Origin of the sequence: Methylotenera sp. (assembly GCF_029945535.1) — a bacterium.
In the GTDB taxonomy this organism is placed as follows: Bacteria; Pseudomonadota; Gammaproteobacteria; order Burkholderiales; family Methylophilaceae; genus Methylotenera.
This window is the reverse complement of sequence record NZ_JAQSCU010000012.1, coordinates 1-115,343: the sequence shown is the minus strand read 5'-3', so window position 1 is coordinate 115,343 and position 115,343 is coordinate 1. Positions and strand designations below refer to the sequence as shown.

The window sequence follows — 115,343 nt, the reverse complement described above, 5'->3', positions numbered from 1 at the left end:
ATCATATGGCCTATAGGCAATACCGCCTTACCCAATTGCAAATCCTCACCTGTGTAACGTACGTTTGCTTTAGGTTTTGGCGCTTCTGTAAAGCGAATCAAGTCGCCTTCAACGTTTACCCGCTCTTGCATAATGACCGTATCTGCGCCCTTGGGCATCATGCCACCCGTCATAATGCGTACGCATTCTCCAGATTGAATGCCGCCGACAAAGGCTTTACCTGCAAATGCTGACCCTATTACTTTTAACTCGGTAGACTTGCTTATATCTGCAGCATTGAACGCGTAGCCATCCATCGCCGAGTTATCGTAATTGGGCACGTTAGCTGGCGACAATATATCTGCCGCCAATACGCGACCTAAACTCTCGCGAATCGGTAAAACTTCAGTTTCAATAACAGGGCTTAAAAACTGCTTGATGAATTGTCGTGCTTTAGTGACAGGCATGGAGTTTGGATCGTAGTCGTCCATGCAACTAGGGTTGGTTGCTAGTTCAGAAAGAATGGTTTTATTGGTCATATTTTGAGATGCTTATATTTTGAGGTTTCTTGGAAAAATCAATCTATTCCTACGTCATTCTGACTGCAACGAAGAATCCAAGCAATGTGTCTTAACCACTGGATTCTTCGCTTCACTCAGAATGACGGGTAAAGGTTTAAGTATTATTAAGTGCAGCTTCCAATACTGCTAAATCTTCAAACGTATTTAAGTTTGTAAAAGCTTCGTTGCGATCACTAAAATCTACTTCAATATATTGCAGACTTTTTTGCCAAGTGCTCACGCGGCGCTCACCTTGCTGTAAATAAGCGGTGAGGGATGGCAACACAGTTTCTTTGCACAGACAAAATACTGGGTGGGTGCTGCCGTCACTACTCGCTACGGCAATCTCTGCTTTGTTTTCAACTAGTGCAGCCATCAGACGTTGGGCTAAATCAACTGGCAATAATGGAGAATCGCAAGGTACTGTGAGTACATAATCATGTTGGGCGTGTTGCAAGCCCAAGCTAAATCCAGCTAGCGGCCCTAAAAAGTCTTCCACTTCATCTTGTAACACGGGGTAGCCCAAAGCTTGATACTGGGCCAGCTCCCGATTGGCATTGATGAGTATTTCATCAACTTGTCGCGTTAAGCGTTCAATGACGTGCTGAATGAGTGATTTGCTTTGTAAAAGCACCAAGCCTTTATCCACACCGTTCATACGAGTGGCACGGCCGCCTGATAGGATGATTGCTGAGATTGACATGATTTAAGTCGGAATCTGGTTTTGCATGAAATAAGCCGTAAGCGCAATGATTGCCCAAATGGCAAAAGTGATAGTTAAGTTCTTTTGTTCTTCCATGATGGAATAAAAGACATGCCCAATGAATTCAGATACACCTTTTGAACCAAAAATTAATCCATAAACAGCAGGAATGATGACAAACAACAAGAAAAGTTTTTGTCCTGTATATCCTAAAACTATTGATTCAATATTGCCAAAAGATACTCTAAAAAGATAACTTCTTTGACTGAAAACTCCTAGCATGATGACAACTGCAAGATTGAAAATAATGGGGGAAATAATGGCTGGAAAGATTCTATCTAACATAATGATATTTTTCTAATCATCCACCTGTATGTGACATAAACCGAATCACCGCAGGTTCTGCGCGGCGTAAATCAAAGTCATGTCCTTTAGGTTTAATTGCCATGCTGGCCAAAATTGCGTCAATGGCTGCTTGGTCATCATTTGGATTTGCACGCAACAGAGGCATTAAATCGACTTTATCTTCCTGCCCTAAGCATAAGTAAAGCTCGCCTTTGCAGGTGATGCGTACGCGGTTGCAGCTTTCGCAAAAGTTATGGCTGTGCGGTGAAATGAAACCAATTTTGGTTTTTGTATTCGCGACTCGCCAATACCGAGCAGGGCCACCAGTTGTTTCGGTACTGGTGATGAGCGGGTACTCACTTTGGAGTATTTTAAGAGTATCTTCATTGCTGCAAAATGTTGATTCTCTTGTGTGGTCTACTTCGCCTAAAGGCATTTCTTCAATGAATGAAATATCGATCGCTTCGTCGATAGCGAATTTAACTAATGATAAAGCTTCGTCATCATTCACGCCGCGCATGAGCACGGTATTTAATTTGATATTTTCAAAGCCAGCTTGTTTGGCGGCTTGTATGCCGCGCAACACTTTATCCAACTCACCTGTGCGCGTAATTTTCTTAAATCGCTCAGCGTTGAGACTGTCAACACTAATGTTAATGCGCTTCACCCCTGCGTTTTTTAAATCTTGGGCTTGCTTCTCTAGCTGGCTTCCGTTGGTAGTGAGTACTAACTCATTAAGGCCTTCAAGCTTGCCGACTTCCTCAAAAAGCCACAATGCATTTTTGCGGACTAGCGGCTCACCGCCAGTAATGCGCACTTTGCTTACGCCTAATCCGACAAATATTTTGACGAGCCGCGCGCATTCTTCAAGACTTAATACTTCATCGCGCGGTAAAAATGTCATGTCTTCTGACATGCAATACACGCAGCGAAAATCGCAGCGATCTGTAATAGATAGACGGATATAATCTACTGTACGACCAAATTGGTCTATCAGTTTTTGCTGCGGTTTTTGAGTAAGTATTTTTGAAGAATTAAGCACTTTTTTGGCCATTGCTTGTCGAATTGGTAACGATTTAACAAGTGTATTATACTAATGCGTACATGCATATAATGTTAGATGTTTTGGAGAGAATAAGTTGCAAGATTTAGAAACAAAACAAGATTTAGATGTCAGATTAGGGGCTTTGATTAGTGAGCATCAGCATATGCCCGGTGCGCTAATGCCATTGCTGCACGCCATTCAGGATAACATTGGATATGTGCCAGAATCTGCTTATTCTCAGATTGGTAAGGCTCTGAGTTTATCCGTGGCTGAGGTGCATGGTGTGGTGACTTTTTATCATCATTTCCGTACGCACAAACCAGGTCGCCATGTGATGCAGATTTGCCGGGCTGAGTCATGCCAATCTATGGGCTCCGAAGCATTGGAGGCGCATGCTAAAAAGTGCTTGAATGTGGATTATCATCAAACGACTTCTGATGATGCGATTACGCTGGAAGCCGTTTACTGTTTGGGCAATTGCGCACTTTCGCCAGCTGTGATGATGGATGAAGAAGTTTATGGACGTGTTTCTGCTGAAGATTTGGATGCATTGATTGCAGAGGCAAGGGCTTAATGATGACAACTAAAGTATATGTTCCTCGCGACTCTAGCGCGCTTTCAATGGGCGCTGAAAAAGTAGCTAGTGCGATTGCTCTGGAAGCAAAAAAACGCGGTTTAGAAATAACAATTATCCGTAATGGCTCTCGTGGTCTTTACTGGCTTGAAACAATGGTTGAAGTAGCAACAGACCAAGGTCGTGTTGCTTATGGTCCCGTTAAAGCTAAAGATGTCCCTTCGCTTTTTGACGCAGATTTTCTGAATGCTAAAAATCACCCTTTGAGTTTAGGTTTAACCGAAAAAATTGAATGGTTGAAAAAACAACAGCGCTTAACGTTTGCGCGTGTTGGTATTACGGACCCAGTTTCTTTAGATGATTATATTGCCCACGATGGCTATAAAGGCCTCAAAAAAGCACTGACATTATCAGGTGCTGAGATTGTTAAAGCGGTCACAGACTCAGGTCTGCGTGGTCGTGGTGGCGCTGCTTTCCCAACTGGTATTAAATGGAATACCGTATTGGGCTGTCAGGCTGACCAAAAATACATTGTATGTAATGCGGATGAAGGTGACTCTGGTACGTTCTCAGACCGCATGATTATGGAAGATGACCCGTTTGTGCTGATTGAAGGCATGACGATTGCAGGGGTTGCAGTAGGTGCGACACAAGGTTATATTTACTTGCGTAGTGAGTACCCACATGCGCTTAAAGTTTTGAACGAAGCTATTGCTAAAGCAGAGGCGGCAGGCTATTTGGGCGATAAAATTTTTGGCTCAACACATACCTTTAATTTAGAGGTTCGTCGCGCAGCTGGTGCTTATGTATGCGGTGAAGAAACCTCACTACTCGAAAGCTTAGAAGGTAAGCGAGGTCTAGTAAGATTTAAACCACCACTACCAGCGATTGAGGGCTTATTCGGCAAACCTACTGTTGTGAATAATGTAATTTCACTCGCAACGGTGCCAATTATTTTGGATAAAGGCGCACAATATTATGCGGATTACGGCATGGGTCGCTCACGCGGCACTTTGCCTATTCAGTTGGCAGGTAATTTAAAACATGGTGGACTAGTCGAACTTGCGTTTGGTGTTACCTTGCGTGAGCTGCTTTACGATTACGGTGGTGGTTCAGCGACAGGCAAGCCGATTCGCGCAGTGCAAGTGGGCGGGCCATTAGGCGCGTTCTTGCCAGAAAGCCAATTCGATACGCCTTTAGATTATGAAGCGTTTAGCAATATTTGGGCGGTTGTTGGCCACGGCGGTATTGTCGCGTTTGATGATACGGTTGATATGGCGAAAATGGCACGTTATGCATTTGAATTCTGCGCGATAGAGTCATGCGGAAAATGTACGCCGTGTCGTATAGGTTCAACCCGTGGCGTTGAAGTAATTGATAAAATCATTGCAGGCAAAGATACTGCGAAAAACATTAAGTTGGTGCGCGATTTAAGCGACACTATGTTGAATGGTTCGCTGTGCGCATTGGGTGGCATGACGCCATATCCAGTGTTAAGCGCGATGAATCATTTCCCTGAAGATTTCGGAATAGCTAAGTAGGTCAGGCTTTGGCCTGATATGTCGGGTTAAAACCCGCTCTACAAAATAGTAGGAGCATTAAAATGGACGACATTAAATACAGCAATACGCATCATCAACATGAGCACAGCCGCACTAATTATGATGATCAATTAGATTATGGTACGCCTGCGAGTGATTCAGACGTTCAAGTCACGTTGATGATTGATGATAGAGAAATTACCGTGCCAGAAGGTACCTCTATTATGCGTGCCTCAATTATGGCGGGCATTAACGTGCCTAAACTATGCGCAACAGATAGCTTAGAGCCTTTTGGTTCATGCCGTTTGTGTGTGGTGGAAATTGAAGGTCGTCGTGGCTATCCAGCTTCATGTACAACGCCTGTAGCAGAAGGTTTAAAAGTACATACGCAAACGCCTAAGCTTGCCGATATTCGTCGCGGTACGATGGAACTGTATATTTCAGACCATCCTTTAGATTGCTTAACCTGTGCAACCAATGGTGATTGTGAACTGCAAGACATGGCTGGCGCAGTAGGTTTGCGCGAAGTGCGTTATGGCTATGAAGGTGAAAATCACCTGAAAGCAGAAAAAGATGAAAGCAACCCTTATTTCACCTTTGACCCAAGTAAATGTATCGTCTGTTCACGTTGCGTGCGCGCTTGTGAAGAAACGCAAGGCACCTTTGCACTCACTATCTCAGGTCGTGGCTTTGAATCAAAAGTAGCTGCTGGTGTAACCGATTTTATGAATTCAGAATGTGTGTCTTGTGGCGCTTGTGTGCAAGCTTGCCCAACGGCAACATTGATTGAGAAAACCGTGATTGAGCATGGTGTGCCTGAGCACAGCGTGACAACAACCTGTGCTTATTGTGGCGTTGGTTGTTCATTTGACGCTGAAATGAAAGGCGAAGAAGTCGTTCGCATGGTACCGAATAAAAATGGTGGCGCAAACCACGGCCATTCATGCGTAAAAGGACGTTTTGCATGGGGTTACGCAACACACAAAGACCGTATCACCACACCTATGATACGTAAAAGCATTCATGATGAATGGCAACAAGTGAGCTGGGATGAAGCATTTAGCTATGCCGCCAGTGAAATTACCCGCATTCAAGCCAAATATGGCAAAGCTTCTGTGGGCGGTATTACATCGTCACGCTGCACCAATGAAGAAGTTTATGTCGTGCAAAAACTAGTACGTGCAGTGTTTGGTGTAAACAACGTGGATACTTGCGCACGTGTTTGTCATAGCCCGACAGGTTATGGTTTAAAACAAACAATAGGTGAATCAGCAGGTACGCAAACCTTTGACTCCGTGATGCAGTCGGATGTCATTTTTGTGATTGGTGCAAACCCAACAGATGGTCACCCAGTGTTTGCTTCACAAATGAAACGTCGCTTGCGCGAAGGTGCAAAACTGATTATTGCCGATCCACGCGCGATTGATTTGGTGGACTCTCCACACGTTAAAGCAGATTATCACCTTAAATTACAACCAGGCACTAACGTGGCATTAATCTCCGCTATTGCACACGTCATTGTGACTGAGGGCTTAGTGAATGAGGAATTTGTAAAAGAGCGTTGTGAGTGGGATTCATTTGTAGAGTGGCGTGATTTTGTTGCGCTCCCACAAAACTCACCTGAAGTATTAGGTTTGGCAATGGGCGTGCCAGCTGAAGAGCTGCGCGCAGCAGCAAGACTATATGCTACTGGCGGCAATGCTGCGATTTATTATGGTTTAGGCGTTACCGAGCACAGCCAAGGTTCTACCATGGTGATGGGTATTGCAAACTTAGCCATGGCAACCGCTAACATTGGCCGTGAAGGCGTGGGCGTTAACCCATTACGCGGTCAAAATAACGTGCAAGGTTCTTGTGACATGGGCTCTATGCCACATGAATACCCAGGTTATCGTCATGTGTCAGATGAAGCTACGCGAGAGTTATTTGAAGGCGCATGGGGTCGTCCGTTAAGTAATGATCCTGGTTTACGTATCCCTAACATGCTGGACAATGCCATAGAAGGCAGTTTTAAAGCGATTTACTGTGTTGGTGAAGACATTGTGCAGTCTGACCCTAACACACAGCATGTAACGCATGCGCTAGAGAATATGGAGTGTGTGATCGTGCAAGATTTGTTCTTGAACGAGACTGCAATGTTCGCGCATGTATTCTTCCCAGGCGCATCATTCTTAGAAAAAAGCGGTACATTTACCAACGCTGAGCGTCGTATTTCACCGGTGCGCCGTGTGATGACACCAAAAAATGGTATGGAAGATTGGGAAGTGACAGCTAAATTCTCGAATGCGCTTGGCTACCCTATGGACTATAAACACGCTTCTGAAATTATGGATGAAGTGGCAAGCCTAACACCAACATTTAAAGGCGTTAGCTTCAAGAAACTTGACGAGTTAGGCAGCATACAGTGGCCGTGCAATGACGAGCAACCACTAGGCACGCCGACCATGCATATCGATGAATTCGTACGCGGTAAAGGTAAATTCTTCGTGACGCAATATGTGGCGACCACTGAAAAAGTAACGCCTAAGTTCCCACTGATTCTAACGACAGGTCGTATCCTTTCGCAATACAACGTAGGAGCACAAACACGTCGTACTAAGAACGTAGCTTGGCATAGCGAAGATATTGTGGAAATTCACCCGCATGATGCAGCAGAGCGCGGCATTCACGAAGGTGATTGGGTAGGTATTGCTAGTCGAGCAGGTGAAACTGTATTGCGTGTAAAAATTACTGAACGTGTGCAACCTGGTGTGATTTACACCACGTTCCACCATCCAGAATCTGGCGCAAACGTCATTACGACTGAGAATTCGGACTGGGCAACAAACTGTCCTGAGTTTAAGGTCACCGCCGTACAAGTGACACGCGTGAATCAGCTTTCTGATTGGCAGCAACATTACAAAACCTTTAGTGAAGCACAGTTGGCGTTTGCCGATAGAGACCTAGAAGCAGCAAAAATTGAGCTTTAGCAATAAGTTTATTTAATGTTAGCCGTCATTCATCAGCTACTACGTCATTCCAGTGAAAGCTGGAATACAGTTGCTACCAATAGCTGTGCAAAGCAAGCCAATGGATACCAGCTTCTGTTGGTATGAAGGTGTGTGTAGTTGGCAGATTTACATATGGTTAAATTGGTTGCAGATGTGCCATTAAGCACGTTGAGTGTTTCACAATGGCAAAATGGTGAAATAGTAAAAACGCAAGATTGTTTGGCAGAAGAAACACCGGTGGCGCTGATTTACAACGGTGTTTCACATGCGGTGATGTTGGCAACGGCACAAGATTTAGAAGATTTTGCACTTGGTTTTTCGCTTAGCGAAGGCATCGTACAAAGTGCTGGTGAGCTATATGGCATTGAATTACAAGTGCAAAGTAATGGCATAGAGTTGCATTGTGAAATTGCTAGTGAACGGTTTATGCAGCTTAAAGAGCGACGTCGTACCTTAGCAGGTAAAACTGGCTGCGGATTATGTGGCGCTGAAAATTTAGCACAAGCCATGCGTTATCCAGCGTTGCTAAAAACATATCGCAGGTTTAATGCAAGCGCCATAGTGACTGGCTTGAAAACCATACAGGCGCAGCAGAAGTTACAACAGCAAACGGGCGCAACCCATGCTAGTGCTTATGTACAGGCTGATGGCACGGTGAGCTTGGTGCGTGAGGATGTAGGAAGGCATAACGCACTGGATAAGTTGGTTGGCGCACTAGCAAAACAAGAGCTTGATAGGACTGGTTTTATTATTACCACCAGTCGTGCAAGTTTTGAAATGGTACAAAAAACAGCAAGCGCTGGCGTGGGCATGTTAGTCGCGGTTTCAGCACCCACAGGTTTGGCAGTGCGAGTAGCAGAACAATGCGGCTTAACCTTAGTTGGATTTGCAAGAGAAGGTCGTTATGTGATTTACAGTCACGCTGACAATATTATGAATGAGTAAGATTAGAGAAAAGTAAAAATGGATATTCAACGCTTAATTTCAATGGCTAATCAAATCGGTGATTTTTACGAATCATATCCAAACCAAAGTCACGCTCAAAAAGACATTGCAGAGCATATCAATAAGTTTTGGGCATTATCGATGCGTAAACAAATTGCAGAGTATGTGAGTGAACAAAGCGGTGCTGGCATACATGCTCAAGTGCAGAACGCGATTAAAGCACATTTAAAGCTTTGAACTATTTAAGTTACTGAATTAGGTAGCTGAGGCTCTTATGCTACTTTACGCGCTGAAATAACCTAAAGCCCTCTTTTCTGTCAGCCGCGCGTTTGCCGTTCCAAATCTGTTTCCACTCCTGACCAGGCTGCATTTTTCCTACACCTCTTACGTCTTGCAATAAATAAAAATCACAATTTAATTGCTGCGTGGTTTCAAAAGGCAGTAGTTGAATATTGGTGTAGTAATTAAGCAATAAGCCTTGAGCCTGAGCTACATCTAGGCTGTTGATGCAGTTATATGTTTTTGGTAGTACTTTATTCATGCTTAAAAACACTGTTTGATAGCTTTTAGCTGAGTCTATCAGTGGTAACCAAAGCGTCATTAATAAGCCCCAGCCAAAAGTCATTCCTACTGCCCAATTGGTCACTGTGGACTTATTGGTTTGTTTAGCCCGCATGCAAACAAACATCCATATGAGGGTAATTGCTAAGGCAATAACAAATGATAACCAGTTAAAATGAGTTGCATATGCACCAGATAAGAACTGCATGCGCTCTTTAATTTTGACAGGATAGCCAGTCAGCATTGCTGCCCAACCTAACCAAATCAGCGCACCAATTAGCCCAAATAGCATGACGCCAAACCAGTTCAAAGCCGCAGCCGCTCCGCGTTTTAGATGTTCTACACTGCCTGCACCTAGTGCTACAAGTGGTAAAAGTAAAGGTAGTGCATTAATGTCTTTAGTGCTGGCACCTAACCCTAAGAAAAATAAACTGCAAACAAAAAAGCTAATCATCAACTGAAATTTAGGTTTGCTGAGCAACTGTTGGCGATAGCGCCATAAGCCTAATACTGCCAATGGCAGGGCAGGCCAAGCATACCAAATTAAGATACGTAAAAAATAGAGGTGGTTTAATTGGTTGAAATTATTAAGATTGAGTTGCCACCAGCTCAATAGCATTGCAGGGTAGTAATTTTGCAGTAATAGAATCCAAGTTAATATCATTGGGGCGGCAATCACAATGGCTAGACTCAAGAACTTTGCAAAGCTTTTTGTGCGCCAAATTTTGAATATTAAAGGCAGTATAAGTGCGGTACTTAGTAAAATAAGTGCTGGCATTACACCAAAGCTTAAAAACCCGATGCCAAGCGCGGCTCCCAAAAGAGCGCTTGCACGCCAAGGGCGGCGCTTAGACAGCGCTAATGCATAAAAGCCAGTCGCCAAGCAAGTTAGGTTTGCGATTTCAGCGCTCAAGCTGTGTGCGCTGATAATCAAACCTATGGTACCTATCATAATGAATGTAGCGTGACGCCCGACACCACGCGTCCACAGCTCTCTACCGGTCATTCCCACCATGAGCAATAATATGGCTAACCAAATGGTATTGAACAGCCTGGCACCGTCATGAGTGCTTAGTAGTGGAGAGAGTAATTTTGCGCTGGCAGCTGCACTTAGGTAGTAAAGAGGAGGGGTCGAAGGAAAGGATTCGCCACTAACTAAAGGCGCAAGTATGCTGCCACCATCTAAAATATTTTTGACAATATTGATGCTGGTAGACTCTAGCGGCTTCCAAGGTGCATGACCAATTAGGCCTAATACAATCCAGATTGCACATAATAAAAGTAATAGTTGTGTTTTTGCCCCGTCACCTATGCGTGCCCGCGGTGTTGACATATTACCTTGCCAGTCGTGATCCAGTTGAAAACGCATAATATTGAGTCGCTAAGTTTGCTTTTTTATTAGTCTTAATTGTTTATTTTAACCGATTGTGTCGCGCAGCAAGAAATTCTGTTGAATTAAATGAAGCTGCGTTATCGATGTTGAGTCTTTTAGTTACGAAAATAAAAAAGGCAGCCTGAGCTGCCTTGATATTTGCAATCTAGATTGCAAAGTATGATTACATACCGTATTTTTTACGGAATTTATCAACACGACCAGCAGTATCTAAAATCATTTGTTTACCAGTGTAGAACGGGTGTGATTTTGATGATACTTCGATTTTAACCAATGGATATTCTTTACCATCAGTCCATTTGATTGTGTCGCGCGCTGAGATAGTAGAGCGAGTGATAAAACTAAAATCTGCACCGATGTCTTGAAAAACAACGTCGCGGTATTCTGGATGGATTCCATCTTTCATAATATAGCCTCAATATGTGTTGCCGAAAGATACGGCACTATTTAGTAGTTCGTTAGTAAGTGCAAATTGCTGTAAAAATACAGTTTCGCTGTAACCGCGCATTATATTTGCATTCTGGTTCGTGCGCAAGGTTATGTGTTAATTAAGCTGATAAATCTTAGTAAGCTATAGCCTTAACAACTACAGCTTATTTAGCCGCGACGCATGCTGTCAAAAAAGTCAGCATTGTTTTTCGTGGCTTTGATTTTGTCTAACAAGAACTCCATCGCCTCTAGATCATCCATAGGGTAGAGTAGTTTACGAAGCACCCAAATTTTCTGTAGCACATCTTTTTCGATAAGAAGCTCTTCACGACGCGTGCCAGATTTATTAACATTGATAGCAGGATACTGACGTTTCTCAGCCATTTTACGGTCAAGATGAATTTCCATATTACCCGTACCCTTGAACTCTTCATAGATGACATCATCCATGCGAGAGCCAGTATCAACGAGGGCTGTAGCAATAATAGTTAATGAACCACCTTCTTCGACATTACGCGCAGCACCAAAGAAACGTTTTGGGCGTTGTAATGCATTGGCATCCACACCACCAGTTAATACTTTGCCAGAAGATGGGATTACGGTATTGTAAGCTCGCGCTAAACGAGTAATAGAGTCTAATAGAATGACGACGTCTTTTTTATGTTCAACCAAGCGTTTAGCTTTTTCAAGCACCATTTCAGCAACTTGTACGTGGCGTGTTGCTGGCTCGTCAAAGGTTGACGCAACGACTTCGCCTCTTACTGAGCGGGTCATTTCTGTCACTTCTTCAGGACGCTCATCAATCAACAACACGATTAAAATTACATCAGGATGATTTGCAGTAATTGCATGCGCGATGTTTTGCATCATCACGGTTTTACCGCTTTTCGGGCTCGCGACCAATAAGCCACGTTGACCGCGACCAATTGGTGCAATCATATCAATTACGCGGCTAGTAATGTTTTCTACACCTTTGATATCACGCTCTAATGTAAGTGGAATCGTTGGGAATAGCGGTGTTAAGTTTTCAAACAGAATTTTGTGCTTAGTGTTTTCAGGCGCCTCACCGTTGACTACATCGACTTTAACTAGTGCGAAGTAACGTTCACCATCTTTAGGGATGCGAATTTCACCTTGTATGCTATCGCCTGTGTGCAGATTGAATCTGCGGATTTGTGAAGGTGATACGTAAATATCATCTGGACCAGCTAAATAAGACGTGTCTGGCGAGCGCAAAAATCCAAAACCATCTTGTAGCACCTCAAGCGTCCCATCACCAAAAATGCTTTCTCCCTTTTTCGCTTTATGTTTCAAAATGGCGAAAATCAAATCCTGCTTGCGCATTCGACTAGCATTATCAATTTCATCGGCGATAGCCATTTCTACTAGCTCTGTAACGGGTAAATGCTTAAGGTCGGATAAGTGCATGGAGGCTCACTAAAACAAGAATTGTGTGGGGCAGGATTGAGAACTACAGATTTAAATTAAAGGATAATTTCAAAAAATGCTTGATTTTAAGGGGTTAGAAATCAAGCATTTGTGATGACATGTACAGCCTAAATGGTTTAGATGTTGCTGTCAATGAATGCTGTTAATTGAGATTTTGATAATGCGCCAACTTTTGTCGCTTCAACATTACCATTTTTAAATAGCATCAATGTTGGAATGCCACGAATGCCGTATTTTGGTGGCGTTAGTTGATTATCATCAATATTTAGTTTGCCCACTTTAAGACGGCCAGCGTACTCTTTAGAAATTTCATCTAAGATTGGCGCAATCATTTTGCAAGGGCCACACCATTCTGCCCAGTAGTCTACTAAAACAGGAAGTTGTGACTGCAGTACATCTTGTTCAAAACTTGCGTCGTTAAGGTGTGTGATATGCTCGCTCATGGAAAACCTCTAATTGGTTAATGCTTTTAAAAAAAATTATTACGTATCGTAACGAAAAAAACTGTTTTAGTGAAGTGCAAAATGCGAAAGATCTAGTTAAAAGTAAATTTCTGTAATGTTAAGTGATGACCACTTCTATTAAAGATAGTTTTACTAATTAATGACACTATATTGTATGCGTTCAAAATGATGTGAACGCTCCACAATTTTAGTGAGCATAATCACATGTGTGCTGTTATTGTACGTGATCGATAATTGGCGCGCAGGTTGATATGTGCCAACCCGAGCAATAACTGTCGCAAGTTGCTTTACTGCAACGAGTTCAGGCAGTAATAATATCATTTCTTCACGGCCTGTTTTGTCGATGTGAGCGATTGCACTTTGCGCGCGCGGCGCAATTAGCTGTACGCCTATATCTAGCCTATCTCTACTACCGCAGGCTGCCCAGCGCACTAAGCCTATAGACCAATACTGCTCACTTTTAGTTTTAAAACCTAATAGTCCGCCAATGCGTATATTTTTCTCGGCAGTCGCGTGGCGTCTAACCGACATTCCAATCGCGCTAATGTTAATAATATGCCAGCGTGAAGGTTCTGGCATATTTTCGCTATGTTGGAGTTTGCCAATGTTAGCATGCGCGGTGTGTTCTACATTTGCACTAGAGAAATAATGTATGGCAGGAATACCCGTCACAATCTCAATTTCACCTTCTGACTTGGTGCGGTTGAAAATGCGTTTTTGCGTCACGCCCCAGTGCTTGATGAGGTAAGTTAACAAATCGATATATTCATCACGATTTGCATTTGCAGGAACGCCGCCATCTTTAGGCAGTTGATTATTTTGCAAAGAATTTAAATCTTGGTGGATACCAATCACTAAATCTAAGGTCTGTAACAGAATGTCACTGTCAGGATTGGGTTCGACTTTCTGTTTGCTATATGGAACCGGTGGTTTGTTTGAAGATAGATTGACAATAAAACAGCTAGTGGTGATTTCTAAAGGCGCAACAATCGATATTCTTGCGTTTTCAACATGAAATGCTAAATATTCAGCGGCTAAACGCATGTTCTTCTGTGTTAAATGCTGAGGGTCAGCAAGTGACATCAATAATGCATGCTTGTAAGTGTTTTCTATGGTGTTGGCAATTGTCGCGGTTGACCCGACTACGGCTTTCTCTTCATCTACTTTAACGTTTTGTACACCAAGTTTTATGGCGCAAAAATAAAGTTGATGCAAGTCGCTCCATATATGTTCTGGCGGCGTTGAGTATGTTTGATAGTAGGTCAATGCGTGTTCTGCTACAGCGTGCATCGCACGTTGTATGGCATTTGCCGAACTTTTGTCGGTGCCCAATTTAATCAGCTGATTTTGCAAATCAACCAACACAAGTTTGTAGCCATAGCCTAGCTCTAGCCATAATGACTCTGCTGCAGCAGCTGCCAATTTGGCTTTGTCGTGTAATGGTAAAGCCGCGTTGCTATAGTCTTCAGCAAGCGCTTGCACGGTGCTAATTAATAGCGGGCGATACGCATCTAGCGCTTGTACTCTATTGGTTGGAGATATTTTCTGGCGGTTTAATATTTCTAATTCACTGTGTAAGTGCGAGGCAATGTCTAGCGGATTCTTGGCAATATGATCTAACAGCGACTGGCTGATTTTCTGTGACCGAGTCTCGGCAATGATAATTGGATTATCTTTAAGTGAAGGAATATTAAGATTTAACGCCATTTTTTTACTTCTTATAGGCCTAGGGCAGATTTATGATTGTATGATAATGTTTACATTTACACTAGTATTTACACTGGCAAAATAACATTCATCTGGATGGCGCTTAATTAGCGGCAGAATGGACGGTTTGCTTGATTTCAAACCTTGTATTTTAGAAAATTACTCAATGCGCCAACTTTTACTTTGTTTTTCTTTATTACTATCCCTCACGGCCAATTCATTGGCGACTGCTGCGGAGACGACACCTATTTCTTTTGAATTAAAAGATACCGCTGGCGTTAAACACAAACTGGCTGCTTACAAAGGTAAATGGGTGCTTGTGAACTATTGGGCAACTTGGTGTCCACCATGTTTAGAAGAGGTGCCAGATTTGGTCAATCTTTACGATCACCGCAGAAAAAAAGACTTGATGGTATTGGGTGTTGTTTTTGATTACAAAAGTACTAAAGAAGTGGCAGGTTACGTGGATGATATGTTGATGTCGTATCCAATTGTTCTGGGTGACGATGAGGTTGCTGCGCAAATTGGAACGGCGGATGTGTTGCCCACCACGTTTATTTTTAACCCACAAGGTGAGTTGGTTAAAATTAAACGCGGCTTAATTACTAAGCAATATATTGAAAAGATAATTGGCGTTGCTAAGTAAATTAGTTAGACGCCAGCGTATTCAGTTAGTGTGGCACCGCGATGCTGTTGCCTTCAGCGTCTAAAACATTCAATTGGTTTTCATCAGCAAAATGCATCAGTTGCGCATAGCCTTCAGGGTTCACGGTTTTTAGCTTCAAATCTACGGCTAGGCAGCGTACGCCGTTTACCACTTTTGGTTTTAAGTACGGTGAGTATCTCAGTTTGCGGTCTTCGCCAAACGTCGCGTAAGTGCTACACATACGATCCACCCAGTCGCTAGGGCGAAAAGGTTTGCCTGCACGCGTGTTACTTTCGATGATAATTTCGCCGCTTACTTGTGTCATTGTGGGTTGTGTTGTCATGTGTGATTTACCAGTTCTTTTAGCCGTATTTCAGAGGTGTTCTGTGTTATTCGTGCTGCATATTATAGCATTTTCAGTTTAAATGCGCCGCCTCAAGCTGGTGAGATGCCCAAGGCGCGCAGGTGTTTCCTTTATGGTAAGTATTCAAATACTTTAACCACTTTAGTCACGCCATCAGTATTGCGAGCTATTTCTACCGCTTCATCAGCTTCTTTATTAGTGACTATACCTAATAGATAAACGACGCCATTTTCGGTGACTACTTTTACATAGTTAGCTGGAAATTTATTTTCAGTTACAAATTTTGTTTTGATTTTAGAGGTGATGTAGCTATCGTTGCTACGTGAACCAATAGTCGATTTAGGCCCAACAGTAATTTCGTTAGTGATTGAGCGTGTGTTGGTGATTTCTTTTACCAAGTTTTCCGCTTTAGATTTAGATTCAGCCGCAGGCACTTCACCTGTTAGCAATACATTGCGGTTGTAGCTGGTGACGTTCACATGCGCGTCTTCACCCAAGTTTGTTTCCATTTTCTTAACAGCTTTTAGTTCGATATTCTCATCTTCTACATAAATGCCAGAAGTGCGTCTATCAGCCGCCATTGCGCCAGTCGCTGCGGCACCGCCAACTACAACGGGTACGCAAGCGGTGATTTGTGAAATGAGTGCTGCGGATAAGATTAGCTTTAGTGCGGTTTGTTTGGTCATACTTGATTTCATAGATTGCTCCTTGATGTTACTTTAGATAACCCCTAGGTTAATTTTAACTTATATCTTTAAGCTTTAAATACGTTTTATATTAGCACTGTAAAACAGCATTTTCGCGAATGATACGCTCATTATGCGTCAAATGCATTACGAACCCACTCGATGTGATTGACGTCTGCTTTATTCATTAAAATGGCGTCAAAGCGGTATTGGCAGTCGCCATGTTGTTGTAAATAATGTTGCGCCGTCAAAATGAGTTTTTGCTGTTTTTGCGCTGTAATGCTGGCACCAGCGCTGCCAAATTGACTATTTGATCTTAACCTAACCTCAATAAACACCAGCGTTTTGGCATCTTTCATCACCAAATCAATTTCACCGTATTTGCAATGATAGTTTTGCGTCACTAATTTAAGGCCGTGATTCGCCAAAAAAGTTGCAGCTAACTTTTCGGCCTCAAGTCCTGCGTTGTTTTTGCTTAATTTCATAAACTTAATTTCATGGACGAGATATTAGCTAAAGCTGTAAACTTCTAGTATGAACTATTTTAAATTAAATGGCTGGCCTGCATGAGCGCGGTTACATCAACAGGTACATTATATGTAGTCGCAACGCCTATCGGCAACTTGGGCGATATGACTATTCGCGGCTTAGAAACACTTAAAACGGTAGATGCGATTGCCGCGGAGGATACGCGCCACACCTCGGGTTTGTTGTCGCATTTTGGCATTAGCAAAAAGCTTATCGCCGTGCATGAACATAATGAACGTCAATCCGCAGAAAAGTTACTGATGCAACTTCAAGCAGGTGAAAATATAGCCTTGGTTACAGATGCTGGTACGCCTGGCATAAGTGATCCCGGTGCTGTGGTGGTTGATTTAGTGCGCAAGGCAGGCGTTAAAGTTGTGCCGATTCCGGGTGCGAGCGCTGTCATTGCGGCTTTATCAGCGTCTGGCATTACGCAAAATGGCTTTCACTTTCACGGTTTTTTACCAGCAAGCGGTGCCGCGCGCCGTAAAGTATTGGAAAGCTTAAAATCACAAACCGTGACTTTAGTGTTCTACGAAGCACCACACCGTATTGTGGAGTGCGTGGAAGATTTAGCTAACGTGCTAGGCGGTGAGCGCCGTTTGACCTTCGCCCGTGAGCTTACCAAGACTTTTGAAACGTTTTACACATGTAGAGCAGATGAGGCCAGTGCTTGGTTACAGGCCGATACTAATCAGCAACGTGGCGAATTTGTGTTATTGGTAGAAGCTGCTGCGGTAAAAGAGGCGGAAGAGATTCCAGAGGAAACAGTCAGAGTATTGAAGTTATTGCTTGCCGATTTGCCACTTAAGCAGGCGGTAAAATTAGCCACTGAAATCACGCATGAAAAGAAAAATGTGTTGTACGAATTTGCCTTAAAGCTAAAAGAAAATCCTTAAAGAAATATCTAACTCAATCAGTTAAAGCCTTAAATATGACTACTCCAAATTCACCTACCACGACTTCAATTAAAATCACCCGCCCAGACGATTGGCATTTACATTTACGTGATGGCGCAGCCTTAAAAGCGGTGTTGCCAGATACGGCACGCCAGTTTGCTCGCGCCATTGTCATGCCTAATTTGCGTCCGCCAGTCACAACTATTGAGTTAGCTACTGCTTATCGTCAGCGTATTGTGGAAGCGCTACCCGCTGGCATGCAATTTGAGCCGTTGATGACATTGTATTTGACTGACAACACCACAGCGGAAGAAATCGCCAAAGCAAAAGCGAGCGGCATTATTCATGGCGTGAAGCTTTACCCAGCAGGCGCAACCACCAATAGTGATTCAGGCGTCACCAGCTTAGATAAATGCGCAAGCGCACTAGATGTGATGGAAAAGCTTGGGTTGCCGCTGTTAGCACATGCGGAAGTCACAGATGCCGATGTGGATGTATTTGATAGAGAGCGCGTATTCATTGAGCGCCATATGATTCCACTATTAAAAAAATACCCTGCTTTAAAAATCGTGTTTGAGCATATCACCACTAAAGATGCGGCAGATTTTGTGATGAGTGCGCCAAGCAATGTCGCCGCAACCATTACCGCGCACCACTTATTGATGAACCGTAACGACATGTTTAAAGGTGGCATACAGCCGCATTACTACTGCTTACCAATCTTAAAGCGCGAGGAGCATCGTGTGGCTTTGGTAAAAGCTGCTACTTCTGGTAACCCTAAATTTTTCTTAGGTACAGATAGTGCACCACATGCCAAGCATACTAAAGAGGCGGCTTGCGGTTGTGCTGGAATGTACACGGCACATACGGCGATAGAGCTTTACGTAGAGGCTTTTGAAGCGGCGGAAGCTTTAGATAAATTGGAGGGGTTTGCGAGTTTTTATGGGGCAGATTTTTATGGTTTGCCAAGGAATAAAGAGCAGATTACTTTGGTGAAAGAGGGCTGGAAAGTACCTGAGAGTTTGCCGTTTGATGGAGGAGATGTGTTGGTGCCTTTGAGGGCGGGGCAGGTAATAAGTTGGAGCCTTAAGTAGTGGTCGTCTGCAAGAAATAAGGTATGCGAACAACCTTATCACGATATAAATTTCAGCGCTTAGCACGCGAATCTTTACGTAATTCGCTCCGTCTTCATTCGGACGCAATTTTACTTTACGAGAATTCTTCTTATCCCTCAGCATTTCAACTTGCGGTGTTGGCTTTGGAGGAGCTCGCTAAAGCTAAATGGGTTTCTCATTATTATTATAGTTCTATTACGAATGAAGGTTTTCCCGAAGCTGATTTTGAGCAACATTGGCTTATGTTGCTCTATTCCCATACTGAGAAGCAATATGCATTTATTGCAAGAGATGTGTTTGATTATTCACCGAAGTTGGTTAAGTTTATTAAGGCTAAAAAGCTTGAACTAAAGAAACAGCAATCAACCTATGTTAGCTTGGAGCGAGCAAACAGAAATGTTGATGTCAGTGGGCGTATTTCTACCCCAGAGCGTCTTAAGCAGAAAGATGCGAAGCAATTAATATCACTTGTTAATAATGAGTTCATTGAAATATATGAGTGCGTTCTTCTAAATGGCGAATGCTTTGGTATTAATGAAGTTGATAATGTTATAAGTTCAGAAGAGCATCAATTTTTGTTCGTATGGCCTCATAAGCCTGGATTAAAGTCTCGCCATTTCCTCAAGCAACACATAGTTCTTAGTGAGTAGGTGTGCAATACCTTTATTTGCATATCGTTTCACTGTTGCATATTGTAAGCGGTCGCTTTCGCGCGACTGGCGAGTTACTTTCTTTTGCTTAGCCAAAAGTAAGTAACCAAAGAAAAGGCTACGCCCTCCCGCTTGATTCCTGTTCTACTCAGCCTCATGGGCGGCAATCGGAAACTCGCTTCGCTCAAACAGTCGCTTGCCGAAAACTCCCATGAAACTGAGAAGATCAGGCGCGGTAGCAGGGGATTTTATGTCAAAACCAGCTGAAGCTTTGTACTTTTGTAGGAGCGATGTTTACATCGCGAAGCTTTTCGCGCAATACAACAGGCATAAGCGCGGTAGCAGTGGATTTAAAGTCAAAAACTGTGAGTTTTCATGGTTGGTGGTTTAATGCAAGAATCTCTCGTCCGTCATTCTCGCGTGGGCGGGAATCCAGTTTAGGTGGTGGTCATGAGTGCGTGTTGATTGAAAAGTTGCTGGTATTCACATTGCCTAGATTCCCGCCTACGCGGGAATGACGGACGGGGTGGAAGTGCGCTTAGTATAAGCGGTAGTTGTTTTGTTCGTTCTTGTTGCGCAATTTAAAGCTGCCACTCAATTGGAGCTTGACCGTGTTTGCTTAAGTAGTCGTTAATCTTAGAGAACTGATGATTGCCAAAAAAGCCTCGGTGCGCTGATAAAGGCGAGGGGTGTGGTGATTTCAGTACCAGATGTTTTTTGGGGTCTATCATTTCCCCTTTTTTCTGCGCATAACTGCCCCACAGCACAAACACTAATCCTTCTCTGTGTTTATTTAAAGCGGTAATTGCGGCATCGGTAAAGGCTTCCCAGCCGCGCTTTTGGTGTGAGCCAGCATTGGCCATTTCAACTGTGAGTGTGGCGTTGATTAGCAATACCCCCTGATTTGCCCACGGAGTTAGGTCGCCTTTTCTGCTCATTTTTACGCCTAAATCTGCTTCAATTTCTTTATAAATATTCATTAGTGAAGGGGGTAAAGCTACGCCCTGTGGCACTGAGAAGCTTAAGCCATGAGCCTGTGGTTGTCCTTTATCTTGACCATGATAGGGGTCTTGTCCAACAATGATTACACGTACTTTGTCAAAATGTGTGTGATTGAATGCATTAAAAATCAATGGGCTAGGTGGAAAAATCGTTTTTCCGTCGGCCTTTTCTTGTTTTAAGAAAGCACGTAGCGCTTGCATGTAAGGTTTATCGAACTCCTCACCAATGACTGCTTGCCATGAAGGATGAAGTTGACCGGCTTTTTCTAGTGGCATGATTAAATACAATAGTTGTTAGGTAGATAGATTATAACGGTATCTAGATTGTTTAAGAATTGCATCCTGAGGCATGTTAAAATACTACCCGAAGCTGGCTAGACAGTCGCCGCTCACGTAAGTGGGGGGAGGAAAGTCCGGGCTGCATAGAGCGGGATGACGGCTAACGGCCGTACGTTGAAAGCTTGGGGCTAAGAAATTAGTTCATTGAGTATAAGGCGCGGAATAGGGCCACAGAGACGAGCGTATTTAGTTACGGTGAAACGCGGTAACCTCCATTCGCAGCAAGACCAAATAGGCTAGCACTTTACGCCGATGTTTACATTAGCGTAATAAGGCGTGGTTCGCGCTGCTAGCGGGTAGGTTGCTTGAGCGTACAAGTAATTGTGCGCCTAGATGAATGACTGTCGTGCGTTGCAAAACGTAAACAGAACCCGGCTTATCGGCCAGCTTCAATTAAATTCTATTTCATTCCTCAACATTTTATTTTTCCTGCGCGGGCTAAGGTTAAATCTTGCTCTGGTTAACGTCTAGGTGGGAATAACAAAAGTTTACAATTCTTGCTAATTCAGTTCGCTAATTACAATTCAATTGCTTTCATCATTGTTCTGATAATCTACATTCACTTAATTTCGTATGTGCTTAATTTATAACGATATTATTTTTAGTATTAAAATGCGCTAAGTCATTGAGATATAAAGAGAAAATAGTAAAAAAGGGCTTGCATTGCCCTATTTTTTTATCTATAGTTCATCTTAGTGGGGAAAAGTGGGGTTTTGTGGAGATTTCTGCTTGAACCTAATTCTAACTGAGGCTAAGGGCGGTTAGAAATTCCTCACTTTTTTCATCATTTTATTTGCCATATTTTTATGGCAACAATTTAGGTTAATTATTTAAACATGTTTCGCGGCGCGACATCATTAAGTTTAGATGCTAAAGGCAGATTAGCAGTGCCAACTAAGCACAGGGAGGCTTTGCAGCTTCAATGTGCTGGTGATTTGGTGTTGACCGCGCATCCACATCGTTGCTTGTTGCTGTATCCGCAACCTGCTTGGGAGCCAATTCAAGCCAAAATGATGGCGTTGTCGTCATTCGATAAGCAATCAAGTGCTTTGCAGCGTTTGTTGGTTGGTTTTGCGGAAGATGTGTCTATGGACAGCGCAGGTCGTATGTTGGTATCGCCAGTGCTACGTGATTTTGCAGGATTGGATAAAGAAGTGATGTTAGTTGGTCAGGGTAGTCACTTTGAATTATGGAATATGGAAGCTTGGCGTGCACAACTTGCACAAGTGATGCAAGACGACAATTTTTCTATGCCATCAGAACTCGAGGGCTTCTCGCTGTGATTAAGGGCGTGAACAGCGCGCCCACCAAAGCATCATTGTCTTTAAAAGAAACGACTTTAAAAGATGAGTCCCCCAAAAAAGCGTCTGCACACGGTGTTTTAAACCAAGGCGTTTTAAATTTAGAAAAGCCGCAAACAGAAGTGTCTGAATTAAGCCCAAATACAAACTCCCATATCACAGTGCTGCTTGAAGAAGCAGTGCAGGCGCTTGCCATTAAAGCGGATGGTGTTTACGTGGATGGCACATTTGGTCGTGGTGGACATTCTAGGAAAATATTAGAGCAGTTAGGTGCTAACGGTCGTTTGATTGCGTTTGACCGTGATTTGAAGGCAATTGAGTCAAGCAAAGAAATTACAGATCCACGTTTTAGCATGGTGCATAGCCATTTTGCGGGCATGCAGGCCGAGTTGAGCGAAATGGGCGTTTCAAAGGTAGACGGAATTTTGCTGGATTTGGGTATTTCATCACCGCAAATCGACGATGCAAGCCGCGGTTTTAGTTTTAGGTACGATGCGCCGCTGGACATGCGCATGGATCAAAGTAGTGGGCAAACAGCGGCAGATTTTTTAGCCAATGTAACGGAGCAGTATTTAGGGGAGGTTATAAAGAATTATGGTGAAGAACGGTTTGCTAAGCAGATTGCAAGGGCGATTATTACGGAGCGCAATGACGGGCGCGCCATCACCACTACAGGGCAACTTGCCAAGGTCGTGGCAGGGGCAGTCACGCGGTTTGAGCCTGGGCAGAACCCCGCAACGCGTACATTTCAAGCTTTACGGATTTACGTCAATCAAGAGCTTGAGGAGTTATCGCTAACGATGCCGCAATGTTTGGCATTGTTAGCCCCACAGGGTCGATTGGCGGTGATTAGCTTTCACTCGCTAGAAGACCGTATTGTGAAGCAGTTCATCCGCGACCAAGCGAATCGTGATGACTTACCTGCTAACTTTCCGGTACGCGCAGCAGATTTGCCGCAACCCAAACTAAAGGGTGTGGGCAAAACTATTAAGCCGAGCGCAAAAGAAGTTAAAGCGAATCCGCGCTCAAGAAGCGCGGTACTGCGTGTGGCTGAAAGAACCGACGTAGCATGACACGGCTAAATCTCATTTTGTTTTTTGCGTTGATATTCTCAGCTTTAGGGCTAGTGAATTCACAGCACAAAGCGCGCAATCTCTATATTGAATTGGAGCGTGCAAGCCAGACTGCAAAACAAACTGAGCAAGAGTATGGTCAGCTACAACTTGAACAAAGTACTTGGGCGATGCATTCGCGCATTGAACAAATTGCTTCACAACAAATGCAAATGCAAGTGCCAGATGCGAAGCGTGTGCAAGTGATTTCACCTGCAGATATGCAAACAGCTGCCGTACCGCCTGCGCCACAAGTAACTCAGCCAAATGGGGTAACGCCATAATGGCATTGCGCCCATTCAGCCGCTCATCTATCGCTGCGCCTATTGTGGTGAAGTTGCCAGCATGGCGCCGACGCGTACTGTTGATTTTAGTATTGTCTGGATTTTTGGCATTGCTAGGGCGTGGCGTTTATTTACAGAGTATCCACAAAAAATTCTTACAAGATAAAGGTGACGCTCGCTATAGCCGCAACCTTGTTTTAACTTCTCAACGTGGCAAAATAACCGATAGACATGGTGAGCTGTTAGCTATCAGTACGCCAGTGGAGTCTGTATGGGCAAGCCCGCCAGACGTCGTGATTGATGCGGCTCAAACAAAACAAATCGCAGCATTGTTAAATTTAAAGCCTGATGAAGTTAAGAAAAAGTTAGCTAATGACGAACGCGAGTTTATCTATCTAAAGCGTCGAATTTCACCTGAATTAGCAGCAAAGGTAATGAAACTTGGTATTCCGGGCATTGAGTTGCAGCGTGAGTATAAGCGTTATTACCCAGCGGGCGATGTCACTGCGCACATGGTTGGCTTCACTGGCCCAGGCGATAAAGGTACGGGCGATAGAGGGCTTGAGGGCTATGAATTGGCGATGAATGGCCCGCTATCTGGTGTGGATGGAAGCCGTCGCGTGATTAAGGATAGATCTGGGCATATTATTGAAGACTTGCAAGCGGTAAAAGTGCCGCAAGACGGTCGTGATGTTTCATTGGCGTTAGATCTTAGAATTCAATATATCGCGTATCGCGAATTAGTTAAAGCTGTGGAAGCAAATAAAGCAGCGGCTGGCGCGGCAATTGTGTTGGACGCTAAAACAGGTGAAGTGTTAGCGATGGCGAATGTGCCTACCTACAACCCAAACAACCCTGTGAATATTAAAGGCAAAACGCGTAATCGTGCGATTGTTGATACTTTCGAACCAGGTTCTACATTGAAGCCAGTCACAGCAGCCGCCGCGCTTGAATCTGGTCAATATACGCCAGATACCAAAATTCAAACTTCACCAGGTAGCCTTAGTATCGGCCCCGCCACCATTCACGATTCACATCCGCAGGGAATTTTAACGGTTGCGCAAGTGATACAAAAATCTTCTAACGTAGGTGCTTCTAAAATCGCACTTACGCTAGATAAGCAGTTTATGTGGAATGTCTATAACGAGCTTGGTTTAGGTCATGTGGAAGGCGTTGGCTTTCCCGGTGAGGCTACTGGCAGATTGCGCCCATATAAAACGTGGCGCCCTATTGAGATGGCGACCATGTCTTTTGGTCACGGTATTAGCCTGACTTTGTTGCAATTGGCCAGGTTATATACCGTGTTTGCCAATGAAGGCGAATTGCGCCCTGTATCGTTACTTAAGATTAATGACATGCCAATAGGCCAACAAGTGTTTTCAGCAGCTACGGCAAATAGTGTTAAGGATATGCTGGAGTTAGTTGTGCAACCGGGTGGTACGGCGGTTAAAGCGCAAGTGTTGGGTTATCGCGTAGGTGGTAAAACAGGTACTGCGCACAAACCTGGCGTGCATGGTTATGAGGAGAATAAGTACGTTGCATCATTTGTAGGGTTGGCGCCTGCGTCTAATCCACGTTTTATTATCGCAGTGATGATAGATGAGCCTAATAACGGCGCCTATTACGGCGGTACTGTTGCGGCACCAGTATTCAGCACGATTATGGCGGATACCTTACGTTTGTTCGCAGTGCCACAAGATGCACCAAATAATAACGTGGTACTTGAAGGCGATGCTGAAGATGCTAAGGAGGGTATGTGAGTATTCTCTCTTCATTCAACCAATCATTTACTTCTATCACTGCTGATAGCAGAAAAGTGCAAGCTGGCTCGTTGTTCTTGGCTTATCCAGGATCGCATACCGATGGTCGTCAGTATATTGCTCAAGCTATACAAGCGGGAGCTTCAGCTGTGGTTTGGGAGCAAGAGGGCTTTACTTGGAATGCTGATTGGCAAGTCAACAACCTTCCGGTACAAAATTTAAAGCAACAAGTAGGTGATATTGCCGCTGAGTTCTATCAAAACCCATCAAGCAAACTAACCATGATAGGTGTGACTGGCACGAATGGCAAAACTTCGGTGAGCCAGTGGATTGCGCAATGCTTGACATTATTAGGCAAGAAAACAGCTGTGCTGGGCACGATAGGCAATGGTTTTTTAGGTGCTCAAACTGAAGCCGCTAATACCACGCCAAATGCGATATTGCTGCAAGCGATGCTGGCAGATTATGTTGAACAGCAAGCAGACGCCGTTGCCATGGAAGTTTCATCGCACGGTTTAGATCAGGGGCGCGTGAATGGCGTGGCATTCGATATTGCTGTACTCACAAATTTAAGTCGTGATCATTTGGACTATCACCAAACCATGGAAGCCTATGCCGCTGCCAAGCAGAAGTTGTTTGCTTGGGACGGTTTAAGTACAGCAGTAGTGAATGCAGATGATGTATTTGGGAAATCTTTAGTAATTGCGCTGAATGCACAAGATAAACCTTGCTTGACGTACGGCTTAACAAGTGCGGATGTGCAAGGTGGTGATTTGAAATTGCATGATACTGGCTTGACTATGCAGGTAAATACACCGCAAGGTCATGCTCTGCTAAGCGCACCGGTACTCGGTCGTTTTAACGCATATAACGTGCTGGCGGTGTTGGCAACATTATTGGCGCTTAAAGTAAGTTTGTCTGATGCGCTAGAGGTGATATCAAAAATCAAGCCTGTACTTGGACGTATGCAGCAATTTGGCGGCGGAGAGTTGCCTCTAGTTGTGATTGATTATGCGCATACGCCAGATGCTTTAGAAAAAGTATTAAGTACATTAAAAGAGCAAATCGATTTGGCGAAGACTTCAGCTAAATTAATCTGTGTATTTGGCTGTGGTGGCGACCGTGATGTGGGTAAGCGTCCGCTAATGGGCAGCATCGCGAGCAAACTTGCAGACCAAGTGTTTGTGACTTCAGATAATCCGCGCAGTGAAAATCCAGCAGCCATTATTGCTGCTGTCGTTAGTGAGATGCATGCTGGTTATGTAATTGATACTGACCGCGCAAATGCAATAAGTGCGGCGATTCAATGTGCAAATTCAGGTGATATTGTTTTAGTAGCTGGCAAAGGTCATGAAAACTATCAGGAAATTTCAGGTGTGAAACACCCATTTGATGATGCGCTGATTGCACAAGCTGTGTTAAACCAGTATCAAGCAAATTTCAGAAACGGAGCTGCAATATGATGTTGCTATCCGAAGCTTCCAAAGCGATGCAGGCGACACTTTTGGGCGCAGATGTAGCGTTCACCAGTGTGGGCACAGATAGCCGCAACGTAACCAAAGGCCAATTATTTGTCGCGCTAAAAGGTGATAATTTTGATGGGCATAGCTTTGCCGCCCAAGCCCTTGCACAGGGCGCTGCTGCTGTGTTGATTTCAGATAAAGCACTTGATGTACAGCCTGCAATATTGGTAGATGACACTTGCCAATCCTTGGGCGAGTTGGCCGCATATTGGCGCAGTAAGTTTGACATTCCACTTGCAGCGGTGACGGGTAGTAACGGCAAAACAACGGTAAAAGAAATGCTGGCGTCAATTCTAAGGGCTGCATGCGATCAGCCAGATCAAGTATTAGCCACAGTGGGTAATTTAAATAACCACATTGGTTTGCCGCTCACTTTGCTTAAGTTAAAAGCTCAACATCGTTATGCCGTAGCTGAAATGGGCATGAACCACACAGGCGAAATCAGCTATTTATCTAAAATTGGCAAGCCAACAGTTGCGCTGATCAATAACGCGGGCAATGCGCATATTGGCGAACTTGGCTCGTTTGAAGCGATCGCCAGAGCTAAAGGCGAAATATTTGAAGGTTTGGCGGCAGATGGCACAGCGCTGATTAATGCTGATGATATCTTTGCGCCGCTGTGGTTGGGCTTAGCTGGTCAACGCAAAATCATGACTTTTGGGCTTAAAAATAAAGCGGATGTTACTGCGCAATATCAATTGCATGCTAGTGCAAGCGACATTGAAATCACAACGCCACAAGGCGCGGTAAACGTAAGTTTACCAACACCAGGTTTGCATAATGTAATGAATGCGCTCGCGGCAACTACTGCAGCGCTGGCGATGGGTGCGTCCCTTCAGGCGATTACATCAGGGTTAGAGAACTACGCAGGTGTAAAAGGCCGCTTACAGCAAAAAGCAGGACTGAACGGTGCTTTAGTGATTGACGATACCTATAACGCAAACCCGATGTCGATGAAAGTGGCGATTGATGTGTTGATGGCGATGCCGGGTGAAAAAATATTGGTTCTTGGCGATATGGGAGAGCTTGGCGATAACGCGGTAGAAATGCATGCCGAAATTGGCAGCTACGCTAAAGCAAGCGGTCTAAAAAGCTTGTTTTTACTCGGTGATATGAGTGCTGAAACGGCTAAAGCTTTTGGTACTGGTGCTAAGCATTATGCGACGTCTCAAGATTTGGTTGCGGATTTACTTAAACAAATGCAGCAAGGCACGAATGTGCTAGTAAAAGGCTCACGCTTTATGGCGATGGAACGAGTTGTGGACGCAATAGTGATTAAAAATACAGACGCTATAAAAACAAGTGCTGTAAAAACAGGCGCAGTAAAAAATGGAGAGGAGCACTAAATGTTACTTACGTTAGCACAATGGCTGTCACACGATATTCGTGGGTTTCATGTATTCAATTACATCACCTTACGCGCAGTGTTAGCCACACTTACCGCTTTAGCTATTTCATTTATCGCAGGCCCTGCCATGATACGCAAGCTCACTGAGTACAAGGTCGGTCAAGCCGTGCGTGATGATGGTCCGCAGACACACCTGATTAAAACAGGCACGCCTACCATGGGCGGCGCATTGATATTGGTTTCTATTGCCATATCAACCTTACTTTGGGCAGATTTAAGTAACCGTTTTGTGTGGGTGGTGTTGTTTACCACTTTAGGTTTTGGCGCGGTTGGCTGGGTGGATGATTACCGTAAAGTGGTTTACAAAAATCCCAAAGGCTTATCTGCAAAAGCGAAGTTCTTTTGGCAAAGCTTGATTGGCGTGGCTGTCGCGGTATTTTTATATAAAACCTCTACAACGCCTGTGGAAACTACACTTATCGTTCCATTCTTTAAGCATCTAGTGCTGCCATTAAGTGCCGTAGGCTTTATCGTATTGACCTATTTAGTGGTGGTGGGTAGCAGTAATGCAGTGAACTTAACTGATGGTTTAGATGGCCTGGCAATTTTACCCACCGTCATGGTTGCGGCAGCTCTGGGTATTTTTGCTTATGTTGCTGGTCATTTGTATTTCTCAAAATACTTAGGCGTTCCTTATGTTGCTGGCGCTGGTGAATTGATGGTGTTCTGCGCTGCCATGGCTGGTGCTGGTTTGGGTTTCTTATGGTTTAACGCATATCCAGCCGAGGTGTTTATGGGTGATGTAGGCGCGTTGGCATTGGGTGCAGCGTTGGGCATCGTCGCAGTGATTGTGCGCCAAGAAATTATTCTTTTCATTATGGGCGGTGTATTTGTGGTGGAGACATTCTCTGTAGCTGCGCAAGTTTTGTATTTCAAATACACCAAGAAAAAGTATGGCGTGGGACGACGTATTTTCTTAATGGCGCCATTACACCACCACTATGAAGAAAAAGGCTGGAAAGAAACACAGGTCGTCGTGCGCTTTTGGATTATCAGCATGATGCTGGTGTTGATTGGTCTAGCTAGTTTGAAATTAAGATAAACACACGGGTTATTAAATACATCAACATGAAAATTGCCCTAAAAGACAAAAAAGTATTAGTGCTAGGCCTTGGTGAAACAGGTCTATCTTCCTTGCGCTGGCTTGCCGCGCAAGGCGCACGTTTGTCTGTGGCAGATACACGTGAAAATCCTCCAGGTTTGGATGCTTTAAAAGCTGAGTTGCCGCAGGTGACCATTCATATGGGTGCATTTAAAGCTGCTAGTTTTGCTGATGTAGATTTAATCGTAGCAAGCCCAGGCGTGCCATTGAGTGAGCCTGAGATTCAAGCTGCTGTACAACGTGGCGTGAGTGTTGTGGGTGATGTTGAGTTGTTTGCCCAATACCGCCCAACTAACGCCAAAGTGATTGCCATCACTGGTGCGAATGGTAAAACGACAGTAACGACTTTGGTGGGTGAAATCTGTAAAGCTGCGGGTTTGAAAACCATCGTTGCTGGCAACATTGGTTTGCCGGTGCTGGATGCGTTAATGATGGAAACGCCTGATGTTTACGTGCTTGAGCTTTCTAGCTTCCAGTTGGAAACAACCAGCAACTTGCAGATTGATGCCGCTACCATGCTTAATTTATCTGAAGATCACATGGACAGATACGCAAGCTTTCAAGATTATGCCATTGCGAAAGCGCGGATTTTCTACAATGCTAAGTTGCAAGTGCTTAATCGCGATGACGCGTGGAGCATGATGATGGCGCGCCCCAAATTAGCGCAAGTAACATTTGGCTTGGGTAATGATGACGAAGAAAATTCATACGGCTTGAAGCAAGTGGATGGCGATACATGGCTATGCGAAGGTGATAAAGAGCTTATCAACTTGCAAGATTTGAAAATTGTTGGTCTGCACAACGCGGCTAACGCTCTAGCAGCCGTTGCGCTTTGTCGTGGTATTGGCGTTGATTACGCCCATATCATTCAAACACTTTACAATTTTAAAGGCTTGCCACACCGCGTTGAGTGGGTTGCCAATATCAATGACGTAGATTATTACGATGATTCAAAAGGTACCAATGTTGGTGCAACTTGCGCGGCGCTCACTGGCTTAGCACAAAAAGTCGTGTTAATCGCAGGTGGTGATGGTAAAGGCCAAGACTTTACGCCGCTTGCAGCAGCTGTGGCTGAGAACGCAAGCGCAGTCGTATTGATTGGTCGCGATGCACCTTTGATTGAGGCGGTTCTTATTCCAACGAATATTCCGCTTTATCGAGCGATTGACTTGCCAGAGGCAGTCAACATTGCAAAAAAATTAGCCAAAGCTGATGAAGCTGTGTTGCTATCACCCGCTTGTGCAAGTTTTGATATGTTTAAAAACTACGTGCATCGTGCAGAAGTGTTTGTTGCAGCGGTGACTGCATTAAAAACCAGCCTGAAGGAGCTAGTATGATTGCGGCTATGCTCAATCGCGAACGTATCAACTCCCCAAGCTACGACCAAGGTTTGCTATGGGTTGTACTTTGCTTGCTAGGCATAGGTTTAGTCATGGTGTACTCGGCTTCAATCGCCATCGCTGAAGCAGATAAAGGCGTTGGCTATAACAGTAGTTACTACTTAGTGCATCAGGCAATATTCATGGTGGTAGCGCTCAGTGCCTCATTTGTGGCGTTCAACGTGCCAGTCGCTTGGTGGCAAAAAATGGCGCCTTATCTATTTTTGATTGGATTAGCGCTGCTGATACTTGTGCTGATTCCTGGCATTGGTTTGAAAGCAGGCGGAAGCCGTCGCTGGTTGCGTCTCTTTGTGATTAACCCACAACCTTCTGAATTTATGAAGCTTTTTGCCGCCATGTACGTGGCCGACTATACCGTGCGCAAAGCCGCTGTGATGGATAGTTTTAGGCACGGCTTCTTTCCAATGTTAATGGTGATGCTAGTAGTGGGCGGCTTGCTGCTACGTGAGCCTGACTTTGGTGCATTTGCGGTGATCGCGGCAATCTCAATTTCAATTTTATGGCTAGGTGGCATAAACGGACGTATTTTCGTGGGTTTACTAATATTGCTAGTCGTCGGCTTTGTCTTCTTGATTTGGAGCTCGCCGTATCGCCTCGAGCGCGTCATCGGCTTTATGGACCCATGGGCTGATCCGTATGGAAAAGGCTACCAACTTTCACATGCGCTGATTGCATTCGGTCGCGGTGAATGGTTTGGCGTGGGTTTAGGGGCAAGCGTAGAAAAATTGCTTTATTTGCCAGAAGCGCATACCGACTTTTTATTAGCCGTGATTGCTGAAGAGCTAGGCTTTGTGGGCGTGTTAGCTGTCATTGGCTTATTTTCATGGATAGTGATTCGCTCATTTGGTATTGCCAAGGAATCTATCGCCAATGAGCGTTATTTTGCGGCACTACTATCGCAAGGCATAGGTGTTTGGATGGGTGTGCAGGGCATCATTAACATGGGTGTGAATATGGGGTTGTTGCCAACAAAAGGCTTGACCTTACCACTGCTTTCATTTGGCGGCAGCGGCATATTGGCTAACTGCATCGCCATGGCCATCATGATCAGAATTGATTTTGAGAATCGCCGCTTGCAGAAAGGCCTACCAGCATGAGTGCGCCAGCAAAAACATTAATGGTGATGGCAGGAGGCACGGGTGGTCATGTTTACCCTGCAATGGCAGTGGCAGACTATTTGAAAAATCTAGGTTGGAACATTGTGTGGCTTTGCACAGAAGGTGGCATGGAAAATCGCTTGATTGAAAATAAAGGCTACGAAAAAGCCATGATTACTATGCGAGGCGTGCGCGGCAACGGCTTAATGGGCTGGGTGTTGCTACCAGTGAAGTTGCTCAAAGCGTTTACGCAAAGTGTTGCAGCTATTCGTCAGCATCAGCCAAACGTGGTGTTGGGTATGGGTGGTTTTGCCGCTTTTCCAGGTGGCTTGATGGCTAAATTGTTAGGCAAGCCATTGGTGATACATGAGCAAAACTCAATTGCTGGCTTAACCAATAAAGTATTGGCAGTGTTCGCAGCACGTGTATTGGCTGCATTTCCAAGTGCGTTTGGCAAAAAAGCTCAACTGGTAGGTAACCCTGTACGCGCAGACATCACACAGGTTGCGGCGCCTGAAAATAGAATGAAAGCAAATACTGGTGCATTAAATATGCTGGTAGTGGGTGGCAGTTTGGGCGCTCAGGCTTTGAATGAAATCATACCAAAAGCACTTGCTGAAATGGCTATTGAAAATCGTCCACAAGTGGCGCATCAAGCGGGCGAAAAGCATATCGCAACGTTACAAACAAACTATCAAGCCGCTGGTGTCAGCGCGGATGCCAAAGCTTTTATCAATAATATGGCTGATATGTATGCATGGGCTGATGTGGTGATTTGTCGTGCGGGTGCGCTGACAGTTGCAGAGCTTTCTGCTGCTGGCGTAGCGAGTGTGTTGGTGCCATTTCCACATGCTGTTGATGATCATCAAACTTCAAATGCACGATATTTATCTGATGCAGGTGCCGCAATTTTAGTCCCACAAACAGAATTTACCGTGCAAAAAGTACTGGCTTTGTTAAAAGATTTAAGTCGCGAAAAGTGCTTGGAGATGGCGATTAAAGCCCGTGCTTTAGGCAAGCCAGAGGCAACTGCAACTGTTGCAAAAATTTGTATGGAGGTAGCGCTTTAGCGTAAAACACATGAAACATAAAGTCAAAAACATACATTTTGTTGGCATAGGCGGCTCAGGTATGAGCGGTATTGCCGAGGTGTTGATTAACTTGGATTTCACAGTCACAGGTTCTGATTTAGCCGTGAATGCCACGACCAAAAGGCTTACTGATTTTGGCGCAACTGTCTTTCAAGGGCATGCGACAGAAAACCTTGGTAATGCAGACGTGGTAGTGGTTTCAAGCGCAGTGAATGAAGAAAACCCAGAAGTAAAAGCCGCTCGTGCGAAGAATATTCCAGTCGTGCCACGTGCGTTGATGTTGGCTGAGTTGATGCGCTTTAGACAGGGCATTGCCGTTGCAGGAACGCACGGAAAAACCACGACAACGAGCTTGATTGCCAGCATTTTGGCTGAGGCAGGTATGGATCCAACCTTTGTGATTGGCGGTAAGTTAGAAGCAGCCAATGCCAACGCTAAATTAGGTACAGGTGAGTATATCGTGGCAGAGGCTGATGAGTCAGATGCCTCATTCTTGCATCTCACGCCTGTGATGGCCGTGGTGACCAATATCGACCAAGACCACATGGATACTTACGAGCACAGCTTTGATAAGTTAAAAAGCGCATTTGTAGAATTTTTACAGCAACTACCGTTTTGGGGTATGGCTGTGGTTTGCATCGATGATGCCAATATTCGCGAGATTTTGCCGCGCGTGACTAAGCCTGTGATGACTTACGGTTTTAGTGAAGATGCGCGTGTACGCGCCATTAATGTACGCGCGGATGACGGAAAAATGCATTTTACAGCGCAACGTATCAATGGCGTAGTGACAGAGTTTGATGTGACATTAAATCTACCGGGTAACCATTATGTGCTCAATGCACTTGCGGCGATTGCAATTGCCAGCGAGCTGAATGTACCTGATGCGGCGATTATCAAAGCATTAAAGGAGTTCAAAGGTGTAGGCAGACGTTTTGAACGCTATGGCGAAATTGAAGTTAAAGGTGGCGGTGCATTTACGCTGATTGATGATTACGGACATCACCCAGTTGAGATGCAAGCGGTCATTGCTGCCGCACGCGCGGCTTTTCCTAATCGTCGATTAGTGATGGCATTTCAGCCACATCGTTACACACGTACACGTGATTGCTTTGAAGATTTTGTGCGCGTGCTTTCAAGTACCGACGTAGTGTTGCTCACGGAAGTTTACTCAGCAGGTGAAGCACCTATCGTGGCTGCGGATACTCGTTCTTTGATTCGCTCAATACGTGTTCTAGGGAAGGTTGAGCCCCTATTTATTGAAACTACGGATGCGTTACCAGAGGCAATTCTAAACATGGCGCAAGCCGATGATGTGGTCATCGTGATGGGCGCTGGTTCAATCGGGCAAGTTGCAGAAAAAACCAGAACTTTGGCCGCGAGTGTTTTAGAAGAAGGAGCGTATTAAACGTGATGATGGCTGCCATTCAACAACGCACAGGAAAGCTACTATTAAACGAGCCTATGACTCGCTATACCAGCTGGCGCGTGGGTGGTAAGGCAGATCAACTGTATATTCCAGCGGATTTGGAAGATTTACAGGAGTTTTTAAGAAATGTAGATGCGAATCAGGCAATCTACTTTGTCGGTTTAGGTTCCAACTTACTAGTGCGAGATGGTGGTGTACGCGGCACTGTCATCATCATGCATAACGTGTTGACGGGCTTGAAGATGGATGGCGATTTAGTCTACGCCGAGGCTGGCGTGACATGTGGAAAGTTAGCTAAATTTTGCGCAAAAGAAGCTAAACAAGGCGCGGAATTCTTTGCAGGCATTCCTGGCACATTGGGTGGCGCGCTGGCAATGAATGCAGGTTGTTATGGCACTGAAACTTGGAATGTCGTGAATAGCGTCACTACGATTAACAGACAGGGTGAGTTAACTAAACGTAGTGCGGCAGAGTTTATTGCCAGTTATCGCCATGTTGATATGCCAGTAGCAGGCGAATGGTTTATTGCCACATGGTTGACTTTAAGAGCGGGCGATGCGCATGAGTCAGCAAAAAAGATTAAAGATTTATTAGCGACAAGATTAGCTTCACAACCGCTTAATTTACCTAGTGCGGGTTCAACATTCAGAAACCCACAAGGCGATTATGCCGCAAGGTTGGTAGAAGCCAGTGGTTTGAAGGGTTACATCATAGGCGGTGCGCAGGTTTCGGAAAAGCACGCTAATTTTATTGTGAATATTGGCGATGCGAACGCGCTGGATATTGAGTTACTGATTAAACATATGCGCGAAACCGTGTTAGAGAAACAAGGCGTGGCATTGCAGCAAGAAGTAAAAGTCATTGGGGAATATTAAGGTATGAATGACAACAGTTTGAATAAGAAATTTGGAAAAGTAGCCGTATTGCTTGGTGGGAAATCTGGCGAGCGTGAAGTTTCACTCAAAAGTGGTGGTGCGGTGCTGGCGGCTTTGCAAGAGCAAGGTATTGATGCATATGGTTTTGACCCGCGCGATAAACCACTGCATGACTTAGAAGCATTTGACCGCGTTTTTATCAACTTGCATGGTCGTTATGGCGAGGATGGCTGCATACAAGGCGCATTAGAGATGTTGCACATTCCATATACCGGTAGTGGCGTGATGGCGTCAGCGATTGGTATGGATAAATGGCGCACTAAATTATTGTGGCGTGCGATGAATGTTATCACGCCAGATTTTGAGTTGGTAACAGCGACCAGTGACTTTGCTGCCGTCGAGAAAAGTTTAGGTTTGCCGCTGTTTGTGAAACCTGCTAATGAAGGCTCTAGCCTAGGCATCAGCAAAGTAAAACAAGCAGGTGGTTTAGAGGCAGCATATAAAATTGCCGCAGAAGCCGACCCATTAGTGATTGCTGAAAAATTCATCAATGGCGGTGAATATACCGTGGGAATTATTGGCGACGGTAAAGGCGGTTATCAAGCATTGCCAATTATTCGCATTGTGCCAAAAAATGAATTTTATGATTTCGAGGCGAAATACCTACGTGACGATACTGAATACCTTTGCCCTTGCGGATTAAGCGCTGAGAAAGAGGCACAAATTCAGCAAGAAGCGTTACAGGCATTTAGAACCATAGGTTGCCGTGGTTGGGGGCGTGTAGATTTCTTAATGGATGACGCAGCGAATCATTACTTCTTAGAAGTGAATACTAGCCCAGGGATGACAGACCACAGCTTAGTGCCGATGGCGGCAAAAGCGGCGGGTATTAGTTTTGAACAATTAGTCGTGCGTATTTTGGAGCTTGCGGATGTGGGATAAACCTACATTGCTAAATTGGATTGCTAGCTTGCTCTTTGCTTTGAGCGTGGTGGTGATGCTATATGCGGCGCTCTTTGCCGTGGTGCATTTGCCTATTTTCCCGCTACGTGAAGTGAAAGTGGATGGCGAACTTAGCCACGTGAATCGTGAGCAAGTGAAGCTGATTGTTGCTAAGCATCTAAAAGGTAATTTCTTTACGTTGGATTTAGTGAAAGCACGTAATGCTTTTGAGAAATTGCCTTGGGCACGCAATGTGAGTTTGCGTCGCCGCTGGCCAGATACTTTAGAAGTGGTGATTGAAGAGCATCAAGCATTGGCACGTTGGGGAACCATCGCATTGGTGAATACGCATGGTGAGTTGTTTCATGCGGCTTCTGGTAGTGATTTACCAGTGTTTTATGGTCCGGGTGATGGCGTGATCGAAGTGGCATCTCAATATGGTGAGTTTAGCAAAATATTGAAAACCGCTAATTTAGAAATTGCAAATTTGGCACTTACGCCAAGACGCGCTTGGGAAATTACTACAGCAGATGGCATGGTGGTGGAGCTAGGACGCATTGAAATGCAGCCAAGATTAGAGAAGTTTGTCAGCGTGTATAGCCGCACGATCGCGAGCTTGAATATGAAAGTGACTTATGCCGATTTGCGCTATCCCAATGGGTTTGCGGTGCGTAAGCCAGTACAGGTTAAAGCAGATTTACAAGTTAAGCCAGTTATTGAAGATAAAAGCATAGATATAACGACTATAAAGCCAAGTACTTCAAAACCTGGCAAAACTAAGCCAACTGACATTATTAAGCAACAGACATAACCGTGTGTTAAGCACGGAGGGAGCAAGCCATGAGTAGAATAAAAGAAGATAAGAATTTGATTGTAGGCCTAGATATAGGTACATCAAAAATTGTTGCCATCGTCGCTGAATTGCAGCCAGAAGGCACAGTAAAGGTGATCGGGCTAGGTCAGCATATTTCACGCGGCTTGAAAAAAGGCGTGGTGGTGAATATTGAATCCACCATGCAATCAATTCAGCGCGCGCTTGAAGAAGCTGAGCTGATGGCGGACTGCAAAATTAATAATGTCTACACAGGTATTGCAGGTAGCCATATTAAAAGCTTGAACTCGCATGGCATGGTGAAGATTAAAGATGCAGAAGTGACGCAGATGGATGTCGACCGCGTGATTGAAACTGCACGTGCGATTGCTCTACCAGCTGACCAACAAATTCTACATATTCTTACGCAAGAGTTCATCATCGATGGTCAAGAAGACGTACGCGAACCATTGGGCATGAGCGGCATGAAGCTGGAAGTGAAAGTCCATATCGTGACTGGCGCAGTAGCCGCCGCGCAAAATATTGTGAAATGCATCAAGCGTTGCGGCATTGAAGTGAGCGATTTGATATTGCAACCACTTGCTTCAAGTCTTGCAGTATTAACTGAAGATGAAAAGGAGTTAGGCGTTTGTTTAGTTGATATTGGTGGTGGTACCACGGATATCGCGGTATTCAAACAGGGCGCTATTCGCCACACAGCAGTCGTGCCTATCGCTGGCGACCAAATGACTAATGACGTCGCAGTTGCTTTCCGTACGCCAACGCAATCAGCAGAAGATATTAAGGTGAAGCATGGTTGTGCATTACGTCAATTGGCAGACCCGCGTGAAATCGTTGAAGTGCCGGGCGTTGATGGCCGCGAGCCACGTCAATTGTCAGTGCAAACATTGGCGGAAGTGCTAGAGCCACGCATCGTTGAATTGTATGAGCTGGTGCTCAATGAATTACGTCGCAGCGGCATGGAAGAAATGATCGCATCTGGCATCGTGATTACTGGTGGCTCAGCAATGATGAAGGGCATGGTCGAGCTTGGCGAAGAGATATTCCATATGCCAGTGCGTATGGGCTTACCAAGATATGTTGGTGGTTTATCAGAAGTAGTTAGCAACCCACGCTATGCCACAGGTGTTGGTTTGGTACTAATGGGCAAGCAGCAGTTAGAAAGACATATTAGCGGGCAAATGGAATCAAGTTCATTTGGAAGAATGTTAGAGAAAATGAAGAGCTGGTTTCAAGGCAATTTTTAAGTAGTAAAAAGTTGTATGTGTAGTTCAGGCAGAAGTTAAGTAGTTAATTTGTAACAACAGGCAGATGTAAATTAAAAAGAGGAGATATTAAATGTTTGAAATTATGGAAAAAAATGCTCAAGAAGCCGTTATTAAGGTAATTGGCGTGGGTGGTTGTGGTGGTAACGCGGTAGCGCACATGATAGAAAAAAGCGTTGGAGGTGTTGAATTTATTTGCGCAAATACTGATATGCAAGCTTTGAAAAAGAGCCAAGCAAAAACAGTGTTGCAAATGGGCGTGGCGATGACTAAGGGTTTAGGCGCAGGTGCTAGACCAGAAATTGGTCGCGATGCAGCTTTTGAAGATCGTGATGCGATTGCTGAGTTGATTGACGGTGCAGACATGCTGTTCATCACAGCAGGTATGGGTGGTGGTACTGGTACTGGTGCTGCCCCTGTGATTGCGCAAATCGCAAAAGAAATGGGCATCCTGACTGTTGCTGTTGTGACTAAACCTTTCGCTTTTGAAGGAAAACGCACTAAAGTTGCAAGTGATGGTCTAGAAGAGTTATCAAAGTATGTAGATTCACTGATTGTGATTCCTAACGAAAAATTGATGGAAGTATTAGGCGAAGATGTACCATTCTTAGAAGCTTTTAAAGCGGCTAATGATGTGTTGCACAATGCGGTTTCTGGTATTGCCGAAATCATCAATTGCCCAGGTTTAGTGAACGTTGACTTTGCCGATGTGCGCACAGTGATGTCTGAAATGGGTATGGCGATGATGGGTTCAGCAATTGCGTCTGGTCCAGACCGTGCACGTATTGCGGCTGAACAAGCGGTTGCAAGTCCGCTGCTTGAAGATGTCAACCTTGCGAATGCGCGTGGCGTTTTAGTCAATATTACAACATCTGCTTCTTTCAAAATGAAAGAATACTATGATGTGATGAATACAATTAAAGCGTTTACAGCGGATGATGCAACGGTGATTGTAGGTAACGTGTTTGACGAAGCAATGGGTGATGGCTTGCGTGTAACGATGGTAGCAACTGGGTTAACAGGTGCACAACGTCGTCAACAAAAACCAGAACTTCGCGTGATGACACAAGAAGTGGTGCGTAACGGTACAACTAACCAACCAATGTTTGTGGGTGGTAGTATGGATGAAGATGATACACCGCAAGTGTTCAGTTCAAACAATCGCCGTGCGCAAGTAGAAGCAATGAAAATGTCAGGTGTTGAAGAATACGACATCCCTGCATTTTTACGCAAACAAGCGGATTAAGCGTTAATTAATAGTTAAATAATACTATTTAATAAAACTATAAGTTTGCGTCTTAAGTAAGCCAGTGCTTGGCATTGGGGCGGCTAATGCGCCTTAGAGAAACTGCATAAAATATGCTACTATTTGCTTGATTACTAAGGTAAATGTTACTTTTTGTAAGTGACGCGGACTTAGGATTTGGAACTTGGAGTTTTAGAAATTAGGAATATTGATGTTAAAGCAACGTACATTAAAAAAAGCGATTAGCGCCACTGGCGTTGGTCTGCACAACGGCGAAAAGGTTACTCTTACCCTGCGCCCAGCTGCAGCCGATACTGGTATTGTTTTCAAACGGGTTGATCTGCCTCAACCCAATGAAATCTTAGCGACTCCTAATGCAGTGCATGACACACGTTTGTGTTCTGCGTTAGAGGCCAATGGCGCGCGTGTTGCAACTGTTGAACATATTATGTCTGCGCTTGCTGGTTTAGGCGTGGACAATGTTTATATCGAAGTAGATGCTTCTGAAATACCGATTATGGATGGTAGTTCAGGCCCATTTGTATATTTATTGCAAGAAGCTGGCATTGTTGAACAAGCCGCAGCTAAAAAATTTATACGCGTTAAAAAAACAGTTGAAGTGATTGATGGCGATAAATGGGTGCGCTTTGAGCCTTATCACGGTTTTAAAGTCGATTTCACTATCAATTTCAATCACCCAGTATTTGAAAATTCAGGAAGTCAGGTAAAAATCGATTTTGCTGAAGACTCTTACATTAAAGAAATTAGTCGTGCGCGTACTTTTGGTTTTATGCACGAAGTTGAATATTTACGTTCCAATGGTTTGGCGCGTGGTGGAAGTCTAGATAACGCCATAGTGTTAGATGAGTATCGCGTGATTAATGACGATGGTTTGCGTTATGACGACGAATTTGCAAAACACAAAGTATTAGATGCGATTGGTGACTTATACATGTTGGGGCACCCAATTTTGGGCGCTTTCTACGCTTATAAATCAGGCCACGCACTGAATAACCAATTGTTACGTGCGCTTATGCAAGATGAAACCGCATGGGAATATGCAACATTTGAAAAACAAGAAGATGCGCCGGAAACTTTTTCGACGCCAGAAACGCAGCTGTTTGCTGCGCCAGTTTACTAATACACCTAATTTTACGAATAAACTTAATATCGAACTGGCATCGCAACCAGTATCATCAAACAAGGGGCGTATCATGATATTTACTCGCCTTTTACTAGCGTTAGTAACCATCACACTTTCAAGCCAAGCCTTCGCCTTATCAGATGAAGCCTTGTTTCAACATGCGCGTGATTCTTACGCCGCAAAGAACACAATTGCACTTACCGAAGATGTCGCACAGCTGAATACGCAGCAATATATATTGGCACCGTATGCCGATTACTGGTTGATGCTGCTCAATATGGATCAAGCCAGAGATGAAGAAGTCCAGAATTTTTTAGCTAAGTATGTGGATATGCCATTCACCGACCGTGTTCGCGGCGAGTGGCTCAAAAAGCTGGCTAAAAGTGAAAATTGGGGACCGTTTTTTGAAGAGCTCAACAATTTCCAGCGCGAAGATATTGCCGTGCAATGCTATGCAATGCTTGGTCATACTCAATTAGCCGATCTTGAAGTGGCAAGTCAGGCTAAAACTTTGTGGATGACAAGTGCCGACTTGCCGAGCAATTGCAATCAATTGTTTGATGCGTTACAAAAGTCAGGTGCACTCACTAATGATGATATTTGGGCAAGATTCAGGCTTGCGTTGCAAGATGGCAAATTGAGCTTAGCTAAAAGTGTGATTACCCGTTTGCCCAATGTGGAGCCAACTACGCTCAAACTGCTCGATAAAGCTTATCAGTCGCCACAGCTTATATTAGAGAAAAAAACTGTCTCTTTTAAAACGCGCTTTGGTGCAGAAGTAAATCTATACGCGCTTGACCGTTTGGCACGTAGTAAAGTAGATGCAGCGATTAGCACTTACAGTAAAGTGCAAAGTCTATTTGATATTGATAATCGAGCTTTTGGCTGGGGGCGTATCGCCTACCATGCTGCGCGTGGGCACAATCCACAAGCACTTGAGTTTTATGCTTTGGCGGAAAATAGTGTCTTAGACAAAGAACAGCTCGCATGGGAAGTGCGTGCCGCTTTACGCGCTCAAAATTGGCCTGTGGTGTTGAAAACTATTGCTGCTATGAGTACCAAGCAGCAAGAAGAGAGCGCTTGGCGTTATTGGAAGGCGCGAGCGTTAAGAGAAACGGGTGATTTGGTTGAGTCTAATACAATATTCAGTAAGCTCTCAACTGAGCGCCACTACTATGGCTGGTTAGCTGCGGAAGAGCTAGAAAGCGTGATGAGCAGCCAAGCTATAGAATATAAAGTGACAGATAATGAAGTCACCGCGATAGCAAGCCAGCCAGAAATCAAACGTGCACTTGAACTGCAACGTTTGGATATGCGTTGGGAAGCCAAGGCAGAATGGCTTTGGGCAACACGACATTATGATGACAGGGAGTTACTAGCTGCCGCTGAATTCGCTTTGCGCCAAAAATGGTACGACGTTGCAATTAGCACTGCCGACAACACCAAGCAAACCCATAATTTTAATTTACGCTACCCAACACCCTATCGGGATTTGTTTCGTAAATCAGCCAATGAGGTAGGTTTGGATGAGTCTTGGGTATATGGTATTACACGTCAAGAAAGCCGTTTTATGCACTACGCGAAATCAGGCGTGGGAGCTGCAGGTTTAATGCAACTAATGCCAGCAACGGCTAAATGGGTGGCTAAGCGCATGGGCATGAATAGTTATAACAATAGTATGATTCATGATTTGAGCACTAATATTGAGTTCGGCACGTACTACATGCGCTACACCTTAGATTTGATGGGAGGCCAAGCTGTGATGGCAACTGCTGGCTATAATGCAGGTCCAAGTCGTGCAAAACGATGGCAAGCGACTGAGCCGATGGAAGCGGCAATTTATATTGAAAGTATTCCATTTGCTGAAACTAGAACCTACGTACAAAAAGTGATGGCCAATGCACAGATTTACGCACCACGTCTAGTCAGCGAAAATAAGAATGTAAAAATTCAAACATTAAAAGCACGCTTAGGCATTATTCCTGGTACTGGTAAGCCAGAAGACATCAGTGCAGACGATGATCAGTAACAGAGTAAAGTGATACGGTTATTTTTTGGAAGTATAGGTTAGGAACACCAATGTTTAAAACAACAGATCAATTAAAAGAAGTGTGTGTATTAGGCGGCTCAGGCTTTGTGGGTAGCGCGATTGTTGCCAAGCTCGATGCAGCAGGGTACTCAGTCAAAGTGCTGACGCGCCGTAGGGATTCTGCCAAGCATTTATTCTTGCTGCCAAATGTTCAGGTGCAAGAGTGCAATGTCAACGACTACCAATCACTGAACTCAGCTTTAAGAGGGTCAGATGTCGTCATTAACTTGCTAGGTATATTGCATCAAAGCCACCATTCAACTTTTAATGCCATTCATCATCAATTGCCTGCGCAGTTAGCAAAAATCTGTGTAGATTTAAACATTAAACGCTTGATTCATATGAGCAGTTTAAAAGCAGCTAAAAGCGCGCCGAGTCAGTATTTGCGCTCTAAAGGCGCAGGTGAAGCGGCTTTGCTTGAATTTCAAAATCAATTAAATATCACAATATTTCAGCCTTCTGTTATTTTTGGTCGAGGCGATAGTTTTATTAATTTATTCGCAGCACTGATCAAAACCTTACCCGTCGTCATGTTGGCCAAACCCAACGCAAAATTTCAACCAGTTTGGGTGGAAGATGTGGCTAGTTGCTTTGTTGCGAGCATCGCAAATGACGCAACTTATGGTCAAATCTACGAATTAGCTGGGCCAAAGGTGTATACCTTCCGTGAGTTGGTTAACACTGTGATGAATGCACTGCAAGTACAGCGACCAATTATTGGCTTGTGTGACAAACTTTCATATGCGCAAGCGTTTATGATGGAGCTGATGCCCGTTAAGCTAATGTCGCGTGACAACGTGCGTTCTATGGAAATTGATAGTGTGAGTGAACAAGCTTTCCCTGCGTTATTCAATATCACTCCTACTGCGATGGAAACAGTGATTCCACAATACTTGGTCGATCAAACACCGCGTGGCGCTTATGATCGCTTTCGTCGCAACGCCGCTAGGTAAATAGGTCGCGTCATGCAGATTTATTTGGTCGGTGGCGCAGTACGTGATGAGTTGCTGGGTTTATCTGTAAAAGATAAAGACTATGTGGTGGTCGGCAGCACGCCAGAAGAAATGGAAGCTGCGGGATATAAACCCGTAGGCAAAGACTTTCCTGTATTTTTACATCCTAAAACGCATGATGAGTATGCATTAGCCCGTACTGAACGCAAAACTGCAAAAGGCTATAAAGGCTTTGCCGTACATGCTTCAGTAGATGTGACTTTAGAAGAGGATTTGGCACGTCGCGATTTAACCATTAATGCCATTGCAAAATCTGCAGATGGTCAGTTGATTGATCCATACCAAGGCTTAGCGGATATTCAGTCTAAAACTTTGCGCCACGTGAGTGCTGCTTTTGCTGAAGATCCTGTGCGCATCCTTCGTGCAGCACGCCTTTCAGCCAGATTTGCAGACTTTAGCGTAGCCTCAGAAACCAATCAACTGATGCAAGACATGGTGAGCGCAGGTGAGGTGGATGCTTTGGTTGCAGAGCGCGTATGGCAAGAGCTTGCTAAAGGCTTGATGGAAGCTAAACCAAGCCGCATGTTTGATGTGTTACGCGCTTGCGGCGCACTAAAAAAAATAATGCCTGAATTAGACAAGCTTTGGGGTGTACCACAGCCGCCACAGCATCATCCTGAAGTCTACACAGGCGTACATGTGATGATGGTGATAGATTATGCTGCCAAGCAGAACTTTAGCTTACCAGTGCGCTTTGCTGCTTTGATGCATGATTTAGGTAAAGGCACTACATCAGCAGAGATATTACCTCGGCATATTGGCCATGAAGAGCGTAGCGCGAGTTTGCTTAAAGCGCTATGTAAGCGTTTACGTGTGCCTAACGATTGTAAAGAACTTGGCAATATTGTGGCTAAGTTCCATGGCAAATTGCACCAAGCGCCTCAAATGAAACCAAGTACCTTATTAGAGTTTCTAGTCGAGCTAGATGCGATTCGCCAACCTGCTAGATTTAAAGACTTTCTAAAAGCTTGTGAGGCAGACTCACGTGGGCGAACAGGTTTTGAAAACTGCGCAACACCCGCTGCAGATTTAATGCTTAAAGTGCTAGAAGCCGCATCTAGTGTAGATGCGGGTGCTATTGCGAGTGCATATTCCGAGCCGGAAAAAATAAAAGCGGCTGTATTTGAAGCAAGACTCAAGGCTGTAAAGCAGGCCTTGTAATCGCGAGTAGGCTTATATTTTTAAAAAATGTTCAATTAGAAGCTTGATTACAAATCCAGCAACGCCAAGCGTTAACCCAATAAATAACGCGATACCACCAAACTTCCCCGCTTTTGAATCCCAAGCGAGTTTTCCGACAATCACCATCATTAACAACATTAACCCAGTAACGGCATAATTCATACCGAATTGGCTAATTTGTGCTTCTGTAAATCCAAATATCGTGCCTTGCAATTTAAGTCCCCAGTGTTATAAATTTTGTTTGATCAAACTGATTAATAATTCACACTTAATAATTGATAAGTGTAGTAATTTGTTGCTGTACATACTCAGTTGGTTTGCGCTTAAAGCCACTTTTAGCAAACTGCTGCCAGCGACCAATGATGTAACAGACAATTAGGTTAGCCTGTGCTTCTGCATCGCCCTTGCTGCCACTTTGCGTTTCAGCAATGCGTAAGCTTTGCTTGAGTGTGACTTCAATTCTGTCATAAAGTTGGTTGATGCGTACCTGAAGTTTCTCATCCTCATTGACTAATGCATCGCCAATTAGCACGCGTGTCATACCCGGATTTTTTTCAGCAAACGCGAGTAGCATGGTAATTGTGCGTTGAATTTGTCTCAAGCCATCTGTTTCTTCGGTACCAATTTTATTAATTAAACCAAAAACTGTTTCCTCAATAAATGAAATTAAGCCCTCAAACATTTGGGCTTTGTTGGCAAAGTGGCGGTAAAGCGCAGCTTCACTCACTTCAAGTTTTGCCGCAAGTGATGCGGTTGTGATTTTCTCACGCTTTGGCGTCTCTAGCATTTTAGCGAGCGTTTCCAGAATCTGCTGCTTGCGTTCCCCTGCCATCTTTTTCCCCTAAGAATTTTTTCTAAACTTTTTATTAAACTTGTTATTTAGTTCTGGTTATTAAATTTTGCAAATTATAACTTAAGGTGAGTAAGTGCTAACACTTCACTTAATCGATAATCCACAAAATTTGGTTTTTGTAGTTTTTTTGTCACCCAGATTGTTTTCATGCCTAAACGTTTTGCGGTCATCAAGGCAGGCAGGCTGTCTTCTAGCATTGTGCAATCACTGGCTTTTACTTTGATGGTTTTGAGTAGCATTTGAAAGCCGCGTATAGAAGGCTTCGCATGAAATTTGGTTGATTCCACACTAAATACAAGTTCAAAACAATCGCTAATGCCCAGAATATTCAGCACACGCATAGCATAGCTTTTAGGCGCGTTTGTGAACACTAACTTACGTCCTGAAAGGCTTTGCAGCATGTGGCGCAAACGTTTTACTTCAAGCACCATCTCTGGCAAATCTAAAAATTTGTGCGTTTCTTCAAGAAAGTGCTGTGGGCTAGTGCCGTGATGGCGCATCAAGCCTTTAAGCGTAGCGCCATAAATACGCCAATAGTGCTGGCGTAACTGATGCGCAGCCGTTTCATCTAAGGTCAGATTGTCCATGATATATTTCGTCATGGTACGATTCATCACTGGAAAGATGTGTGCAGATGCATTGTGCAAGGTATCATCTAGATCGAAAATCCAGACTCTAGCACTCCTGCCGCTTGCACTACAGTTTGCACCCAATTTACTTAGCCTTAATTAGCGTACCCACACCTTCGTCCGTCAATACTTCCAGTAGCAATGCATGTTCTACACGACCATCAATAATATGTACTGCTTTTACGCCGCTGCGTGCTGCATCTAATGCTGAGCTGATTTTAGGTAACATGCCGCCTGATAACGTGCCATCTGCAACTAAGTCATCAATTTGTTTTGGAGTTAAGCCTGTCAATAACTCGCCGCTTTTATCCAATACACCTGGCGTATTAGTCAGCAGGATTAATTTCTCAGCACCTAAGATTTCCGCAAGCTTGCCTGCCACAACATCAGCATTGATATTATAGGTTTCACCATCAGCACCTACGCCAATCGGTGCAACCACTGGAATGAAGTCGCCTTTATCTAAAAAGTTGATAATGCTCGGATCAATCGCGGTGATTTCACCAACTTGACCAATATCAATCATTTTTGATGGGTCGTTCATATCTTCCATTAGCAGCTTTTGGGCGTGAATGAAGTTGCCATCTTGACCAGTTAATCCAACCGCTTTACCGCCATGACGGTTTATCAAGTTCACAATTTCTTTATTGACTTGACCGCCAAGCACCATTTCAACCACGTCCATAGTTTCAGCATCGGTCACACGCATGCCTTGGATAAACTCACCTTTTTTGCCGAGCTTATCTAACATTTCGTTGATTTGCGGACCGCCGCCATGCACGACCACAGGGTTCATGCCAACCAGCTTTAGCAATACAACATCTTGAGCGAAACATTCTTTAAGATGCTCGTCTGTCATAGCGTTTCCGCCGTATTTGATGACAATAGTTTTATCAAAAAAGCGTTTGATATAAGGTAGTGCTTCGGCGAGTGTGCGAGCTTTTTTTGCAGCAGTTGTTTGGCTTAACATAAGTTTTCCATGAGCTTAAATTTTGTAAATGCGATTTGTGTCATTGTATCTAAAATTTGCTTATAAAGTTTTGCTAAACACCTTTGATTTACGCTGAAAGTTGTAAAGTTTCTGTTTCTCAGCAGGTAGTTTTTCTACATTCTGTTCCTTAAACCCACGTTCTAAAAACCAGTGTTCAGTACGTGTAGTTAGGCAGAATAAGCTTTTAAAACCTAATTCCTTGGCTTGGCTAGCGCAGTAATAAAATAATTTATCGCCACGGCCGCCGCCTCTGTAGGCTGGGTCAATCGCGAGGCAGGCGAATTCAGCAGTGCGCTCAGCGCTAAATGGATACAAAGCTGCACAACCAATAATGCGATTGTCGTGTTCCATCACATAAAAGTGTTCGATTTCCATTTCAATATGTTCGCGTCCGCGCCGTACTAAAAAGCCTTCGGCTTCTAGCGGTTCAATCAGCTTTAATATGCCGCCTACGTCGTCAATATTGGCTTGACGCATGCTTTCTAAACTAAGCTCGGTCACCATGGTGCCGATACCATCTAGTGTGAACAACTCTTGAATAATCGCGCCGTCAATATGCCGCGAAATCAGGTGAGTACGTGCCACACCGTGTTCACAAGCCCTTACCGCGGCAGGTAAGTAGTAATTAATGTCTTCAGAAATGTTGATTGCTTGTTCATTGCCTTCGACGTTACGTAGTAGATTTTTAGCTTTACCTGCGGTCATTTCACGCAATAATTCGCCGCGTAGATTATGTACGCCTTCGGAATCCATCAAAAAAATCAGCTTGTCAGCATCTAGCGCAACGGCAGCGCTCACCGCTACGTCTTCTAAGCTTAAATTGAATGCCTCACCTGTGGGGGAATAACCCAGTGGCGATAACAGCACTAGTTCGTTGTCATCAAGACGTTTTTGGATGCCGATTGCATCAACCCGACGTACTTCACCTGTGTGTTGTAAATCGATGCCATTGCGTACGCCCATCGGTTTTGCGGTGACAAAGTTACCACTCGCCACCCTAATGTCAGAGCCTGCCATCGGTGAATTCACCAAACCCATAGACAGCAGTGCTTCAATTTCAACGCGAATCGCGCCATTGGCCTCTTTTACGGCTTCCATTGCGGCATCGTCTGTGACGCGCAGACCATTCACAAACTTAGGTGACAGTTTGTCGCGACGTAGGCGCTTTTCAATTTGTGGACGTGCGCCGTGTACTAACACTAACCTGACCTCTAAGCTGGCGAGTAAGTTTAAGTCATGTGAAAGTGCAACAAATTGCTTTTCATCAACCACTTCGCCGCCGAATGCAATCACAAAAGTTCTGCCACCAAACGCATGTATGTACGGCGCAACAGACCTAAACCACTGTACGAAATCTTTAATGTTTGAGGTGCTGTTTTTGCTAGGCACTTGCGATAAAGTTGTGAGGTATGGCTGGTGATGTTCTTGCACAGATAAAGCTGTTTTTGGCATATCACTTTGCGCATACAAATAAGCTGGGGTGCAATTGAGCGCCTCAGCGACTTTGCGTAAAGTATTTTCGTTAATGCCTAATTCGCCGCGCTCAATGCGCGACAAATTACCAGCGTCTGCCCCTACTTGATTGGCGAGAGATTGCAGTGTGATGTTCAGCGACTTGCGCCGAAAGCGTATAGAGTGACCAATAGACATAGTGATGACTTAGTGTAAATTCACAGTATAAAATGTAATTATTACAATAATATAAAATATATATGTAAATAATGCAAATTATTTATAGGTGGCTTGTTTTAAACTTAAACTCTTTGTATCTAAACCCGCTAAAAATCCCCCCAAAGCGACTGTAGTGTGGCAATCGCAGTCGGGCCTGCGGTTTCTGTGCGTAAAATTCTTGGGCCGAGAATCACTGATTGAAAATCCTGCGATAGGGCTAAATTGATTTCTGCTTGGCTTAAGCCACCCTCAGCGCCAATCAGTAATTGAATTTCACCGCTCGGTTTATCCAGTTCTGCTAAGCGTTTTGCGCCTATTGGGTTAAGCAAAATGCGGGTAGCGCTAGAGGCTGAATTACTCGATAACCAATTAGCTAAGGTTTTTGGCGCTAGTACTTGAGGAATCGTCGCGCGACCACATTGCTCGCAGGCGGAAATCACTATGTTTTGCCAATGCTCTAACCGTTTTTCTGCACGCTCAGCAGAGAGTTTAACCACGCTACGCTCGGTAGCAATTGGCTGTATTTGCTTTACACCTAACTCCACTGCCTTTTGAATGGAGTAATCCATGCGGTCGCCACTAGAGATGCCCTGCAGTAAAGTGATGTTGAGTGGCGATTCTGTATCACGTGCTTGGCTAGCATTAATCTTGGCAATCACTTCACTTTTTTTAACTACAATTAACTCACAAGCATAGTCAAAACCATCGCCATTAAACAAGTGAATGAGATCACCCGCATTTAAGCGAAGCGCTCGCGTGGCATGGGTGGCGGCATTTTCAGACAGTTTGACCGTTGCGCCAATGACCAAATCTTCAGTGCTAAAAAATCGTAAATTACTCATAACCGTCATTCTATATTGAAAAGCTAATGCCAGTCATTGCTGCGCAACTGGAAATTGGCTTTGATTTTAAATCTGACGCTAGATTCCCGCTTGCACAGGAATAAAGTATCATAAGGCCTATATATTCTAACTATGATGAAAGTTTTTTATGGCTAGTGTAAACCCACCTGTATGTGATTTTGGCTGGCAAGCGCCAGATTTTAGTCTACAAAATATTGATGGCAGCATGATTTCACGTGACCTAATCATGGGTAAAAATGGCTTGTTAGTGATGTTCATTTGTAATCACTGCCCATATGTAAAAGCTATTTTCCCAAGGTTGGTCAATGATGTGCTCGAGCTCAAAATGCTGGGTGTTAACACTGTGGCGATTATGTCTAATGACCCAGCAGATTACCCAGAAGATAGCTTCGAAAATATGCAAAAAGTCGCGCATCAAATGGAGTTTTCATTTCCCTATTTGTGGGATAAAACTCAATCGGTGGCTAAAGCCTACAACGCCGTATGCACACCAGATTTCTTTGGATTTAATAATAAGGCTGAGTTGCAATATCGTGGCCGCTTCGATGAGTCGCGCAAAGACACCGCGCCCCATAGCACGCGCGACTTGTTTCACGCCATGAAGCAAATCGCTGAAACAGGAGTCGGTCCTAAAGAGCAAGTTGCTAGTATCGGATGCAGTATTAAGTGGAGTAATTTATGAGTAAAGTTAAATGGGGAATTTTAGGCGCAGCGCGTGTTAATGAGCGCTTGCTTCCTGCGATTATTGAAGCGTCTAATGCGGAATTGGTTGCTATCGCAAGTCGTCGTGCAGGTGCGGCAAAAGCTACCTTGGATAAATATGCGCCTTGCCATCAAAACGTCATCTGTTATGACGACATGGATGCGCTTATTCATGATAAAAACGTCGATGCGATTTACTGTCCGATGGCGAACAACGAGCACGCAGAATGGGCGCTTAAAGCCATCAATGCAGGTAAGCATGTGTTGATAGAAAAACCAATGGCGTTAACTGTGGCAGATATTGAAGCGATAGAAGCAGCTGCGATTAAAAACAATGTAAAAGTGATGGAAGGTTTCATGTATCGCTTTCATCCGCAGCATGCGCGGGTCAAAGCGATTGTTGAGTCGGGTTTAATAGGTGACGTATTGTCATGCAAAGCGTCTTACTCATTTTTGATGCGTCCAGCTCGTATGTACCGCATTGCTAGCGGCGTGAAAGAGGGCGGCGGCGCAATGTGGGATATTGGCCCGTATGCGATTCATTCTTTGCGTTGGGCGTTTGGTTTGAATGGCGGTTTGGAGCCTAAAAGCGTGATCGCGCATGCCAAGCTAAATGAAGTTGGCGCGGATATTGTCACTAGTGGCGTGCTGGATTTTGGTAACGATGCAGAAGGCCGTGCCCGATTCGGTCATTTTGATATTAGCTTTGAGCGTAGTCGTAAATCAGAATATGAAATCATCGGCACTAAAGGTTGGGTGAAGTGCCATGCCGCTTGGGTGTTTCAAAACGATGTACCTGTGATTTCATGGGCGCTGGAAGATGGTAAGTATGCAGAAGAGCGCTTCGCGCCAAGTAATCATTTTACTTTGGAGATCGAGCATTTCGGCGATTGTGTAATTAATAATACAACGCCGCATCTAAGCTTTGCTGACGCGAAAGCCAACTGCAAAGTGATAGAGGCAGTTTTGCAGTCTATAAGCAGTGGCGCTCGAGTGAGCTTGGCTTAAATTGAATGCTAAAGGTACTTTTATGAAATCTAGATTTAGTAAGCTTGGTGTTAAACAGGCGCTTGCTCAAAGCTCAATTTTTGCAATATTGCTAGCGCTTACTATTTCTGCTCAGGCATTAGAAGTCAAAGGTGTAAAGATTGATGAAACCGCGCAAGTCGGCAGCAGCACTTTGGTGTTAAATGGCGCTGGCTTACGGACCAAGATGATGTTTAAGGTCTATGCTGGTGCCCTTTATTTGCCGCAAAAGCAAAGCGATGCAAATGCCGTGATCAATGATCATGGCAATAAGCGTATTTCTATGCATTTTTTACGCGATGTAAGTTCAGAGCAGTTGTTGGATGGTATGAACGAAGGTTTTGCCGACAATAATACTCAGGCTGAAATGACTTCGATTGACGCGCAAATGAAGATATTCCAAAAAATGATGGTATCGGCAAAAGAAGTGAAAGAGGGTGATGTGATTCTGCTGGACTGCACAACAGCAGGCACGCAAGTGAGTTTGAATGGCAGGTTGCTAGGTAAAATTGACGGCGAGTTGTTCAATCAAGCTTTATTGCGTGTTTGGCTAGGCGATCATGCGGTTGATACTAGTTTAAAAAAGTCGTTACTTGGGCAGTAGCGTCATTGCTCATTGCTCATTGCGAACTCGTAAAAAGCTGGCAAACTTTGGCTTGCCGGCTTTAGTTTTATCACGATAAGTGTAGGTAACGGTGCTGCCAATTGTTGGCGGATTTTCCCGTTGCGCATCGGTGAAGCCTGTCCCTAACTTAAAGCGTATGCCTTCTGGTGTTTCTACCTCTAGCGCCCCAAGCTTGCCTTTATATTTCCCTTGACCAGCGGTATGCGCCACTACGGTCGCTTCGGCATCGTATAACAATTTTAACTTAAGCAGCACATCGCTACGGCCTGTCACATAAGGTGCGTCGGCGCGATGCAGCATTAGCCCCTCGCCACCTTGAGCAACAATTTGTTTAAGCAGTTTGTGTAACGTTACTTCGTCATTCACTTTAAATTGTTTTACAGTTTTTAGATGTGGAGTATTTGCCAGTTTTACGATGCTGACAATACGTTTTGCACGCTCTGCAAATGTGCCTGTTGCATTTGGTAATTCAAATACCATGTAGGAGATGCCACGCCATTCTTCGTCAATCGGCACATCTTTTCTTACCGCGCCAGAAAGTGCCTCGAATTTGCCGTGTCCAAGCCAAAGTTCGCCATCAAGCGGTGTTGTAGGTAAGCCTTTAGTGAACCATGCTGGCGCCGCAATGACATGATTTGTACGCGTATGAAAAGTGCTGCCATCCCATACTGCACGCACACCATCAAACTTCTCACTGACCAAGTATTGCTGTACGTTCGTGCCTGGCTGATAAACCTTCGCGAGCAAGACGTTGGAGTCATTTTGTTTGGCGTTAATTTGTGTAGCGAATAAGGCTGAGAAAGTCGCGCTTGCGATCAGAATTAAAAATAAATGGCGCATAGATTTCATTAAGATAGTTTAAGGTAATAAACAAAAATTAAGGAGTTAATTAGTGTTGAGCTTAAGATGTTTCTGAAAAATAATAATTAACTGTAAGGAACTTGATGCGCCAGAAGACTAATGGTTGCCAGCTAAATTCGGCTTGCTAGCAAAATTATTTTTCAAATAGTGGTTATTCAGGAGATATTAAGATGAACATTCAAATTAAAAACGTAGTATTAGTGGTAGCAACCTTACTTTCAGCAGGCGTTCTATCGGCACCAGCTTTTGCGGCAGATGCAATGTTAAGTACGGGTGGTTATGCACGTGAGTTTAGCAAAATGGGCATGATGAAAATGTTAGATGCTGATGGCAATCACATGGTGACAGCTGCCGAAGCGGATACTTATTACAATAGTATTTTCGAAGAGCTTGATAAAGACAAAGATGGTTCAGTTGATGCAAAAGAATGGGCTGGACCAGCTAAACATTCTAAGCTTGATCTTGCAACAGGTGGTTATAGTCGTGAGCTTCGCTCAATGAAAATGATGGGAATGATGGATGCTGATAGCGACCATAAGGTCACAAGAGCGGAGTTTTTAGCTTACCATCAGACCATTTTTGCACATAAAGATACTTCAGGCGACAAAGAGATAACTGCCCAAGAATGGGCCGCTAAGCTTTTGTAGTTAAACCTCGTGAAAAAAATAATTCGTCAAACTGATGACTTATTTTTTTAAGTACGTGCTTCAATTTATAAAGCCAGCACACCCGCTGGCTTTTTTATGGACGTAATTTACGCAATAAATAAATAATCAATTGAGTTAAATGCTAAAAATATTATTTTCTACACACCAAATACAGCCTAAGCCCTTGCCGAAAAAGGGTAATTAAGCAATAATTTCACTTTTACCAAAAAGCAGTGCAATACGCTGGCTTTTTAAAGAATTCAATCAAGGTTTTGTTCGATTTTCTATAAGACTTGCAGTGATGTTCAAGCAATTAGTTAGTCAGATTCGAATCGTAAAACTACAAGTTAATTATTAGGGAGAAATTTATGGCAACACGTAAAGACCTAGCCAACGCCATCCGTGCGTTATCTATGGATGCGGTACAGAAGGCTAACTCTGGTCACCCAGGCGCGCCTATGGGCATGGCAGAAATTGCAGAAGAGCTTTGGAATCACCATCTAAGCCATAACCCAAAAAATCCAAACTGGTCAAATCGCGATCGTTTCGTGCTTTCAAATGGCCACGGTTCAATGTTGATCTACTCATTGCTACACCTCACAGGTTATGCATTGCCAATGGACGAAATCAAAACATTCCGTCAATTACATTCAAAATGTGCTGGTCACCCAGAATATGGCTATGCACCAGGCGTTGAAACAACAACTGGCCCACTAGGCCAAGGTATTGCAAACGGTGTTGGTTTCGCAATGGCTGAAAAATTAATGGCGCATCAATTTAACAAACCAGGCCATGAAATCGTTGACCATAGCACATACGTGTTCTTAGGTGACGGTTGTATGATGGAAGGCGTTTCTCACGAAGCTTGTGCTTTAGCTGGTACTTGGGGCTTAGGCAAATTAACAGCATTCTGGGATGACAACGGTATTTCTATCGATGGTCACATTGAAGGTTGGTACACAGACGATACAGCGAAACGTTTTGAATCATACGGCTGGCATGTTCAGTCAGTAGATGGTCATGATGTTGCTGCAATCGGAGCTGCAATCGCTGCTGCTAAAAAAGTAACAGACAAACCATCATTGATCTGCTGTAAAACAGTTATTGGTATGGGTTCACCAAACAAATCTGGTTCACATGATTGCCACGGTTCTGCATTAGGTTTAGAAGAAGTTGCAGCGACACGTGCAAACATCGGTTGGAACCACGAGCCATTCGTCATTCCTGCTGACGTATATGCTGGATGGGATGCAACTGCTAAAGGCGCAGCCGCTGAATCTTCATGGAATGATAAATTTGCAGCATACGCAAAAGCATTCCCGGCGGAAGCTGCTGAATATACACGCCGCATGGCAGGTGATTTACCAGCTAACTGGAAATCGGCAACTGATGCAATCATCGCAGCTACAAACGAAAAAGCTGAAGGCGTTGCAACACGTAAAGCTTCACAAAACGTTATCGGTGCATTAGCGCCATTATTACCTGAATTCTTAGGCGGTTCTGCTGACTTGACTGGTTCTAACCTAACTTCAACTGGCAGCTTTGTGCACGTTGATGCTAAAAAACCAGGTAACTACATTTCATACGGCGTACGTGAATTCGGTATGTTCGCAATCATGAACGGTATGGCATTGCACGGTGGTTTGATTCCATTCGGCGGTACATTCCATATGTTCTCTGACTACGCGAAGAGCGCGTTGCGTATGGCGGCATTGATGAAACAACGCACTATCGCTGTATTGACGCATGACTCTATCGGTCAAGGTGAAGATGGTCCAACACACCAACCAATTGAAAATACTGCTGGTTTACGCTTAATTCCAAACATGGACGTATGGCGTCCAGGTAACTCAACAGAAACTGCTGTTGCTTGGGTTGCTGCGGTTGAGCGCAAAACTGGTCCATCTAGCTTAGTATTAAGCCGTCAAAACGTGCCAGGCATGAAACATGATGCTGCGCAATTTGATTTAATGCGCAAAGGTGGTTATGTATTGTCTGATGTTGCTGGCGCACAAGTCATCATTATCGCTAACGGTTCAGAGCTTGAATTAGCGGTTAAAGCGGCTGCTGAGTTGAATGCTGCTGGTACTAAAGTACGTGTGGTTTCAATGCCATCAACTAACGTATTTGATCGTCAAGATAAAGCATACAAAGACAGCGTATTAACTCCAGGCGTTGTACGCGTGGCGGTTGAAGCTGGTGTAACTGACTTCTGGCGTAAATATGTAGGTTTAGAAGGCGCTGTTGTTGGTATCGATACATTCGGTGAATCAGCTCCTGGTGGTGTGTTGTTGAAACATTTCGGCTTCACAGTTGAAAATGTAGTTGCAACGGTTAAATCAGTACTGTAATTTAAGGTGCTGTAATTTAACTAGCTGCTTAGTTTAATAGGGCACCTCACTTGTGGGGTGCCCTATTTTTTTATAAGTTTAGTATTTTTATACGTCATTTAATCATTTTGCTTTCGTTTACATGGCGATTATTTACATCAAAAATTAGGAATTATCATGGCAATTCGTGTAGCAATTAATGGTTTTGGTCGTATCGGTCGTATGGTGTTTCGCGCGGCAATCAAAGATTTCACTGATATTGAAGTGGTCGCAATTAACGATTTGTTAGAACCAGATTACTTGGCTTATATGCTTAAATATGACTCTGTACACGGTCGCTTCAAAGGCGATGTGGCTGTTAGTGGTAATCACTTAGTTGTGAATGGCAAAACGATACGTTTAACCGCTGAAAAAGATCCAGCAAACCTGAAGTGGGATGAGGTTCAGGCAGATATCGTGATTGAATGTACAGGTTTCTTTTTAACACAAGAAACTTGCCAAAAACACATTGATGCAGGCGCTAAAAAAGTAGTGCAGTCTGCGCCAGGTAAAGATGACACACCAATGTTTGTCTATGGTGTGAATCACAAAGAATATAAAGGTGAGGCGATTGTTTCAGCTGCATCATGTACAACCAACGGCTTAGCGCCAGTGGTTAAAGTATTAAACGATGCATTTGGCATTAAACGTGGCTTGATGACAACGATTCATGCAGCAACAGCAACGCAAAAAACGGTAGATGGTCCATCTAACAAAGATTGGCGCGGTGGTCGCGGTATTTTGGAAAATATCATCCCATCTAGTACTGGCGCGGCTAAAGCCGTTGGTAAAGTCATTCCAGCGTTAAATAAAAAACTGACTGGTATGGCTTTCCGTGTACCAACTTCTGATGTTTCAGTCGTTGATTTAACTTGCGAGTTGAACAGTGATGCAACTTATGAAGCTGTTTGCCAAGCCATGAAAACGGCTTCTGAAGGCGAATTAAAAGGCGTGCTTGGCTACACTAATGAGAAAGTGGTTTCTACCGATTTCCGTGGTGAAACTTGCCCATCTGTATTCGATGCAGAGGCCGGCATATTATTAGATCCAACTTTTGTAAAAATAGTCGCTTGGTATGATAATGAGTATGGTTACACCTGTAACTTGATGCGCTTGGTGCAACATATTGCCAAGTAATTGCTATCATTTAGTGTCATTAGAAATAGACTGTATCCAGTCTATTTCGATTTGATTTCAAATAATAAAAAAGTAAGGAAATAGATGATTACGCTTAAAGATAAAAGCAATAATCGTTGGTTAGGCCAGATTAGCTACGCCCAATTGAAGTTTTTGAATGATGAGTTAGCCGCAGAACATAAAGATGACCAAGATTATCGGGTAAATCGTGAGGCATTGGAAATGCTTAAAGCGCGTGGTGCGGATATAGATTTAGCCGCTATTATAGAAAAAGCGATGGGTGATAAAGAGGTCGTCGAGTTTTATTGGATAAAATCATAAGAAATAGCAGTGAATAGCCATAGGTAGCCATTTGTAATAGACAGATTTTGGGGGAGTTAAAGGTAATGAATGTAATTAAAATGACGGATTTAGATTTGAATGGAAAGCGCGTATTGATACGTGCAGATTTGAATGTACCAGTCGCTGATGGCAAAGTTACCTCTGACGCACGTATTACTGCATCGATGGCAACTATTGAATATGCGCTTAAAGCTGGCGCAAAGGTAATGGTGACTTCACATTTAGGTCGTCCTGAAGAGGGTGTTTATTCAGAAGAAAACTCATTGAAACCAGTGGTTGATGTGATTTCTGCTAAATTAGGCAAGTCTGTTCGATTAGTAAAAGATTGGGTAGATGGTGGTTTTGAAGTTGCTGCTGGCGAATTGGTTGTTTTAGAAAACTGCAGATTCAATAAAGGTGAGAAAAAAAGCACCGACGAATTGTCACAAAAATATGCCAAACTTTGTGATGTATTTGTCATGGATGCATTCGGCACAGCGCATCGTGCAGAAGCCTCAACGCATGGTGTGGCGAAGTTCGCACCAGTGGCCGCGGCCGGTATTTTATTGGTGAATGAGTTAGATGCCTTAACAAAGGCACTACTCAGTCCAGCGCGCCCTATGGTGGCGATTGTTGGTGGTAGCAAAGTTTCCACTAAATTGACTGTGCTTGAAAGTTTGTCAGAAAAAGTTGATCAAATGGTAGTAGGTGGCGGTATCGCTAATACCTTCTTGAAAGCCGCTGGCAATGAAGTTGGAAAATCACTTTGTGAAGATGATTTAGTGCCAGTGGCTCGCACCTTAATGGACAAAATGAACCAAAGAGGAGCGGCAGTGCCTATTGCAGTAGATGTAGTTTGCGGTAAGAAATTTGATGCAAACGAGCCTGCAATCAAGAAAGACGTGGCTGATGTGGCCACGGATGATATGATTTTTGATATTGGCGCGAAATCTGCTAATGAAATAGCGGAGATCATTAAAAATGCAGGTACGGTGGTTTGGAATGGTCCGGTAGGTGTTTTTGAATTTGACCAATTTGGTGAAGGTACAAAAACGATTGCTCATGCCATTGCGAACACAAAAGCCTTTACCTTGGCGGGTGGTGGCGACACGATTGCTGCGATACAGAAGTATGGTATCGAAGATAAAGTCGATTATATTTCCACAGCAGGCGGTGCATTCTTAGAGTTTTTAGAAGGTAAGAAGCTACCAGCAGTTGAGATACTTGAGCAGAGAGCCTCGGCTTAATTTTTCTCAAATGAGTGATACAAAAAATGGGGCGATAAGCCCCATTTTTATTTGAATTTTAAGCATATACTTATAGTTATACCGAGTTGAAAAGGCACTACATTGACATTACGTAAAACAAAAATTGTTGCAACACTAGGCCCATCCTCAAACAGCGAGGAAATGCTGGCACGCATGATTATGGCTGGTGTAAACGTAGTGAGATTAAACTTTTCGCATGGTAGCGCAGAAGAGCATATTAATCGTGCCGAAATGGTACGTGCGATTGCCTTGAAATTAAACCGTCCGATTGGCGTGCTATGTGATTTGCAAGGGCCAAAAATACGTATAGGTAAGTTTGAGTTAGGCAAAATCACTTTAAAAACTGGGGATATCTTTATACTCGATTCTGATTGTCAGTTAGGCAATCAAGATCATGTCGGTTTGGATTACAAAACCCTGCCACAAGAGGTAGTAGAGGGCGTTATTCTACTATTGGATGATGGCCGTATTACCATGCAAGTGGATAGAGTAAAAGGCAATCAGATTCATTGCTTGGTGATGAATGGCGGCGTATTGAGCAACAATAAAGGTATTAATCGCCTTGGTGGTGGTTTATCAGCTGAAGCGCTCACGGAAAAAGATCGCGAAGATATTCTAACGGCCGTTGCATTAGAAGCTGATTATGTTGCACTGTCATTTCCTAGAACCGCTTTAGATGTAGAGCTTGCTCGCGTTTTAGTACAACAAGCCGGAGGTAAGGCTAGCATAGTCGCTAAAATAGAGCGGGCTGAGGCGATTGATAATTTAGAATCTATTATTGATGCGTCAGATGCGATTATGGTCGCTCGAGGCGACTTGGGTGTGGAAGTTGGCGATGCTGCAATTCCAGGCTTGCAGAAACGTATGATACGCATGGCGCGTGAGCAAAACAAATTAGTGATTACCGCCACGCAAATGATGGAGTCTATGATTACCAGCCCGATTCCAACGCGTGCTGAAGTGTCTGATGTGGCCAATGCCGTGTTGGATGGCACTGATGCGATTATGCTATCAGCTGAAACGGCGGCAGGGCAGTATCCATTAGAAAGCGTGCAGGCGGTGCATCGCGTAGTGATGGAGGCTGAGAAAGAATATTATATTCAGCCTCATGTGCGCAGAGTGGAGCAAGTATTTCTTAGGACTGATGAAGCGATAGCCGCTGCTGCAATTTATACGGCGCAGCACTTAAAAGTGAAGGCGATTGCTGCACTTACACAATCTGGAAATGCAGCACAATGGCTATCTCGTGCGGATTCAGAGATGCCGATTTATGCACTTTCACCAGATAAATATGCGCGCAGAAAACTTACCTTGCATCGCGGCGTTTATCCATTCCCTATTGAGCAAGGTACTAAAAATAGAGACGAAATTCTGCAAGAAATGGAGCAGGTCTTATTGCAACAAAAAGCGGTTAATTTAGGCGACTTGGTTTTACTCACATTCGGTGAGCCGATTGGCAGTCCGGGCGGTACAAATACACTTAAAATAGTAAAAATTGGTGAGAACAAACAAGCCTAGCCAGATTCATAGCTTGATGAATGTCAGGCGCTTTAATCAAAGCGAATCAGTTGAATTAGTTAATTCATAAGTCAGTTGATATAGATAAAGTTTATAATAAGCTAATTGCATTTTTAACTGTATCACTTAGCTAGACTTTATCAATAAGCCATATATAAACCATATAAACAAATCAATATGAATACACCTTTACTAGAAACCTCCATTCAAAGTCTTAAACGTATCCACCAAGGTAAAGTGCGCGATATTTACGATATTGATGCCGATACCATGTTGTTAGTCAGCACAGATCGCCTCTCAGCTTTTGATGTGATATTGCCCACAGGCATTGCCAATAAAGGCGCGATGCTAACGCAGATGGCTAATTTCTGGTTTGAGAAACTTAAGAATGTTGTGCCAAATCATTTAACTGGGATTGATCCAAAGTCTGTGGTGAGCAGTCCTGCAGAGCAAGCGCAGCTTGGCTCTCGTGCGGTAGTCGTGAAAAAGTTAAAGGCCTTGCCTATTGAAGCGATTGTGCGTGGTTATTTAGTGGGTAGCGGTTGGAAAGAATACAAAGCTAAAGGCACAGTCTGTGGTATTGAGTTACCTGCTGGGCTACAAGAAGCTTCTAAGTTACCTACACCAATTTTTACACCGTCCAGCAAAGCTGCCGTGGGCGAGCATGATGAAAACATCAGCTTGCAACAATGTGCAGATTTGATTGGAAAAGACATGGCTGAACAAGTCGCAAAAGTTGCCATTGCGCTCTATCAACAGGCGGCAGAGTATGCGCTTACTCGCGGTATTATCATTGCCGATACTAAGTTTGAATTTGGTTTAGATACCAATGGTGTATTGCATGTGATGGATGAAGTGTTAACGCCAGATTCATCACGCTTCTGGCCGGCTGATAGCTATGCGGTTGGTAGCAACCCACCAAGTTACGATAAGCAATTTGTGCGTGATTGGCTGGAAAGTACCGGCTGGAATAAAGTTGCGCCAGCACCAGCCTTGCCGGCAGATGTTGCACAAAAAACCAGTGAAAAATACATGGAGGCCTTTGAGCGTTTGACAGGTCATCCGCTTGCCGCTGATTAAGTAGCGCAAATCAGCACATCACGTGATTGAAAAGCTCAAATCCTTCACTAAACACCTCAAGCAAGAGTTTGAGGTGTATCGTTTAGTGCTTAAACACCCAAAAACACCTTTGCCTGCCAAGATATGCTTATGGCTAGCAATAGGCTATTTGTTATTACCGTTTGATTTGATTCCAGACTTTATTCCAGTATTAGGTCAGTTGGATGATGTAGTGATCATTCCGCTTTTGCTGTATATCGCGCTATTTTTCATTCCCAAAGAAATTATTCAAAGCTGCAGAGAGCAGGCCAAAGTCATAATTTAGTTACAAGCCTTTGATATTATTGCCAATCTGCTTGCTATAATTGCGGCTCAAAATTAAATCTCAGAAAATTAACCAATACATTTTATTATCTAGGAAAAAGCAATGTCGTTAAATGATGTGCCAACCGGCAAAGACGTACCAAATGACTTCAATGTCATCATTGAAATCCCGATGCAAGGTGATCCAGTTAAGTATGAAGTTGATAAAGAAAGCGGTGCGATTTTTGTAGACCGTTTTATGGGTACTGCCATGCAATACCCCACCAATTATGGCTACGTGCCGCATACGCTTGCTGACGATGGCGACCCTGTAGATGTATTGGTGATGACGCCAGTGCCTTTGATTCCAGGTGTAGTTGTGCGCTGCCGTCCCTTAGGTGTGTTGTTGATGGAAGATGAAGCAGGCCTAGATGCTAAAGTGTTAGCGGTGCCAGTTGAAAAAGTATGTGGTTTGTACGGTCATTTGAAAGCGCATACAGATGTTTCTGATTGGCGTTTGAATATGATTTCACACTTTTTTGAGCACTACAAAGATTTAGACAAAGGCAAATGGGTGAAAATTAACGGTTGGGGTGATATTGACCAAGCGAAAAAAGAGATTTTAGAAGGTGTAGCTAATTATAATAACGCTATGGTTAAACCAGCGTTTTAAGTATTAGGTTAGACTTTGAGCTATTAACAAAAAGGCAGCGAAAGCTGCCTTTTTTATTGACTTAATTGACTTCTGATTAAGCGACAGCAACACCAAATAGGCTTCCGACCCCAGCCGTAGCAGCCATTGCCAATGCACCCCAAAATGCAACACGTCCAGTGCCAATCCAAATATTTGCGCCGCCAACTTTTGCCGCTAAGCCACCCAGTAAAGCCAGAAATGCCAGCGATGTTACTGCTACAAAAGGCACGATATTGGCTTCAGCTGCAAAAAATGCAATGAGTAAAGGCAATGCAGCACCAACAGCAAATGTTCCAGCTGATGCCAATGCCGCTTGTATCGGTCGTGCATTCATAGCCTCTATAATGCCTAGCTCATCTCTAGCATGTGCCGCAAGCGCATCCTTTGCCGTGAGTTGTGTCGCCACTTGCTTGGCAAGCTCATGTGTTAAGCCGCGTTGCATGTAAATACCCGTCAGCTCTTCCAGCTCATGTTCAGGTTGGGTCGCAAGTTCATCACGCTCGCGCGCTAAATCTGCAGTTTCAGTATCTGCTTGAGAACTTACAGAAACATATTCACCTGCGGCCATCGCCATAGAGCCAGAGACCAAGCCAGCCATGCCTGTGAGTAAAATGTTATGGTGAGTCGCATGCGCGGTCGCAATGCCAATAATCAAGCTGGAGGTTGAAATAATGCCGTCATTTGCGCCTAATACGGCTGCTCTTAGCCAGCCAATATGATGCGAGCGATGAAATTCAGAATGTCTCAAGTAATTTTTCCTGTTTTTAGCTGTGGTGACGATCTATGTATTATCAATGAATTATCGATAAGCTCCAAAGTGAATTTCGGCAACCTAGCTTTCAAGTTTAATCATTAGATAATTTGATAATAGAACATGTAAGAAAGCCAAATAAAAAGGCGACCTGAGCCGCCTTTTAATTAATCCACTGTATTTTATTAGCTTAATTAACCAGCTTACATATGGAGCAATGGCACAATCAGTAAAGCCACAATGTTAATGATTTTAATCAATGGATTCACTGCTGGGCCTGCAGTATCTTTGTAAGGATCGCCAACGGTATCGCCAGTCACAGCCGCTTTGTGCGCTTCTGAACCTTTGCCACCGTGGTTGCCATCTTCGATATATTTTTTAGCGTTATCCCAAGCACCGCCACCCGTACACATGGAAATCGCAACGAATAAACCAGTCACAATTGTACCCATTAATAGACCACCTAATGCTACAGGGCCAAGTAATAAGCCTACCGCCACTGGCACTGCTACTGGCAAGAGTGATGGAATCATCATTTCTTTAATCGCAGCTGTAGTGAGCATATCTACGGCTTTACCATATTCTGGTTTAGCTGTGCCTTCCATAATGCCTTTGATGTCGCGGAACTGACGGCGTACTTCTTCAACCACTGCACCAGCTGCGCGCCCAACCGCTTCCATCGCCATCGCAGCGAATAAGAACGGAATTAAGCCGCCAATAAACAAGCCAATAATCACCATTGGGTCACTTAGGTCAAACTTAACGTCAATACCTGCGCCTTGTAGCTTGTGTGTGTAATCGGCAAATAACACCAATGCTGCCAAACCCGCAGAGCCAATCGCATATCCTTTAGTGACAGCTTTAGTGGTATTGCCAACCGCATCTAATGGGTCAGTCACATCACGCACTTCTGCAGGTAAGCCAGCCATTTCAGCAATACCACCCGCATTATCCGTGATTGGACCATAAGCATCCAGCGCCACTACGATACCTGCCATACTGAGCATAGAGGTTGCCGCAATTGCAATACCGTATAAACCGCCTAAGTGATGCGACACGAAAATTGCTACACAAACCGAAAGTACAGGCCAAGCAGTCGACTTCATTGAAATGCCAATACCTGCAATGATATTAGTCGCGTGACCGGTTGTTGAAGCTTGTGCAATGTGTTTTACCGGTGCGTAATCAGTCCCTGTGTAATACTCGGTAATCCACACTAATGCCGCTGTAAGGACTAAGCCCACTGCGCAAGCGCCAAATAACTGGTTTGCAGAGATAGTTAAGTCGCCAGCGATCAAGCCTTCAGGGAACATTTTCATAGTCACAAAGTAAAAGGCAGCCAAAGATAAAGTACCCGCTACTGCTAAGCCTTTGTATAAAGCTGGCATTACATTTTTCATGCCAGGAGAGGCTTTAACAAAGAAGCAGCCAATGATAGAGGCGACAATAGAAACAGCTGCAAGCATCAAGGGGTAGAGTGTGCCATTGGCGCCTGCGTTTGTTAACAGTAGGCTGCCTAGCACCATGGTTGCAATTAAAGTCACAGCGTATGTTTCAAATAAATCGGCTGCCATCCCCGCGCAGTCGCCTACGTTATCGCCTACGTTATCGGCAATCACGGCTGGGTTACGTGGGTCATCTTCAGGAATACCTGCTTCCACTTTGCCCACTAAGTCAGCACCAACGTCAGCACCTTTGGTAAATATACCGCCACCAAGGCGTGCAAATATAGAAATAAGTGATGAGCCAAAAGCTAGACCAATTAACGGATTCAAGTCTGTTGCAGCTTCACCACCTAAATACCAGTAGAAACCAGCTACACCTAATAAGCCTAAACCAACCACCAGCATTCCCGTGATTGCTCCGCCTTTAAATGCCACATCTAATGCAGGTGCAATACCACCAGTGGCTGCTTGTGCTGTGCGCACGTTAGCTTTTACTGAGACATTCATGCCAATAAAGCCGCAAGCGCCAGATAAGAAAGCGCCAATAACAAAACCAATCGCAGTGGTGATATTAAGAAATATGCCAATTAAAATGGCTAGAATGATGCCGACGATAGTGATGGTTTTATATTGGCGAGCTAAATATGCCGCTGCCCCCTGTTGAATTGCGCTGGCGATTTCTTGCATACGCGCATTGCCTGCCGGTAAATTGCTAATCCATTTACTCATTACTACACCGTATAACACAGCTAGAACAGCGGCGCCAACGGCAATCATTAGTGGTGATGACATGACTTCTCCCTATCTAAATTTTTATAAATCGCTAACTTAAAACAATATTTAAAAACTAAATTTAAAATGTTAAAAATAAAACAAATACAAATTTAAGACTAAGTGCCAAAAATCTAACCAAATCTGCTGCTGCAAGTTACTTTAATAATGTAAATAATTTGTAACAACGATTCATTATTGCACTATTAAGCGCAGCTAACAACCTATAGATTTATGGGTGGCTTTTGGTTATTTGGCAGTGGAAGAGTGACGAGGAAAAACACTGGAAGCAGTGTGATTTATATTTTACTTAGCTTTCGTAGCTAATCTAGCCAGTGCGTCACCAAGCGGTGTGCCAGATAGTTTTTCTGACAGTTGATTTAGCTCTGTTGCTGCATGCGAACTGAGCTTTTTAATCCGTTTTGCTTTGGCTGGCGGGGTAGATTTTACTTGCACTTTCACCTGAATTGAAGTAACTTCACACCCTTGGTTTTCTAGCTTAATCAACAAGCTAGGTATAAAAAGTTTAATTTTTGCAGCGACTGCATTGTTGTCAGCAAATAAATTAAGTTGTTTATTTTTAATACTGCTTGCATGGCTAAATTGTGCCAAATTATCAGGCGCTACTGCTTTCCAGATATCTTGTGCGGCTTGAGCTTCTAAGTTACGCGCATTTAATGCAATCAACTCGGGTTGTTTAAGCAGAGAGTTAAACTGGCGCATGATGATGGTCAGTACAAATAACTGGAGTGGTGATTAGGGCTGCTATGAATATCATTTTTGTCTCAAATAACATGGCGAAAGCGAAAACGCTATCAACGCTACAAGTGTGCTTGATAGCGCTGTTACTGATATCGTTACCAGTAGTCATCATGCTATCCTTGATTGTGCCACAGGAATCTACAACGCAACAAGGGGATAAATCATTGATCCCTTCAAAACTTAAACAAGCCTTCGGTATTAATAATCCACAAAAACATTTAGATGCCTACGCGCTACAACTGGGCGAGTTGCAAGCACGCATCATGCGCTTAGATGCGCAAAGCGAGCGTCTGGCCAAGTTGGCTGGTGAGAAAAAGCCTGCGTCAGAAAAAATAACACCTGTGAGTCCTGAGCTTCGCACCAATGCGGGCAAAGCCGACCCCGCTAGTCGCGGTGGTCCATTGGTGCTTAATGCACCCATTACTGAATTAGATTTGCAGCAAAAAATTACTGAAACTATGGCTAAAATTGATTTTGATACTGATTATTTAAGCGATATAGAAGCAAAGTTATTGCAGCAAGGGGTGTTGAAAGATATGTTGCCTAATAGTAGTCCAGTCAATGCCGCATTTAATTCATCCAGCTATGGCTGGCGGATTGACCCATTCAATGGCAATAAAGCCTTTCATGAAGGCTTAGATTTCTCTGCGGCTGAAGGCACGCCAATCTATGCGGCAGCTGGTGGCATAGTCACAACCGCAGAACGTACACCGGATTATGGTAATATTGTAAAAGTTGATCATGGATCTGGTTTAGAAACACGCTATGCGCATGCCTCAAAACTGATGGTTAAGGTTGGCGATCGTGTAGAGAAAGGCCAAGTAGTAGCATTGGTAGGCAGTACAGGGCGCTCTACAGGGGCGCATTTGCATTATGAAATTAGGCTCAATGGTAACGCATTGGATCCTAGAAAATATCTTAAAGCTAGCAATTGAATTTATAAGAATAAGCCCCATATATGACGCAACTAACCGTTAAGAAGTTGTTTAAAATCTAAAATAAAGAGTTTTGCACTTTAAGTTGCAACTTAGTTAGTATTGCAACTTAAATAGCGCAGCTTATAAAAATTAACCTTCATTAAAAAAGCATTTATCCTCTCAAGCCGAAAGTCACTCATTTCATGATATCTACGTTGTTCAAAAAATTATTTGGTAGCCGTAACGACAGGTTGGTTAAACAATACGCGCAAAAAGTACAGCAAATTAACGCGTTAGAGCCAGCGATACAGGCCTTATCAGATGAGGCCTTAAGAGCTAAAACTGAGGAGTTCAAGCAACGTTTTAAAAATGGTGAAACCTTAGATCAGTTGATGCCAGAAGCTTTTGCCGTGGTACGCGAAGGTGGTAAACGTGCGTTGGGTATGCGTCATTTTGATGTGCAAATGATAGGCGGCATGGTTCTTAATGCCGGTAAAATCGGCGAGATGCGTACAGGTGAAGGTAAAACTTTATGTGCGACATTGCCTGTTTATTTAAATGCATTAGCAGGTAAGGGCGTTCATGTGGTGACGGTGAATGACTATCTAGCTAAGCGCGATGCTGAGTGGATGGGTAAGCTTTATAACTTTTTAGGCCTTTCAATCGGTATCAATTTATCGCAAATGCCGACAGACTTAAAGCGCCAAGCTTATGCTGCGGATATTACTTACGGTACTAACAATGAATACGGTTTTGATTATCTGCGCGATAACATGGTGCACAGAAGTGAAGATCGTGTTCAGCGCGGTTTAAGTTATGCGTTGATTGATGAGGTTGATTCGATTTTAATCGATGAAGCACGAACACCGTTGATTATTTCCGGTCAAGCTGATGACAGTATTGCGCTTTACAATCAAATCAATGTGGTTGCTGCCAAGTTAGTTGCACAAACTGAAGAGGAAGGTGCTGGCGATTTCTGGGTTGATGAAAAAGGCCAAAATGTCGTCATGTCTGAAGAAGGTCATGAGCATGCTGAAAACTTACTAACAGAAGCTGGCTTACTGGCTGAAGGCTCAAGTTTGTATGAAGCTTCTAACATCACCTTGGTACATCATTTATACGCATCGCTGCGCGCTCGTAACCTTTATCATAGAGATCAGCATTATGTAGTTCGTGATGGTGAAGTGACGATTGTGGATGAAATCAATGGCCGTATGATGCCAGGTCGTCGCTGGTCAGATGGCTTGCATCAAGCCGTTGAGGCTAAAGAAGGTGTTGAGATTCAAAAAGAAAATCAAACGCTGGCTTCTATCACATTCCAAAACTACTTCCGTATGTATACCAAACTTTCAGGTATGACGGGTACTGCGGATACCGAAGCTTATGAATTCAATCAGATTTATGCGCTAGAAACAGTGGTGATCCCAACGCATCGCCCAATGTTGCGTAAAGATAATATGGATAAAGTGTATCGTACAGCGAATGAAAAATATGCTGCGGTCATTTTAGATATTAAAGACTGTCAAAGTCGCGGTCAGCCAGTGTTGGTCGGTACAACCTCAATTGAAAACTCAGAGCTGATTTCTCAGTTATTGAATGCTGAAAAATTAGAACACCAAGTTTTAAATGCGAAACAACATGAGCGTGAGGCGCACATTATTGCCCAAGCGGGCCGTGCTGGTGTGATTACGATTGCTACCAATATGGCTGGTCGCGGTACAGATATTGTTTTAGGTGGTAATCCAGAGACTGATATTGAAGCTGTTAAACACGATGCTGCACTAAGCGATGCTGAAAAAGAAGCCCGCATTGTGACTCTTAAAGCTGAATGGCAACAACGTCACGATGCTGTATTGGCTGCTGGTGGCTTGCATATTGCGGGTACTGAGCGCCATGAGTCACGTCGTGTAGATAATCAGTTACGTGGCCGCTCTGGTCGTCAGGGAGACGCTGGTTCAAGCCGTTTCTATCTATCACTAGAAGATCAGCTACTACGTATTTTCGCATCTGACCGTGTATCTGCGATTATGGAAAAATTGAATATGCCTGATGGTGAGGCAATTGAGCATCCATGGGTCACGCGTGCTATTGAAAATGCGCAGCGTAAAGTTGAAGGTCGCAACTTTGACATTCGTAAACAATTGCTTGAATACGATGATGTAGCAAATGATCAGCGTAAAGTGATTTACGAGCAGCGCAATGAGTTGTTAGAAGCTGCTGACGTTGCAGATACCATTAAGGCAATGCGTGAAGATGTCCTTACCAGCATGATTGCAACACATATTCCACCAAACAGCGTTGAAGAACAATGGGATATACCAAGTTTAGAACGCGAGCTAAAAGCTGAGGCAAATTTAGATATTCCTTTGCAAAAAATGCTGGAAGAAAACCCAGATTTGCATGAAGAAACCTTGCGCGAGCGCGTGATTGACACGGCTAATAGTGTTTACGTTGAGAAAGAACAACAAGCCAGCTCTGATGTGATGCGACAGTTTGAACGTTCTGTGATGTTGCAAAGCTTAGACAACCATTGGCGCGAACACCTAGCTGCACTAGACCACTTACGCCAAGGTATTCATTTGCGTTCATACGCACAAAAAAATCCTAAACAAGAATATAAACGTGAAGCGTTTGAGTTGTTTGAAGGCTTGCTGAATACAGTGAAAAGCGAAGTTACCAAAGTGACGATGCTCGTTCAAGTAAAAACTGAGGCAGATGTTGAAGCGGTTGAAAAGCCAGTGGAACTAGAAAATGTGCATTATCAACATGCTGATTATGACGAAGCATTAGCAAATCCAGATAATTCTGAAGCGCTGTTAGCCAGTGGTCAACCTGTCATACGTGATGGTGTAAAAGTCGGCCGTAATGATCCATGTCCATGCGGCTCTGGCAAAAAATATAAACAATGCCATGGCGTATTAAGTTAATCAGTTACTGAAAGCGTTAATTTATGTCTGAAAATATACAAACAGAAGTTAAATCACCATGCATTGGTGTTTGTGCAATGGACGAAGAGAACGGTCTGTGCCATGGCTGCTACCGCACTATCGATGAAATTAGAGCGTGGTGGGATATGGGGCAAGACGCGCAAAAAGACTTGCTGGTCACGCTAGAAGAGCGCCAGATGCAACAAGTGAGTTTCGATTAATTAGGCTTTATATTCTCTTCGATACTAAATTTCAGTACACGCCAAGAATCACGCCTTGGCTTCTCAAGTCTTCCAATATAGCTAACCCAAACTGAATGATACTTTCAGTTTGGGTTTGGTTTATCTCTTTTGCAAGCACAGTAAGTGCTTGCTCACAGTTCAGTCTATCTTGTTTTAGAATTTCAATTAACCGATATGTAACGGTGTTGAGTTCTATAAACTTCACTTCAAACTCCGCATTTCTATAAACTAAAAGTTGTGTATTCACTTTCTCTTTCGGTTTGTAACGAGGTGATATTTTTTGCACTGCATATTCGTAATTAAGTAACTGCATCGTATGCGTAAATGCAGGCTGATTCAAACGCAGCTCACCAGTTAGATTAATATCACGCTTATTAGCCTCATCTGCCATGGTTGAAACTAGCAACTCAACCCATTCGTAATGACAAAGGCTTGTTAGATAAGGTGGAATATTTTCTGGAGTAAGTGCATTAATATTAGATAAATGGACAAGAAACTCTTCAGGAATCTTTCTAAAAATAGGCGTCGATGAAGAGTGTTCACGAAAGAAATCACGGACTAATTTGAGCCACGCCCGCTTGCCGATAACCTTTTGTGCTACTGGAAAGCAAGCAGATACTGATTCAAAGAGATTGTTGAATACAATCTCTTTGTACACATCCATACCCTTGGCTTTTACATTTTTAGGTCTAGATTGATTGTGCGGATCGCGGATATGCGCAGTGAACGCTTGCTGATACTGCTGAAAATTAGGCAGATCTTTAGTCATATTTAGTTATGATTTAGCATGCTTCTGAAAATCAGCAATTTTATTAACTTCACGCATCAATACGTGCAAGGGCGGAATATTATTGTCACGCTCTAAGCAGGTTGGGAATGCGCCAAATAGTCGGTAAGCTTCTTCAAGTAGCGCCCATACGGGGTCTATTACATCTGCGCCATGGGTATCAATCAGTAAATCTGGTGCTTGCTGATAATGCCCCGCCATGTGCGCATAAGCGATACGTTCACCTGGGATAGCTCGTAAAAACTCTTGCGCAATTTTGATTGGATCAGCTTTTAGTCCATCGCTCAGATCATGGCCAAAATTAACGCTATTCACGTAAATATTGTTGATGTCTAAGTGTAATAAGCAATCAGCCTCAGTCAATACAGCTTTGATGAAGGTTAACTCATCCATCGTCGAGATTGGCGCTTGCACATAAAAAGAAGCATTTTCTATTCCAATGCGTTGTCCAAGAATGTCCTGAGTTTGGCGTATGCGTTTAGCGACGTAATGCACCGCTTCTTCAGTGAAGGGGACGGGCAACAAGTCATACAGATAGCCTTGTTGACCTTTGTAGCCATCGGTTGAGTAGCTTAAGTGTTCGGTATAAAGTGGAATTTGATATTGCTGTAGAAATTGCTTCACTTGGTTTAAGAAGATTGTATCAAGTGGGGCTAGGCCACCAAGTGAAAGGCATAAACCATGGCAAGCAATAGGATAGCGTTCAGCAAACCAATCCAGCTGTTTTGCCGCTTTGCCGCCAATCTCTATCCAGTTTTCTGGGGCGATTTCAACGAAATTCAGATTGGCAATAGTGCTATTACCAAAGGCGGCTTGGATTTGAGGGATAAGCTCACGCTTTAGCCCCAAACCCACACCGTTAATTTTGCTGTCGGTCTGATTAAACATAACTATATTAACTGCTAAAACAGTGATGCTTCATCAGGTAACGTATTAATATTATTTAGCTTTATTTTTCATCTCAGCGCTGCAATTACCGTCTTTCATTTTTTCGGCACTACATGAACCCTCTTTTGCTTTTTCTGCAGAAGCTTTCATTTCAGCACTACAAGAACCATCTTTCATCTTTTCCGCACTGCATGAGCCTTCTTTAGCTTTTTCAGCTTCAGCTTTTTTCATCGCTGATTTTTTATTTGCGCCACATTTACCAGTGCTGCATTTACCGTCTTTCATTTTGGTATCGGCATCAGCTACTTGATAACCTGATGATAATGATCTTGCAGCAAATGGGTTCTGCGCTGCAGCCATTGAGGTAGTTGCGATTGATAAAGCGAATGCGCCGCTAAGAGCAAGAGCGATAGTTTTTTGTGTATTATTCATGACAAATCCTTTAAAAAATTAAATGATAAAACTTAAAATATGCGTTTAGTGATGATTAGAGTCAATTGCCTGATTAATTCTGGCTTTCGCATCTACAGTAAGTTGTATAGTGTCGTCATTTTCAGTTTCAAGTTTCATGCGTTGCACTGCACTTTTAATTAAACGTAATTGCTGATTAAAGCGCGTACAAGCATTACAAATAAATAGATGAAACTTTAATTTTATGCGGTCTGACCATGACAAAGGATTGTCTAATGACTGCGAAATAATCTGACTGGCTTGTTTACAGGTAAGCATTAATTTCATTTTATGGTATCCATATTACTAACCAGCGATCCAATTTATTTCCAGACATTTTCTTAACCCCATTCGAGCTCTATACAACATCACCCAAGCATTGGTCGCGGTAATATCAAGTTCCTTACAAATATTTTCATTATCTACTTCGTGTACATCGCGCAACATAAAAATGGCGGCTAGTTTAGCTGGCAGCTTGTCCATACATCCACTTAGAATACTGAGAAACTGTTTTTGCTCAAGTGCATTTTCCGGCATGTCTAGCGTTTGTGGTTTATCCAGCCAATGGCCGCTCTTGTCAAAAAAATCATCCATACTGGTGTCGGATGCATCTAGATCGATTAAATCGGAAAGTGGTTGTTCGCGAATTTGTTTGCGTTGCAAGTCGATTATTTTATGTTTGAGTATGCCGGTCAACCAAGTTCTGGCAGAAGAGTCACCTTCAAAGCTATCACTTTTAATCGCGGCTAGCATGGTTTCCTGTACAGCGTCCTCAGCTTGATGAGGGTCACGTAACCTTGCTAAGGCAAAACGATATAGATAATCGCCGTGATCGTTTAGCCAGTCATTGACATTTTTATTCATTAAACTAATCCTGACTTTTGTTTTAGCAAGTTCAGATAATGTTCAGAATCTAAAGCTTGGTTATTACGCTGCGCTTGCCAGATAGTTTCAGCAAGGCAATCAATCAAATCATGATACGCAAGGTGAGTATCGCTATGTTGCTGACGTAATTTATCATAAATCTGTGTGATGCCTATAGGCTGGTTGATGCTAATTTGTTCTATCACAGATAAATGCAGGGTGATATGCAAAAATGGATTGGTTTCGCCCATTTCAGGAAAGTATTGTTGGTGCATAAAATGTTCTGGCGAATCAAATACCACATGGTATTCAGGATGCATTTGTATGACTTCTACCGCGATTTTTTCTAAATCTGTCAGGCTTAAGTGTTGCTTGAATTTAGACCATGCATCAAATAAAAATTGACGCGCTTGATCGCGAGTGGGATTGTATAAGCTCATAAAATTATAAATGGGACTTTTAGATTGGCGATTTTTAAATAGACAGCATTATTGTAAATGAACAGGCTCTCAAATTAAGAGCCGCTATGTTCTGCAAACAAACTAAGCACGGCTGAGTACGGTAGCAGTTGGTTATTACCGGCAATATTTGCAATTTCACCATTGCCATAGAATCCTATTAAAGGCATGTTTGGCAATTGTTGAGCAATGATTTTTAAGTCGTGGTCAATGCCATCATAAAAAGGGCCGCGCCCTAAGCAGGAAAATAATAGCCCAAAGTCAGGGGTAGTGCCTAACTCTTGCTTTAATTGCTGAGTCGTTAGTAGCAAATCCGCTTCAGCAACCAGTTGGTCACGTAAGCCCCAACTTAAAAACTGCCCTACCTTAAGTGGCTGCGCTAAGGTAACGTAGCCAGCAGCTTCATCAACACTGATTAAATTGGTTTGGTTAAATTCGCCTTGATTAATCGCTTCTGCACTATCGGCAAAAACTGCCATCATTAAGTGCAACGGGATTGGAGCGGTATTTTTGCTGTGCAACTTCCAAGCCTTTTGTAAGGCAGTTAGCGGTGATTTATTGTTTAATAGCGCAATATCAAAATCATTTGTTTGCTGAATTTGTTTGGGCTTGGTGAGCATTTTAAAGCCATGTGATGCTTTGGTTGCTAGCTTCACGCCATTGATGTGCGCATCTACTTTTCCTGTATTTCCACCTTTGGCATTTTGCCAGACAGAGAAAGGCCCTTGCCCTACAGCATCACCAGATACGCCACCATAACGCGCATTGCCGTCGTTTAGCCAAGTGCTGTTAATCGCATTTGGCGCGCTGATGGTTAATAACACTTGGTCAGGCTGATAATGTTTTGCGGTTTGTATACTCACATCGTCGCCAAATACCATGACAGCCGCGGCTGGAGAATCTAAAACCCAGTCTTCCTCTGTAAATATACCTGTAGCCGAGCAGCCAAAAACCTGTGTGCAGTTGGCGACTTTTGCAGCGGCAGTAATCGCTGGTTGCGGGTCATCTGCAAATTCAGAGGTAAGTAGCAGCAGGACACTAGAGGCAACAGTAATATCTGCCTTTGACATTGCGCTAGAAACGGCTTCAGCAACTAAGGCGGGGCTAGCTTTCTTACCTAGTACTAGGCTGGTGGCGACTTTCATGGCTGTATTGGAGATGGTGTAGGATACGAGGCATATTCTTTAGCGCCGTATTCACATAAGTCTTGAATACAACATTCGCCGCATTTTGGTTTACGTGCGGTGCAAACATAGCGTCCGTGTAAGATGAGTAAATGATGCGCATCTTGCATAAACTCTTTGGGTATCGTTTTTAGGTATTTCATTTCAACTTCTAAAACAGTTTTACCCGTTGCAAGTTTAATGCGATTACCTAGCCTGAATAAATGCGTATCTACTGCAATTGTGGGCTCACCAAATGCAGTGTTTAGAATGACATTGGCTGTTTTGCGACCAACACCGGGTAAGGCTTCTAAGGCTTTGCGCGTGTTAGGTACTTGCGAATCATGCTGCGTAATCAGCATTTGGCAGGTGGCAAGCACGTTCTTTGCTTTCGCGTGATATAAGCCTATGGTTTTGATGTAATGCTCTAAACCATCTACACCTAAGGCTAGAATACTTTCTGGCGTATTGGCGACAGCAAATAGCTTATCAGTGGCAAGGTTCACGCCCTTATCAGTTGCCTGAGCCGATAAGATCACCGCAATCAGTAGCTCAAACGTGCTGCTATGCTTGAGCTCTGTCGATGGGTTGGGGATAGCTACACTTAGGCGCTTAAAGATTTCAAAGCGTTTTTGCTCATTCATGAATGTTAATGACCATCAATATCAATGACTCAGCGCAGGTTTTAGATTTGGCGTAGGCGTACTGATTTTGGCAGCTTTTCTAATTTCGATCCAATTACGAATCGCGATGAGCGTGCCTAAGCCTAGGAACGCACCAGGCGGCAATACAGCTAATAAGAAGCCATGATAATCAGGGATGGTGTAAAGTTGTTTAGGCATGCTGCTAAAGACTAAATCCAAGCCAGATAATATGGTGCCTTTACCCACAAACTCACGCATTGCGCCTAATAAACCTAATACCAACGCTAAGCCCAAACCCATCATAAAACCATCTAGCATCGACGGCACAGGTGAGTTTTTAGCAGCAAATGATTCTACTCTAGCCAGTACGATACAGTTCACCACAATCAGTGGAATAAAGATGCCTAGTACTTTGTGTAATTGGTGAGCGAAACCGTTAATGGTTAAATCAATCACAGTCACTAGTGCTGCAATCACCAAAATAAATACTGGCACGCGGATTTCGTTAGGTACAAATCTACGTACAGGTGACACAGAGCCATTGGCAGCAGCCATGACTAAAGCTGTGGCAAAGCCTAAACTTAAACCATTCACTGCGCTAGTTGTGACAGCTAGAGTTGGACACAAGCCAAGTAACTGAACCACGCCAGGATTTTGCTTCCATAGACCATTGATGGTAATTTCTTTATAGAGGTTGCTCATGGCTAATCCTTATTGACCGTTCGATTCAACTTTAGCAACTGCAAAAAGTGTCGTTTTATTTGCATCATAAAACTGCAATGCCTTAAAAACGGCTTTCACTACTGCGCGTGGTGTGATGGTTGCACCGACCATATAATCAAATTTACCACCATCTTTTTTCACTTGCCATTGTGTGGCTGGTGTCTTATTGACCGATTCATCGTTGAATAGTTTTATCCAGTTACCGCGTGCAACCTCGATATAGTCACCTAGACCTGGTGTTTCTTTATGTGCCAGCACTCGTACACCACTTATTGAGCCATCTGCGCGAATCGCAATCAGTAACTTGATGTCGCCGCTGTAACCATCATGCGCAATTGATTCTAGTATCACACCGGCAGTTTTGTTGTTGAGCTTTGCGATATTGGCTACAGTGGGCTGGCGATTACCTAATTGTTCATTAGGCGCGATTTCAACAGTATCCTTTAGCAAATCGTTGTTGTAGGTGCTTTCAGGCAATATTTCTTTAAACAGCGCCAAACGAGCCTCTTTTTCGCTGGCTTCGATAGGCGCACGAGTGATGTTAAACACGTATGCAAGCATCGCAGTGCCAACGAAGGCAAAGGCGACCAGCGTAATGGCAGTTTTTATTGCATGTTTAAAGATGGTTTCTTGCATACTATTTTTTATGTCCAAAGACGCGAGGTTGTGTCAGCGCATCAATGAGCGGCACACACATATTCATTAATAACACCGCAAATGCCACGCCATCTGGGTAACCGCCATAAACGCGTATTAAATAAGTGAGTACGCCAACACCGGCTGCAAAGTAAAGTTTGCCGCGCGGCGTTGTTGGACCGCTGACCGGGTCGGTAATTATGAAGAATGCGCATAGCATCGATGCGCCACTCATTAAATGAAATAACGGGTTGGCGTAGTGTGCAGGGTTGATTGCGCAAAACGTAAATGAAATTGCCGCTAAAGCCGCTAAAAATGCCGTTGGTAAGTGCCAACTAATGATGCGTTGCTGTATTAAATACAAGCCCCCAAGTAAATAAGCGCCAGTCACTACCTCACCGCCTTTAGCGCCAAACTGCCCGAATATAGACGCTTCAGTAATGCTTGCGACCTCATGCTTTAGCATTAATTGCGTTTTTAAGTAATCGAGTGGTGTGGCTGAAGTAATCGCATCGACTTTAATGTCGTTCGGTAGCACATTGCTAAAAATGAAATGTAATTGTTCAATAAAGCTAAGTGGATGCTCTGCCAATAATAATGGCGCTGGCCACTTGGTCATAATCAGTGGGAAAGAAATCAGCAGTACAGCATAACCGACCATTGCTGGGTTAAAAGGGTTATAACCCAAGCCGCCATATAGTTGCTTAGCAATGACAATCGCAAAGAATGTACCTACCACTACTAACCACCAAGGCGCTAAAGGCGGCAAGGCCAATGCGAGTAACCATGCTGTTACTACGGCACTCATATCCATTAAATAAGGCTTGATTGGGCGTTGGCGGATTTTAAGTAACATAGCTTCTGCAGCTAAAGCCGTGGTTGTCGCGATTGTCAGTGACACTAAAATGCCGCCACCGTAAATCCAAGTGTAAGCGATAATGCCAGGCACCAGCGCCAGCAGCACTTTGAGCATAATAATGCTGACGGTTGGTGCGTCGGTGATGTAGGGTGAGCGGTTCAAATGATTATCCTATTTATTCAGGCTTTTTGGTTTCTGTGGCCAGTTTTACTTTTTCGCGCAGCGCATCAGTTTCATTAATTTCCGCCTGAACTGCTGCGCTGACGTTTTCTACATTTTTAGGCGTAACGCCTGCTTGTGCTGCTGCTAACTTTTGTGCCTTTGCACGCTCAATGGCAGCGGCGATAAGGGCTTGTTTATCTTGCTTTGCTTTCAGTTCTGCGGCTTCAACTTCTGGCGTTTTAATGGCTTCAGTTGCTGTAGCACTCTCTGTTGTTGATTCTGTAGCGTTAGCTGACGCTAATTTTTGCGCTTTAGCGCGAGCAATAGCTGCGGCAATCGCAACTTGTTTATCGCTAGGTGCCGAAGTAGTCGTTTCAACATTAGGTGCAGTTTCTTGCTTTTCTGAAAGTTGCTCTTTAGTAGCTTCAGCAACAGCAATTTCCGAAGATTTAGCTTCTGCTTTGCCTGCTAGAGCTCGTTCTGCATGTTTTTGCGCACGCTCTAATTTTTCACGCTCAATTCGCGCTAATCTAAAGTCATTGCGTTCGCGCGCTAAGTCGGCGGCTTCTTTAGCTTTATCCAAGGCAATAATTTCACTTTTCGCATAGCGATAATATTGCACCAATGGAATATCACTTGGGCATACATAAGTACAACAGCCGCATTCTATGCAGTCAAATAAATGATAGTCGCGCGCTTTTTCAAAGTTATCTGCCTTTGAAAACCAGTACAGTTCTTGTGGTTGCAGGTTAACTGGGCAAGCATCAGCACAACGCGCACAACGTATGCAGGGCATCGCTGGTGGTGGCGCTGCAAATAAATCTGGTGCGGCAGCAATAATACAGTTTGCCGCTTTAGTAATTGGCACTTGCTCGTTAGGTAAATCAAAGCCCATCATTGGGCCGCCCATAATGTAATGCGTAGTATCCGCTTTGGCACCGCCTGCCGCTTTTATGAGCGCCTCAAGCGGTGTGCCAAATAACACTTCAAAATTCTGCGGTTTAGCAACATTGCCCGTCATCGTCACTATGCGGTTAATGGCTGGTTCACCAAACTCAAAATAGCGATAAACAGCCAGCACGGTGGCGATGTTAAATACTTGTATGCCAACGTCAGTCGAACGCTTGTCATTCGGAATTTCAATATCAAGTAGCAGGTGAATCAAGCGCCGCGCATCGCCACTAGGGTAAAGCGTAGGAACGACTTTTACTTGCATTGCTTTGCTTGTGCAGGCGGCTGTCATTGCACTGGCTGCTTGAGGTTTATTGTCTTCAATACCTATGATGCATTTTTCTGCGCCAAGCAAATGTTGTACGATTTCTATGCCTTTGATGACTTGGTCTGCACGTTCGCGCATCAGCATGTCATCGCAAGTAATATAAGGTTCACACTCTGCTGCGTTAATCACTAAAGTCTGTACGTTAGATTTGCCGTTGGTGCGCAATTTAATGTGCGTAGGGAAAGTCGCGCCGCCTAAGCCAACAATGCCTGATGAGCGCAAGCTATCTACCAGCACTTTTTTATCTGCATTTCGCCAGTCCGTTGGCTGTAATTGCGCCCAAGTATCTTTGCCATCGGGTGTTAGCGTAATGCACATATCAGGTAGACCTGATGGGTGAGGGATAACTTGTTCACTAATGGCGGTAATCGTGCCAGAGGTTGGCGCATGAATCGCGGCAGATACCGTACCTTCTGGCTCAGCAAGCATTTGACCTTTTAGTACAAAGTCGCCCACCTGCACCAAAACTTTAGGAATATAACCTACATGTTGGCGTAGCGGCAGTATGAGTTTTTCAGGGAGGGCAAGCTGAGCAATAGGTAGCGTGGTCGATTCAGCCTTGTGATCGTGCGGATGCACGCCACCATTGAATTTAAAGACGTCCTTATTGCTAGAGACGCCGCGAATTAAATTGCTCGCAAAGTTGATAATTGCATTCATGCTTAGGTTTTATTTATCTTGGTTTTATTTATATTGTCTAATATTTAACTTGTAATTTTAGCTGACGATCTGAGCTTCAAAAGGCACAGCCTTAATGGGGATTACAGGGTATTTCCATTTCCAGTTATCTGGATTTTCTGCGATTGGTACCATCGTAATGCAGTCTACGGGGCAAGGCGCCAAACATAGCTCGCAACCTGTACATTCCGAACTGATGATGGTGTGCATGTGTTTCGCTGCACCTAAAATCGCATCTACTGGGCAGGCTTGTATGCATAAAGTACAGCCAATACATGTGGCTTCATCAATAAAAGCCACTGCTTTTGGCTTTTCGACGCCATTAGCTGCATTGATAGGCTTATATTCCACGCCCATTAAATCTGCCAATGCATGTGCGCCAGCATCACCACCAGGAGGGCATTGATTAATATCTGCTTCACCAACTGCGATGGCTGTTGCATAAGGCTTGCAGCCTGGGTAGCCGCATTGACCGCACTGCGTTTGTGGCAAGATTGCATCGATACGCGCTACCAGCGGGTCGCCCTCTACCTTGAATAGCAAAGCGGCGATGCCTAATAAAGTGCCTAGCACCAAAGCAAGGCCAAGCATGATATAAAGTGAAATTAACATGTAGAGATTCTTGAGTACTTAATATTTAGCTTATGATTAATCTGAGGCTTTTGTTTAATACTTAACCTAGTATTTATCTAGACCAGCAAAACCCATAAAAGCTAAACTCATCAGCGCAGCGGTCACCATGGCAATTGCAGAACCTCTTAAAACAACTGGTATATCAGCCGCTTCCAGCCTTTCGCGCATGGAAGAGAATAAGATAAGCACGAGTGAAAAGCCAATGGCGCCGCCCATGCCAAACAATAAAGACTCTAGAAAGCTATGGCTGGCTTGCGCATTCAATAGTGGAATACCCAGTACCGCACAGTTAGTAGTAATTAAAGGTAAAAATATCCCCAAACCTTGATACAGCGGAGGAAAATTCTTTTCCATAATCATTTCGGTCAGCTGCACCACACTGGCGATAATGACGATAAATGAAAGCGTGCGCAGATATTGCAGATTATTCGGTTCAAGCAGATATTGATTAACTCCCCAGCTTGTCATAGAGCCGATGCTCAATACGAATGCGGTCGCGCCCGCCATGCCGATTGACGCTTCCAGTTTTTTAGAAACGCCCATAAATGGACAAAGCCCTAGAATTTTGACCAACACAATGTTGTTTACAAGCACTGTGCCAATTAAAATCATAATGTAATGGTGAAAATCAATAGTCATATGAGCTTCTGTGCAATACTGATTAAGTAATTGATAGGGTAAATCAGTGCGAATTATACCGTGTTTAAGCTTGACCGCGAACCCCAGAAAAGCCTGTCAAAACAGCATTCATAGCATTATGACGTGAAATATAACGCTAAGTTTTACGCTTATCAAAGCATGTGTAATTATACAGATATAAGCACATCGAATATTTATTACCAATCAGCAAATTAGCTAGCTGATAAGTTTGCATATAGAAGCTGTTTATTTACTGAACTTTTAAGTTAAAATAGTGAATTACAAATAGTTTAGGTTTGCTATGCTGCAAGGTAGTTTAGTCGCTCAAGGTAGTCTAGTTGCTATCGTTACGCCAATGTTTGATGACGGGCGTTTAGATATACCCTCATTGAACGCGTTGATTGATTATCATATTGATCAAGGTACCGATGGGATTGTCATTGTAGGTACTACAGGTGAATCACCAACGGTAGACTTTGATGAACATTGTCTATTGATAAAAACGGCAGTGAGCCAAGTGAATGGTCGTGTGCCTGTCATTGCAGGCACTGGTGCTAACTCAACTAAAGAAGCCATCGAACTCACACAGAAAGCCAAAGAACTAGGTGTGGATGCTTGCTTGCTGGTGGCGCCTTATTACAATAAACCTACACAAGAAGGTTTGTATCAGCATTTTATGGCAATCGCCAATGCTGTTGATATTCCACAGATTCTATATAACGTACCAGGTCGCACAGGTTGTGATCTTACTAATGATACAACTCTACGTTTAGCCGTTCACAAAAATATTATTGGTATTAAAGATGCCACAGGCGGCATAGAGCGTGGGACGGATTTAATCTTACGCGCACCAAAAGACTTCGCTGTGTTAAGTGGCGATGATGCTACCGCAATGTCTTTAATGCTGCTTGGCGGTAAAGGCGTGATTACAGTAACTGGCAACGTGGCGCCAAAATTGATGCACGAGATGTGTGTTGCGGCTGTTGCGGGTGATGCGATTAAAGCACGTGAAATCAATGCGAAACTATTCCAGTTGCATCAAAAATTATTTGTTGAAGCTAACCCAATGCCAGTTAAATGGGTATTAGCGCAAATGGGTTTAATTAAAATGGGTATCCGGTTACCTATGGTGCATTTGTCTGCGCAATATCATGATGTATTACGCAATGCATGCAAACCAGCGGGTATTTTATAAGTCATATTTTTATATAAAGCACTTTTTACATAAAGAAAAATCGTTTTCTCAAGAGGTCTGAATGAAACAAATGCATATCAAGCGCACTGCCATTTACATGCTACTCACTGCCACTTTAGTCGGTTGCGATTCTATTCCGTTTATCAATAACGAGTCAGATTATAAAGGCGCTAGCAGATCTAAGCCATTAGAAGTGCCGCCAGACTTAACCGCTAGCCCGGTTAGCGATGCATATTCTATTCCAGGCAATACTAGCTATTCAACATACAGCCAAGCGCAAGATAGTCAAGAAGCGGGTGTTGAGAAAGTATTAACGAATCCTGATGGTGTTAGATTAGAAAGAGCCGGTGCGCAGCGTTGGTTGGTAGTGAATGCACCTGCGGAAAAAATCTGGCCTGTGATTCGCGAGTTCTGGACCGATCAAGGATTTGCTGTGCGTTCAGAAGATGCACAAATTGGCGTAATGGAAACTGAATGGATTGACTCTGAAGCTATTAAAAAAGATGAGTCAGGCAATGTAGGCGAAAAATTTGATAAATGGTTAGATAAACTATCAGGTTTTGCGGATAAGAAAAAATTCCGTACACGTTTAGATCGCGGTGATGAAGCGAATACGACTGAAATCTATATGACGCATCGCTCAGTAAGCGGAGCACCGGATGACGGTAAAAACCGTGTACAAACGCAACTTGGTGAAATTGATACTGGATATAGAGCTGATGCAAAAACTGCAGTGACAGCTGATGCCAGAGATGCTGAATTAGATGCAGAGTTATTACGTCGCTTAATGGTAAAACTTGGTGTTGAAGAACAAAAATCTAAAACAATATTGGCGCAAGCTACAACACCAAAACGTGCAGACGTTATTAAAGAAGCAGATGGTAGTGCGACCTTAGTGTTAAATGATGCTTTTGACCGTGCATGGCGTCGAGTTGGTTTAGCTTTAGACCGAGTAGGCTTTGTGATTGAAGATAAAGATCGCTCAAACGGGCTATTCTTTGTGCGTTATGCCGATGTCGATATCGACGATACGCCACAGAAAAAGAAAGGATTATTTGAAACCTTGAAGTTCTGGGGCGATGATGACAAAAAAGAAACTTCTGGAGCTGGTAAAGAAGCTAAAGAAGAAAAAAGCATGGTTGAGAAACTAAAATTTTGGGGTAGTGACGACAAACAAAAAACTAATCCAGAAAAACAATATCGCATCAAAGTAGCTGATGGTGAAAAAGGCGGTACTACGGTGACAGTGGTTGATAAAGACGGTGGCCGCGTTAAAACGACTACGGCAAACCGAATTGTTGCACTAATGTATGAGCAGTTAAAATAGTTTTATCTGGGTATTGACCTAGGTATGGCTTAATCAATATACGATGCGCTTTGCTTCGCTGGGTAGTGGCAGTGCTGGCAATGCGCTAGTCGTAGAAATCAACCAAACTAGACTCATGTTGGATTGTGGGTTTAGTATTAAAGAAACGCTCACCAGACTGGCACGCTTAGATCTACAGCCAGATGATTTAGCTGGCATCGTCATCACGCATGAACATGATGATCACGCTGGCGGCGCGTTTAAATTTGCTGCTAAGTACAAAATCCCCGTGTGGCTCACCTATGGCACACTTAAAATGTCTAGCAGATATATCCCCGCACAGCATGACCTTCAATTGAATGTTGTTGATAGCCATAGTGAATTTTCTGTGGGTGATATTTACGTTCAGCCATACCCCGTGCCGCATGATGCGCGCGAACCGATGCAATGCGTTTTTTCTGATGGTAACCACAAGTTAGGCGTACTGACGGACGTTGGTCGCATTACGCCGCATATTGTTGAAACGTTAAGTGGCTGTAAAGCGCTGGTATTGGAATGTAATCATGATGCCAGTATGTTGCAAACTGGACCATATAGCTGGGCGCTCAAAAAGCGTGTAGGTGGAGATTTAGGGCATCTAGAAAATTTAGATTCAGCAAATTTACTATCAAAATTAGATAACAGTCAGTTACAACACATTCTGGCTGCACACCTAAGTGCAAAAAACAATACACCAGCCCTTGCTAAGGCTAGCTTGGCAAAAGTATTAGGTTGCGATGATGATTGGGTTGGAATTGCTGACCAGCTACAAGGTTTTAATTGGCGAGAGATTACTTCGAGTTGAATGGAATAAGTATAGAAATGATACACGTAAAAAAGCCGACTAAAAGTCGGCTTTTGTCACTTCTGACTAAAGGCTAATTACTTAGCAGCTTCAGGAGCAGCAGCTTCAGCGGCAGCAGGTGCAGCAGCTTCAGCAGCAGCAGGTGCAGCAGCTTCGGCAGCAGCAGGTGCAGCAGCTTCGGCAGCAGCAGGTGCAGCAGCTTCGGCAGCAGCAGGTGCAGCAGCTTCAGCGGCAGCAGCTGCATCAGCAGCAGGAGCTTCAGCAGCTTTTTCGCCACAAGCAGTTAGAGCAAGAGCTAATAATGCAGCTAGTAAAATAGAACGTGTCATTTTTTATTCCTTAAGGTTTATAACTAGTTAAAAAAACTTTTTTCGATAACCGCTTAAAAGTTTTACCTAATTAGCTATACCGAGTGATGCAAATTTTACCAGTTTTTTTTTAAAAAACCAGTGTCTTTCAAGAAGAAAGCGACAAAATTTCCAACTAAATGTATTATTTTCACAACAATTAACAGTTTTGTATCAATTTTTCCCTATTCCACACGAATCGACAGTGAATTGTTCTGGAGTTGCTCGCCATTTTGTCTACTTAAAATAGCGCGGCTGACCTCATCTTTTTGTTGCATGGTCCCACCTAAATCAAGCCATTCGCCACGATTCACCCTAACAATCGTACTGAGTTCTTCAAAGTCTATATATTTATTTTGGTTGAGCTGCGCAATTCTTGGCGTGATCTCTAGTTCGATTTGATTGCCAATGCTACGAGGCCGCACGGAGAATCCTGTGCTGATATCCACGAATTCGGTTTTGCGCTGAATACTTGTATAGCGCTGGGTTAGCGTGACCCATTCTTGGGTATATGGTACTGATTGTCCAACTCGAATAAATGCGCGCTCACCATCCATCACGTTGATGAATTGGTTACCATTGCTGCGTATGCTACTTTGATTGTTTTCAATATCTAGTTGAACGCCATCAACTGCATTTCTAGGATATTTATTCGTTCCTATGGTGACCTTGCCTATGCGCTTGCGACCACTCACGGTAACGTTATCATTGTTAGACTGTAAATTACTTTGGTGACTTACTGTAATTCTAAGATTTTGACGCTCAACGTCCAATGTAGAGATAATTTGCTCTATCTCTATCATTTTTTCTGGGCTAGCTCGAATAATTAAGTGGTTCTGCATGCCAGTTGCAGTGCCATCGCTACCGACTAAAGGCTGAATGATGGGTAGAATGTCTTCAGCAAAATGATGTTGTAAGTCAATAATCTTAAACTCGGTTGCCGCTAGTGCATTGACTGAGTATAGCGATAGTGTAAGTAAATAGCCTACTAGCGAAAGTGTTCCTAACCATTTGCCAGTAATCGAGTTTCGTAGCTTCATAAACCTAGTCTTGAAATAGTCACAACATCTTGTATTGCCTCAAGCAACTCTTTGAATCGTGTATTGAGTAATCCCGCCGTTGCAAGATCATCCATACCATACCTAAAACGCGCTTGGTCGATGTGTATACGCTTAACGTAATGTTTGTCATCAGCCAATATGAAGCAGTCTTTCGCGTGCTTTGCCGATTGATTGGTTTCGTACACCGTCATTTTGTGCCCGTAAATCGTTAATAACTCTAGTAAACGTGGGCATTTGTTTTGAAAAAATCCTGTGTCTTGTAAAACAATCGTTAGTTGATTGCTTGGACTTTTATTTAAAAACGCTTGAAACAACGCATATTTTTGTTTACTGGCAAAATCGCCATGACTTAAATCTTGGTCAAAAATCAATAACTCACGCTCTGCACTGGCTAAAATTAGATTAATGGCCTCGGCGTATAGGTGCTCACCAACCATGATCTGGTCTGGAGTAAGTTCGTTATTAATGTCGTTAGTAGTCATAGGTTTAAATATCTTATAAAGAATCAAAACTCAGGTAACCTGCAATATACCAATCATAAAGCTGTTGCAGCAATAGTGCATCTTGAATGCTGCTAGCCTCAATATAACGTTGATCTGCAAGCTTAGTTAGAATTTTTGCGGGCTCGCCTATCCATGTTGCGACTTCGCCATTGAGATAAAAGTGATCTGTGGAAAATAGCATTTGGCTTTTTAAATCCAGTGCAATGCCGATCTTTGCCAGCTTTTCGCTAAAGTTACGCATAGACATTTTTTTATTTGGTTCAAATACAACATCGGGTTTAGGTTCAGAAAGATACGTTCCTAAAAACTCTGCAATCACTTTATCTGACCATTGAATCTTTTGTAAATTCACACTGACTTTAGTAATCATTTCTTTGCCAATTTCGGCAGGGTGGTCTTGTAAGCTTAAATCTGCATCTTGATAGATTCCATCTAATACAAGCTTATCTTGATTCAGTTGATCCTGCATGAAACCTAAAAACTCAGTAGCAAGCTCTTGGTTTTTAGGCGCTCTAAAGCCAATAGAGTAGGTCATGCAGTCTATCGCCCCATCGGACACAGCAATACCCCAATGTGCAAGATGAGGTGGCAAATAAAGCATATCGCCTGCTTCAAGCAGCCACTCTTGCGAGATGTCAAAATTCTGCAAGATACGTAATGGTGCACCATCAACCAAGCTTAAATCAGTTTGCTCGCTAATGCGCCATAGTCGTTTGCCTTGGCCTTGCAATAGGAATACATCATAACTATCAAAATGCGGCCCTACGCCGCCGCCATTGGGCGCGTAACTCACCATTAAATCGTCAAGCCTCGCGTGTGGAATGAAATCGAATCGCTGTAACAAGGCGGCGCCTTCGGGTAGGTGGTGATTCACGCTTTGCACAAGTAGCGTCCAATTGTTATCAGCTGTTGGTTTTTCAGGCAGATTAGCAAAGGCTTCATCATCAAATGGGCCATGTGTTGCATGCCATTTACCTTTTTTATATTCCACAATGCGTGACTGCACTTCATCCTCGCAAGCTAAGCCAGCAAGTTCATCAGGACTTAATAAGCCCGTAAAATCAGGAATAGCATTTTTAATCAGCAAAGGCTTCTTCTGCCAATATTCCGCCAGAAACGCCCCTGGAGTTAGGCCGCCCAGTAATTGCAAAGGATTGTTTTTTGTTTTCATTGGTTTAAAAGTTTGCACGATAATTTAGTTGATAATTATGCCATTGCATTGATATACAGGTGGGTATATATTGACCAAGATTTAAAAATAATTTAAAAAATAAAAGTGATTAAATCGTTGCGAGATTAAATAGTTGTAAGTGGCCAGACATAATCCTTAACTTAAATATAAGCGGAGAGAAGTATGAACGCACCAACTGATACATCCACTAAAACCTTTCACGGCGGCTGTCCACATGATTGCCCAGACACTTGCAGCATGGTCTACACCGTTAAAGATAACAAACTTATCTCAGTCACCGGCAATAAAGACCACCCCATGACGCGCGGCGGCTTGTGCGTCAAGCTCAAAGATTACGAAAAAAGACACTATCACCCAGACCGTTTGCTCTACCCGCTTAAACGCACAGGCGCTAAAGGCACTAAGCAATTTAAACGTATTACTTGGGATGAAGCGCTGACTGAAATTACCAGTAAATGGAAAGCCATAATCGCCAGTGATGGTCCTCACGCCATTATGCCGAATAGCTATTTGGGCAACCAAGGCTTGGTGCATGGCCTTAACGGTGGCGACGCATTTTTTAACCGCATGGGCGCAACTGTATGCGAGCGTACTTTTTGCGGTGAAGGCTCTTGCACCGCATGGCTGTTAACCGTTGGCCCGACCGCCGGCGTTGACCCTGAAAGCTTTAGCCACTCCAAATACATTGTCATTTGGGCATGTAACTCAGTAAGTACTAACTTACATCACTGGCATATTATCCACGAGGCACAAAAACGAGGTGCCAAAGTTGTGGTGATTGATTCTTACGTCTCTAAAACCGCGAAAGAGGCTGATTGGCATATTGCCCCCAAACCAGGCACTGACGGCGCACTCGCTATGGCGATGATGAACGTGATTATTGCAGAAGGTTTGGTTGACCAAGATTATATTGATAACTACACCATAGGTTACAAAGAACTCGCTGAACGCGCTAAAACGCGCACGCCAGAATGGGCGGCAGAAATTACTGGTATCTCAGCGGATGATATTCGTAAATTTGCACGTGAATACGCTACCACGCCGCCTGCGGCGATTCGCTTAGGTGTAGCGCTTGAAAGAAGCTATGGCGGCAGCCAAGCCATTCGGGCAGTGACGTGCTTGCCTGCACTGATAGGCGCATGGCGTCACGTAGGCGGTGGTGCTTTGCAGTTCCCAGTGTGGGAGCATCCGTATAAGTTTGGTGTGATTTCGCGCCCAGATTTAATCCCAGAAGGCACGCCAGTCGTTAACAATCTACAACTAGGCCGCGTGCTAACGGGTGAAACAAAACTCGATACGCCGATTAAATCGATGATGGTATGGAACACCAACCCCATCACTCAAGCGCCTGAAACTGACAAAATTATCAAAGGCTTGGAACGGGAAGACTTATTTACAGTGGTGGCCGAGCATTTTATGTCTGACACAGCAGCCTATGCCGATATTGTGCTGCCAGCCGCCATGGGCGCAGAGATGGAAGACATGGTGCTGTCGTGGGGGCATTTATACCTCACTTACAATGAAAAATGCATAGACCCACCAGGCGAGGCGCTTCCTAATAATGAAATCTTTAGGCAGCTTGCCAAACGCATGGGCTACGAAGAAGATAATTTCAAATGGAACGATACCGAATGCCTAGAAAATTACGTGGATTGGGCTTCACCCACTTGCGAAGGTATTGATTTAGATTATCTACGCCAACACGGCTTTGCACGCTTAAAAGCCTTTGGTGATAAAGATACCCGAGCACGGCATGCCAAAGGTGAGTTCCCTACGCCTAGTGGCAAATGTCAATTCATCGCAGAAGGTGCTAAAAACTTTGTGGCAGGGCCTTTTCGCCAAATGTATGAAGGCTTTCAACCGGGTGAGGATATAGACCCATTACCTGATTATGTCGCTTCGCGCGAAACGCCTGATACCAACCCAGCTTTGGCGGCTAAGTACCCTTTGAATATTATTTCACCTAAGAGTCATGGATTTTTAAACTCATGCTATGCCAATGTGGCGGAGAAAATTAAAGGGCAGGGTGAGCAGTTTGTCATGATTAATCAGTTGGATGCCACAGCCAGAAATATTAAGGCAGGCGATGTGGTGAAGGTGTTTAATGACCGTGGTGCATTCGAGGGTTTGGCAAAAATTTCGGATGATGTGAATGCGGGGATTGTTGTGGCGACGCTTGGGTATTGGCGGCAGTTGAATAATGGGACGGTCAATTGTATTAGTTCAGCGGAGTTTGGGGATATGGGGCATTCGACTACGTTTAGTGATAATTTGGTGGAGGTGGCTTTAAATTAGGCTCCTCAATTAAATTAACTAAGCCTTGGAAAGCTGTCAACTTTTAGACCTTAGACAGAACTAATGAGTATTCTTTTGCAAATGTAATAATGTCTAAAGTAGCTTTCCATGCTCTTCCATTTGATGACTCGCCATATATATAAATAAATGGATTTAAGTACGCTAGCATATCTCTACCCTCGACATCGAAATGTATTTTTTTGGCGTGAATAATTTTATTACACGCTTCACGAAGGTTGAGCTGAATTACGGTCTCGTTATCTAAGTTCGCTTGAAGAGTGCCGCAGGGTGAGGATATATTTTTAAAAATAAGATTCTCACGGTCATCAATTACCCTTGCTGTAATTGAAAGAGTAAGCAATAACCTAGTAATTTCATCCTCCTCAACTTCCTGAACTTTATAAATAGGGTCAAAGCCTTCTCCTGGATAATTTGTTAGAAGTGAAGCAAAGTTCTTGCTGGCTAAGAAAATTGTTAGAAGTCTGTATACCTCTAACATTGTGTTTCCAACATTTGGAAAATATCCCTCTTTAAAAAAGCCTTCTTGTGGATTGATGAATTCAGCCATTTATGTATTCCTAATATACTGAAATCAATTGTACATCTGTTAGGTCGCTCTCGCGCGACGGGCGAGTTACTTTCTTTTGCTTAGCCAAAAGAAAGTAACCAAAGAAAAGGCTGCCCCTACCGCTTATCTCCTGAGATTTACATAATCATGGGGCGGCAATCGGAAACTCGCTTATACTCAAACAGCCGCTTGCCGAAAACTCCCCATCATCATGCAAAACTCAGGCGCGGTAGCAGGGGATTGAAAGTCAAAACCACCTATGTACTACCTTCATTCTGAATGAACTTTTCTGAATCCTTACTAATTTCGTCATTCCCGTGAAAACGGGAATCCATTTTTGTTTTTAAAAACCTTACATTGGATTCCCGCTTTCGCGGGAATGACGGCTGTGGTGTGTATATCCTGCCCTTTGCGCCACGCTGAGCAACGCAGACATAAAGGAGCTTTCAGCAAGCGGCTGTTTGAGCCAAGTGAATTTATTGGCGAGTTTCCGATTGCTGCCTTTATGTTGAGTAGCGTAGGGGAGCCGTTAGGCCGTGGGGCTTTCTTTTTAGGCAGTTATAAAGAAAGTGACTAGCTGTCGGGCTGCCCCCGACATGGTTAAAAATTCTTCAAATATCGTTAAAGCCACTAGATTCCGACTTTCGTCGGAATCCAGTGGCTTTAGTTTTGACTTGGTGCTTTATTCAAAAATACGACTTTATTCTTGCCCGAATTTTTAGCGTGATACATCGCCTTATCCGCAGCCATCATGAGTTTTTTAGGGGTGAATGCATCTGAGCGGTGAATAGCCACGCCTATACTAACACCAACAGATAGCATGGCATTTTCGACTGGAATCGGATTTTTTAATGCGTTGATGAGACGGTTGGCTAGTGTTTCTAGCTCGTCTTTGTCTTTAAATTTTTGCACGATTAAAGTAAATTCGTCACCGCCCAAACGAGCCAAGGCGTCGTGTTCTCTTAAACAGTTTTGAAATAGCTGGCTGACGGTAATAAGAAGTTGATCGCCTATTGCATGGCTGTATTGGTCGTTGACGGTTTTAAAATTATCTAGGTCCATATAAAAAAAGGCATATTTTTGTTTTTCTATAATCGCATTATCGTGAATGCTTTGAAGCCTGTTTTCAAATCCACGTCTGTTTAATAAATTGGTGAGTGGGTCATGTGTGGCTTGATGGCTAAGGTGATCAACCTTGTTTGAGCTGGATAAAATGGCTTTAAATAAGTGTAGTGTGTGTAGATAGGAAAAGATCAAGATGCCAAAAATCATTATCGCTAAAGTGACGCCTGCAATAATACTGAAACGGATCGTTGTTTGCATGCGGTTACTGAGTATATGTCGACGCTCAAGCAAGTCTTTGTCAGCTTCCATCAACGCTGTGCGTATGCTGTCCATAACGGCCTTGCCGCGGTCTTTAGATAAGCTTAGGTGTGATGCGTAGGAGCCAGCATTAAGTTGCACCGAGGTACTGGCTTCTATAATGCTAAATTTATCGTCGCAAAGTCGCTGTATTTTTTCTAAAATTGGCGCTAACGAGGGTAGCTTCTCGCTACTTTTGGAGAGTTTATCTAAGGTTTTATACGCCTGAATTTTACCTTCATTGTAATGATCGAGAAACGTGACATTATTTGTGATTAAATATCCGCGCTGACTAGTTTCAGCCTCTAATACGGCATTTCTTAACGTGATAATGTTAAAGCGTTGCGTGTCGATAAAATCTTTGCTTTTTTCAATTTTATCAAAACTGTACATCGTATAAAAAAGACTCAACATAACCACGCTAATTAATAGCGACGCCGCAAGAAGCGGGTAGATGATCTCTTTCTTATAGTTCAACATGTATAACTTAGGGTTAGCATTCCAGTAATTTTAATTATAATAGCGCTTAGATAAATATAATTTCCCAGATACCAGCAGTTTTACCTATCAATTTAAAAGATTAAGCCCAATATGAATATATACGCCATGGCAAAACCCTTGTTGTTTTGCTTAGATGCCGAGGTCGCGCATGATGTCACAATTAAGAGTCTCAAGCTAGCGACTAAGTTGCATTTAACGCAATGCTTAAAACAAGCGCCTACCTGTCAGCCTAGAAATGTCATGGGGATTACGTTTTCTAACCCAGTGGGTTTGGCCGCGGGTTTGGATAAAAATGGTGCGGTGATTGATGGCATGGCAGCATTAGGTTTTGGCTTTATAGAAGTCGGTACCGTGACACCACGCCCGCAACCTGGTAACCCAAAGCCTCGTTTGTTTCGTGTAAAAGAGGCACAAGGCATTGTGAACCGCTTTGGCTTTAATAACTTAGGTGTGGATAATTTAATCGAGAACGTGAAAGCCGCACAATACAAAGGCGTGCTGGGTATTAATATAGGCAAAAATTTTGATACGCCAATGGAAAATGCAGTCGATGATTATTTGATTGGTATGCAAAAAGTGTATGCGTATGCCAGCTATATCACGGTGAATATTTCATCGCCAAACACTAAAAATCTACGTGCGCTACAAGAAAAAGAGGCTTTGTCTCACTTGTTGGCTACGCTCAAACTAGAACAAACCAAGCTAGCTAATCTGCATGGTAAATATGTGCCTATCACCCTAAAAATAGCGCCAGACCTAGAGCTTGAGCAAGTGAATGAAATCGCTGATTTGTTGATGCAACATAAAATAGACGGTGTGATTGCGACCAACACAACTTTATCTCGTGAATTGGTGCAAGGCATGGCGCATGCAGAAGAAGCAGGCGGCTTATCTGGAGCGCCTGTACGAACGAAGTCAACGTTGGTGATTCAGCAATTATCACAACGCTTACAAGGCGCTTTGCCGATTATTGGTGTGGGTGGCATTTTGAGCGGAGCAGATGCAGTAGAGAAAATCGCAGCTGGAGCAGATCTCGTACAAGTGTATAGCGGGTTGATATATAAAGGACCTAAGCTAGTGCACGATATTTGTAAAACACTTGGATAGGTTTAAAGTGTAATGGCTTTACCAATCTTATATTCATATCGTCGCTGTCCTTACGCCATGCGTGCGCGTATGGCGCTGAAACTGGCTGGAGTAGATGTTGAGATTCGTGAAATTTCATTACGCGATAAACCAGCACACATGTTGCAAGTTTCGCCTAAAGCTACCGTGCCAGTGCTGGTGTTGCAAGATGGCGCAGTGATTGAGCAGAGCTTGGAGATTATGCATTGGGCATTGCAACAGCATGCTCTAGGTACCCAAACGTCAGCGAGTGCTGATGCGCTTATTCTAGAGAATGATACGGCGTTTAAACAAGCTTTAGATGCTTACAAGTATCCAGAACGTTATCCAAGTAAAACGCAAATACAGCATCGGGTAGAGGCTGAAGTGTTTTTGCAAAAGCTTGAAAAACTACTGCTTGAAAATGTTTATTTATTTAGCGCCGTGCCTAGCTTGGCCGATATTGCAATCTTCCCATTCGTTCGCCAGTTTGCTGCGGTAGACCCTGCTTGGTTTGAAGCTGCACCTTATCCAAAATTGCAGGCTTGGCTAAGTAGACTTGTTGAATCTGAACTATTTATCAGCGTGATGGAAAAACAGCCAACTTATATTGAATAAGCTGGCTGTTGTTTTTACTACTAGAAAGAGTGCAAAGTTAAACTTCTGCTAATGCGCTTTCTGAAGGTGCTTTATCATCAGCAAAAATCAATTTCACTTCATCTTTGCTGTCAATATCCACATGTACGCTGCCGCCGTTTGCTAATTTGCCAAACAATAACTCATCCGCTAGCGCCTTACGAATCGTATCTTGAATCAGCCTAGACATTGGTCTTGCGCCCATCAATGGGTCAAACCCTTTTTTGCCCAAGTAAACTTTCAATGCATCACTAAAGGTGACTTCCACTTTCTTGTCATGCAATTGGTCTTCTAATTGAATCAAGAATTTATCAACAACACGAATGATAATGTCTTGTGACAATGCGGCGAATGATACGGTTGCATCTAAACGGTTACGGAACTCAGGTGAGAATAAGCGTTTAATATCAGCTTGCTCATCGCCTGCTTGTTTCGCATTGGTAAAGCCAATGTTTGCTTTAGACAGGTTCTCTGCGCCAGCATTAGTTGTCATGATAATCGTGACGTTTCTAAAGTCGGCTTTGCGGCCATTATTGTCTGTGAGCGTGCCGTGATCCATCACTTGCAACAGAATGTTGAAAATATCAGGATGCGCTTTTTCAATTTCATCAAGCAACAATACGCAATATGGATGCTTTGTAATCGCTTCGGTCATCAAGCCACCTTGCTCAAAGCCAACATAGCCGGGAGGCGCACCAATCAATCGCGAAACCGCATGGCGCTCCATGTATTCACTCATATCGAAGCGAATCAATTCAATGCCCATGATGTAAGCCAATTGCTTAGCCACTTCAGTTTTACCCACACCAGTCGGGCCGCTGAATAAGAAGCTACCAACAGGTTTGTTGTTGCCTCCCAAACCACTACGTGCCATTTTAACGGCAGAGGTAAGTGCTTCAATAGCATTGTCTTGACCAAACACCACGGCTTTTAAATCGCGCTCAAGTGTTTTAAGTGCACTTCTGTCATCCGCAGATATGTTTTTAGGCGGAATACGAGCGATTTTTGCAATGATGTCTTCAATCTCTTTATTGCCAATTACTTTTTTCTGTTTAGATTTCGGCAAAATACGTTGCGCAGCACCAGCCTCATCAATCACGTCAATAGCCTTATCTGGCAAGTGACGGTCATTAATGTATTTAGCTGAAAGCTCCGCCGCAGTCGTTAGCGCAGATGCTGAGTATTTCACGCTGTGATGCTCTTCAAATCTTGATTTCAAGCCTTTTAGAATCTCAATGGTTTCAGCCACGCTAGGTTCAGTCACATCCACTTTTTGGAAGCGACGTGATAGCGCATGGTCTTTTTCAAAAATACCACGATATTCTTGGTAAGTCGTTGCGCCTATGCATTTGAGCGTACCGTTTGATAACGCTGGTTTTAACAAGTTGCTAGCGTCTAAAGTGCCGCCGCTGGCTGAACCTGCACCTATCAAAGTATGAATCTCATCAATAAACAAAATAGCATCTGGGTTTTCAGCAAGCTGTTTCATTACCGCTTTTAAGCGTTGCTCAAAGTCACCGCGGTATTTTGTACCAGCCAGTAATGCACCCATATCTAGCGAGTAAACCGTGGCATTGGCTAATACTTCAGGAATATCTTTTTCCACGATACGACGTGCTAAGCCTTCAGCAATCGCAGTTTTACCTACGCCAGCCTCACCAACTAATAGTGGGTTGTTTTTACGGCGACGGCATAGCGTTTGCACAACGCGTTCAAGTTCAGGGCCTCGACCAATAAGTGGGTCAATTTTTCCCGCTGCAACTTGCGCATTTAAGTTGAGGGTGTAATTTTCAAGTGCGCCAGCGGGAGAAGCCTCAACATCAGCTTCTGTATCAGCGCCTTCAGGTTTAGCAGTTTCACCAATTTTTGATACGCCATGTGAAATGAAATTCACCACGTCTAAACGCGTTACGCCTTGCTGATGCAAGAAAAATACCGCATGAGAATCTTTTTCACCAAAGATCGCGACCAGCACATTAGCACCTGTTACTTCTTTTTTGCCAGAAGACTGCACATGTAACATCGCACGTTGAATCACGCGTTGAAAGCCTAGTGTAGGTTGTGTATCGACATCTTCTTGACCGCCCACTGTTGGCGTATGCTCTTCTATGTATTGGTTTAGTTCGGTGCGTAATACCTCTAATTTCGCACCGCATGCCCGCATCACTTCGGCTGCGGTTGGGTTGTCTATCATGGCAAGTAGCAAATGCTCAACCGTAATGAGCTCATGACGCTTTTGTCTAGCGTCCATAAATGCCATGTGAAGGCTAACTTCTAACTCTTGAGCAATCATTTCATAACCCTCTAAATTTAAATTCCATATTTCAATATTGCAGTTTTAATGTGCAGGCAGATGTTAAGCTGGTTCTGTTACACACTGCAAAGGATGCTGCTGATCTCTTGCGTAGCTAAGTACTTGATTCATTTTCGTTTCTGCAATATCTTGCGGGTATACACCGCATACTGCTAAGCCTTCTGTATGTACTTTGAGCATAATTTGCGTCGCTTGTTCACGGGTTTTGTTAAAAAAACGCTCTATACACTCAACAACAAACTCCATAGGGGTGTAGTCGTCGTTTAATAACAAAACATTAAACATAGGCGGCAACTTGGGCTTCGCCACTTCCGGCTTAAGTGCAACATCATTTTCAAAGGGCTTGGCGTTTTTCTGTAACTGGCTCATATGAACCTATTTTGAGCCAAACCACAGAAATTTCAAGCCCAATTTCAATAGGGTTATCGTAAATCATTAAATAAAATTCATTGCGTGGAATAAACGTGCAAAATAGTGGCTGATTGTCAGCAATTATTTTATGCGAGTTATTGAGTTTGAATCAGGCTGCACCGAGTAGAGTAGGCCTGTATTGGTTAGGGCTGAGTAAAGAAGAACGATGCTTTAAGGGAAGATTTTAACGCTTTTAACAATGCGGTCTTGCGTTTGGATTATTTCAATCACGTGCGTACCCACTTTAAAGCTGGTGTTGGATTCTGGAATATCTTCAAAGTGCTCTAGAATCAGGCCATTGATCGTGCGCGGACCTTCCAGTGGTAGGCTTAGGTTTAACTTCTTATTCAGGTCGCGTAGCGTGCTGCTACCATCAACTATCCAACCGCCATCTTCATCTTTGCGGTAACTACCTAGGCGAGAAGGCGATTGCGTAGTGAAGTCGCCTATCATTTCTTCTAAAATATCCTCTAAGGTCACTAGCCCTTTAAATTCGCCATATTCATCAACAACCAGAGCGACGCGTTGTTGTTTTTCTTGAAATTGCTGAATTTGTGTATAAAGCGGTGTACCTGAGGGTACAAAATAAGGCTCGGCAATCACTTCCCGTAGCGTTTCTTTATCAAAGTCGTCACTTTCATGGTGCGCGCGCAATTGCGACATCACTTTACGCAGATGCAGTATGCCGATAATTTCTTCGTTTTCACCTTGTCTAACGGGCAAGCGCGTATGTTGGCTATTTGAAATCTGCTGCATAATTTCATCAAGCGGTGCGTCGAAATCTATGCTTTCTACCAATGTATGAGCGGTCATAACGTCATCGACGGTAATTTTCTCTAAATCAAATAGATTTAATAAAATTGACCTGTGCTTTTTGGGAATGAAGTGACCCGCATCAGTGACGATGCTGCGTAATTCTTCTGTGGTGACGGCGTGATGCGCTTCTGCAAAATTGGCTTTCATGCCCAATAAATACATAAAGCCTTTTACGAAAAGATTGACGAATGAAACGATAGGGTTAAATAGCCATAGCAAAGGGTAGAGCAAATAACTGCAGGCAAAGGCAAACTTCTCAGGATGCGCTGCGGCAATCACTTTGGGCGATATTTCACTGAACACTAAAATAACGAATGTCAGTGCCAGTGAGCCAACGGCTAGCACGTATTCACCCTCTCCAAATAACTGATGGCTGATGACTACTTCTAAGGCTGATGAGCCCACAATGCAGAGCGTATTGCCTAATAAAATAACGCCTAATAGCTTGTCAGTTTTTGATAGCAATACACTGGCCAAGCGCGCGCCGCGATGGCCTTGTCTTGCCAAATGTTTCATCCTATAACGGTTGACTGACATGAGGCTGGTTTCTGAGATTGAGAAAAACGCAGTACACAGCAGCAGCAATACCAGAATGCCAAACTGGGAGCTTAAGGAAATATTATCCAATGGGGTCTAATTTGTGAGATGTAAGATAAAGGGAGTTTATACGGCAGAAGGGTAAGAAATCAAGTGCAATGTATCTGCACTTGATTGATTTACTTGAGGTTTATACGAAGGTTAAGATGCGAACTCAGAAGGATCTGGTTCAACTACGACTTCTTTCTTGCCGCCTTCTTTTTTCTCTACATCACCAATTAAGTTGGCACGATTAACCCCCAGCCACATGGCGATTGGACATGCGACCAATACTGAAGAGTAAATACCGAACAAAATACCAATCGTTAGCGCTAATGCAAAGTTATGCAATACTTCGCCGCCGAATAACAACATCGAGCCAACCATAGTTTGTGTCATGGTGTGCGTGATAATGGTACGAGACATAGTGCGAGTAATCGCGTTATCAATCACTTGAACCACGCTAGCTTTACGCATTTTACGGAAGTTTTCACGTACTCGGTCAAACACCACTACGGATTCATTCACTGAGTAGCCTAGAACAGCCAGAATAGCGGCTAATACCGTTAGGTTGAATTCCCATTGGAAGAACGCAAAGAAACCTAAAATAATTACCACGTCATGCATGTTGGCGATAATAGCGGCTACTGCAAAACGCCATTCAAAGCGTAACCACAAATAAAGCATAATGCCTAAACTTACGAAAAATAGCGCTAAACCGCCATTTTCATAAAGCTCATCACCAACTTGCGCGCCTACAGCCTCTACGCGGCGCACTTCAGCGGTAGCATCCGCAGCGACTAACGCGACTTTTACTTCCTCTGAAAGTTTAGCCACTGAAACGCCTGCTTTAACTGGTAAGCGAATCAATACGTCATGGCTAGAGCCGAAATTTTGTACAGTCGCCTCTTTTAGGCCTATGCTATCTACCGCTTTACGAACGCTTTCCAGATTCGCTGCTTGTGGGTAGTTTACTTCCATCACCGTACCGCCAGTGAAATCCACACCGAAGTTCAAACCGCGAGTGGCTAAAAATACAACGGCTAATATGAATGTCACCAATGAAATTGCAGTCGTCAGGCGACCGTAACTCATAAAGGGAATATCTTTTTTGATTCTAAATAATTCCATAATTTTTTACTCTTAAAATTTAGATTGCATTTGTTTGAGACATTTTACTTGCTGGTAGGTCGGGTTTTAACCCGACAACTCGGACTAAAGTCCGACCTACCAAACTGCTAGGTTTATTATTGCTTAGCCTTTGTAAATTTGACCAATTGACAACTTAGTTAGCTTACGGCGATAACCGTAAATCAAGTTCACTATTGCGCGTGATACCAATACCGCACTAAACATTGAAGTCAAAATACCCAAAACGTGTACTACCGCAAAGCCTTTAATTGGGCCTGTACCAAACATGAATAGCGCTAAACCTGCAATCAGTGTTGTTACATTTGAGTCTAAGATGGTATCCCATGCACGTTCGTAACCAGCATGAATACTTGCTTGTGGCGTGTTGCCATTACGCAACTCTTCACGAATACGTTCGTTAATTAACACGTTGGCATCAATCGCCATACCCAGTGCCAATGCAATCGCCGCCAAGCCTGGCAGAGTAAGCGTTGCTTGTAACATGGATAAAATCGCAACCAAAAGCAGCAAGTTAATGGCAAGTGCAGTCACTGAAACTGCACCAAAAGCCATGTAATAAACCATCATCATCACTGCGATGGCAGCAAAGCCCCACAGGGTCGAATGGATACCGCGGTTGATATTGTCTTGCCCCATGCTAGGGCCGACGGTACGCTCTTCAACAATATCCATAGGTGCGGCAAGTGCGCCAGCACGTAGTAGCAATGCGACATCAGTGGCTTCTTGCGTATTTGCCATACCTGAAATCTGCACGCGACCGCCGCCGATTTCTTCGTTAATGGTTGGTGCGGTAATCACTTCCGTACTGCCTTTTTCAATCAGCAATATCGCCATGCGTTTACCTACGTTCTCACGTGTCACTTGTTGGAAAATACGAGCGCCACGTGCGTCCAAAGTGACGTTTACGGTAGATCTGCCAGATTGGCCATCTACGCCAGGGCCTGCATCTGTAATGTAATCACCCGTGAGTACTACGTTCTTTTTAACCAGAACTGCACGACCATCACGGTTTTTAAAGACATCGTCACCTACCGGTGCTTGGCCTTTTTCCGCTTTTTCTAGTGTAGCAGCGTCGCTTTTCTCTTCATCCACCATGCGAATTTCTAGTGTCGCGGTACGACCTAAAATCTCTTTCGCTTTTGCAGTATCTTGCACACCTGGCAACTGTACTACCACACGGTCAGCACCTTGCTGTTGAATAATAGGCTCTGCAACACCTAACTCGTTAATACGGTTATGCAGTGTTTGAATGTTTTGTTTAATCGCAAAGTCTTGAATAGATTTTTGCTCAACCAAATTAAGTGAGGCTTTTAGAATTCTTTCTTCACCAATGGTTGATTCTTCCAGCGTCAAGTTTGGATATTCTTTAGCAATCACTGCGTGAGCTTTAGTCAATTCATCTGCATTATTGAAACGAATTTGCACTGTTTCGCCTTCGCGTGACACGCCAACATAAGAAATACGTTCTTTACGCAACGCGATTTTGAAATCGCCAACAAAGCGCTCAGCTGCTTTACTTAAAGCGGCTTTCATATCTACTTGCATTAAGAAGTGCACACCACCACGTAAATCCAAACCTAGATACATTGGTTTAGCACCTAAGCTGCGCAACCAGCTTGGTGAGCGTGAAAGCAAGTTTAACGCTACCGTATAATCAGTACCTAAATTTGCTTGCAATACATCTTTAGCACGGATTTGTGTGTCGGTGTTCTTAAAGCGTGCTTTTACACCACGTGCATCTTGATACACGCCATCATATTCAATCTTCTCTTGCTTAAATATATCCTCAACCTTACCCAGTAAAGCTGAGTCAAGCTTGGTGGTGCTTTTAGCAGGAGTGATTTGTACGGCTGGAGATTCCCCAAAGAAGTTTGGAATCGTGTAAATCAGCCCAATCAAAATCATGACTGCAACAAGGATGTTCTTCCACATTGGATAGCGGTTCATAGTCTGGCTCTAATTAATAACGTTGTGGTGTTGAAAAAGTCTTAATCAATAGTGATTAAAGACTCTTAATCGTGCCTTTAGGTAATGCGCTTTGTACCGCTTGTTTTTGCACGGTAATTTCAGTGTTTGCAGCAATCTCAAGGCTCACAAAAGACTCAGTTACTTTAGTTACCTTGCCTACAATGCCGCCGCTAGTAACAACTTCATCGCCTTTTTGTAAAGCTGTAATCATCTCGCGCTGCGCTTTTGCCGCTTTCATTTGCGGACGAATGATCATGAAGAAAAATAATACAAAAATTACAACGAGTGGAAGAAAACTCATTAAATCGCCACCTGTTGTAGCGCCTGCTGCGTATGCATTTGAAATAAACACGTTGAACTCTCTTTAAAATGAACTGGATATTGTAAAAAATTAGCTTCGGATTTTAACACAGACTGTTATTTATTGCAGACTCGTCAATTTAGTACAACACCTTATGCTTTTTAGTTGGCAATGAACGCTTTAATGACATGCGTACTGCCAACAAAAAGACTTACTCTACAAGGCAATATTTACATGGTTTGTAGCGTTGGTAATCTTAAGTGTTTAATTGTGTACGCTTAACTGCAAACTCTGATTTGAAAGTTTCAAAAGTGCCCACTTCAATCGCACTGCGCATACTTGCCATCAACACTTGGTAATAATGCAGATTGTGTATGGTGTTTAAACGCGCGCCTAGAATTTCGCCTACTCTGTGTAAATGGTGCAAATAGGCACGACTGAAGTTTTGGCAGGTGTAGCAAGCGCAATCAGCATCTAAGGGTTGGGTGTCCGTTTTGTAGCGGGTGTTTTTAATTTTCACATCGCCATATTGGGTGAATAGCCAGCCGTTACGGGCATTGCGCGTTGGCATCACGCAATCGAACATATCGATACCTTGCGAAACCGCGGCGACTAAATCTTCTGGAGTGCCGACGCCCATCAAATAGCGTGGTTTGTTTTGTGGCATTTTTGGTGCGGTGTGCGCCAATATGCGTAACATATCTTCTTTTGGCTCGCCTACTGATAAGCCACCAATAGCAAAGCCGTCAAAATCAATTTCAGTTAAACCTGCTAGCGATACGTCACGCAACTCTTCGAACATGCCGCCTTGAATAATGCCAAATAGCGCGTTGTTATTACCTTGATGCGCGTCTTTACTGCGTTTTGCCCAACGCAAACTTAATTGCATTGAGTCATTAGCTTCTTTTAACGTCGCTGGGAAGGGTGTGCATTCGTCAAAAATCATCACGATGTCGCTATTCAACACTTTTTGAATGCGCATGGATTCTTCTGGCGTTAAAAAACAGGTGTCGCCATTGATGGGGCTTTTAAACTTCACGCCTTCTTCCGAAATTTTACGCATCGCGCCTAAGCTGAATACTTGGAAGCCACCTGAGTCGGTCAGTATTGGGCCATCCCAACCCATAAATTTATGCAAGCCGCCGTGGGCTGCAATCACCTCTAAACCAGGGCGCAGCCATAGGTGGAAGGTGTTGCCTAAAACGATGTGCGCATCAATTTCTTTAAGCTCGAGTGGCGACATCGCTTTAACCGTGCCATAAGTGCCCACTGGCATGAATGCAGGTGTTTGCACATCGCCATGCGCTAGGTGAACAGTACCGCGACGGGCAAGGCCATCTTGTTTGTGTAAGGTAAATTGCATGGTATGGCTATTTGAACCGTCTTTTAAGAACCCGCGATTTTATCACAAGGCTTTGCTATACTCATTTTTGTATCAATAAACCACAATAAACCTTAATAAAAAACGCAATGTTCATTCATTAACTTAGCCAATATGCTTATAGATATCACACGATTGGCCATGATAGGTTTGGTTCGGCTTTTAGTCGGTGCTCATCCGCGTTGGGTAGGCGCTGCACCTAGTTTGACGCAAAGTATTTATTTTACGAACCACACTAGTCATTTAGATACGCTGGCTTTATGGGTTGCATTGCCTTCAGCTATTCGCGCAAAAGCTAGGCCGGTAGCCGCTAAAGACTACTGGGGGCGTGGCAAGATTAAGCGCTTTATTGCATTGAAAGTGTTGAATGCAGTGTTAATCGAGCGGGAGGTTTCGCGCCATAGCGATCCATTAGCGCCGCTGTTAGCTGCGCTTGCTGCGGGTGATTCATTGATTCTTTTTCCAGAAGGCACGCGTAAAGCGCAGGCTGAGCCTAGCGATTTTAAAGGCGGTTTGTATCATTTAGCCGAAGCTTTTCCTCATGTAAAACTTATCCCAGTTTATTTAGATACATTACATCGTTGCATGCCAAAAGGCAGTTATTTGCCAGTGCCATTAATTTGTACGGTGAGATTTGGCGCTACGCTTACATGGCAAGCCGATGAGCATAAAAAAGCATTTCTAACGCGTGCTCGCACTGCGATTTTGAGTTTGATTTAGGGTAATTGATTGAATGAAAGTACAGGAAAGTATAGCCATGCTAACTAATTTTGCTAACACGCTTGAAATGCTAGACCCAACGCATAAGTTTTATGGGTTAATAGGCGCGGTAGCCGCATTGCTGCTCATTGCCTCAATTGTTGGCTGGGCGTTAAAACGTCAACTGCTAGCTAAAAATAACCCATCAGAAAAGTCACTCAAGCTCATTAATAATCTCATTTCACGTGTGAATGCATGGTGGGTGATGGTGGCAATTCTCATTATTGCCTTTTTGGCAGGGAAGTTGGGCACCATAATTTTATTTGGCTTTATTTCATATTTTGCATTGCGTGAATTTATGACGCTTACGCCAACACGCGCAGGCGATCACCGCACATTGTCATTGGCTTTTTTTCTGCTGATACCTTTACATTATTATTTGATTTACACCGATTGGTACGGCCTGTTTAGCGTACTTATCCCCGTTTATGCTTTTTTATTGATGCCCTCTATTTCAGTGCTCGCGCAGGATACCGAACATTTTTTAGAGCGCGCAGCTAAAATTCAATGGGGTGTGATGATTTCTATTTATTGCATCAGCCACGCGCCAGCATTGCTTTTGCTGCCAATTACAAACTTTGAAGGTCAAAATACCTTGCTGTTGTTTTACTTTTTACTGATCGTTCAATTGAGCGATGTGCTGCAATATGTATTCGGTAACTTGTTTGGCAAAACTAAGGTTGCCCCTGTCGTCAGTCCTAATAAAACGCTGGAAGGTTTAATCGGCGGTGGTTTGTCGACAATTTTAGTGGGCACTGGATTGTGGTGGATTACGCCATTCACACCACTGCAAAGCGCAGGTATGGCTACGGTCATCGTAATAATGGGCTTTCTGGGCGGCTTGGTGATGTCTGCCATCAAGCGCAGTTTGGGCGCTAAAGATTGGGGTGACATGATAGAGGGCCATGGCGGCATGTTAGACAGAATGGATTCTGTGAGTTTTGCTGCGCCGGTTTTCTTTCACCTAGTGCGGTATTACTTTACGCCGTGAACCACTTAAGTAAATTGTTTGCTACAGCTAGTGTTTGATATACTAGCTCACCTTAATTTTAAATGGTTGTTCAAGCATGATTGAGCCTAACGACAAGATTAAATCTAACGATAAAGTAAAGCGCAGGGAAACTGATAGCGCTAGCTTGCGCCACCGTGGTATTTATTTGCTGCCAAATTTGTTTACTTCAGCTGCATTATTCTCAGGTTTTTTTGCCATTGTGCAGGCTATGAATGGTAACTTTGAGCTTGCTGCAATTGCGGTATTTGTGGCGATGGTCTTAGATGGCTTAGATGGTCGTGTTGCCCGTATGACCAACACACAAAGCGCCTTCGGTGCAGAATACGATAGCCTTTCAGATATGGTGTCTTTTGGCGTTGCGCCAGCGCTTATACTATATATATGGGCATTGAAACCACTGGGCAAATTAGGCTGGCTAGCGGCATTTACTTATTGCGCCTGTGCTGCATTGCGTTTGGCAAGATTCAACACTAAGTTAGATGATGACAATCAAGATAAACGCTACTTCCAGGGCCTACCTAGCCCAGGTGCAGCTGCATTATTGGCTGGTTTTGTATGGGTTTCGTACGAATACGGTGTGAGTGGTCGTGATGTATTCTTCGGTGTATTGCAATGGAAATGGATGGCTTGGGGCCTCACTATATTCGCGGGTCTTTCTATGGTGAGTGATTTGCGTTATTACAGTGGCAAAGACATTAACCTAAAAGAAAGCGTACCATTTTTTGTGATTTTGGCCATTATGTTAGTGATTGTGCTGATTTCATACAGCCCGCCAGAAGTGTTGCTGTTCGTGATGGCATCTTATGCGCTGTCAGGTTACATCATGTGGATACAGGAAAAATTTGAGAAAGTTAAACCTGAGTAAATCGTTTACTCTACGATTCTTGCCATTTGAAGTTGCGCTCATCAAATTAAACACTTGCGCAACTATGTAAAAAATACTATATTTATATCACTATGTTTATTTCACATATTTCATCAGTTATTTATGCGGCTAGTGTCATCGCTAGCGCATTATTATTACGCAAGCTTTTTGCGTTACGTACTGCTGCGCTCCGTAGCAACAATCTGCGCTAGCGCGCAAACTATACCCCCACACCCCATTGTATTAAATGCCGTTGCGTAATAATCGCAGCGAAATGCTATTATTTGTGCTCAATGCATTTGAGTTAGATAGCGCTAAAATTAAACAGAATAAAAGATAGGTAATGACTATGAACACAGCGACGAATCAAGCAGCTAAACAAGATCAAATTATTATTTTTGACACTACCTTGCGCGATGGCGAACAAAGCCCAGGCGCAGCGATGACCAAAGAAGAAAAAATCCGTATTGCACGACAACTTGAAAAATTGGGTGTTAACGTCATTGAGGCAGGCTTTGCTGCTGCCAGCCCAGGTGATTTTGAATCAATTTCAGAAATCGCCAAAATCATTAAAAACTCAACGGTATGTTCATTGGCGCGTGCTAGTGAAAACGATGTGCGACGTGCAGGCGAGGCGATTAAACATGCAGCTAGCGGTCGTATTCATACGTTTATTGCCACCAGCAAAATCCACATGGAAAACAAATTGCGCATGACGGAAGACCAAGTGGTCGAGCGTGCGGTGCAGGCAGTTAAATGGGCGTTGGAATATACCAAAGATGTAGAGTTTTCAGCCGAAGACGCAGTGCGTTCAGATATGGACTTCTTAGTACGCGTGTTTGATGCAGTCATTGAAGCGGGTGCAACTACGATCAATGTGCCAGATACCGTTGGCTATTCAATACCTGCGCCGTGGGGCGAGCGTATGGCATCCTTAATACAGCGCGTAAAAGATAGCGATAAAGTCGTATGGTCGACGCACTGTCATAATGATTTGGGTATGGCGGTAGCTAACTCATTGGCTGCGGTAATGAATGGTGCACGTCAAGTGGAATGTACCATTAATGGCTTGGGTGAGCGCGCCGGTAATGCCAGCTTAGAAGAAGTGGTCATGGCGATTAAAACCCGTAGCGATATCTTTAACTTAACTACAAGTATCGACGCCACGCAAATTGTCACAACTAGTAAGTTAGTGTCAACCATTACGGGCTACCCAGTACAGCCAAACAAAGCAATTGTAGGTGCGAATGCCTTTGCACATGAATCTGGTATTCATCAAGATGGCGTCTTGAAGCATCGCGAAACGTACGAAATCATGCGCGCAGAAGATGTAGGCTGGAATGCTAACAAATTAACTTTGGGTAAATTGTCAGGTCGTAACGCGTTTAGAACCCGTTTGAAAGAGCTTGGTATTGAGTTGGAAACCGATGATTTGTTGAATGTGGCGTTTGCAAAATTTAAAGATTTGGCTGATAAAAAATCAGAGATTTTTGATGAAGATTTGCATGCTTTGGTGAGCGATGACTTTGTTTCTGAGGCAACAGAAAGCTTCAAATTAGTGTATTTGCAAGTGTCATCCATTACTGGTGAAGTACCGCATGCCATTATTACTGTATCAGAAAATGGTGTTGAAACACGTGCTGAAGCTAATGGCGGTGGTCCAGTAGATGCTGCCTTCAAAGCGATTGAAACCATCGTAAGCAGTGGCGCTGAGTTGCAGCTTTATTCAGTGAACAATATCACCAGTGGTACAGATGCGCAGGGCGAAGTGACGGTACGTCTTTCTAAAGGTGGCCGTATTGTGAATGGGCAGGGGGCGGATACTGATATTGTAGTGGCATCAGTAAAAGCCTATTTGAATGCATTGAATAAGATTCAGTCTAAGTCTGAGCGTGCGCATCCGCAGGTGTGATTTTCCGTAAAAATCGACCAAATACTTTGTTGCTTTTCGCTTTCCGTACTAAACGTACTGTCCGCGCTTAAGCGCCTCGTCTTTGGTCGATTTAACAACTTAACGATCGATTATGAGTAATAAAAATCAAAGCCTGCTGATTGTTCTAGCGCTGTTCTGCACCTACTTCATCTGGGGCTCAACTTATCTTGCTATTCGTTTTGGCATAGAAAGTTTTCCGCCATTTTTGATGGCTGGCATACGTTTTGCGGTTGCAGGCTCAATTTTATATATCGTGATGCGCTTTTTGGGTGCGCCTAACCCCACCAAGCGGCAATGGCTAGGCGCAACTGCAATTGGTATTCTGTTGCCGGCACTCGGCAATGGTACGGTGTGCTATGTGCAACAAACGGTTTCATCAAGTGTTGCGGCACTTTCAATAGCGACTGCGCCAATCTGGATGGCGATTTTTTCGTCTATTTGGGGGCATCACATTACCCATAAAGAATGGTTGGGTATCGCTATTGGTTTAATAGGTATCGTGCTGCTAAATGTTGGTGGTAGCCTGCATGGAGAGTTCGCGAGTGCAATGCTGTTGATATTTGCCGCAGCTTGCTGGTCGTTTGGTTCAGTATGGAGCAAACGCATGGATATGCCAGCTGGTTTAATGGCAAGCGCCGCGCAGATGCTGGCCGGCGGCATCGTGCTGTTATGTGTGAGCGCATTTCAAGGTGAAAGCTGGCCGCAACATATCAGTGCTAAATCTTGGGGTGCGATGTTGTTTTTGGTAGTCTTAGGCTCTATCGTCTCGTATAGCGCTTACCAATATTTACTTAAAACCCTGCGTCCGTTAGTGGCGAGTAGCAATACGTTTGTTAATCCTGTTGTAGCATTCACGGTTGGAATCTGGTTTGCAAACGAGCATGTCACTACAAATGAATTTATTGCGCTGGCGATTATTTTGCTTGGCGTATTCTTAGTCCTTTCTGAAAGTGGCAAAGAAGTTTAAACAGCCTTTAGCTTATAAAATTTAATTTAAAAGACCTTTAATATGAAACAAAATTTAGCACTATTCGATTTAGACAATACTTTGCTGGCAGGTGATAGCGACTATAACTGGAGTTTGTTTTTAATCGGCGAAGGTTTGCTTGATGCAAAGACACATCAAGATCGTAACGAACAGTTTTATCAAGACTATAAAAATGGTTGTTTGAATATTACTGAGTTTTTAGCATTTCAATTGAAACCGCTATCAGAACACTCCAAACAGTTCTTAGATGAACTGCATGTTAAATACATGGATAAAGTGATTCGCCCGATGATGACGAAAAAAGCGCAAACCTTGGTGGATAAGCATAAAGCCGCTGGTGATTTGTGTGTGGTCATTACTGCAACCAATAGCTTTGTCACAAAGCCCATTGCAACGGCCTATGGCATTGAGCATTTACTTGGCAGCGACCCTGAAATGGTGATTGGTCAATATACAGGTGGCGTGACAGGTGTGCCAACTTACAAAGAAGGTAAAGTCATTCGTCTTAATCAGTGGTTAGAAGCGCGCGGTAGTAAGCTGAGTGATTACGATGTCAGCTATTTTTACAGTGATTCGCACAACGATTTGCCCTTAATGAAGCTGGTGACCAATCCTGTTGCGGTGGATGCGGATGAAACTTTAGCTGCCTATGCAAAAGCGCAAGCATGGCCAGCTATCAGCCTGCGTGACTAGTCAGTTGCTGGTTTTTATCGACCAAGTACTACTTCAAGTATGAACTTACTGCCTACGTAAGCTAATACTAATAACATAAATCCAGTTAAAGTCCAGCGTATGGCTTTTAGACCACGCCAGCCATATTGGAAGCGTCCGAATAAAAGTGCGCCATAAATAATCCAACTGGCAATTGAGAATACAGTTTTGTGATTAAACTGCATTGGTTTGCCAAAAATCTCCTCAGAAAATAGCATGCCGCTGATGAGCGTGACTGTTAGCAGAATAAAACCTAGCGTGATGATTCTGAATAACAAGGTTTCCATCACCATTAGCGGTGGGAAGCTAGGCAATTTGATGAGTGTCGGCTTGTTATGCAGCGTGCGCTCGGCAACGGTCATTAGCAGCGCGTGAAATGTCGCGAAGGTGAATAAGCTATAGGCCAGTAATGCAATCGCAATATGCGCCAGAAATAAGGGCGATTCAGCTAAAGGCATTAAGTGATTAGTGACATTTGAGGCAGGCAGAATGGCAAATATAGCCGATGGAGGTAGAACAAAAGCTTGCAGGCTAGTGAGTTGATGTTTTAAGTCTGCCACCCAGTAAATTAACACTGTCAGCCAAGCGATCGCTGAGAGCATATTGAAAAACCCAAGATTAAAACCATTTACAAAGATAACTTGATACAGCAACCATGCGTGAACAACCAACCCTAGCGCAATCATGGCTGAGTGTAGATTGAGTGATTGGCTACTTGCAGTGGTTTTAGCGCCACGCCAAAAGTCCGCAGCTACCGCGATATAAATAACGAAAACGACTAAATAAGGAATTAATTTTTGCATAACGTGATTATGGCGCAAATATGCTGTAAATATAATAGGTTGATGTAAAATCAACTATCTAATGATTTGTAAGAGAATGCTATGCTAGAAAATCTAACCGACCGCCTACAGGGCGTCATCAAAAATTTACGTGGCCAAGCTAGGCTTACGGAAGAAAATATTTCGGATGCGATGCGTGAAGTGCGTATGGCACTACTTGAGGCGGACGTTGCCCTGCCTGTGGTAAAAGAATTTATTGCGCAGGTGAAAGTGCGCGCTCAGGGCCAAGAGGTGCTTCAAAGCCTAACGCCAGGCCAAGCAGTCATTCAAGTGGTACATGACGAACTTACCGCTTTAATGGGTAAGGCAAATGTGGGTTTGAATCTAGCAGTGGTTGCACCAGCCATTATTTTGATGGCAGGTTTGCAAGGTTCTGGTAAAACGACTACCTCAGCCAAACTTGCAAAATTATTAAAAGAACAAAAAAAGAAAGTGCTGTTAGCTAGTGCCGATGTATATCGCCCAGCGGCGATAGAGCAGCTTAAAACGCTGGCTAAGCAATTAGATGTAGATTGCTTCGATAGTAACGCCACTCAAAAGCCAGCAGATATTGCTGCTGCGGCTTTAGATTTCGCCAAACGCGGTTATTACGATGTCATTATTTTCGATACCGCAGGTCGCTTAGGTATTGATGAAGCCATGATGGCGGAAATCAAAGCGTTGCATACCTTACTTAATCCGATTGAAACGCTGTTTGTGGTCGATGCAATGCAAGGTCAAGATGCAGTCAATACGGCAAAAGCTTTTGGCGACACTTTGCCACTGACAGGCGTCATACTTACCAAGTTAGATGGTGATTCACGTGGCGGTGCGGCACTCTCTGTGCGTCACATTACAGGCAAGCCAATTAAATTTGTCGGCGTGAGTGAAAAAGTTGATGGCTTAGAGCCATTCCACCCAGAACGTATGGCATCACGCATTCTAGGGATGGGCGATGTACTGAGCTTAATTGAGCAAGCGCATAAAAATGTCGACATGGCTGAAGCACAGAAGCTTGCTGATAAAGTTAAGTCAGGTAAAAACTTCGATTTAGATGATTTTAAAGCGCAGATGTCGCAAATGCGCAAAATGGGTGGCATGGGCGCACTGATGGATAAAATGCCTGCGCAAATGGCTGGCATGGCAAATAAAATGAATCCAGACGATGCAGACAAAGCCATTCGCCGCATAGAAGGCATTATTAACAGCATGACAGCACTTGAGCGCCGTAAACCAGAGTTGATTAAGGCCACACGCAAGAAACGCATTGCAGATGGCTCTGGCGTGCAAGTGCAAGAAGTGAACCGTTTGCTCAAGCAGTTTGAAGAAACGCAAAAGATGATGAAAATGTTTGCAAAAGGCGGCATGGCAAAAATGATGCGCAACATGGGCAATTTAATGGGCGGGAAAATGCCAGGTATGCGTTAAAAATTAGAGCAAATATCCAACGATATTTGCTCTAAACGCATATTCGGCGGGGTTTATGGCGTAGTCAGCATTAATAATATAAAAAGTTTACTTAATTTGCTAATTTAGCATTGACCAAGTACTAAGTTTCTAGCATAATTGCGCCCTTTCGTAAGTGATGCTTTATTAGTAACAAAGCAGCGCTGAAAGAAATACCAGAAACACAAGAATTACCCATTAAGTAGTTAGTTTCACAATGGGGCGTTAGCTCAGCTGGTAGAGCAGCGGACTTTTAATCCGTTTGTCGTGGGTTCGATCCCCGCACGCCCTACCAATATCTAAAAGGCTTCCAGCGATGGGAGCCTTTTTTCATTTGCGCTGTTTTCTTCTGAACGTGCCGTTATCGTGCCGTTATGCTCAGCTATTTCCTCCATGAAATTAAAAGCAGTCGTATTAATGTGCGCTAATTAATGTACCTTCAAATTTAAAAGCCTGAAGCATTACAAAGGCAAGGCAATTGACTTGCTTGTATATTGAGTTCTTCAATCAAAGTTGTTTTGAACGCTTAACAGCATAGAACCAAATAACACCTAAATACATCCTATTAGACCTTGCGTTAAATCAAAATGACGCTTAAAGTAACTTAGTTAGCCAAAGAAAGTAAGACTAATTAAGTTATATGACCATCGCTCGTCCAGATAGGAGTAACTGGGAAGGCTATCAAACCATATAGTATTTTTTAGCATAATTACCCCCGTAACTAGGCAGGTGCTTGAAATAGCACGTTGGGTGGCGACAAAAGCGTTTATTTATTAACCGCTTTTGTTGCTATTGCACTTAAGCATGGCACAAAAGCCTTGCTTAAGGACATACCATGTTACGCGAACACCAAAGCCTCTCAATCGGCAACACAACTCAAACAAATTCAACACGCAGATTCTTACGAATCCATGAAGTGATGGAAATTGTACCCTTAAGTCGTTCAGGTCTATATTCAAAAATCAAGGATGGATCTTTCCCAAAACCTTTTTCGCTAGGGTCGAGAGCGGTCGGTTGGTTATCAACTGACGTTGAGGATTGGGTGGACTCACGTATCGCTTTAACTAACGAAGCTTAGAAGCTAAGTCATGATGAAATTAGAATTAAATTTATCACGTATTGACAAGCCTCATCATATAAGCAAATTTAAAAGTTAATCTATGGCTAATAATCCAAAAAAACAACCTGAAACCTTTGATGGTGGGTTTTCCGCGTTACCACATTCAGTGCAGGATAACTCATCTTTTACTGGTGCAACAGACAAAGCTAAAGCATTACTGTTTGCATTAATTCGCCAAGTTAATGGTAAAAATAACGGTCATATTCAACTAGCACCTCAATGGCTAAAAAAGCAAGGCTATACCTCAAGTAGCGTCTATGCTTCACGTGCTGAGTTAATAGAGCGTGGATTAATTACACAAACAAGATGGGGTGGCCTGAATAATGGCACAAATCTATATGCCGTTACTTGGCTGGTTATCAGTAACTTTGTGGGATTGGATATTGAGGAAGCTGATTTCCAGCGTGGAGCTTGGGCAAGATGCAAATTGCCACCTACTCCAAGACGTGCAAAACCAATCAATAAAAAATCAGAAAAGCCACACGATAAGCGTAGTTGTGCAACTACGCTTATCGTAAGCGTGAGTATCCCACCAGCTACGATTACCGTAGCTGAAAATGCACTTTTGGCAACTTCTCCAACTACGACAACCGTAAACAATGTAGTTAATACCAATACATACTCTAAGAAGCCTAAACGAGTAGTAGGTAGAAAAGGCAAAAGCGGAATAAGAAAGCCAATTGCACAAGCTCCAATTACTGGTGAGGACACAGTATGTGCAATCTAAAAAAATATCAGAGTTGCATATTTTGTGGCTTGAAATTCATGTCTGTAGATTTTTTAATCTATCGCCAAAAAGGCTATTGCACCGAAGGCTGTATGGCACATGAAAAACGTACACCTATGAGTGCTGTAGATATTGCATATAGAAATGGCTTTAAGTTAAAAAAAGCAAAAAATTAGTAGCGATAAACTTTATGGGTTAACAATAAAAAGTAACCAACTATTAAGGATACATTACGATGAAAATGCAGCAACCAATTCCAGAAAAAATATGTAGAAAATGTAAGTCGACCTTCAAGCTTGTTAAGCGTGGAGGTGGATACATTTGCAATGAATGTGTCCTCGCTTCACGTATTGGCCGTGATGAAACAACACAAATTATTAAGCAGCAATTAAGTGAAAGCACTACCAAAGTCGCGCTGAGCATTAAAGAGTCAAAACTAGACGTCGTGGGATTGCTTCCTGAGGTTGTTATCAATGATGCTGCAAACCACCGCGGGGAGTTGCTCAGCTACCTAGGGAATGATTGTGTAGCTATGGCAATGACTGCTGAGTTAGATTGCAAGGCAGAAAATAGTTTTGAAAAAATGCTGTCACACCAGATGGCAATTTGTCACAAAGGCTACATGGACTTGATGGCAGAGGCTTTCTTTGAAGAAGATGTAGCAAATAAAGCACGATTGATGCATATAGCTGCAATGATGATGGGATCCTATCAAAAAGCCATATTGACAATGCAGCGACTTAAATCAGGTGGTAGTCAGCATATTGTTGTAAAGCACGTTTCTGTGTCCGATGGGGGGCAAGCGGTGATTGGAAATATTCAGGGAGGAAGCGCAAGATGAAAAATATAATTTACCCCATGCACTGTGCGCCAAGATGTGGGGCAAAAACCAGATCAGGTCATCCGTGCAAGTCACCAGCCATTCATGGCAAGGCAAGGTGCCGTATGCATGGCGGCAAATCGACAGGAAGGCCTAGTACTCCCAGTAGTAAATTTAGGAAAGCTCATTTGGAAGATAGACGAAAATTTAGAGCTATGTTGAAGCAACTTAAGGGTTTAACTGACGCCCTTAAACGCAACTAAATAGCAACTGTAACGCAACCCAGTTTGCAGACAAATCCAGCATTAATCTTTGGATGGAAGAAAATGAAAAGTGATATGCAAAAACGGGAGCCTAAGCACCCGTCTATATCAAACCTTTAAGATTGTTTGGACTTGCGGCGTCGCCCAGCAGCACCGATCAAACCCAAACCAACGAGTAGCATAGCGTAAGACTCTGGTTCAGGTACTGCAGCAACTGTAGTAGCAGTATATTGCAGACTAAGGAAGCCATTTCCGTTGAACGGTAACTGCCAGCCAGTGCTTGGTACAGTGCTGAGATAAGCACTACCAATGCCGAAGCCCGTGATATCAGCGGTTGTCTGAGTGCGCGACAGTTGAATGCCTGTCACAGTAGGATCATTGCTGGTTAGATATGCAATATACTTAGTATTTGAATTCAAGTTCAAACCAAGGTTGTTGAAACTAATAGTGGTAAAGCCACCTGTTGAATTAAAAGTTTCAACAGCTGAACCAGTTGTTGTCAGCAAGGAAGATCCGACAGAATTGATTGCTTGGTTCTTAGCGTTAGTGTGATGGTTCCACTGCGCTACATTAATATGAATAGATTCCCTAAAATTTAATATGATATTAATTTCAATGAACTATACTGCCAATAAACATTTACATGCTGTCAGTACTTAAAAGGGGAGATTGAAATGAGAGAGCCTGATAAAGAATATCTTGAAAGAGCTGCTAACTTAAGCGTTGAGGATGCTGAACGTCTATTAAGCCGCATGCGTACAAAGTTGGTGCGCAGAATAGATGACAAAATATTCAGTACTATTGAGGCTATAGCAATACAGCTTG

General features: G+C 43.5%; 116 protein-coding genes, 1 tRNA gene and 1 other RNA gene (1 of these 118 running past the window's edge). 66 read left to right on the top strand and 52 right to left on the bottom strand.

What is annotated here, in order from left to right; all coding sequences use genetic code 11:
* The 4 genes from glp to moaA all read right to left on the bottom strand — a co-directional run.
* Positions 1–518, bottom strand: partial view of a gephyrin-like molybdotransferase Glp gene (gene glp, locus PSU72_RS07690; protein WP_300431741.1) — the start only. Its footprint begins 775 nt before the window's first position; the window shows 518 of its 1,293 coding nt (coding positions 1–518); the start codon lies at positions 516–518; the stop codon falls past the left edge of the window.
* A 136-nt stretch (positions 519–654) separates the two neighbouring features.
* A complete protein-coding gene (gene mobA, locus PSU72_RS07685) occupies positions 655–1,242 on the bottom strand; it encodes a molybdenum cofactor guanylyltransferase MobA (RefSeq protein WP_300431740.1) in 588 nt (195 codons plus the stop codon).
* Between the two features lie 3 nt (positions 1,243–1,245).
* Complete coding sequence (locus tag PSU72_RS07680) at positions 1,246–1,587, bottom strand: hypothetical protein (protein WP_300431739.1); 342 nt, start codon at positions 1,585–1,587, stop codon at positions 1,246–1,248.
* 16 nt (positions 1,588–1,603) lie between these two features.
* Entirely contained in the window at positions 1,604–2,629 is a 1,026-nt protein-coding gene (gene moaA / locus PSU72_RS07675) for a GTP 3',8-cyclase MoaA (protein ID WP_300431738.1), read from the bottom strand.
* A gap of 97 nt (positions 2,630–2,726) precedes the next feature.
* Between moaA and PSU72_RS07670 the strand changes: the two genes are divergently transcribed.
* From PSU72_RS07670 to PSU72_RS07650, 5 genes are all read left to right on the top strand, one after another.
* Entirely contained in the window at positions 2,727–3,206 is a 480-nt protein-coding gene (locus tag PSU72_RS07670) for a formate dehydrogenase subunit gamma (protein WP_300431737.1), read from the top strand.
* A 2-nt stretch (positions 3,207–3,208) separates the two neighbouring features.
* Entirely contained in the window at positions 3,209–4,747 is a 1,539-nt protein-coding gene (locus PSU72_RS07665) for an NADH-quinone oxidoreductase subunit NuoF (protein WP_300431765.1), read from the top strand.
* Between the two features lie 62 nt (positions 4,748–4,809).
* Entirely contained in the window at positions 4,810–7,716 is a 2,907-nt protein-coding gene (fdhF, locus tag PSU72_RS07660; RefSeq protein WP_300431736.1) for a formate dehydrogenase subunit alpha, read from the top strand.
* Positions 7,717–7,869: 153 nt separating this feature from the next.
* Entirely contained in the window at positions 7,870–8,682 is an 813-nt protein-coding gene (gene fdhD / locus PSU72_RS07655) for a formate dehydrogenase accessory sulfurtransferase FdhD (RefSeq protein ID WP_300431764.1), read from the top strand.
* Positions 8,683–8,700: 18 nt separating this feature from the next.
* Positions 8,701–8,919 (top strand): formate dehydrogenase subunit delta, encoded by a 219-nt coding sequence (locus PSU72_RS07650; protein ID WP_300431735.1) that lies wholly within the window; start codon positions 8,701–8,703, stop codon positions 8,917–8,919.
* A 40-nt stretch (positions 8,920–8,959) separates the two neighbouring features.
* Here the strand turns inward: PSU72_RS07650 and PSU72_RS07645 are convergent, their stop codons facing one another.
* From PSU72_RS07645 to PSU72_RS07625, 5 genes are all read right to left on the bottom strand, one after another.
* Positions 8,960–10,612 carry a glycosyl transferase gene (locus PSU72_RS07645; RefSeq protein WP_300431733.1) on the bottom strand — a complete coding sequence of 551 codons (1,653 nt, stop codon included), beginning with the start codon at positions 10,610–10,612 and terminating at the stop codon, positions 8,960–8,962.
* A gap of 187 nt (positions 10,613–10,799) precedes the next feature.
* Entirely contained in the window at positions 10,800–11,042 is a 243-nt protein-coding gene (locus PSU72_RS07640) for a type B 50S ribosomal protein L31 (RefSeq protein WP_300431732.1), read from the bottom strand.
* A gap of 191 nt (positions 11,043–11,233) precedes the next feature.
* Complete coding sequence (rho, locus tag PSU72_RS07635; RefSeq protein WP_013149112.1) at positions 11,234–12,493, bottom strand: transcription termination factor Rho; 1,260 nt, start codon at positions 12,491–12,493, stop codon at positions 11,234–11,236.
* A 137-nt stretch (positions 12,494–12,630) separates the two neighbouring features.
* The gene (gene trxA, locus PSU72_RS07630) at positions 12,631–12,957 is read right to left on the bottom strand and encodes a thioredoxin TrxA (RefSeq protein ID WP_013149111.1); all 327 of its coding nucleotides are present in this window, start codon (positions 12,955–12,957) and stop codon (positions 12,631–12,633) included.
* 153 nt (positions 12,958–13,110) lie between these two features.
* Positions 13,111–14,685, bottom strand: coding sequence for a hypothetical protein (locus PSU72_RS07625; RefSeq protein WP_300431731.1), 1,575 nt, complete (start codon positions 14,683–14,685; stop codon positions 13,111–13,113).
* Between the two features lie 166 nt (positions 14,686–14,851).
* Here PSU72_RS07625 and PSU72_RS07620 point away from each other — a divergent pair, with 166 nt between their 5' ends.
* Complete coding sequence (locus tag PSU72_RS07620) at positions 14,852–15,331, top strand: TlpA disulfide reductase family protein (RefSeq protein ID WP_300431730.1); 480 nt, start codon at positions 14,852–14,854, stop codon at positions 15,329–15,331.
* 25 nt (positions 15,332–15,356) lie between these two features.
* On the opposite strand, the gene PSU72_RS07615 is transcribed toward PSU72_RS07620, so the two are convergent.
* From PSU72_RS07615 to PSU72_RS07605, 3 genes are all read right to left on the bottom strand, one after another.
* Entirely contained in the window at positions 15,357–15,674 is a 318-nt protein-coding gene (locus PSU72_RS07615; protein WP_300431729.1) for a DUF3579 domain-containing protein, read from the bottom strand.
* A 131-nt stretch (positions 15,675–15,805) separates the two neighbouring features.
* Positions 15,806–16,393, bottom strand: a complete 588-nt coding sequence (locus PSU72_RS07610; protein WP_300431728.1) for a BON domain-containing protein — start codon at positions 16,391–16,393, stop codon at positions 15,806–15,808.
* Between the two features lie 119 nt (positions 16,394–16,512).
* Positions 16,513–16,866, bottom strand: a complete 354-nt coding sequence (locus PSU72_RS07605) for a YraN family protein (RefSeq protein WP_300431727.1) — start codon at positions 16,864–16,866, stop codon at positions 16,513–16,515.
* Positions 16,867–16,947: 81 nt separating this feature from the next.
* Here PSU72_RS07605 and rsmI point away from each other — a divergent pair, with 81 nt between their 5' ends.
* The 4 genes from rsmI (at position 16,948) to PSU72_RS07585 (ending at position 20,088) form a co-directional block, all read left to right on the top strand.
* Positions 16,948–17,805 (top strand): 16S rRNA (cytidine(1402)-2'-O)-methyltransferase, encoded by an 858-nt coding sequence (gene rsmI, locus PSU72_RS07600; protein ID WP_300431726.1) that lies wholly within the window; start codon positions 16,948–16,950, stop codon positions 17,803–17,805.
* 35 nt (positions 17,806–17,840) lie between these two features.
* Complete coding sequence (gene pyrC / locus PSU72_RS07595) at positions 17,841–18,899, top strand: dihydroorotase (protein ID WP_300431725.1); 1,059 nt, start codon at positions 17,841–17,843, stop codon at positions 18,897–18,899.
* Between the two features lie 23 nt (positions 18,900–18,922).
* Positions 18,923–19,570, top strand: coding sequence for an AbiV family abortive infection protein (locus PSU72_RS07590; RefSeq protein WP_300431724.1), 648 nt, complete (start codon positions 18,923–18,925; stop codon positions 19,568–19,570).
* Between the two features lie 290 nt (positions 19,571–19,860).
* Entirely contained in the window at positions 19,861–20,088 is a 228-nt protein-coding gene (locus PSU72_RS07585; protein WP_300431723.1) for a hypothetical protein, read from the top strand.
* Positions 20,089–20,151: 63 nt separating this feature from the next.
* On the opposite strand, the gene ung is transcribed toward PSU72_RS07585, so the two are convergent.
* Positions 20,152–20,847 (bottom strand): uracil-DNA glycosylase, encoded by a 696-nt coding sequence (ung, locus tag PSU72_RS07580; RefSeq protein ID WP_300431722.1) that lies wholly within the window; start codon positions 20,845–20,847, stop codon positions 20,152–20,154.
* A gap of 90 nt (positions 20,848–20,937) precedes the next feature.
* On the opposite strand from ung, the gene rnpB reads away from it, so the two are divergent.
* The 21 genes from rnpB (at position 20,938) to PSU72_RS07475 (ending at position 44,984) form a co-directional block, all read left to right on the top strand.
* An RNA gene (gene rnpB / locus PSU72_RS07575) (RNase P RNA component class A) lies at positions 20,938–21,305 on the top strand.
* A gap of 441 nt (positions 21,306–21,746) precedes the next feature.
* On the top strand, positions 21,747–22,193 hold the full coding sequence (gene mraZ / locus PSU72_RS07570) for a division/cell wall cluster transcriptional repressor MraZ (protein WP_013149101.1): 447 nt from the start codon (positions 21,747–21,749) through the stop codon (positions 22,191–22,193).
* A 140-nt stretch (positions 22,194–22,333) separates the two neighbouring features.
* Positions 22,334–23,284, top strand: a complete 951-nt coding sequence (gene rsmH, locus PSU72_RS07565; protein WP_300431763.1) for a 16S rRNA (cytosine(1402)-N(4))-methyltransferase RsmH — start codon at positions 22,334–22,336, stop codon at positions 23,282–23,284.
* On the top strand, positions 23,281–23,607 hold the full coding sequence (ftsL, locus tag PSU72_RS07560; RefSeq protein WP_300431720.1) for a cell division protein FtsL: 327 nt from the start codon (positions 23,281–23,283) through the stop codon (positions 23,605–23,607). Before rsmH ends, ftsL begins: the two co-directional genes overlap by 4 nt.
* The gene (locus tag PSU72_RS07555) at positions 23,607–25,367 is read left to right on the top strand and encodes a penicillin-binding protein 2 (protein WP_300431719.1); all 1,761 of its coding nucleotides are present in this window, start codon (positions 23,607–23,609) and stop codon (positions 25,365–25,367) included. Before ftsL ends, PSU72_RS07555 begins: the two co-directional genes overlap by 1 nt.
* Complete coding sequence (locus PSU72_RS07550) at positions 25,364–26,830, top strand: UDP-N-acetylmuramoyl-L-alanyl-D-glutamate--2,6-diaminopimelate ligase (protein WP_300431718.1); 1,467 nt, start codon at positions 25,364–25,366, stop codon at positions 26,828–26,830. Before PSU72_RS07555 ends, PSU72_RS07550 begins: the two co-directional genes overlap by 4 nt.
* Positions 26,827–28,236, top strand: coding sequence for a UDP-N-acetylmuramoyl-tripeptide--D-alanyl-D-alanine ligase (gene murF / locus PSU72_RS07545; RefSeq protein ID WP_300431717.1), 1,410 nt, complete (start codon positions 26,827–26,829; stop codon positions 28,234–28,236). Before PSU72_RS07550 ends, murF begins: the two co-directional genes overlap by 4 nt.
* Entirely contained in the window at positions 28,237–29,340 is a 1,104-nt protein-coding gene (gene mraY / locus PSU72_RS07540) for a phospho-N-acetylmuramoyl-pentapeptide-transferase (protein WP_300431716.1), read from the top strand.
* Between the two features lie 26 nt (positions 29,341–29,366).
* Positions 29,367–30,737 carry a UDP-N-acetylmuramoyl-L-alanine--D-glutamate ligase gene (gene murD / locus PSU72_RS07535; RefSeq protein WP_300431715.1) on the top strand — a complete coding sequence of 457 codons (1,371 nt, stop codon included), beginning with the start codon at positions 29,367–29,369 and terminating at the stop codon, positions 30,735–30,737.
* Complete coding sequence (gene ftsW, locus PSU72_RS07530; RefSeq protein WP_300431714.1) at positions 30,734–31,897, top strand: putative lipid II flippase FtsW; 1,164 nt, start codon at positions 30,734–30,736, stop codon at positions 31,895–31,897. Before murD ends, ftsW begins: the two co-directional genes overlap by 4 nt.
* Positions 31,894–32,967, top strand: a complete 1,074-nt coding sequence (murG, locus tag PSU72_RS07525) for an undecaprenyldiphospho-muramoylpentapeptide beta-N-acetylglucosaminyltransferase (RefSeq protein WP_300431713.1) — start codon at positions 31,894–31,896, stop codon at positions 32,965–32,967. Before ftsW ends, murG begins: the two co-directional genes overlap by 4 nt.
* 10 nt (positions 32,968–32,977) lie before the next feature.
* Positions 32,978–34,396: a UDP-N-acetylmuramate--L-alanine ligase gene (gene murC / locus PSU72_RS07520; RefSeq protein ID WP_300431712.1), complete on the top strand. Its 1,419-nt coding sequence runs from the start codon at positions 32,978–32,980 to the stop codon at positions 34,394–34,396.
* Between the two features lie 5 nt (positions 34,397–34,401).
* A complete protein-coding gene (murB, locus tag PSU72_RS07515; RefSeq protein ID WP_300431711.1) occupies positions 34,402–35,292 on the top strand; it encodes a UDP-N-acetylmuramate dehydrogenase in 891 nt (296 codons plus the stop codon).
* Positions 35,293–35,295: 3 nt separating this feature from the next.
* Positions 35,296–36,234, top strand: a complete 939-nt coding sequence (locus PSU72_RS07510) for a D-alanine--D-alanine ligase (protein ID WP_300431710.1) — start codon at positions 35,296–35,298, stop codon at positions 36,232–36,234.
* Positions 36,224–37,045, top strand: a complete 822-nt coding sequence (locus PSU72_RS07505; protein WP_300431709.1) for a cell division protein FtsQ/DivIB — start codon at positions 36,224–36,226, stop codon at positions 37,043–37,045. The genes PSU72_RS07510 and PSU72_RS07505 overlap by 11 nt, the downstream gene beginning before the upstream one ends.
* A gap of 29 nt (positions 37,046–37,074) precedes the next feature.
* Positions 37,075–38,313 carry a cell division protein FtsA gene (gene ftsA, locus PSU72_RS07500; protein WP_300387051.1) on the top strand — a complete coding sequence of 413 codons (1,239 nt, stop codon included), beginning with the start codon at positions 37,075–37,077 and terminating at the stop codon, positions 38,311–38,313.
* Positions 38,314–38,404: 91 nt separating this feature from the next.
* Complete coding sequence (gene ftsZ / locus PSU72_RS07495; RefSeq protein ID WP_300431708.1) at positions 38,405–39,577, top strand: cell division protein FtsZ; 1,173 nt, start codon at positions 38,405–38,407, stop codon at positions 39,575–39,577.
* A 211-nt stretch (positions 39,578–39,788) separates the two neighbouring features.
* Positions 39,789–40,718: a UDP-3-O-acyl-N-acetylglucosamine deacetylase gene (lpxC, locus tag PSU72_RS07490; RefSeq protein ID WP_300431707.1), complete on the top strand. Its 930-nt coding sequence runs from the start codon at positions 39,789–39,791 to the stop codon at positions 40,716–40,718.
* Positions 40,719–40,791: 73 nt separating this feature from the next.
* Positions 40,792–42,750 (top strand): transglycosylase SLT domain-containing protein, encoded by a 1,959-nt coding sequence (locus PSU72_RS07485; protein ID WP_300431706.1) that lies wholly within the window; start codon positions 40,792–40,794, stop codon positions 42,748–42,750.
* Positions 42,751–42,800: 50 nt separating this feature from the next.
* Positions 42,801–43,763 carry a complex I NDUFA9 subunit family protein gene (locus PSU72_RS07480; protein ID WP_300431705.1) on the top strand — a complete coding sequence of 321 codons (963 nt, stop codon included), beginning with the start codon at positions 42,801–42,803 and terminating at the stop codon, positions 43,761–43,763.
* A 12-nt stretch (positions 43,764–43,775) separates the two neighbouring features.
* Complete coding sequence (locus tag PSU72_RS07475; protein ID WP_300431704.1) at positions 43,776–44,984, top strand: multifunctional CCA addition/repair protein; 1,209 nt, start codon at positions 43,776–43,778, stop codon at positions 44,982–44,984.
* Between the two features lie 12 nt (positions 44,985–44,996).
* Here the strand turns inward: PSU72_RS07475 and PSU72_RS07470 are convergent, their stop codons facing one another.
* From PSU72_RS07470 to PSU72_RS07445, 6 genes are all read right to left on the bottom strand, one after another.
* Complete coding sequence (locus PSU72_RS07470; protein WP_300431703.1) at positions 44,997–45,218, bottom strand: DUF2788 domain-containing protein; 222 nt, start codon at positions 45,216–45,218, stop codon at positions 44,997–44,999.
* A gap of 55 nt (positions 45,219–45,273) precedes the next feature.
* Positions 45,274–45,837, bottom strand: a complete 564-nt coding sequence (slmA, locus tag PSU72_RS07465) for a nucleoid occlusion factor SlmA (RefSeq protein ID WP_300431702.1) — start codon at positions 45,835–45,837, stop codon at positions 45,274–45,276.
* 74 nt (positions 45,838–45,911) lie between these two features.
* Complete coding sequence (locus PSU72_RS07460) at positions 45,912–46,571, bottom strand: pyrimidine 5'-nucleotidase (protein WP_300431701.1); 660 nt, start codon at positions 46,569–46,571, stop codon at positions 45,912–45,914.
* A gap of 1 nt (position 46,572) precedes the next feature.
* Entirely contained in the window at positions 46,573–47,457 is an 885-nt protein-coding gene (gene argB, locus PSU72_RS07455; protein WP_300431700.1) for an acetylglutamate kinase, read from the bottom strand.
* A 60-nt stretch (positions 47,458–47,517) separates the two neighbouring features.
* Positions 47,518–49,128 carry an amino-acid N-acetyltransferase gene (argA, locus tag PSU72_RS07450; protein WP_300431699.1) on the bottom strand — a complete coding sequence of 537 codons (1,611 nt, stop codon included), beginning with the start codon at positions 49,126–49,128 and terminating at the stop codon, positions 47,518–47,520.
* A gap of 128 nt (positions 49,129–49,256) precedes the next feature.
* A complete protein-coding gene (locus tag PSU72_RS07445) occupies positions 49,257–49,991 on the bottom strand; it encodes a 16S rRNA (uracil(1498)-N(3))-methyltransferase (RefSeq protein ID WP_013149076.1) in 735 nt (244 codons plus the stop codon).
* A gap of 148 nt (positions 49,992–50,139) precedes the next feature.
* On the opposite strand from PSU72_RS07445, the gene PSU72_RS07440 reads away from it, so the two are divergent.
* Genes PSU72_RS07440 through PSU72_RS07430 form a run of 3 tightly spaced genes read left to right on the top strand, consistent with a single transcriptional unit; the run spans position 50,140 to position 52,344 of the window.
* On the top strand, positions 50,140–50,694 hold the full coding sequence (locus PSU72_RS07440) for a thioredoxin family protein (RefSeq protein ID WP_300431698.1): 555 nt from the start codon (positions 50,140–50,142) through the stop codon (positions 50,692–50,694).
* Complete coding sequence (locus tag PSU72_RS07435) at positions 50,691–51,722, top strand: Gfo/Idh/MocA family oxidoreductase (RefSeq protein WP_300431697.1); 1,032 nt, start codon at positions 50,691–50,693, stop codon at positions 51,720–51,722. The genes PSU72_RS07440 and PSU72_RS07435 overlap by 4 nt, the downstream gene beginning before the upstream one ends.
* A gap of 22 nt (positions 51,723–51,744) precedes the next feature.
* Positions 51,745–52,344, top strand: coding sequence for a chalcone isomerase family protein (locus PSU72_RS07430; RefSeq protein WP_300431696.1), 600 nt, complete (start codon positions 51,745–51,747; stop codon positions 52,342–52,344).
* Positions 52,345–52,353: 9 nt separating this feature from the next.
* On the opposite strand, the gene PSU72_RS07425 is transcribed toward PSU72_RS07430, so the two are convergent.
* Complete coding sequence (locus tag PSU72_RS07425) at positions 52,354–53,205, bottom strand: DNA ligase (protein WP_300431695.1); 852 nt, start codon at positions 53,203–53,205, stop codon at positions 52,354–52,356.
* 191 nt (positions 53,206–53,396) lie between these two features.
* Here PSU72_RS07425 and PSU72_RS07420 point away from each other — a divergent pair, with 191 nt between their 5' ends.
* The 9 genes from PSU72_RS07420 (at position 53,397) to ppa (ending at position 62,521) form a co-directional block, all read left to right on the top strand.
* On the top strand, positions 53,397–53,873 hold the full coding sequence (locus tag PSU72_RS07420) for a calcium-binding protein (protein ID WP_300431694.1): 477 nt from the start codon (positions 53,397–53,399) through the stop codon (positions 53,871–53,873).
* Positions 53,874–54,241: 368 nt separating this feature from the next.
* Entirely contained in the window at positions 54,242–56,224 is a 1,983-nt protein-coding gene (gene tkt / locus PSU72_RS07415; RefSeq protein WP_300431692.1) for a transketolase, read from the top strand.
* Positions 56,225–56,380: 156 nt separating this feature from the next.
* Positions 56,381–57,379, top strand: a complete 999-nt coding sequence (gene gap, locus PSU72_RS07410) for a type I glyceraldehyde-3-phosphate dehydrogenase (protein ID WP_300431691.1) — start codon at positions 56,381–56,383, stop codon at positions 57,377–57,379.
* Positions 57,380–57,463: 84 nt separating this feature from the next.
* A complete protein-coding gene (locus PSU72_RS07405) occupies positions 57,464–57,700 on the top strand; it encodes a hypothetical protein (protein WP_041359488.1) in 237 nt (78 codons plus the stop codon).
* Positions 57,701–57,765: 65 nt separating this feature from the next.
* A complete protein-coding gene (locus PSU72_RS07400) occupies positions 57,766–58,947 on the top strand; it encodes a phosphoglycerate kinase (protein ID WP_300431690.1) in 1,182 nt (393 codons plus the stop codon).
* 102 nt (positions 58,948–59,049) lie between these two features.
* On the top strand, positions 59,050–60,486 hold the full coding sequence (gene pyk, locus PSU72_RS07395) for a pyruvate kinase (protein WP_300431689.1): 1,437 nt from the start codon (positions 59,050–59,052) through the stop codon (positions 60,484–60,486).
* 177 nt (positions 60,487–60,663) lie between these two features.
* Positions 60,664–61,566, top strand: coding sequence for a phosphoribosylaminoimidazolesuccinocarboxamide synthase (locus tag PSU72_RS07390; protein ID WP_300431688.1), 903 nt, complete (start codon positions 60,664–60,666; stop codon positions 61,564–61,566).
* Between the two features lie 22 nt (positions 61,567–61,588).
* Entirely contained in the window at positions 61,589–61,870 is a 282-nt protein-coding gene (locus tag PSU72_RS07385) for a DUF1232 domain-containing protein (RefSeq protein WP_300431687.1), read from the top strand.
* Positions 61,871–61,972: 102 nt separating this feature from the next.
* The gene (gene ppa / locus PSU72_RS07380) at positions 61,973–62,521 is read left to right on the top strand and encodes an inorganic diphosphatase (RefSeq protein ID WP_013149064.1); all 549 of its coding nucleotides are present in this window, start codon (positions 61,973–61,975) and stop codon (positions 62,519–62,521) included.
* 76 nt (positions 62,522–62,597) lie between these two features.
* Here the strand turns inward: ppa and PSU72_RS07375 are convergent, their stop codons facing one another.
* From PSU72_RS07375 to PSU72_RS07365, 3 genes are all read right to left on the bottom strand, one after another.
* A complete protein-coding gene (locus PSU72_RS07375; RefSeq protein ID WP_013149063.1) occupies positions 62,598–63,290 on the bottom strand; it encodes a VIT family protein in 693 nt (230 codons plus the stop codon).
* A gap of 206 nt (positions 63,291–63,496) precedes the next feature.
* Positions 63,497–65,530 carry a sodium-translocating pyrophosphatase gene (locus tag PSU72_RS07370; RefSeq protein WP_300431686.1) on the bottom strand — a complete coding sequence of 678 codons (2,034 nt, stop codon included), beginning with the start codon at positions 65,528–65,530 and terminating at the stop codon, positions 63,497–63,499.
* Between the two features lie 285 nt (positions 65,531–65,815).
* A complete protein-coding gene (locus PSU72_RS07365) occupies positions 65,816–66,232 on the bottom strand; it encodes a DciA family protein (RefSeq protein WP_300431685.1) in 417 nt (138 codons plus the stop codon).
* Positions 66,233–66,276: 44 nt separating this feature from the next.
* Between PSU72_RS07365 and PSU72_RS07360 the strand changes: the two genes are divergently transcribed.
* The 3 genes from PSU72_RS07360 (at position 66,277) to PSU72_RS07350 (ending at position 70,336) form a co-directional block, all read left to right on the top strand.
* Positions 66,277–67,206: a M23 family metallopeptidase gene (locus PSU72_RS07360; RefSeq protein WP_300431684.1), complete on the top strand. Its 930-nt coding sequence runs from the start codon at positions 66,277–66,279 to the stop codon at positions 67,204–67,206.
* A gap of 185 nt (positions 67,207–67,391) precedes the next feature.
* Positions 67,392–70,115, top strand: coding sequence for a preprotein translocase subunit SecA (gene secA / locus PSU72_RS07355; protein ID WP_300431683.1), 2,724 nt, complete (start codon positions 67,392–67,394; stop codon positions 70,113–70,115).
* Between the two features lie 23 nt (positions 70,116–70,138).
* On the top strand, positions 70,139–70,336 hold the full coding sequence (locus PSU72_RS07350; protein ID WP_300431682.1) for a DUF1289 domain-containing protein: 198 nt from the start codon (positions 70,139–70,141) through the stop codon (positions 70,334–70,336).
* A 31-nt stretch (positions 70,337–70,367) separates the two neighbouring features.
* Here the strand turns inward: PSU72_RS07350 and PSU72_RS07345 are convergent, their stop codons facing one another.
* The 14 genes from PSU72_RS07345 to rsxA all read right to left on the bottom strand — a co-directional run bounded on the left by PSU72_RS07345 (position 70,368) and on the right by rsxA (position 81,220).
* The gene (locus tag PSU72_RS07345; RefSeq protein ID WP_300431681.1) at positions 70,368–71,126 is read right to left on the bottom strand and encodes a putative DNA-binding domain-containing protein; all 759 of its coding nucleotides are present in this window, start codon (positions 71,124–71,126) and stop codon (positions 70,368–70,370) included.
* A 6-nt stretch (positions 71,127–71,132) separates the two neighbouring features.
* A complete protein-coding gene (locus PSU72_RS07340) occupies positions 71,133–72,032 on the bottom strand; it encodes a DUF692 domain-containing protein (RefSeq protein ID WP_300431680.1) in 900 nt (299 codons plus the stop codon).
* Positions 72,033–72,083: 51 nt separating this feature from the next.
* The gene (locus PSU72_RS07335) at positions 72,084–72,464 is read right to left on the bottom strand and encodes a hypothetical protein (protein WP_300431679.1); all 381 of its coding nucleotides are present in this window, start codon (positions 72,462–72,464) and stop codon (positions 72,084–72,086) included.
* A 45-nt stretch (positions 72,465–72,509) separates the two neighbouring features.
* A complete protein-coding gene (locus PSU72_RS07330) occupies positions 72,510–72,770 on the bottom strand; it encodes a zf-HC2 domain-containing protein (RefSeq protein ID WP_300431678.1) in 261 nt (86 codons plus the stop codon).
* Between the two features lie 18 nt (positions 72,771–72,788).
* Complete coding sequence (locus tag PSU72_RS07325; RefSeq protein ID WP_300431677.1) at positions 72,789–73,346, bottom strand: sigma-70 family RNA polymerase sigma factor; 558 nt, start codon at positions 73,344–73,346, stop codon at positions 72,789–72,791.
* Positions 73,346–73,786 (bottom strand): DUF1841 family protein, encoded by a 441-nt coding sequence (locus PSU72_RS07320; RefSeq protein WP_300431676.1) that lies wholly within the window; start codon positions 73,784–73,786, stop codon positions 73,346–73,348. Before PSU72_RS07320 ends, PSU72_RS07325 begins: the two co-directional genes overlap by 1 nt.
* Positions 73,787–73,860: 74 nt before the next feature.
* Positions 73,861–74,949 carry an FIST C-terminal domain-containing protein gene (locus PSU72_RS07315; protein WP_300431675.1) on the bottom strand — a complete coding sequence of 363 codons (1,089 nt, stop codon included), beginning with the start codon at positions 74,947–74,949 and terminating at the stop codon, positions 73,861–73,863.
* Positions 74,946–75,611 carry an endonuclease III gene (nth, locus tag PSU72_RS07310; RefSeq protein WP_300431674.1) on the bottom strand — a complete coding sequence of 222 codons (666 nt, stop codon included), beginning with the start codon at positions 75,609–75,611 and terminating at the stop codon, positions 74,946–74,948. Before nth ends, PSU72_RS07315 begins: the two co-directional genes overlap by 4 nt.
* 21 nt (positions 75,612–75,632) lie before the next feature.
* Positions 75,633–76,313, bottom strand: a complete 681-nt coding sequence (locus PSU72_RS07305) for an electron transport complex subunit E (protein ID WP_300431673.1) — start codon at positions 76,311–76,313, stop codon at positions 75,633–75,635.
* 9 nt (positions 76,314–76,322) lie between these two features.
* Positions 76,323–76,970 carry an electron transport complex subunit RsxG gene (gene rsxG, locus PSU72_RS07300; protein WP_300431672.1) on the bottom strand — a complete coding sequence of 216 codons (648 nt, stop codon included), beginning with the start codon at positions 76,968–76,970 and terminating at the stop codon, positions 76,323–76,325.
* A 1-nt stretch (position 76,971) separates the two neighbouring features.
* Positions 76,972–77,991 (bottom strand): electron transport complex subunit RsxD, encoded by a 1,020-nt coding sequence (gene rsxD, locus PSU72_RS07295; RefSeq protein WP_300431671.1) that lies wholly within the window; start codon positions 77,989–77,991, stop codon positions 76,972–76,974.
* Positions 77,992–78,004: 13 nt separating this feature from the next.
* Entirely contained in the window at positions 78,005–79,930 is a 1,926-nt protein-coding gene (rsxC, locus tag PSU72_RS07290) for an electron transport complex subunit RsxC (protein WP_300431670.1), read from the bottom strand.
* A gap of 57 nt (positions 79,931–79,987) precedes the next feature.
* Complete coding sequence (gene rsxB, locus PSU72_RS07285; RefSeq protein ID WP_300431669.1) at positions 79,988–80,560, bottom strand: electron transport complex subunit RsxB; 573 nt, start codon at positions 80,558–80,560, stop codon at positions 79,988–79,990.
* A 66-nt stretch (positions 80,561–80,626) separates the two neighbouring features.
* Positions 80,627–81,220 (bottom strand): electron transport complex subunit RsxA, encoded by a 594-nt coding sequence (rsxA, locus tag PSU72_RS07280; protein ID WP_300431668.1) that lies wholly within the window; start codon positions 81,218–81,220, stop codon positions 80,627–80,629.
* Between the two features lie 301 nt (positions 81,221–81,521).
* Between rsxA and dapA the strand changes: the two genes are divergently transcribed.
* The 3 genes from dapA (at position 81,522) to PSU72_RS07265 (ending at position 84,565) form a co-directional block, all read left to right on the top strand.
* A complete protein-coding gene (gene dapA, locus PSU72_RS07275; protein ID WP_300431667.1) occupies positions 81,522–82,415 on the top strand; it encodes a 4-hydroxy-tetrahydrodipicolinate synthase in 894 nt (297 codons plus the stop codon).
* Between the two features lie 61 nt (positions 82,416–82,476).
* The gene (gene bamC / locus PSU72_RS07270; RefSeq protein WP_300431666.1) at positions 82,477–83,742 is read left to right on the top strand and encodes an outer membrane protein assembly factor BamC; all 1,266 of its coding nucleotides are present in this window, start codon (positions 82,477–82,479) and stop codon (positions 83,740–83,742) included.
* 43 nt (positions 83,743–83,785) lie between these two features.
* The gene (locus PSU72_RS07265) at positions 83,786–84,565 is read left to right on the top strand and encodes an MBL fold metallo-hydrolase (RefSeq protein ID WP_300431665.1); all 780 of its coding nucleotides are present in this window, start codon (positions 83,786–83,788) and stop codon (positions 84,563–84,565) included.
* Positions 84,566–84,642: 77 nt separating this feature from the next.
* Here the strand turns inward: PSU72_RS07265 and PSU72_RS07260 are convergent, their stop codons facing one another.
* From PSU72_RS07260 to PSU72_RS07245, 4 genes are all read right to left on the bottom strand, one after another.
* Entirely contained in the window at positions 84,643–84,894 is a 252-nt protein-coding gene (locus tag PSU72_RS07260) for a hypothetical protein (RefSeq protein WP_300431664.1), read from the bottom strand.
* 203 nt (positions 84,895–85,097) lie between these two features.
* Positions 85,098–85,952: a secretin N-terminal domain-containing protein gene (locus PSU72_RS07255; protein ID WP_300431663.1), complete on the bottom strand. Its 855-nt coding sequence runs from the start codon at positions 85,950–85,952 to the stop codon at positions 85,098–85,100.
* Positions 85,949–86,455 carry a hypothetical protein gene (locus PSU72_RS07250; RefSeq protein WP_300431662.1) on the bottom strand — a complete coding sequence of 169 codons (507 nt, stop codon included), beginning with the start codon at positions 86,453–86,455 and terminating at the stop codon, positions 85,949–85,951. Before PSU72_RS07250 ends, PSU72_RS07255 begins: the two co-directional genes overlap by 4 nt.
* 13 nt (positions 86,456–86,468) lie before the next feature.
* Positions 86,469–87,647: a cupin domain-containing protein gene (locus tag PSU72_RS07245; RefSeq protein WP_300431661.1), complete on the bottom strand. Its 1,179-nt coding sequence runs from the start codon at positions 87,645–87,647 to the stop codon at positions 86,469–86,471.
* 183 nt (positions 87,648–87,830) lie between these two features.
* Between PSU72_RS07245 and PSU72_RS07240 the strand changes: the two genes are divergently transcribed.
* The gene (locus PSU72_RS07240; protein WP_300431660.1) at positions 87,831–89,963 is read left to right on the top strand and encodes a molybdopterin oxidoreductase family protein; all 2,133 of its coding nucleotides are present in this window, start codon (positions 87,831–87,833) and stop codon (positions 89,961–89,963) included.
* Positions 89,964–90,006: 43 nt separating this feature from the next.
* Here the strand turns inward: PSU72_RS07240 and PSU72_RS07235 are convergent, their stop codons facing one another.
* Positions 90,007–90,531, bottom strand: coding sequence for a hypothetical protein (locus tag PSU72_RS07235; RefSeq protein WP_300431659.1), 525 nt, complete (start codon positions 90,529–90,531; stop codon positions 90,007–90,009).
* Positions 90,532–90,868: 337 nt separating this feature from the next.
* On the opposite strand from PSU72_RS07235, the gene PSU72_RS07230 reads away from it, so the two are divergent.
* Positions 90,869–91,108, top strand: coding sequence for a hypothetical protein (locus tag PSU72_RS07230; RefSeq protein ID WP_300431658.1), 240 nt, complete (start codon positions 90,869–90,871; stop codon positions 91,106–91,108).
* Positions 91,109–91,194: 86 nt separating this feature from the next.
* On the opposite strand, the gene PSU72_RS07225 is transcribed toward PSU72_RS07230, so the two are convergent.
* Positions 91,195–92,307, bottom strand: coding sequence for a diguanylate cyclase (locus PSU72_RS07225; RefSeq protein ID WP_300431657.1), 1,113 nt, complete (start codon positions 92,305–92,307; stop codon positions 91,195–91,197).
* A gap of 177 nt (positions 92,308–92,484) precedes the next feature.
* On the opposite strand from PSU72_RS07225, the gene PSU72_RS07220 reads away from it, so the two are divergent.
* Together PSU72_RS07220 and PSU72_RS07215 are read left to right on the top strand one after the other, a co-directional pair.
* Entirely contained in the window at positions 92,485–93,501 is a 1,017-nt protein-coding gene (locus PSU72_RS07220) for a quinone-dependent dihydroorotate dehydrogenase (protein WP_300431656.1), read from the top strand.
* A gap of 12 nt (positions 93,502–93,513) precedes the next feature.
* Positions 93,514–94,116: a glutathione S-transferase gene (locus PSU72_RS07215; protein WP_300431655.1), complete on the top strand. Its 603-nt coding sequence runs from the start codon at positions 93,514–93,516 to the stop codon at positions 94,114–94,116.
* Positions 94,117–94,153: 37 nt separating this feature from the next.
* Here PSU72_RS07215 and clpA read toward each other — a convergent pair whose 3' ends face one another.
* The 7 genes from clpA to tgt all read right to left on the bottom strand — a co-directional run bounded on the left by clpA (position 94,154) and on the right by tgt (position 103,035).
* Positions 94,154–96,427: an ATP-dependent Clp protease ATP-binding subunit ClpA gene (gene clpA / locus PSU72_RS07210; protein WP_300431654.1), complete on the bottom strand. Its 2,274-nt coding sequence runs from the start codon at positions 96,425–96,427 to the stop codon at positions 94,154–94,156.
* Positions 96,428–96,490: 63 nt separating this feature from the next.
* Positions 96,491–96,817 (bottom strand): ATP-dependent Clp protease adapter ClpS, encoded by a 327-nt coding sequence (gene clpS / locus PSU72_RS07205; protein WP_300431653.1) that lies wholly within the window; start codon positions 96,815–96,817, stop codon positions 96,491–96,493.
* 213 nt (positions 96,818–97,030) lie between these two features.
* Entirely contained in the window at positions 97,031–98,302 is a 1,272-nt protein-coding gene (locus tag PSU72_RS07200; protein ID WP_300431652.1) for an HlyC/CorC family transporter, read from the bottom strand.
* A gap of 111 nt (positions 98,303–98,413) precedes the next feature.
* Positions 98,414–99,382: a protein translocase subunit SecF gene (secF, locus tag PSU72_RS07195; RefSeq protein ID WP_300431651.1), complete on the bottom strand. Its 969-nt coding sequence runs from the start codon at positions 99,380–99,382 to the stop codon at positions 98,414–98,416.
* 123 nt (positions 99,383–99,505) lie between these two features.
* Positions 99,506–101,350, bottom strand: coding sequence for a protein translocase subunit SecD (secD, locus tag PSU72_RS07190; protein ID WP_300431650.1), 1,845 nt, complete (start codon positions 101,348–101,350; stop codon positions 99,506–99,508).
* A 55-nt stretch (positions 101,351–101,405) separates the two neighbouring features.
* A complete protein-coding gene (gene yajC / locus PSU72_RS07185) occupies positions 101,406–101,723 on the bottom strand; it encodes a preprotein translocase subunit YajC (protein WP_300431649.1) in 318 nt (105 codons plus the stop codon).
* A 205-nt stretch (positions 101,724–101,928) separates the two neighbouring features.
* Positions 101,929–103,035, bottom strand: coding sequence for a tRNA guanosine(34) transglycosylase Tgt (tgt, locus tag PSU72_RS07180; RefSeq protein ID WP_300431648.1), 1,107 nt, complete (start codon positions 103,033–103,035; stop codon positions 101,929–101,931).
* Positions 103,036–103,167: 132 nt separating this feature from the next.
* Between tgt and PSU72_RS07175 the strand changes: the two genes are divergently transcribed.
* From PSU72_RS07175 to PSU72_RS07150, 6 genes are all read left to right on the top strand, one after another.
* Positions 103,168–103,773: a lysophospholipid acyltransferase family protein gene (locus tag PSU72_RS07175; RefSeq protein ID WP_300431647.1), complete on the top strand. Its 606-nt coding sequence runs from the start codon at positions 103,168–103,170 to the stop codon at positions 103,771–103,773.
* A 37-nt stretch (positions 103,774–103,810) separates the two neighbouring features.
* On the top strand, positions 103,811–104,803 hold the full coding sequence (locus PSU72_RS07170) for a phosphatidate cytidylyltransferase (RefSeq protein WP_300431646.1): 993 nt from the start codon (positions 103,811–103,813) through the stop codon (positions 104,801–104,803).
* Between the two features lie 76 nt (positions 104,804–104,879).
* Positions 104,880–105,689, top strand: a complete 810-nt coding sequence (gene pssA / locus PSU72_RS07165; protein WP_300431645.1) for a CDP-diacylglycerol--serine O-phosphatidyltransferase — start codon at positions 104,880–104,882, stop codon at positions 105,687–105,689.
* Positions 105,690–106,038: 349 nt separating this feature from the next.
* Positions 106,039–107,601 carry a 2-isopropylmalate synthase gene (locus PSU72_RS07160; protein WP_300431762.1) on the top strand — a complete coding sequence of 521 codons (1,563 nt, stop codon included), beginning with the start codon at positions 106,039–106,041 and terminating at the stop codon, positions 107,599–107,601.
* 112 nt (positions 107,602–107,713) lie between these two features.
* Positions 107,714–108,589 carry a drug/metabolite exporter YedA gene (gene yedA / locus PSU72_RS07155; protein WP_300431644.1) on the top strand — a complete coding sequence of 292 codons (876 nt, stop codon included), beginning with the start codon at positions 107,714–107,716 and terminating at the stop codon, positions 108,587–108,589.
* A gap of 42 nt (positions 108,590–108,631) precedes the next feature.
* Entirely contained in the window at positions 108,632–109,303 is a 672-nt protein-coding gene (locus PSU72_RS07150; RefSeq protein ID WP_300431643.1) for an HAD family hydrolase, read from the top strand.
* Positions 109,304–109,317: 14 nt separating this feature from the next.
* Here the strand turns inward: PSU72_RS07150 and PSU72_RS07145 are convergent, their stop codons facing one another.
* Positions 109,318–110,124, bottom strand: coding sequence for an inner membrane protein YpjD (locus PSU72_RS07145; RefSeq protein ID WP_300431642.1), 807 nt, complete (start codon positions 110,122–110,124; stop codon positions 109,318–109,320).
* A gap of 81 nt (positions 110,125–110,205) precedes the next feature.
* Here PSU72_RS07145 and ffh point away from each other — a divergent pair, with 81 nt between their 5' ends.
* The 7 genes from ffh to PSU72_RS14425 all read left to right on the top strand — a co-directional run bounded on the left by ffh (position 110,206) and on the right by PSU72_RS14425 (position 114,518).
* Positions 110,206–111,570 (top strand): signal recognition particle protein, encoded by a 1,365-nt coding sequence (gene ffh, locus PSU72_RS07140; RefSeq protein WP_300431641.1) that lies wholly within the window; start codon positions 110,206–110,208, stop codon positions 111,568–111,570.
* Between the two features lie 237 nt (positions 111,571–111,807).
* A tRNA-Lys gene (locus PSU72_RS07135) sits at positions 111,808–111,883 on the top strand.
* Between the two features lie 540 nt (positions 111,884–112,423).
* Complete coding sequence (locus PSU72_RS07130) at positions 112,424–112,666, top strand: AlpA family transcriptional regulator (RefSeq protein WP_300431640.1); 243 nt, start codon at positions 112,424–112,426, stop codon at positions 112,664–112,666.
* An 82-nt stretch (positions 112,667–112,748) separates the two neighbouring features.
* Positions 112,749–113,435, top strand: a complete 687-nt coding sequence (locus PSU72_RS07125; protein WP_300431639.1) for a hypothetical protein — start codon at positions 112,749–112,751, stop codon at positions 113,433–113,435.
* Between the two features lie 38 nt (positions 113,436–113,473).
* Positions 113,474–113,611, top strand: a complete 138-nt coding sequence (locus tag PSU72_RS07120; protein ID WP_300431638.1) for a hypothetical protein — start codon at positions 113,474–113,476, stop codon at positions 113,609–113,611.
* 59 nt (positions 113,612–113,670) lie between these two features.
* Positions 113,671–114,276, top strand: coding sequence for a hypothetical protein (locus PSU72_RS07115; RefSeq protein WP_300431637.1), 606 nt, complete (start codon positions 113,671–113,673; stop codon positions 114,274–114,276).
* Positions 114,273–114,518, top strand: coding sequence for an HGGxSTG domain-containing protein (locus PSU72_RS14425; protein WP_367186084.1), 246 nt, complete (start codon positions 114,273–114,275; stop codon positions 114,516–114,518). Before PSU72_RS07115 ends, PSU72_RS14425 begins: the two co-directional genes overlap by 4 nt.
* A gap of 116 nt (positions 114,519–114,634) precedes the next feature.
* Here the strand turns inward: PSU72_RS14425 and PSU72_RS07110 are convergent, their stop codons facing one another.
* Positions 114,635–115,024 (bottom strand): PEP-CTERM sorting domain-containing protein, encoded by a 390-nt coding sequence (locus tag PSU72_RS07110; protein WP_300431636.1) that lies wholly within the window; start codon positions 115,022–115,024, stop codon positions 114,635–114,637.
* Positions 115,025–115,343: the final 319 nt, after the last annotated feature.

Coding starts and splice junctions, on each gene's coding strand:
- mobA (WP_300431740.1), bottom strand. CDS start 1,242: ATGTCAATCTCAGCAATCATCCTATCAGGCGGCCGTGCCACTCGTATG.
- PSU72_RS07680 (WP_300431739.1), bottom strand. CDS start 1,587: ATGTTAGATAGAATCTTTCCAGCCATTATTTCCCCCATTATTTTCAAT.
- PSU72_RS07665 (WP_300431765.1), top strand. CDS start 3,209: ATGACAACTAAAGTATATGTTCCTCGCGACTCTAGCGCGCTTTCAATG.
- fdhF (WP_300431736.1), top strand. CDS start 4,810: ATGGACGACATTAAATACAGCAATACGCATCATCAACATGAGCACAGC.
- fdhD (WP_300431764.1), top strand. CDS start 7,870: ATGGTTAAATTGGTTGCAGATGTGCCATTAAGCACGTTGAGTGTTTCA.
- PSU72_RS07650 (WP_300431735.1), top strand. CDS start 8,701: ATGGATATTCAACGCTTAATTTCAATGGCTAATCAAATCGGTGATTTT.
- PSU72_RS07645 (WP_300431733.1), bottom strand. CDS start 10,612: ATGCGTTTTCAACTGGATCACGACTGGCAAGGTAATATGTCAACACCG.
- PSU72_RS07640 (WP_300431732.1), bottom strand. CDS start 11,042: ATGAAAGATGGAATCCATCCAGAATACCGCGACGTTGTTTTTCAAGAC.
- rho (WP_013149112.1), bottom strand. CDS start 12,493: ATGCACTTATCCGACCTTAAGCATTTACCCGTTACAGAGCTAGTAGAA.
- trxA (WP_013149111.1), bottom strand. CDS start 12,957: ATGAGCGAGCATATCACACACCTTAACGACGCAAGTTTTGAACAAGAT.
- PSU72_RS07625 (WP_300431731.1), bottom strand. CDS start 14,685: ATGGCGTTAAATCTTAATATTCCTTCACTTAAAGATAATCCAATTATC.
- PSU72_RS07620 (WP_300431730.1), top strand. CDS start 14,852: ATGCGCCAACTTTTACTTTGTTTTTCTTTATTACTATCCCTCACGGCC.
- PSU72_RS07615 (WP_300431729.1), bottom strand. CDS start 15,674: ATGACAACACAACCCACAATGACACAAGTAAGCGGCGAAATTATCATC.
- PSU72_RS07610 (WP_300431728.1), bottom strand. CDS start 16,393: ATGAAATCAAGTATGACCAAACAAACCGCACTAAAGCTAATCTTATCC.
- PSU72_RS07605 (WP_300431727.1), bottom strand. CDS start 16,866: ATGAAATTAAGCAAAAACAACGCAGGACTTGAGGCCGAAAAGTTAGCT.
- rsmI (WP_300431726.1), top strand. CDS start 16,948: ATGAGCGCGGTTACATCAACAGGTACATTATATGTAGTCGCAACGCCT.
- pyrC (WP_300431725.1), top strand. CDS start 17,841: ATGACTACTCCAAATTCACCTACCACGACTTCAATTAAAATCACCCGC.
- PSU72_RS07590 (WP_300431724.1), top strand. CDS start 18,923: ATGCGAACAACCTTATCACGATATAAATTTCAGCGCTTAGCACGCGAA.
- PSU72_RS07585 (WP_300431723.1), top strand. CDS start 19,861: ATGTTTACATCGCGAAGCTTTTCGCGCAATACAACAGGCATAAGCGCG.
- ung (WP_300431722.1), bottom strand. CDS start 20,847: ATGCCACTAGAAAAAGCCGGTCAACTTCATCCTTCATGGCAAGCAGTC.
- mraZ (WP_013149101.1), top strand. CDS start 21,747: ATGTTTCGCGGCGCGACATCATTAAGTTTAGATGCTAAAGGCAGATTA.
- ftsL (WP_300431720.1), top strand. CDS start 23,281: ATGACACGGCTAAATCTCATTTTGTTTTTTGCGTTGATATTCTCAGCT.
- PSU72_RS07555 (WP_300431719.1), top strand. CDS start 23,607: ATGGCATTGCGCCCATTCAGCCGCTCATCTATCGCTGCGCCTATTGTG.
- murF (WP_300431717.1), top strand. CDS start 26,827: ATGATGTTGCTATCCGAAGCTTCCAAAGCGATGCAGGCGACACTTTTG.
- mraY (WP_300431716.1), top strand. CDS start 28,237: ATGTTACTTACGTTAGCACAATGGCTGTCACACGATATTCGTGGGTTT.
- murD (WP_300431715.1), top strand. CDS start 29,367: ATGAAAATTGCCCTAAAAGACAAAAAAGTATTAGTGCTAGGCCTTGGT.
- ftsW (WP_300431714.1), top strand. CDS start 30,734: ATGATTGCGGCTATGCTCAATCGCGAACGTATCAACTCCCCAAGCTAC.
- murG (WP_300431713.1), top strand. CDS start 31,894: ATGAGTGCGCCAGCAAAAACATTAATGGTGATGGCAGGAGGCACGGGT.
- murC (WP_300431712.1), top strand. CDS start 32,978: ATGAAACATAAAGTCAAAAACATACATTTTGTTGGCATAGGCGGCTCA.
- murB (WP_300431711.1), top strand. CDS start 34,402: ATGATGGCTGCCATTCAACAACGCACAGGAAAGCTACTATTAAACGAG.
- PSU72_RS07510 (WP_300431710.1), top strand. CDS start 35,296: ATGAATGACAACAGTTTGAATAAGAAATTTGGAAAAGTAGCCGTATTG.
- PSU72_RS07505 (WP_300431709.1), top strand. CDS start 36,224: ATGTGGGATAAACCTACATTGCTAAATTGGATTGCTAGCTTGCTCTTT.
- ftsA (WP_300387051.1), top strand. CDS start 37,075: ATGAGTAGAATAAAAGAAGATAAGAATTTGATTGTAGGCCTAGATATA.
- ftsZ (WP_300431708.1), top strand. CDS start 38,405: ATGTTTGAAATTATGGAAAAAAATGCTCAAGAAGCCGTTATTAAGGTA.
- lpxC (WP_300431707.1), top strand. CDS start 39,789: ATGTTAAAGCAACGTACATTAAAAAAAGCGATTAGCGCCACTGGCGTT.
- PSU72_RS07485 (WP_300431706.1), top strand. CDS start 40,792: ATGATATTTACTCGCCTTTTACTAGCGTTAGTAACCATCACACTTTCA.
- PSU72_RS07480 (WP_300431705.1), top strand. CDS start 42,801: ATGTTTAAAACAACAGATCAATTAAAAGAAGTGTGTGTATTAGGCGGC.
- PSU72_RS07475 (WP_300431704.1), top strand. CDS start 43,776: ATGCAGATTTATTTGGTCGGTGGCGCAGTACGTGATGAGTTGCTGGGT.
- slmA (WP_300431702.1), bottom strand. CDS start 45,837: ATGGCAGGGGAACGCAAGCAGCAGATTCTGGAAACGCTCGCTAAAATG.
- argB (WP_300431700.1), bottom strand. CDS start 47,457: ATGTTAAGCCAAACAACTGCTGCAAAAAAAGCTCGCACACTCGCCGAA.
- argA (WP_300431699.1), bottom strand. CDS start 49,128: ATGTCTATTGGTCACTCTATACGCTTTCGGCGCAAGTCGCTGAACATC.
- PSU72_RS07445 (WP_013149076.1), bottom strand. CDS start 49,991: ATGAGTAATTTACGATTTTTTAGCACTGAAGATTTGGTCATTGGCGCA.
- PSU72_RS07440 (WP_300431698.1), top strand. CDS start 50,140: ATGGCTAGTGTAAACCCACCTGTATGTGATTTTGGCTGGCAAGCGCCA.
- PSU72_RS07435 (WP_300431697.1), top strand. CDS start 50,691: ATGAGTAAAGTTAAATGGGGAATTTTAGGCGCAGCGCGTGTTAATGAG.
- PSU72_RS07430 (WP_300431696.1), top strand. CDS start 51,745: ATGAAATCTAGATTTAGTAAGCTTGGTGTTAAACAGGCGCTTGCTCAA.
- PSU72_RS07425 (WP_300431695.1), bottom strand. CDS start 53,205: ATGCGCCATTTATTTTTAATTCTGATCGCAAGCGCGACTTTCTCAGCC.
- PSU72_RS07420 (WP_300431694.1), top strand. CDS start 53,397: ATGAACATTCAAATTAAAAACGTAGTATTAGTGGTAGCAACCTTACTT.
- tkt (WP_300431692.1), top strand. CDS start 54,242: ATGGCAACACGTAAAGACCTAGCCAACGCCATCCGTGCGTTATCTATG.
- gap (WP_300431691.1), top strand. CDS start 56,381: ATGGCAATTCGTGTAGCAATTAATGGTTTTGGTCGTATCGGTCGTATG.
- PSU72_RS07405 (WP_041359488.1), top strand. CDS start 57,464: ATGATTACGCTTAAAGATAAAAGCAATAATCGTTGGTTAGGCCAGATT.
- PSU72_RS07400 (WP_300431690.1), top strand. CDS start 57,766: ATGAATGTAATTAAAATGACGGATTTAGATTTGAATGGAAAGCGCGTA.
- PSU72_RS07390 (WP_300431688.1), top strand. CDS start 60,664: ATGAATACACCTTTACTAGAAACCTCCATTCAAAGTCTTAAACGTATC.
- ppa (WP_013149064.1), top strand. CDS start 61,973: ATGTCGTTAAATGATGTGCCAACCGGCAAAGACGTACCAAATGACTTC.
- PSU72_RS07370 (WP_300431686.1), bottom strand. CDS start 65,530: ATGTCATCACCACTAATGATTGCCGTTGGCGCCGCTGTTCTAGCTGTG.
- PSU72_RS07365 (WP_300431685.1), bottom strand. CDS start 66,232: ATGCGCCAGTTTAACTCTCTGCTTAAACAACCCGAGTTGATTGCATTA.
- PSU72_RS07360 (WP_300431684.1), top strand. CDS start 66,277: ATGAATATCATTTTTGTCTCAAATAACATGGCGAAAGCGAAAACGCTA.
- secA (WP_300431683.1), top strand. CDS start 67,392: ATGATATCTACGTTGTTCAAAAAATTATTTGGTAGCCGTAACGACAGG.
- PSU72_RS07350 (WP_300431682.1), top strand. CDS start 70,139: ATGTCTGAAAATATACAAACAGAAGTTAAATCACCATGCATTGGTGTT.
- PSU72_RS07345 (WP_300431681.1), bottom strand. CDS start 71,126: ATGACTAAAGATCTGCCTAATTTTCAGCAGTATCAGCAAGCGTTCACT.
- PSU72_RS07340 (WP_300431680.1), bottom strand. CDS start 72,032: ATGTTTAATCAGACCGACAGCAAAATTAACGGTGTGGGTTTGGGGCTA.
- PSU72_RS07335 (WP_300431679.1), bottom strand. CDS start 72,464: ATGAATAATACACAAAAAACTATCGCTCTTGCTCTTAGCGGCGCATTC.
- PSU72_RS07330 (WP_300431678.1), bottom strand. CDS start 72,770: ATGAAATTAATGCTTACCTGTAAACAAGCCAGTCAGATTATTTCGCAG.
- PSU72_RS07325 (WP_300431677.1), bottom strand. CDS start 73,346: ATGAATAAAAATGTCAATGACTGGCTAAACGATCACGGCGATTATCTA.
- PSU72_RS07320 (WP_300431676.1), bottom strand. CDS start 73,786: ATGAGCTTATACAATCCCACTCGCGATCAAGCGCGTCAATTTTTATTT.
- PSU72_RS07315 (WP_300431675.1), bottom strand. CDS start 74,949: ATGAAAGTCGCCACCAGCCTAGTACTAGGTAAGAAAGCTAGCCCCGCC.
- nth (WP_300431674.1), bottom strand. CDS start 75,611: ATGAATGAGCAAAAACGCTTTGAAATCTTTAAGCGCCTAAGTGTAGCT.
- PSU72_RS07305 (WP_300431673.1), bottom strand. CDS start 76,313: ATGAGCAACCTCTATAAAGAAATTACCATCAATGGTCTATGGAAGCAA.
- rsxG (WP_300431672.1), bottom strand. CDS start 76,970: ATGCAAGAAACCATCTTTAAACATGCAATAAAAACTGCCATTACGCTG.
- rsxC (WP_300431670.1), bottom strand. CDS start 79,930: ATGAATGCAATTATCAACTTTGCGAGCAATTTAATTCGCGGCGTCTCT.
- rsxB (WP_300431669.1), bottom strand. CDS start 80,560: ATGTTAATTTCACTTTATATCATGCTTGGCCTTGCTTTGGTGCTAGGC.
- rsxA (WP_300431668.1), bottom strand. CDS start 81,220: ATGACTATTGATTTTCACCATTACATTATGATTTTAATTGGCACAGTG.
- dapA (WP_300431667.1), top strand. CDS start 81,522: ATGCTGCAAGGTAGTTTAGTCGCTCAAGGTAGTCTAGTTGCTATCGTT.
- bamC (WP_300431666.1), top strand. CDS start 82,477: ATGAAACAAATGCATATCAAGCGCACTGCCATTTACATGCTACTCACT.
- PSU72_RS07265 (WP_300431665.1), top strand. CDS start 83,786: ATGCGCTTTGCTTCGCTGGGTAGTGGCAGTGCTGGCAATGCGCTAGTC.
- PSU72_RS07260 (WP_300431664.1), bottom strand. CDS start 84,894: ATGACACGTTCTATTTTACTAGCTGCATTATTAGCTCTTGCTCTAACT.
- PSU72_RS07255 (WP_300431663.1), bottom strand. CDS start 85,952: ATGAAGCTACGAAACTCGATTACTGGCAAATGGTTAGGAACACTTTCG.
- PSU72_RS07250 (WP_300431662.1), bottom strand. CDS start 86,455: ATGACTACTAACGACATTAATAACGAACTTACTCCAGACCAGATCATG.
- PSU72_RS07245 (WP_300431661.1), bottom strand. CDS start 87,647: ATGAAAACAAAAAACAATCCTTTGCAATTACTGGGCGGCCTAACTCCA.
- PSU72_RS07240 (WP_300431660.1), top strand. CDS start 87,831: ATGAACGCACCAACTGATACATCCACTAAAACCTTTCACGGCGGCTGT.
- PSU72_RS07235 (WP_300431659.1), bottom strand. CDS start 90,531: ATGGCTGAATTCATCAATCCACAAGAAGGCTTTTTTAAAGAGGGATAT.
- PSU72_RS07225 (WP_300431657.1), bottom strand. CDS start 92,307: ATGTTGAGTCTTTTTTATACGATGTACAGTTTTGATAAAATTGAAAAA.
- PSU72_RS07220 (WP_300431656.1), top strand. CDS start 92,485: ATGAATATATACGCCATGGCAAAACCCTTGTTGTTTTGCTTAGATGCC.
- PSU72_RS07215 (WP_300431655.1), top strand. CDS start 93,514: ATGGCTTTACCAATCTTATATTCATATCGTCGCTGTCCTTACGCCATG.
- clpA (WP_300431654.1), bottom strand. CDS start 96,427: ATGATTGCTCAAGAGTTAGAAGTTAGCCTTCACATGGCATTTATGGAC.
- clpS (WP_300431653.1), bottom strand. CDS start 96,817: ATGAGCCAGTTACAGAAAAACGCCAAGCCCTTTGAAAATGATGTTGCA.
- secF (WP_300431651.1), bottom strand. CDS start 99,382: ATGGAATTATTTAGAATCAAAAAAGATATTCCCTTTATGAGTTACGGT.
- secD (WP_300431650.1), bottom strand. CDS start 101,350: ATGAACCGCTATCCAATGTGGAAGAACATCCTTGTTGCAGTCATGATT.
- tgt (WP_300431648.1), bottom strand. CDS start 103,035: ATGCAATTTACCTTACACAAACAAGATGGCCTTGCCCGTCGCGGTACT.
- PSU72_RS07175 (WP_300431647.1), top strand. CDS start 103,168: ATGCTTATAGATATCACACGATTGGCCATGATAGGTTTGGTTCGGCTT.
- PSU72_RS07170 (WP_300431646.1), top strand. CDS start 103,811: ATGCTAACTAATTTTGCTAACACGCTTGAAATGCTAGACCCAACGCAT.
- pssA (WP_300431645.1), top strand. CDS start 104,880: ATGATTGAGCCTAACGACAAGATTAAATCTAACGATAAAGTAAAGCGC.
- PSU72_RS07160 (WP_300431762.1), top strand. CDS start 106,039: ATGAACACAGCGACGAATCAAGCAGCTAAACAAGATCAAATTATTATT.
- yedA (WP_300431644.1), top strand. CDS start 107,714: ATGAGTAATAAAAATCAAAGCCTGCTGATTGTTCTAGCGCTGTTCTGC.
- PSU72_RS07150 (WP_300431643.1), top strand. CDS start 108,632: ATGAAACAAAATTTAGCACTATTCGATTTAGACAATACTTTGCTGGCA.
- PSU72_RS07145 (WP_300431642.1), bottom strand. CDS start 110,124: ATGCAAAAATTAATTCCTTATTTAGTCGTTTTCGTTATTTATATCGCG.
- ffh (WP_300431641.1), top strand. CDS start 110,206: ATGCTAGAAAATCTAACCGACCGCCTACAGGGCGTCATCAAAAATTTA.
- PSU72_RS07130 (WP_300431640.1), top strand. CDS start 112,424: ATGTTACGCGAACACCAAAGCCTCTCAATCGGCAACACAACTCAAACA.
- PSU72_RS07125 (WP_300431639.1), top strand. CDS start 112,749: ATGGCTAATAATCCAAAAAAACAACCTGAAACCTTTGATGGTGGGTTT.
- PSU72_RS07120 (WP_300431638.1), top strand. CDS start 113,474: ATGTCTGTAGATTTTTTAATCTATCGCCAAAAAGGCTATTGCACCGAA.
- PSU72_RS07115 (WP_300431637.1), top strand. CDS start 113,671: ATGAAAATGCAGCAACCAATTCCAGAAAAAATATGTAGAAAATGTAAG.
- PSU72_RS14425 (WP_367186084.1), top strand. CDS start 114,273: ATGAAAAATATAATTTACCCCATGCACTGTGCGCCAAGATGTGGGGCA.